This is a genomic window from Paraburkholderia sp. NPDC080076 (assembly GCF_050281145.1).
Classification (GTDB): domain Bacteria; phylum Pseudomonadota; class Gammaproteobacteria; order Burkholderiales; family Burkholderiaceae; genus Paraburkholderia.
Genome location: NZ_JBNNWQ010000003.1, coordinates 852,256 through 967,598 on the forward strand (window position 1 = coordinate 852,256; position 115,343 = coordinate 967,598).

At 62.4% G+C, this 115,343-nt stretch carries 91 protein-coding genes, 2 tRNA genes and 3 pseudogenes (2 of these 96 only partly in view); 36 read left to right on the forward strand and 60 right to left on the reverse strand.

Going from position 1 to position 115,343, the window contains the following annotated elements:
• The 6 genes from ACQKRQ_RS16160 to ACQKRQ_RS16185 form a co-directional block, all read right to left on the reverse strand.
• On the reverse strand, positions 1-862 hold the 5' portion of the coding sequence (locus ACQKRQ_RS16160; RefSeq protein WP_427478095.1) for a Gfo/Idh/MocA family protein. It extends 137 nt beyond the left edge of the window; the window shows 862 of its 999 coding nt (coding positions 1-862); its start codon is at positions 860-862; its stop codon lies off the left edge, out of view.
• Between the two features lie 145 nt (positions 863-1,007).
• Positions 1,008-1,727, reverse strand: a complete 720-nt coding sequence (locus ACQKRQ_RS16165; RefSeq protein ID WP_132374882.1) for a FadR/GntR family transcriptional regulator — start codon at positions 1,725-1,727, stop codon at positions 1,008-1,010.
• A gap of 332 nt (positions 1,728-2,059) precedes the next feature.
• Positions 2,060-2,677 carry a flavin reductase family protein gene (locus ACQKRQ_RS16170; protein ID WP_408429997.1) on the reverse strand — a complete coding sequence of 206 codons (618 nt, stop codon included), beginning with the start codon at positions 2,675-2,677 and terminating at the stop codon, positions 2,060-2,062.
• A complete protein-coding gene (locus ACQKRQ_RS16175; RefSeq protein WP_427478098.1) occupies positions 2,652-3,866 on the reverse strand; it encodes a sugar phosphate nucleotidyltransferase in 1,215 nt (404 codons plus the stop codon). Before ACQKRQ_RS16175 ends, ACQKRQ_RS16170 begins: the two co-directional genes overlap by 26 nt.
• A gap of 95 nt (positions 3,867-3,961) precedes the next feature.
• Entirely contained in the window at positions 3,962-4,795 is an 834-nt protein-coding gene (locus ACQKRQ_RS16180) for a methyltransferase domain-containing protein (RefSeq protein WP_427478100.1), read from the reverse strand.
• A gap of 459 nt (positions 4,796-5,254) precedes the next feature.
• Positions 5,255-5,788, reverse strand: a complete 534-nt coding sequence (locus ACQKRQ_RS16185) for a GNAT family N-acetyltransferase (RefSeq protein ID WP_132374886.1) — start codon at positions 5,786-5,788, stop codon at positions 5,255-5,257.
• Positions 5,789-6,133: 345 nt separating this feature from the next.
• Between ACQKRQ_RS16185 and ACQKRQ_RS16190 the strand changes: the two genes are divergently transcribed.
• From ACQKRQ_RS16190 to ACQKRQ_RS16225, 8 genes are all read left to right on the forward strand, one after another.
• A complete protein-coding gene (locus ACQKRQ_RS16190; RefSeq protein WP_132374887.1) occupies positions 6,134-6,385 on the forward strand; it encodes an acyl carrier protein in 252 nt (83 codons plus the stop codon).
• Complete coding sequence (locus tag ACQKRQ_RS16195; protein ID WP_132374888.1) at positions 6,382-7,668, forward strand: acyl-CoA dehydrogenase family protein; 1,287 nt, start codon at positions 6,382-6,384, stop codon at positions 7,666-7,668. The genes ACQKRQ_RS16190 and ACQKRQ_RS16195 overlap by 4 nt, the downstream gene beginning before the upstream one ends.
• Position 7,669: 1 nt before the next feature.
• On the forward strand, positions 7,670-8,734 hold the full coding sequence (locus tag ACQKRQ_RS16200) for an amino acid--[acyl-carrier-protein] ligase (protein WP_132374889.1): 1,065 nt from the start codon (positions 7,670-7,672) through the stop codon (positions 8,732-8,734).
• Positions 8,731-9,798: a DUF1839 family protein gene (locus ACQKRQ_RS16205; RefSeq protein WP_132374890.1), complete on the forward strand. Its 1,068-nt coding sequence runs from the start codon at positions 8,731-8,733 to the stop codon at positions 9,796-9,798. Before ACQKRQ_RS16200 ends, ACQKRQ_RS16205 begins: the two co-directional genes overlap by 4 nt.
• 40 nt (positions 9,799-9,838) lie before the next feature.
• Positions 9,839-12,463, forward strand: coding sequence for a glycosyl hydrolase 2 galactose-binding domain-containing protein (locus ACQKRQ_RS16210; protein WP_427478103.1), 2,625 nt, complete (start codon positions 9,839-9,841; stop codon positions 12,461-12,463).
• 628 nt (positions 12,464-13,091) lie between these two features.
• On the forward strand, positions 13,092-13,826 hold the full coding sequence (locus tag ACQKRQ_RS16215) for a Crp/Fnr family transcriptional regulator (RefSeq protein WP_006048767.1): 735 nt from the start codon (positions 13,092-13,094) through the stop codon (positions 13,824-13,826).
• A gap of 36 nt (positions 13,827-13,862) precedes the next feature.
• Positions 13,863-15,248, forward strand: a complete 1,386-nt coding sequence (locus ACQKRQ_RS16220) for an undecaprenyl-phosphate glucose phosphotransferase (RefSeq protein ID WP_427478106.1) — start codon at positions 13,863-13,865, stop codon at positions 15,246-15,248.
• A gap of 2 nt (positions 15,249-15,250) precedes the next feature.
• Positions 15,251-16,204: a glycosyltransferase family 2 protein gene (locus ACQKRQ_RS16225; RefSeq protein WP_427478108.1), complete on the forward strand. Its 954-nt coding sequence runs from the start codon at positions 15,251-15,253 to the stop codon at positions 16,202-16,204.
• 246 nt (positions 16,205-16,450) lie between these two features.
• On the opposite strand, the gene ACQKRQ_RS16230 is transcribed toward ACQKRQ_RS16225, so the two are convergent.
• The 3 genes from ACQKRQ_RS16230 to ACQKRQ_RS16240 all read right to left on the reverse strand — a co-directional run bounded on the left by ACQKRQ_RS16230 (position 16,451) and on the right by ACQKRQ_RS16240 (position 18,640).
• Positions 16,451-16,873: a helix-turn-helix domain-containing protein gene (locus ACQKRQ_RS16230; protein ID WP_427478110.1), complete on the reverse strand. Its 423-nt coding sequence runs from the start codon at positions 16,871-16,873 to the stop codon at positions 16,451-16,453.
• Complete coding sequence (locus tag ACQKRQ_RS16235; RefSeq protein ID WP_427478112.1) at positions 16,870-17,169, reverse strand: type II toxin-antitoxin system HigB family toxin; 300 nt, start codon at positions 17,167-17,169, stop codon at positions 16,870-16,872. Before ACQKRQ_RS16235 ends, ACQKRQ_RS16230 begins: the two co-directional genes overlap by 4 nt.
• Before the next feature lie 262 nt (positions 17,170-17,431).
• A complete protein-coding gene (locus ACQKRQ_RS16240) occupies positions 17,432-18,640 on the reverse strand; it encodes a glycosyltransferase family 4 protein (protein ID WP_427478114.1) in 1,209 nt (402 codons plus the stop codon).
• Between the two features lie 245 nt (positions 18,641-18,885).
• Between ACQKRQ_RS16240 and ACQKRQ_RS16245 the strand changes: the two genes are divergently transcribed.
• The gene (locus ACQKRQ_RS16245) at positions 18,886-19,092 is read left to right on the forward strand and encodes a hypothetical protein (protein ID WP_427478116.1); all 207 of its coding nucleotides are present in this window, start codon (positions 18,886-18,888) and stop codon (positions 19,090-19,092) included.
• A gap of 34 nt (positions 19,093-19,126) precedes the next feature.
• On the opposite strand, the gene rpiA is transcribed toward ACQKRQ_RS16245, so the two are convergent.
• The 3 genes from rpiA to rnr all read right to left on the reverse strand — a co-directional run bounded on the left by rpiA (position 19,127) and on the right by rnr (position 23,328).
• Positions 19,127-19,822, reverse strand: a complete 696-nt coding sequence (gene rpiA, locus ACQKRQ_RS16250) for a ribose-5-phosphate isomerase RpiA (protein ID WP_132374897.1) — start codon at positions 19,820-19,822, stop codon at positions 19,127-19,129.
• A 65-nt stretch (positions 19,823-19,887) separates the two neighbouring features.
• Complete coding sequence (gene rlmB / locus ACQKRQ_RS16255; RefSeq protein ID WP_007182197.1) at positions 19,888-20,631, reverse strand: 23S rRNA (guanosine(2251)-2'-O)-methyltransferase RlmB; 744 nt, start codon at positions 20,629-20,631, stop codon at positions 19,888-19,890.
• 195 nt (positions 20,632-20,826) lie between these two features.
• Positions 20,827-23,328: a ribonuclease R gene (gene rnr / locus ACQKRQ_RS16260; RefSeq protein WP_427478118.1), complete on the reverse strand. Its 2,502-nt coding sequence runs from the start codon at positions 23,326-23,328 to the stop codon at positions 20,827-20,829.
• A gap of 338 nt (positions 23,329-23,666) precedes the next feature.
• Between rnr and ACQKRQ_RS16265 the strand changes: the two genes are divergently transcribed.
• Positions 23,667-23,753 (forward strand) — tRNA-Leu (locus tag ACQKRQ_RS16265).
• Positions 23,754-23,994: 241 nt separating this feature from the next.
• Positions 23,995-24,081: transfer RNA gene (locus ACQKRQ_RS16270), tRNA-Leu, on the forward strand.
• 127 nt (positions 24,082-24,208) lie between these two features.
• Here the strand turns inward: ACQKRQ_RS16270 and ACQKRQ_RS16275 are convergent.
• Positions 24,209-25,150: a LysR family transcriptional regulator gene (locus ACQKRQ_RS16275; protein WP_132376918.1), complete on the reverse strand. Its 942-nt coding sequence runs from the start codon at positions 25,148-25,150 to the stop codon at positions 24,209-24,211.
• Positions 25,151-25,672: 522 nt separating this feature from the next.
• On the opposite strand from ACQKRQ_RS16275, the gene ACQKRQ_RS16280 reads away from it, so the two are divergent.
• Positions 25,673-27,598 carry an enterotoxin gene (locus ACQKRQ_RS16280; protein WP_427478120.1) on the forward strand — a complete coding sequence of 642 codons (1,926 nt, stop codon included), beginning with the start codon at positions 25,673-25,675 and terminating at the stop codon, positions 27,596-27,598.
• Positions 27,599-27,643: 45 nt separating this feature from the next.
• On the opposite strand, the gene ACQKRQ_RS16285 is transcribed toward ACQKRQ_RS16280, so the two are convergent.
• Positions 27,644-29,608, reverse strand: coding sequence for a beta-galactosidase (locus tag ACQKRQ_RS16285; RefSeq protein ID WP_427478122.1), 1,965 nt, complete (start codon positions 29,606-29,608; stop codon positions 27,644-27,646).
• Positions 29,609-29,934: 326 nt separating this feature from the next.
• Between ACQKRQ_RS16285 and ACQKRQ_RS16290 the strand changes: the two genes are divergently transcribed.
• Positions 29,935-30,087 (forward strand): RidA family protein, encoded by a 153-nt coding sequence (locus tag ACQKRQ_RS16290; RefSeq protein ID WP_427478357.1) that lies wholly within the window; start codon positions 29,935-29,937, stop codon positions 30,085-30,087.
• An 85-nt stretch (positions 30,088-30,172) separates the two neighbouring features.
• Here the strand turns inward: ACQKRQ_RS16290 and ACQKRQ_RS16295 are convergent, their stop codons facing one another.
• The 4 genes from ACQKRQ_RS16295 to ACQKRQ_RS16310 form a co-directional block, all read right to left on the reverse strand.
• Complete coding sequence (locus ACQKRQ_RS16295; protein WP_408175702.1) at positions 30,173-30,556, reverse strand: nuclear transport factor 2 family protein; 384 nt, start codon at positions 30,554-30,556, stop codon at positions 30,173-30,175.
• A gap of 30 nt (positions 30,557-30,586) precedes the next feature.
• Positions 30,587-31,528 (reverse strand): aldo/keto reductase, encoded by a 942-nt coding sequence (locus tag ACQKRQ_RS16300; protein WP_427478124.1) that lies wholly within the window; start codon positions 31,526-31,528, stop codon positions 30,587-30,589.
• 651 nt (positions 31,529-32,179) lie between these two features.
• Positions 32,180-32,380, reverse strand: coding sequence for a copper chaperone (locus ACQKRQ_RS16305; protein WP_132374903.1), 201 nt, complete (start codon positions 32,378-32,380; stop codon positions 32,180-32,182).
• A 292-nt stretch (positions 32,381-32,672) separates the two neighbouring features.
• Positions 32,673-33,998: an epoxide hydrolase family protein gene (locus tag ACQKRQ_RS16310; protein WP_132374904.1), complete on the reverse strand. Its 1,326-nt coding sequence runs from the start codon at positions 33,996-33,998 to the stop codon at positions 32,673-32,675.
• A 516-nt stretch (positions 33,999-34,514) separates the two neighbouring features.
• On the opposite strand from ACQKRQ_RS16310, the gene ACQKRQ_RS16315 reads away from it, so the two are divergent.
• Positions 34,515-35,471 carry an enoyl-CoA hydratase/isomerase family protein gene (locus ACQKRQ_RS16315; protein ID WP_427478127.1) on the forward strand — a complete coding sequence of 319 codons (957 nt, stop codon included), beginning with the start codon at positions 34,515-34,517 and terminating at the stop codon, positions 35,469-35,471.
• Positions 35,472-35,512: 41 nt separating this feature from the next.
• Here ACQKRQ_RS16315 and ACQKRQ_RS16320 read toward each other — a convergent pair whose 3' ends face one another.
• Positions 35,513-36,187, reverse strand: a complete 675-nt coding sequence (locus ACQKRQ_RS16320; RefSeq protein ID WP_427478128.1) for a VOC family protein — start codon at positions 36,185-36,187, stop codon at positions 35,513-35,515.
• A gap of 478 nt (positions 36,188-36,665) precedes the next feature.
• Between ACQKRQ_RS16320 and ACQKRQ_RS16325 the strand changes: the two genes are divergently transcribed.
• Positions 36,666-37,376, forward strand: coding sequence for an SDR family NAD(P)-dependent oxidoreductase (locus ACQKRQ_RS16325; RefSeq protein ID WP_132374907.1), 711 nt, complete (start codon positions 36,666-36,668; stop codon positions 37,374-37,376).
• A 208-nt stretch (positions 37,377-37,584) separates the two neighbouring features.
• Here ACQKRQ_RS16325 and ACQKRQ_RS16330 read toward each other — a convergent pair whose 3' ends face one another.
• The 3 genes from ACQKRQ_RS16330 to ACQKRQ_RS16340 all read right to left on the reverse strand — a co-directional run bounded on the left by ACQKRQ_RS16330 (position 37,585) and on the right by ACQKRQ_RS16340 (position 40,347).
• Positions 37,585-38,607: a LysR family transcriptional regulator gene (locus ACQKRQ_RS16330; RefSeq protein WP_427478130.1), complete on the reverse strand. Its 1,023-nt coding sequence runs from the start codon at positions 38,605-38,607 to the stop codon at positions 37,585-37,587.
• A gap of 336 nt (positions 38,608-38,943) precedes the next feature.
• Entirely contained in the window at positions 38,944-39,237 is a 294-nt protein-coding gene (locus ACQKRQ_RS16335) for a DUF3331 domain-containing protein (RefSeq protein ID WP_165923845.1), read from the reverse strand.
• A gap of 477 nt (positions 39,238-39,714) precedes the next feature.
• Positions 39,715-40,347 carry a DsbA family protein gene (locus ACQKRQ_RS16340; RefSeq protein ID WP_427478133.1) on the reverse strand — a complete coding sequence of 211 codons (633 nt, stop codon included), beginning with the start codon at positions 40,345-40,347 and terminating at the stop codon, positions 39,715-39,717.
• A 374-nt stretch (positions 40,348-40,721) separates the two neighbouring features.
• Here ACQKRQ_RS16340 and ACQKRQ_RS16345 point away from each other — a divergent pair, with 374 nt between their 5' ends.
• From ACQKRQ_RS16345 to ACQKRQ_RS16355, 3 genes are all read left to right on the forward strand, one after another.
• A complete protein-coding gene (locus ACQKRQ_RS16345) occupies positions 40,722-41,210 on the forward strand; it encodes a hypothetical protein (RefSeq protein ID WP_427478135.1) in 489 nt (162 codons plus the stop codon).
• Positions 41,211-41,481: 271 nt separating this feature from the next.
• Positions 41,482-42,129 carry a response regulator transcription factor gene (locus ACQKRQ_RS16350; protein WP_427478136.1) on the forward strand — a complete coding sequence of 216 codons (648 nt, stop codon included), beginning with the start codon at positions 41,482-41,484 and terminating at the stop codon, positions 42,127-42,129.
• Between the two features lie 220 nt (positions 42,130-42,349).
• On the forward strand, positions 42,350-42,691 hold the full coding sequence (locus tag ACQKRQ_RS16355; RefSeq protein WP_427478138.1) for a response regulator: 342 nt from the start codon (positions 42,350-42,352) through the stop codon (positions 42,689-42,691).
• 44 nt (positions 42,692-42,735) lie between these two features.
• Here ACQKRQ_RS16355 and ACQKRQ_RS16360 read toward each other — a convergent pair whose 3' ends face one another.
• The 12 genes from ACQKRQ_RS16360 to ACQKRQ_RS16415 all read right to left on the reverse strand — a co-directional run bounded on the left by ACQKRQ_RS16360 (position 42,736) and on the right by ACQKRQ_RS16415 (position 62,522).
• Complete coding sequence (locus tag ACQKRQ_RS16360) at positions 42,736-48,246, reverse strand: trifunctional serine/threonine-protein kinase/ATP-binding protein/sensor histidine kinase (RefSeq protein ID WP_427478140.1); 5,511 nt, start codon at positions 48,244-48,246, stop codon at positions 42,736-42,738.
• Between the two features lie 380 nt (positions 48,247-48,626).
• Complete coding sequence (locus ACQKRQ_RS16365; RefSeq protein WP_427478141.1) at positions 48,627-51,146, reverse strand: glucose/quinate/shikimate family membrane-bound PQQ-dependent dehydrogenase; 2,520 nt, start codon at positions 51,144-51,146, stop codon at positions 48,627-48,629.
• An 84-nt stretch (positions 51,147-51,230) separates the two neighbouring features.
• On the reverse strand, positions 51,231-52,334 hold the full coding sequence (locus ACQKRQ_RS16370; RefSeq protein ID WP_427478143.1) for a porin: 1,104 nt from the start codon (positions 52,332-52,334) through the stop codon (positions 51,231-51,233).
• 369 nt (positions 52,335-52,703) lie between these two features.
• Complete coding sequence (locus ACQKRQ_RS16375) at positions 52,704-53,297, reverse strand: response regulator transcription factor (protein ID WP_427478145.1); 594 nt, start codon at positions 53,295-53,297, stop codon at positions 52,704-52,706.
• A 67-nt stretch (positions 53,298-53,364) separates the two neighbouring features.
• Positions 53,365-54,051 (reverse strand): orotate phosphoribosyltransferase, encoded by a 687-nt coding sequence (locus tag ACQKRQ_RS16380; protein ID WP_427478147.1) that lies wholly within the window; start codon positions 54,049-54,051, stop codon positions 53,365-53,367.
• A gap of 37 nt (positions 54,052-54,088) precedes the next feature.
• Entirely contained in the window at positions 54,089-55,558 is a 1,470-nt protein-coding gene (gene aspA, locus ACQKRQ_RS16385; protein WP_427478149.1) for an aspartate ammonia-lyase, read from the reverse strand.
• Positions 55,559-55,578: 20 nt separating this feature from the next.
• On the reverse strand, positions 55,579-56,637 hold the full coding sequence (gene pyrC, locus ACQKRQ_RS16390; protein ID WP_427478151.1) for a dihydroorotase: 1,059 nt from the start codon (positions 56,635-56,637) through the stop codon (positions 55,579-55,581).
• A 27-nt stretch (positions 56,638-56,664) separates the two neighbouring features.
• Positions 56,665-57,918, reverse strand: a complete 1,254-nt coding sequence (locus ACQKRQ_RS16395) for an allantoate amidohydrolase (RefSeq protein WP_427478153.1) — start codon at positions 57,916-57,918, stop codon at positions 56,665-56,667.
• Between the two features lie 89 nt (positions 57,919-58,007).
• Positions 58,008-58,958, reverse strand: a complete 951-nt coding sequence (locus ACQKRQ_RS16400) for a dihydroorotate dehydrogenase (RefSeq protein ID WP_427478155.1) — start codon at positions 58,956-58,958, stop codon at positions 58,008-58,010.
• On the reverse strand, positions 58,951-59,799 hold the full coding sequence (locus ACQKRQ_RS16405) for a dihydroorotate dehydrogenase electron transfer subunit (RefSeq protein ID WP_427478157.1): 849 nt from the start codon (positions 59,797-59,799) through the stop codon (positions 58,951-58,953). The genes ACQKRQ_RS16400 and ACQKRQ_RS16405 overlap by 8 nt, the downstream gene beginning before the upstream one ends.
• A 70-nt stretch (positions 59,800-59,869) precedes the next feature.
• A complete protein-coding gene (locus ACQKRQ_RS16410; RefSeq protein WP_132374921.1) occupies positions 59,870-61,126 on the reverse strand; it encodes an MFS transporter in 1,257 nt (418 codons plus the stop codon).
• A 337-nt stretch (positions 61,127-61,463) separates the two neighbouring features.
• Complete coding sequence (locus tag ACQKRQ_RS16415) at positions 61,464-62,522, reverse strand: porin (protein WP_427478159.1); 1,059 nt, start codon at positions 62,520-62,522, stop codon at positions 61,464-61,466.
• A 347-nt stretch (positions 62,523-62,869) separates the two neighbouring features.
• Between ACQKRQ_RS16415 and ACQKRQ_RS16420 the strand changes: the two genes are divergently transcribed.
• On the forward strand, positions 62,870-63,697 hold the full coding sequence (locus ACQKRQ_RS16420) for a helix-turn-helix domain-containing protein (protein WP_427478359.1): 828 nt from the start codon (positions 62,870-62,872) through the stop codon (positions 63,695-63,697).
• 92 nt (positions 63,698-63,789) lie between these two features.
• Here ACQKRQ_RS16420 and ACQKRQ_RS16425 read toward each other — a convergent pair whose 3' ends face one another.
• Together ACQKRQ_RS16425 and ACQKRQ_RS16430 are read right to left on the reverse strand one after the other, a co-directional pair.
• Positions 63,790-64,113: a hypothetical protein gene (locus tag ACQKRQ_RS16425; RefSeq protein ID WP_427478161.1), complete on the reverse strand. Its 324-nt coding sequence runs from the start codon at positions 64,111-64,113 to the stop codon at positions 63,790-63,792.
• A gap of 157 nt (positions 64,114-64,270) precedes the next feature.
• Entirely contained in the window at positions 64,271-65,602 is a 1,332-nt protein-coding gene (locus ACQKRQ_RS16430; protein ID WP_427478163.1) for a chloride channel protein, read from the reverse strand.
• A 479-nt stretch (positions 65,603-66,081) separates the two neighbouring features.
• Here ACQKRQ_RS16430 and ACQKRQ_RS16435 point away from each other — a divergent pair, with 479 nt between their 5' ends.
• From ACQKRQ_RS16435 to ACQKRQ_RS16470, 8 genes are all read left to right on the forward strand, one after another.
• Positions 66,082-67,302, forward strand: coding sequence for an MFS transporter (locus ACQKRQ_RS16435; RefSeq protein ID WP_132374926.1), 1,221 nt, complete (start codon positions 66,082-66,084; stop codon positions 67,300-67,302).
• A gap of 358 nt (positions 67,303-67,660) precedes the next feature.
• A complete protein-coding gene (locus ACQKRQ_RS16440) occupies positions 67,661-68,527 on the forward strand; it encodes a TetR/AcrR family transcriptional regulator (protein ID WP_427478165.1) in 867 nt (288 codons plus the stop codon).
• Between the two features lie 424 nt (positions 68,528-68,951).
• A complete protein-coding gene (locus tag ACQKRQ_RS16445; protein ID WP_427478167.1) occupies positions 68,952-71,450 on the forward strand; it encodes an acyl-CoA dehydrogenase in 2,499 nt (832 codons plus the stop codon).
• A 156-nt stretch (positions 71,451-71,606) separates the two neighbouring features.
• Positions 71,607-73,028: a 3-oxoacyl-ACP reductase gene (locus ACQKRQ_RS16450; protein WP_427478169.1), complete on the forward strand. Its 1,422-nt coding sequence runs from the start codon at positions 71,607-71,609 to the stop codon at positions 73,026-73,028.
• Positions 73,029-73,030: 2 nt separating this feature from the next.
• Complete coding sequence (locus tag ACQKRQ_RS16455; RefSeq protein WP_132374929.1) at positions 73,031-73,966, forward strand: MaoC family dehydratase; 936 nt, start codon at positions 73,031-73,033, stop codon at positions 73,964-73,966.
• Between the two features lie 140 nt (positions 73,967-74,106).
• Positions 74,107-75,408, forward strand: coding sequence for an acetyl-CoA C-acetyltransferase (locus tag ACQKRQ_RS16460; RefSeq protein WP_408430099.1), 1,302 nt, complete (start codon positions 74,107-74,109; stop codon positions 75,406-75,408).
• A 135-nt stretch (positions 75,409-75,543) separates the two neighbouring features.
• Entirely contained in the window at positions 75,544-77,358 is a 1,815-nt protein-coding gene (locus ACQKRQ_RS16465) for an AMP-binding protein (protein WP_427478172.1), read from the forward strand.
• Positions 77,359-77,395: 37 nt separating this feature from the next.
• A complete protein-coding gene (locus tag ACQKRQ_RS16470) occupies positions 77,396-78,433 on the forward strand; it encodes a DUF1571 domain-containing protein (RefSeq protein WP_427478174.1) in 1,038 nt (345 codons plus the stop codon).
• Here ACQKRQ_RS16470 and ACQKRQ_RS16475 read toward each other — a convergent pair.
• From ACQKRQ_RS16475 to ACQKRQ_RS16500, 6 genes are all read right to left on the reverse strand, one after another.
• Positions 78,430-78,870: a hypothetical protein gene (locus ACQKRQ_RS16475; protein ID WP_427478175.1), complete on the reverse strand. Its 441-nt coding sequence runs from the start codon at positions 78,868-78,870 to the stop codon at positions 78,430-78,432. The genes ACQKRQ_RS16470 and ACQKRQ_RS16475 overlap by 4 nt on opposite strands.
• Before the next feature lie 41 nt (positions 78,871-78,911).
• Complete coding sequence (locus ACQKRQ_RS16480; RefSeq protein ID WP_427478177.1) at positions 78,912-80,489, reverse strand: FAD-binding oxidoreductase; 1,578 nt, start codon at positions 80,487-80,489, stop codon at positions 78,912-78,914.
• Positions 80,490-80,541: 52 nt separating this feature from the next.
• Complete coding sequence (locus ACQKRQ_RS16485) at positions 80,542-81,015, reverse strand: hypothetical protein (RefSeq protein WP_408175750.1); 474 nt, start codon at positions 81,013-81,015, stop codon at positions 80,542-80,544.
• A 269-nt stretch (positions 81,016-81,284) separates the two neighbouring features.
• Positions 81,285-82,136: an anti-sigma factor gene (locus ACQKRQ_RS16490; protein WP_427478179.1), complete on the reverse strand. Its 852-nt coding sequence runs from the start codon at positions 82,134-82,136 to the stop codon at positions 81,285-81,287.
• Positions 82,136-82,666 (reverse strand): sigma-70 family RNA polymerase sigma factor, encoded by a 531-nt coding sequence (locus ACQKRQ_RS16495; protein WP_132374936.1) that lies wholly within the window; start codon positions 82,664-82,666, stop codon positions 82,136-82,138. Before ACQKRQ_RS16495 ends, ACQKRQ_RS16490 begins: the two co-directional genes overlap by 1 nt.
• A gap of 14 nt (positions 82,667-82,680) precedes the next feature.
• Positions 82,681-82,818: a hypothetical protein gene (locus ACQKRQ_RS16500; protein WP_165923847.1), complete on the reverse strand. Its 138-nt coding sequence runs from the start codon at positions 82,816-82,818 to the stop codon at positions 82,681-82,683.
• Between the two features lie 352 nt (positions 82,819-83,170).
• Between ACQKRQ_RS16500 and hfq the strand changes: the two genes are divergently transcribed.
• The gene (gene hfq, locus ACQKRQ_RS16505; protein ID WP_408175754.1) at positions 83,171-83,674 is read left to right on the forward strand and encodes an RNA chaperone Hfq; all 504 of its coding nucleotides are present in this window, start codon (positions 83,171-83,173) and stop codon (positions 83,672-83,674) included.
• A gap of 20 nt (positions 83,675-83,694) precedes the next feature.
• On the opposite strand, the gene ACQKRQ_RS16510 is transcribed toward hfq, so the two are convergent.
• Positions 83,695-83,925 carry a hypothetical protein gene (locus tag ACQKRQ_RS16510; RefSeq protein WP_427478182.1) on the reverse strand — a complete coding sequence of 77 codons (231 nt, stop codon included), beginning with the start codon at positions 83,923-83,925 and terminating at the stop codon, positions 83,695-83,697.
• Positions 83,926-84,256: 331 nt separating this feature from the next.
• Between ACQKRQ_RS16510 and ACQKRQ_RS16515 the strand changes: the two genes are divergently transcribed.
• Entirely contained in the window at positions 84,257-84,445 is a 189-nt protein-coding gene (locus tag ACQKRQ_RS16515; RefSeq protein WP_132374938.1) for a hypothetical protein, read from the forward strand.
• Between the two features lie 360 nt (positions 84,446-84,805).
• On the opposite strand, the gene ACQKRQ_RS16520 is transcribed toward ACQKRQ_RS16515, so the two are convergent.
• Both ACQKRQ_RS16520 and ACQKRQ_RS16525 read right to left on the reverse strand, forming a co-directional pair.
• A complete protein-coding gene (locus tag ACQKRQ_RS16520) occupies positions 84,806-85,528 on the reverse strand; it encodes a DUF2968 domain-containing protein (protein WP_427478184.1) in 723 nt (240 codons plus the stop codon).
• A gap of 47 nt (positions 85,529-85,575) precedes the next feature.
• Positions 85,576-85,644, reverse strand: a pseudogene (locus tag ACQKRQ_RS16525) (helix-turn-helix domain-containing protein); the annotation flags it as partial.
• On the opposite strand from ACQKRQ_RS16525, the gene ACQKRQ_RS16530 reads away from it, so the two are divergent.
• From ACQKRQ_RS16530 to ACQKRQ_RS16540, 3 genes and pseudogenes are all read left to right on the forward strand, one after another.
• On the forward strand, positions 85,622-86,110 hold the full coding sequence (locus ACQKRQ_RS16530; RefSeq protein ID WP_427478186.1) for a hypothetical protein: 489 nt from the start codon (positions 85,622-85,624) through the stop codon (positions 86,108-86,110). The pseudogene ACQKRQ_RS16525 and the gene ACQKRQ_RS16530 overlap by 23 nt on opposite strands.
• A 324-nt stretch (positions 86,111-86,434) precedes the next feature.
• Positions 86,435-86,629 (forward strand): annotated as a pseudogene (locus tag ACQKRQ_RS16535) (ShlB/FhaC/HecB family hemolysin secretion/activation protein); the annotation flags it as partial.
• Between the two features lie 271 nt (positions 86,630-86,900).
• Positions 86,901-87,386: a DUF2147 domain-containing protein gene (locus tag ACQKRQ_RS16540; protein ID WP_132374940.1), complete on the forward strand. Its 486-nt coding sequence runs from the start codon at positions 86,901-86,903 to the stop codon at positions 87,384-87,386.
• A gap of 112 nt (positions 87,387-87,498) precedes the next feature.
• Here ACQKRQ_RS16540 and ACQKRQ_RS16545 read toward each other — a convergent pair whose 3' ends face one another.
• The 6 genes from ACQKRQ_RS16545 to typA form a co-directional block, all read right to left on the reverse strand.
• A complete protein-coding gene (locus ACQKRQ_RS16545; protein WP_427478188.1) occupies positions 87,499-87,948 on the reverse strand; it encodes a transposase in 450 nt (149 codons plus the stop codon).
• A 160-nt stretch (positions 87,949-88,108) separates the two neighbouring features.
• Positions 88,109-89,206, reverse strand: coding sequence for a cell division protein ZapE (gene zapE, locus ACQKRQ_RS16550; protein ID WP_132374942.1), 1,098 nt, complete (start codon positions 89,204-89,206; stop codon positions 88,109-88,111).
• Between the two features lie 89 nt (positions 89,207-89,295).
• On the reverse strand, positions 89,296-90,726 hold the full coding sequence (gene lpdA, locus ACQKRQ_RS16555; protein WP_132374943.1) for a dihydrolipoyl dehydrogenase: 1,431 nt from the start codon (positions 90,724-90,726) through the stop codon (positions 89,296-89,298).
• A gap of 161 nt (positions 90,727-90,887) precedes the next feature.
• On the reverse strand, positions 90,888-92,174 hold the full coding sequence (gene odhB / locus ACQKRQ_RS16560; RefSeq protein ID WP_132374944.1) for a 2-oxoglutarate dehydrogenase complex dihydrolipoyllysine-residue succinyltransferase: 1,287 nt from the start codon (positions 92,172-92,174) through the stop codon (positions 90,888-90,890).
• 140 nt (positions 92,175-92,314) lie between these two features.
• Positions 92,315-95,176 (reverse strand): 2-oxoglutarate dehydrogenase E1 component, encoded by a 2,862-nt coding sequence (locus tag ACQKRQ_RS16565; protein ID WP_132374945.1) that lies wholly within the window; start codon positions 95,174-95,176, stop codon positions 92,315-92,317.
• Positions 95,177-95,551: 375 nt separating this feature from the next.
• Entirely contained in the window at positions 95,552-97,378 is a 1,827-nt protein-coding gene (typA, locus tag ACQKRQ_RS16570; RefSeq protein WP_132374946.1) for a translational GTPase TypA, read from the reverse strand.
• Between the two features lie 318 nt (positions 97,379-97,696).
• On the opposite strand from typA, the gene ACQKRQ_RS16575 reads away from it, so the two are divergent.
• The 4 genes and pseudogenes from ACQKRQ_RS16575 to ACQKRQ_RS16590 form a co-directional block, all read left to right on the forward strand.
• Positions 97,697-98,212 carry a MarR family winged helix-turn-helix transcriptional regulator gene (locus ACQKRQ_RS16575; protein ID WP_427478192.1) on the forward strand — a complete coding sequence of 172 codons (516 nt, stop codon included), beginning with the start codon at positions 97,697-97,699 and terminating at the stop codon, positions 98,210-98,212.
• A 49-nt stretch (positions 98,213-98,261) separates the two neighbouring features.
• Complete coding sequence (locus tag ACQKRQ_RS16580) at positions 98,262-99,770, forward strand: efflux transporter outer membrane subunit (protein WP_132374948.1); 1,509 nt, start codon at positions 98,262-98,264, stop codon at positions 99,768-99,770.
• Positions 99,771-99,851: 81 nt separating this feature from the next.
• Complete coding sequence (locus ACQKRQ_RS16585; protein WP_427478194.1) at positions 99,852-101,123, forward strand: EmrA/EmrK family multidrug efflux transporter periplasmic adaptor subunit; 1,272 nt, start codon at positions 99,852-99,854, stop codon at positions 101,121-101,123.
• Between the two features lies 1 nt (position 101,124).
• A pseudogene (locus ACQKRQ_RS16590) lies at positions 101,125-102,717 on the forward strand (DHA2 family efflux MFS transporter permease subunit); the annotation flags it as partial.
• A 114-nt stretch (positions 102,718-102,831) separates the two neighbouring features.
• Here the strand turns inward: ACQKRQ_RS16590 and truB are convergent.
• The 9 genes from truB to ACQKRQ_RS16635 form a co-directional block, all read right to left on the reverse strand.
• Positions 102,832-103,767 (reverse strand): tRNA pseudouridine(55) synthase TruB, encoded by a 936-nt coding sequence (gene truB / locus ACQKRQ_RS16595; protein WP_427478196.1) that lies wholly within the window; start codon positions 103,765-103,767, stop codon positions 102,832-102,834.
• A gap of 93 nt (positions 103,768-103,860) precedes the next feature.
• Positions 103,861-104,226, reverse strand: coding sequence for a 30S ribosome-binding factor RbfA (gene rbfA / locus ACQKRQ_RS16600; protein WP_042324072.1), 366 nt, complete (start codon positions 104,224-104,226; stop codon positions 103,861-103,863).
• A 214-nt stretch (positions 104,227-104,440) separates the two neighbouring features.
• A complete protein-coding gene (infB, locus tag ACQKRQ_RS16605) occupies positions 104,441-107,407 on the reverse strand; it encodes a translation initiation factor IF-2 (RefSeq protein ID WP_132374952.1) in 2,967 nt (988 codons plus the stop codon).
• A 93-nt stretch (positions 107,408-107,500) separates the two neighbouring features.
• Positions 107,501-108,976 carry a transcription termination factor NusA gene (gene nusA / locus ACQKRQ_RS16610; protein ID WP_091794906.1) on the reverse strand — a complete coding sequence of 492 codons (1,476 nt, stop codon included), beginning with the start codon at positions 108,974-108,976 and terminating at the stop codon, positions 107,501-107,503.
• A complete protein-coding gene (gene rimP, locus ACQKRQ_RS16615) occupies positions 108,973-109,431 on the reverse strand; it encodes a ribosome maturation factor RimP (RefSeq protein WP_007182297.1) in 459 nt (152 codons plus the stop codon). Before rimP ends, nusA begins: the two co-directional genes overlap by 4 nt.
• Before the next feature lie 535 nt (positions 109,432-109,966).
• Positions 109,967-111,844 carry a 23S rRNA pseudouridine(2605) synthase RluB gene (gene rluB, locus ACQKRQ_RS16620; protein WP_427478200.1) on the reverse strand — a complete coding sequence of 626 codons (1,878 nt, stop codon included), beginning with the start codon at positions 111,842-111,844 and terminating at the stop codon, positions 109,967-109,969.
• 64 nt (positions 111,845-111,908) lie between these two features.
• Positions 111,909-113,111 (reverse strand): SMC-Scp complex subunit ScpB, encoded by a 1,203-nt coding sequence (gene scpB / locus ACQKRQ_RS16625; protein WP_427478202.1) that lies wholly within the window; start codon positions 113,109-113,111, stop codon positions 111,909-111,911.
• Positions 113,112-113,481: 370 nt separating this feature from the next.
• Complete coding sequence (locus ACQKRQ_RS16630) at positions 113,482-114,708, reverse strand: pyridoxal phosphate-dependent aminotransferase (protein ID WP_427478361.1); 1,227 nt, start codon at positions 114,706-114,708, stop codon at positions 113,482-113,484.
• Between the two features lie 303 nt (positions 114,709-115,011).
• Positions 115,012-115,343: the end of a LysR family transcriptional regulator gene (locus ACQKRQ_RS16635; RefSeq protein WP_132374955.1), read on the reverse strand. The gene runs 571 nt beyond the window's last position; the window shows 332 of its 903 coding nt (coding positions 572-903); its start codon lies off the right edge, out of view; the stop codon is at positions 115,012-115,014.

Here is a 115,343-nt window from a genome sequence, read left to right on the forward strand (position 1 = left end):
CGTAGTTCAGCCCGCCGCCTTCGAACGGCTCGTCGAGTTCGACCACGCGTCCATCGGCATAGCGGATGGTCGCGCGCGACGGATTCCACCACGGCTCGTGAATCGTGACGTGGCCCCCTTTGGCCATCAGCAGCGCATCACCCTTGCCGTTCAGATCGAGCCCGCAAAACAACTGGGCGATGCCGCCCTCGTGCTGGCTGTTCAGGCTCGCGAACGTATCGACGCCGGTCGCCCCGAGCCGCCCGAGCGTTTGCACCTCCCGAGGCGCGCCCAGCCAGTCGACGGCGAGAAACATCTCGTAGATGCCGATGTCGAGCAGCGCGCCGCCCGCATGCTCGAACGACAGCGACGGGTGATCGTCCGGCACGCCCGGCACCGAGCAGCCGGCTCGCACCAGACCGACCGCGCCGATCGGATCGGCGTCTAGATGCGCGCGCAACTTTCTGTAGAGCGGATAAAAGGGCGGCTTCATGGCCTCCATGAACAGCCGTTGCGCGGCGCGCGCGGCATCGAGCACGCGCTCGAGCTGCGGCTGATTGATGGTGGCGGGTTTTTCGCACAGTACGTGCAGACCGGCTTGAAGCGCGGCGATCGCGTAGTCGGCGTGACTGTCCTGGACGGTGGCGATATAGAGCGCGTCGATCCCGCTGGCGAGCAGCGCGTCGAAACTCGCGCAGACTTCGCCGCCGAATTCACCGGCGAAAGCCGTGACCGGTTCCGCGCGGCGTGACCACAGCGCGGTCAGTTGCGCGTGCGGCACATGAGCGAGACCTTGTGCGAAGCGACGGGCAATGCGGCCCGTCCCGACGATTCCCCAACGGATCGTGCCGCCCGAGGGGATTTCCTGCGTTGCGATTGTCATCGTTCCTTCGAGTCCATGCAGTTCAGAACAGGCGCTATTGTCGCGCATGCCGCACGCTCTCGCGTGGACGTGAACTCGCGCCCTCTGCCACACAGTCTCACAAGGAAAATACCAAAGACCCAGCGTGCCGCCGTGGCGGCGACGCTCAGCCGAGTGCTGGCGGTTCCGCTGAAAAGTGGCCGCTGACTTCTTCCGCGGTGTAGTCGATCATGGCGAGCGAAGCGATTTCCGCTTCCTTCGGATCGCGCCGTTCAATCGCTTCGACCACGCGTTGATGGGAATTCACCGCGGTTTCCCACAGTCCGTCCCTGTCGGTGACGATGGGATTGACCGTCGATAGCGCGCCGCGAATGATCGCCGCCATCTGCTTGAAGAACTGATTGCCGCTCGCCACCACGATGCGGGTGTGGAACAGTTCGTCCGCTTCCTGATAGCCCGGCTCGCCCGGCCGGATCGTGCGGAACGCCTCGAACGCCTCGCGAATCGCGGCAATATCCGCCGCGCTGCCGCGCGCGGCCGCCTGCGCCGAAGCGCGCGGCTCGATCAGGATGCGAAACTCGATCACGTCGCGCAGAAACAGCGGATCGGGTTTCGCGCGAAAACGCCAGTTCACGACGTCTTCGTCGATCATGCGCCAATCGCTCATCGACCGGATGCGCGTGCCGATTTTCGGCCGCACGTCCAGCATGTCGCGCGCGAGCAGCATCGACAGCGCCTCGCGCATGACGGTGCGGCTGACGTCGAACTCCTTCGACAGCACATCCTGCGGTGGCAGTATGGCGCCGTATTTCTCTTCGACGATCCCCGTGACCAGTCCATCCATGACTTTGCTCACGAGCGATCGATCTTTGTTTGCCTGTTCCATGACACTCTCCCCGAAGCGGTGTTTGCCCCCGCGTAGCCTGTTGATCAAGCGGCCCTTATACGTCGTTCTATTGATGTCACTTAGTTCTTCTACGATACGTTGCTAGCTTCAAAACGGTTGCGCCAGTTGGGAAACTTCCTGACAGGGTTATCCCTCTGAAGAATTGTTTCTTCCTTGTAACGCCGCATATTTTGACGGGCCATAAGCTTGCATATCAAGCGTGCCTGCATTGCAGAATTTGCATAGTGCGAAGACGCACGTTGCGAGACGATTTGTCTGATCCACGATGCCTCGGCGGGTAGGCTGGCGGGAAACGACGAATGACGTGCGCATCAGCGGGTGCTCACGGCAACCGCTGGCGAGTCCTGCGTCGAAGCCGCCGTCGAACCCTGAATGGAACTCTGAGTGCAACCCGGCGCCGTCACCGACCCCGCCGTCACCGACCCATAGCGCCCGCCGAAAAAAATCAGGGGCGCGTGTTCATCGAGCGAGAACACCAGCACCTCGCCGACGAAGAGCGTATGGTCGCCGCACGGATGCCGGTCCACCACGCGCGCCGCGAAACGCGCCGCCGCGTGTTCGAGCAGCTCCACGTCGGGCAGCCCTTCGACCGCCGCGAAACGCGGCGCGAGCAAGCTCTGCGGTTCGCCGGCGAAGTGGCGGCTATGCGGCTCCTGCGCCTCGGACAACACGCTCACGCCGAACAGCGCGCTGTCCATCAGACGCTCGTGCATGCGCGCCCGGTGCCCGACCGAGACGACGATCAGCGGCGGCTTGAGCGAACCCGACATGAAGGCGTTGGCGGTCATCGCGTGCAAATTGTCGCCGCTGCCGGTCGAGATCACCACGACGCCGGTCGCGAAGCGTCCCAACGCGTGGCGAAAGCGCCGCTCGTCGAAAGCCGCCTGCGAGGCGCGCGGCGCCTCAGCGTGAAGTACCCTTGCCTGCATGGCTGGCCTCCTGTTCGCGACCGTACTGGTCGTCAAAGCGCACGATGTCGTCTTCGCCGAGATGGCGGCCTGATTGCACCTCGATCCTTTCAAGCGGCGTCCTGCCGGGATTCTCGAACCGGTTCGCGACGCCGGGCGGAATGCCCGTCGACTGGTTCTCCGTGAGCAGGAAGCATTCCTCGCCGCGCGTGACGTGGGCCGTGCCACGTGCCGCCGAATTCCAGCCGCCCACCTCCGACCAGCCCGCGGAGAACGGCACCGCGACGCCGATCAGCCGCGCGTCGGTGCCGACGCGCTCCATCACCGCGTAGTCGATCGAATCGGACGGGCACAGGGCGAAGGCATCGCGCGCGAGATGCAGCGCGCCGCCGCCGTCGACCGTGGCACGCTCGAACGCGGCCGCGCAGGCCTCGGCAATTGCCGGCTGGCAGAGCTTGATCGCCGCGAGCCACACCGACGCGCGCACCACGAACATGCCGCTGTTCCACCAGTAATTGCCGCAAGCGAGATAGCGCTCGGCCAGTTCCGGATCGGGCTTCTCGACGAACCGTTCGATGGCGCGCGCGCCCCGCGTGCCGAGCATCCCACCCGTGCGGATATAGCCGTAGCCGGTATCCGCGCGCTTCGGTGGCACGCCGAGCGTGGCAATGGTGCCGCGTGCCGCGTGGTCGAGCGCCTCGGCGAGCGCCGAGCCGAACGCAATGTGATCGGCAATCAGATGGTCCGCCGGCAACGCCACGATGAGCGGATCGTCGCCTTCCACAACCGCCGCGCGCGCGGCGAGCGCGGCGACGGTCAACGCGGGCGCGGTATTGCGCGACATCGGTTCGAGGACCATGCGCACCGGCCGACTCGATGGTTCGAGCCGCTCCAGACGTTCGAGCGTTTGCAGGTGCTGATCCTCGCAGCAAACCACCAGCGGCGCAGCAATGGAATGCGTGCCGGATGCCGGCGTAGTACGTTGCGCTGCGGCGAAAGACGCGTCGAGGCGGCTCAGCATGGTTTCGAGCAGCGACTCGTCGCCCACCAGGCCGATTGACTGCTTCGGACTGCGCTCGCGCGAAAACGGCCGCAATCGCGTGCCCGAGCCGCCGGCGAGAATCACCGGCTGCACGGATAGACGCGTGGCTGTTTCGCTGACGCCCCCGGCCGACGCAAGCGGATTGCCTGGTTCTACGATGCGATTCATGTGCAAGTCCCCTATCCGGTCAAACTGGTCCGGCGCATTGTTCTATTTGTCCTGCGTGCTACGTGTAAAGCCATGCCTTCGTTCAGTGGCCGCCGTCAGTCGAAGCGGCAAGCAGCGAGCGGTTTGTGCGCGATGAAGTGAAACCACCAGGCGTCGCTCGGTTCCACATCGTCGGTAATGAGATTGCCCACGGAACTGTCGAACACCGCGTCGCATTGCAAGCCGACCTGTGCCAGTTGCCGGCGCTGCTCGCGCAGCGTCGTGTAGACGATCACAATGCCGAAGTTGTGGGCCGCCGCGGTGTTGACCGCATAACCGCCGTAGTCGTGATTCAGCTTGGCGTTGCGCACATAGTTCAGCGTGCCGAGCTGGAAACGCCGTGCCGAGCGCAGCGTGCGCCAGCCGAGTTTGAGCGGATTGAACGTGAATTTCGGCAGCAGTTGCCAGATGTTTTCGCCGTAGCCGGGGCCGCCGCGGTTGTGCGACGAAAACAGCACATAGCCGCCGGGCCGCACCACGCGATACATCTCTTCGAGAATCTTCACGCGATCGTCGTAGTCGACGCAGTCGATGCCGTTCCAGCTGAATTGCGCAAGCCCGTAATGATCCGAAGGCAGCGCGGACATGTCACGCGCGTCCATATGCCGAAGGTCGCGTTCGGGAAAGCGCGCCTTCGCGAGATCGAGCAGCTTTTGTGTGTAGTCGACGCCGGTGTAGTCGTCGGAGATCGCCGTCATCAACGGAATCGTGCGGCCGGTGCCGATTCCGATATCGAGCAAGGGCTCACCCGCGCAACGCTGTGCGAGCCAGGCAAAGGCAGCCCGTTCGCCGGGATCGGAATAGGTCTTGTCGAGCATGAAAACGCGCTCGGCGTCCGACGAATTCCATGCAACTCGGTTGATGCGGTCCAACTCGGATTGACTGTTCACTACGCGCTCCCCGTAAGCGTCTGTGCGCTGGACAATCCGTGCGCATGCATAACGCTTCCCCGAATAGACGGAACCCGCGCGCACGCTTTAAAAGCCATTGCGTGGCCTTGGCTCGCCGGATGCCACCAGCCGAACCGGCCATCGAACACCACTGGCCTCACGCCACGCTCCTCACCAGGTCCCCGCTCTCAATCCATTACAACAAACGTTGCATGATCGATATGTACGTCCAGCCACATTGTCCTGGAGTCCGATTCAAAGGCGAATGCATGTCATATGCGCTATTAGAAATAGACAGCGTGGGCCGTCGCCATGCGACGCGCGCAACGCGAACGTCGTGCGCGTGGCGAGCACACCTGATAGGAGAAGCGCGCGCGGCCGAGGCCACATCGCTCTCGCGTGGCGTCAGCTTCGCACGTGCAACTTGTGCACTGGAAGGCGTGACGAGCGCCCGCCCCATCACAACAACTCGAACGTGTTCACGAGCACCGCGCTGTCGCGCTCACGGCGCCGCCCGCCGAAAAGCGGCTGGCTGCCGCGCACCTGGCGCGTAAGGCCGATGAAGGGCACGCCGTGTTCGAGATAGGGCCCTTCCGTCTTGCGGAAGCCGAATTGTTCGTAGAAGCCGCGCAAACCGAGCGGCGCGCTGACACGCGCGGCATGGCCCGGCCAACGGCCGACAATCGCCTGCAGCACGCGTTCGATCAATAGTTCGGCGGTGCCGTCGCCGCGTCGCAGCGGACTCGTCAGCACCTTGTCGATGGTGATCTCCGGATCTTCCGCGTCGCCGGGTTGCAGGCGCGCGTAGGCGAGGATCGGCATCGACCGCGCCATGTCCTCCACGGCGAACACATGCAACGCGTGTTCGTCGCGGCCATCCGCGTCAAGACAAACATGCGATTGTTCGACCACGAACACCGCGCTGCGCGCGCGCAAGATCAGATACAACTCGCGAGCCGAAAGCTGATCGAATTCCAGCGTTTTCCAGTTCATCACGTACCCCAGCGGTCAGTAAGTTCAATGAGGCCGGCATCGCGCGCCGGCTTCTACGACCTGGCTGTATAGGCCGGCCCGTTCTGATGGCTACACGGTACGTCCACGAAACTCGTGTTTCCGTGCGCCATCGCACTGACGCTGGGCGTTGACAATTCTTAAATACGCAGACATCGGGGCGGCTTGCAGAAAACCGCCCGAAAGCGCACGCAGTCAATGTGAACGCGCCGCATCCGGCATAGGGACTCCGCCGGCATGCGCCGCGGCAACGAACAGAAATAGCGATCACGTGCGCTGGATCGATGTCCGCAAATTCAAGACTGTTCAACAACAGGGGACCACACCATGAAAAACGCATTGCGACGCATCCTTTCCGAATCGGCTCGCCTGGATGTCCCGGCGGACACTCTGGCCGATGACGCCGACCTGTACGCCGCGGGCCTCTCCTCGCTCGCGACCGTGCATCTGATGCTGGCAATCGAAGATGAATTCGGGATTGAAATTCCGGACCGTCTGTTGACACGGCGCCTGTTCTCCAGCATCGATTCGATGGCCGCCGCAATCACCGAGCTGCAACAGGCGAAGGCGGCAGCATGAACGCCCCGCTGCTGGACGCGGCGGCGGCCGCCGCCGCTACGCAGGCGCACGATGCGTCCGAAGGCGCCGACGCGTCGGTCGTGCTGACCGCCGTCGAAACCGAACCCGGCTGGCGCGCGGCCGCGCAACGCTGTGCGGCGGTAGCCGCGCAGTTCGCCGACTCGGTGGATCGCGAGGCGCGCTTCCCGAGCGAAGCGTTCGACGCGCTCAAGCGCGAGTGCCTGCTCTCGGCGATGGTGCCGGCCGCGTTCGGCGGCGCGGGCCTGTCGCTCGCGGATGTCGGCGCGATCTGCGAAACGCTCGCGCAAGGCTGCGCCTCCACCGCGATGGTGTATGCGATGCACCAGATCCAGGTGGCATGCATCGAGGCGCATGGCAGCGATGCGGCATGGCATCGGCAGTTGCTCGTGCAACTGGTCAAGCAGCAGTGGCTGCTGGCATCGGCCACTTCTGAGGAAACCATCGGCGGCAATATGCGCACCAGCGCTTGCTCGGTCGAACTCGACGCTGCGCGCTTTCGCATCGAAAAGCTCGCACCGACGATTTCGTACGGCGCGCACGCCGACGGCATTCTCGTCACCGCGCGTCGCACCGCCGAGTCGGCAGCCGCCGACCAGGTGCTGATCGTCGCGTTGCGTTCCGACACGCAACTGGAAAAGCGCGGCGGCTGGGATTCGATGGGCATGCGCGGAACCTGCAGCGAGGGGTTCCGGCTCGTCGCCACGGGTCTGGCCGAACAGATTCTGCCGACGCCATTCGCCGAGATCGCCGATCAAACCATGCTGCCGGTCTCGCACACGCTGTGGGCCTCGGTTTGGACCGGCGTGGCCACCGACGCCGTGAATCGCGCGAAAGCGTTCTTCCGTGCACAGGCGCGTGCGAAGCCAGGTGTGGTGCCACCGGCCGGTTTGCGCCTCGCTGAAGCGGTCGGTCTGCTGCAGATGATGCAGGCGCGCCTCGCGGTCGCGCTGGAGGCGGCACGCGCCGCTCACCAGGCGCGCCACGGGGGCTCGCAAGCCGATGCGCCGCTCGCGGCCATGCTCGGATTCGCGTCCGACATGAACACGCTGAAGACGAGCATCTCCACCACCGCGCTGCAGGTCGTGCACGAAGTGCTGATGATCTGCGGCATGGCGGGCTACAAGAACGGCACACCGTACAGCGTCGGGCGCCATTTGCGCGACCTGCACTCCGCGCCGCTGATGATCAATAACGACCGTATTGCGCAGAACACCGCGAGCCTCTTGCTCGCGCAACGTCCTGCCGCCCCGGGGAGAGCCTGATATGAACACGATGACCGATACCGTCGCTCTTGCCGCAGCCGCGCAAGCAGCCGAAGCGCCGAGCTTTCGTGACGAACTGCTGGCCGCGGGCCTGTTGATCGACACCGGCGAAAACGGCCTGTATGGCCGCAGCCAGGTTTTCGAAGACGTGGTGGACCGCCTGAACGTGGCGATCACGCATCTGGGCGCGGACCAGCAGCCGGAAGTGCTGCGCTTTCCGCCCGCCATGCGCCGCACCGACTTCGAAGACAGCGAGTATCTGAAGAGCTTCCCGAATCTGGCGGGTACGATCCACTCGTTCTGCGGCAACGACATGGGCCACCGGCGCCTGTTGCACGCGCTCGACGACGCCATGACGGAAAGCGACGACGATCGCAGCGACGAGTGGATGGCGCAGCAGAAGCCGACCCGCGTGGTGCTCACGCCGGCTGCCTGCTATCCGATCTATCCGGTGATGGCGCGGCGCGGTCCGTTGCCCGCCGACGGCCGCACGATCGACGTGCTGTCGTATTGCTTCCGTCACGAACCGTCGCTCGATCCCGGCCGCATGCAGATGTTCCGCCAGCGCGAATACGTGCGTCTCGGCAGCGCCGAACAGGTGATGGCATTCCGGCAGATGTGGATCGAACGCGGCTCGCTGCTGGTCAATCTGCTGCAATTGCCGGTCGAAGTGGATCTCGCCAACGATCCGTTCTTCGGCCGCGGCGGCAAGATCGTCGCCGATAGCCAGCGTGCCCAGGCGCTCAAGTTCGAACTGCTGATTCCGGTGGCCGATCCGCGCGGCAAGACGGCTTGCCTGTCGTTCAACTATCACATGGAACACTTCGGCGCGATCTGGAAGATCGCGTGCGAAGACGGCGCGGTCGCGCATACGGGTTGTGTCGGTTTCGGCATGGAACGCATCACACTCGCGCTATTCCGTCATCATGGGCTCGACGTGAACGCGTGGCCGGACGATGTGCGCGCGCTGCTGTGGGGCGATGCCGAAGCGCGCGTGGCGCATGGGCTCGCAACCATGCAACCGTCGTCCGCCGAAACGGCGCAAGGCACCGGAGAGTGCGTATGAATCCGTCGCTGACACCTGTACCGAACGGCGCGAACGGCGCTTTCCTGCTGACCCGGCGCGTCGATCTGCCCGCCGCGGGCGGCGTGGCCGCACCGGCGCCCGCCGCGCGTCTGCGCGAGCATGCGCCGCATGCGCTGCATCAGGGCGAGCGCGTCTGGCAGGAGACCAACTGCTACGTCGATCTGTGGATCGAACTGCTGCACGGCTTCGGGCTCGACCCGCGCGCCGCGCTCGGCTTTACCGTCACGCAGGATTTCGAAGGCGACCAGTTCACGTTCTTCAAGTTTCCGCTCGAAGACCTCGACCGGCTCTACGGCACCCAGGTGCAGGAACTGGCCATCTACGATTCGCTCGAAACGCGCGTGCTCGCGCAGACCTTGCGCGGCCATACCGTGCTGGTGGAAGTGGACGGCTATTACCTGCCGAACACGCGCGCCACGTCGTACCGGCGTGAGCATCCGAAAACCACGGTGGGCATCGACTTCATCGATCCGGACGCACGCCGTCTCGGCTATTTCCACAACACCGGCTATCACCTGCTCGACGGTGAAGACTACGACGGCGTGTTTCGCAAGCTGCCGCAGTTCCAGCAGCAGCCCGATCTGCTGTTTCCGTATGTGGAGTTCGCCAAGCAGGCGCGGCCCGCGCTCGAAGGCACCGCGCTGGCCGAAGCGTCGGCGGAACTGCTGTGCGCGCATCTCGGGCGCCGGCCGCTGACGAATCCCATTTCGCAATGGCGTGCCGCGTTTCCCGCGCATCTCGAGACGCTGTTCGAACGTGGCGAAAAGTTCTTCCACCCGTACTCGTTCAACCTGATGAGGCAGCTCGGCGCGAACTTCGAGTTTCTTTCGAAGTATCTGTTGTGGCTTTCCGCACAAGGCTTCGAGGTGCCGGCAGCGATTCCGGCAGCGGCGCAGAGCATCGCGTCGGAGTCGATGGTGATGCAGTTCCGGCTCGTGCGGGCGATTGCCCGCGGCCGGCGCGATCTGTGCGAAGACTGCTTCGACGTGCTCGAAAGCGCTTACGAAAAGACGCTGCCACCGCTCGCCGCTCTGGTGCTGTGACGCGCCGTGCGCGGCTTCGCGGACTTCTCGGGGATTTGCCGTGGATGCACTGACGATAGGGCTGCTGCCCGATGAAGGCGGCGCGAGCGGCGTGCACGCGCCCGCTCCTGACGAAGCCGCGCATGTCGATGTCGATGCGACTTCGGCGCAAGCATCGCAGACGCTCTGGCCGCGGCGCCTCGACATCGGCTGGCAGTGTGTGAGCACGCCCGCGGGCGCGTGCGCGACGCCCGCCGATTTACCCGCGCACGGCTGGCTGGCCGCGCAAGTGCCCGGAACGGTCGCGAGCGCGCGCCGTGCCGCAGGTTTCCTAAACATTGCGCATCCACCACCGCTTGCCTTCGACGACCACTGGTATCGCCTCGAACTCGAAGGCACCGGCCAACGCCGCTTGCGTCTGCATGGTCTCGCCACCATCGCCGAAGTCTGGCTCGACGGCGTCAAGCAACTCGACTCCGATTCGATGTTCGTCGCGCACGATCTCGATATCGAACTGAGCGGCAGCGCGACGCTCGCGCTGTGCTTCCGCTCTCTCACCCCGGCGTTGACGGCGAAACGTTCGCGCGCGCGCTGGCGTCCACGGCTCGTGTCGCCACCCACCTTGCGCAACGTGCGCACCACCCTGCTCGGTCATATGCCCGGCTGGTGTCCTTCTGTGCAAGCGGTCGGCCCGTGGCGTCCGGTTGAACTTCTGAGCGACGCGCCCCATGCATTCGACACCGTCGACGTGTCGAGCCGGCTCGATCACGACGACGGCGTTGTATCGCTCACGCTACGTTTCGTTCATCCGCACGATTACGCGACCTGCCGCGCCTCACTTAAATGCGGGGATGCTGTTTCGTCTTTGCAATGGAGCGATGCATATACACTGACCGGCCGCGTACGCGTGCCGGGTGCCGAGCGCTGGTGGCCACACACCCACGGCGAGCCCACTTTATATCCATTGACGTTGCAGCTTGATGACGGGCACGCGACGTCGCATTCATTGGGTTCGGTCGGTTTCCGCAGTATTGAAGTGGACCACGGCGCGGACGGCATGGGCTTCGCGTTGTGCGTCAATGGCACGCCGGTATTCTGTCGCGGCGCGTGCTGGACCAGCGCGGACCTCGTCACCCTCGCGGGCAGCGAGGCGCAGTTGCGTCACACTTTCACGCTGGCCCGCGATGCGGGCATGAACATGCTGCGCGTGGGCGGCACGATGCTGTACGAGTCCGACGCATTTTATGCACTCGCCGACGAATACGGCCTGCTGATCTGGCAAGACTTCGCATTGGCGAATTTCGACTATCCGAACGATGCCGCATTCAGCGCTTCGATCGAGCGCGAAGCCACGCAGTTTCTGACGCGCACACGACGCTTCGCTTCGCTCGCGGTGCTGTGCGGCGGCAGCGAGGTCGACCAGCAGGCGGCCATGTTCGGCCTGCCGCCTTCGATGCGCGCGCAACCACTCTTTACGGAACAGTTGCCCGCCATCGTCGCGCGTGAACGGTCCGATGTGCCGTATGTCAGCAACTCGCCCTCGGGAGGCGCGTGGCCGTTTTCGACTAATGAGGGCATCACTCACTACTACGGCGTAGGTGCCTATCAGCGTCCGCTCGACGACGTGCGCCGCTCGCAGGTGCGCTTCGCCGCCGAATGCCTCGCCTTCGCCAACGTGCCCGACGACGCCACCCTGCACGACGCGCTCGGCACGATTCATCTGCACGATCCGCGCTGGAAAGCGGCCGTGCCGCGCGACCCCGGCGCCGGCTGGGATTTCGACGACGTGCGCGACCACTATCTGCAGACGTTATATGGTGTCGATCCGGCGCGCTTGCGCTATGAAGACCCCGAGCGTTATCTGGACCTGTCGCGCGCGGTGGTCGCCGAACTGATGGGCGACGTGTTCGCCGAATGGCGCCGCGCCGGTTCCGCGTGCGGCGGCGCGCTGGTCTGGCAGCTTCAGGATTTGCGCCCCGGCGCCGGCTGGGGCCTGATCGATGCCGCAGGACGGCCTAAAAGCGCCCTGCACGGCCTCGCGCAAGCACTGCAACCCATTCAGGTGGTCATGACCGACGAGGGCCTCAACGGCCTCGATATTCATCTGCTGAACGAACGTGCGCAGCCGTTGCGCGCGCAACTGGAACTGGTCTGCCTGCGTGACGGTAGCGTCAAGGTCGCCTCCGCAAGCCGCGAGGTGGAACTGGCGCCGCACAGCGCGCAACGTCTCAGTGCGGGCGCGTGCCTTGGCCAGTTCTTCGATTTCACCCACGCGTACCGCTTCGGCCCCCGCGGGCACGACGTGACGATCGCCACACTGCGCGACCAGACGAGCGGCCAGGTCGTTGCGGAAGCGTTTCATCTGCCGGAGCGTCGCGTGAGCGAGCGCCACGACCTGGGCTTGACGGTCAAGGCCGAGCGCAACGGCGACGGCTGGCAGCTCGTGATCGAAGCGAAGCGTTTTGTGCGCTTCGTTCATATCGTTGACACACACTACAGGGCCGCGCGCGACTGGTTTCATCTGCCGCCGAACCGGCCTTGCGTCGTGCCGCTCATCCCGCTCACGCCGCAGGAAAGATTCGTTGCTCACGCATCGAATGCCGTGTTTAAAGCTGATGCAACATACGCGGCGCCCGCGGGTGAAGTTCGCGCGGTCAATGCGATATCCGCCATCTTCTACGGCTGAAGGTCTGCCTGATCTAATTACCCTTTCGCAAGGCGCGTAAAACCTCGCGCCGCGCGTATCCACCTGTCTGGTCTGCGGAATCACTGTTGGTTTTTCTCAGACTTTTGGCTCGCCAAAAACATCATCCGTACGGCACCGAACCAAGCGTGTTGAACACATCTGAATCATTTCCGGCACATCCCGGACGCGGCGTGACAACGTGCATGGAAGGGCTGATTCAACGCTGAGACAAGTACGGTCAAGCCCCTCCCAGCACCCGCCAACCCAATTCCATCAAGGATTTGAGCCGAACAGCATGCGCCTCGCGGGCGAGCGCCGGTCGTCAGGACGTTGTGCAGATTTGAAACAAAAAGTCACGTTTGTCTTCGCGCGGCGCTAAGCCTTGGTGCGTTACCCCGCACCAGCGCTCGCTTTCCCTGCCGCTGGCACGCTCCTCGCTAATAGAAGAGCGCAACACCGCGTCACCGCAGAGACATCGACAACAACGGCGGCGGCGCATCAGGCCAATACGGGGCCGGTCCTGTTTATCCTTCGCTGCTCACCAGGCAGCACGTCGTTAAAAGGGATGCAGGCATCGGATCAAAAACAGAAAGTCACGCAGAGCGCGACTTTCACGCGAGGACCGATCATGTTGACACTTCAATCCGATCTGCACGGAAACCATTTGCTCGGCGCATTGCCGTCCCATGAATGGCAGGCGCTGGCTCCCCATCTCGAACTGGTTCATCTGCGCACCGAGCAATTGCTGTGCGACTCCGGTCAGCGCATTCATCACGTCTACTTCCCGACCACCGCGATCATCTCGATGCTCTCGACGATGGAAGACGGCAGCTCGGTCGAAATCGCCGCGGTCGGCCGCGAAGGTATGACCGGCGTGCCGGTGCTCACGGGCGGCGAAACCATGCCGAACCGCGTGCAGGTGCAATGCGCCGGCTTCGCTTACCGCATGAGCGCACAGGCACTCAAGCAACAGTTCGCTCGCTCCGACTTCCTGCGCCGCCTGATGCTGTTGTATATGCACGCCCTGCTCACGCAAGTCGCGCAAACCGCTGCCTGCAACCGCCACCACGCGCTGAACAAGCAACTGTGCCGCTGGCTGCTGATCGAAGTGGACCGCGTGGCGTCGAACGATCTGACCGTGACCCAGCAACTGATCGCCGACATGCTCGGCGTGCGCCGCGAAGGCATTACGGAAGCGGCCGGCAAGTTGCACGACGAAGGCCTGATCCATCATAGCCGCGGCCACATCAAGGTGCTCGACCGTAAAGGACTCGAAGCACGCGCCTGCGAATGCTATGGCCTCGTCAAGCGCGAATTCGACCGCCTTCTGCCGCGTCTGCGCCAGGCTGAAACCGTCGAGTAAAGCGCTGGCTTGTCTGACTAATGAATAGAGTCAAATATGTTCAGGAATACTGCGCGATTCCTCGACGTACTCTTCGTGATTGCGGGAGGGCTGCTCGCTCATTCGATGCGGTTCTCGACGCCGATTGCATTGTCGGACACCGAACGTCTTCTGATCGCGTTTAACTGCGTGCTCCTCCTGTTGCTGTTTCCCGGCTTCGGGGTCTATGAAACCTGGCGCGGCAAACCGCTGCCCTCCATGCTGGCGAGGGTTGCCGCCGCGTGGATGGTCGTGGTGTTCACCGCGCTCGTGCTGGCGTTCACGCTGCATCGCATGGATGCGGTGTCGCGCTTGTGGTTCGGTTACTCGACGCTGATCTCCGGCGCGCTGATCATTGTCACCAAGTGCCTCGTGCATATGGCGCTGCGCATCGTGCGGAGCCGCGGGATGAATTACCGCACCGTCGCGATCGTCGGTGCGCCGGGTTTCGCGCGCACGCTGCTCGCCCATCTCGAACATGCGCCGCAAGCCGGCTTCAAACCGGTCTGCGTATTCGATACGAGCATTGAAGCGGCCGAGACGTACGGTGCGCGTCTGAACCGCCTGCCGGTCCTGACCGATCTGGACGCATTCGCCGCCAAGGTGCGCGAGGACCACGTGAACGAAGTGTGGCTCGCGTTGCCGCTTTCCGAAGAACATACGATCTACCGGTTTACGCGCATGTTCCGGCATGACTTCGTGAATCTGCGCTTCATTCCCGATGTACGCAGCCTTTCGCTTTTCAATCAGGCGCTGGTCGATGTCGTCGGTTTGCCGACGCTCAATCTCAGCGCGACGCCCTTCTCGTCGCCGCAGATGTGGCCCAAGCTGATCTTCGACCGCCTGTTCGCGGCGGCCGCGCTGCTCGCGCTCGCCCCGGTGTTCGTGGTGCTGGCGATCGGCATCAAGCTCGGCTCGCCGGGTCCGGTGTTCTTTCGCCAGACGCGCAAGGGCGTGGACGGCCAGCCGTTCGCGATCTACAAGTTCCGCTCGATGACCGTGCATCACGAAGCGCAGGGCCAGCTCACCCAGGCCTCGCGCAACGACGCCCGTGTCACGAAGCTCGGCGGCTTCATGCGCCGCACCAGTCTCGACGAACTGCCGCAATTTCTCAACGTGCTGCTCGGCCAGATGTCGGTGGTCGGCCCGCGTCCGCATGCGGTCGAACACGACGATCTCTACAAGGATCAGGTGTACGGCTACATGCACCGCTACCGGATCAAGCCCGGCATCACCGGCTGGGCGCAAGTCAACGGCTATCGCGGCGCCACCACCAAGGTGGAAAAGATGGAAGCGCGCGTCAAGTTCGATCTCTTCTACATTCATAACTGGTCGTTCTGGTTCGACATGAAGATCGTGTTCATCACGATCTTCAAGGGCTTCATCAACCGCAACGCATTCTGATCATGCCAATTCGGAAACCGTTCGTGAAAGTCTCCGTGATCGTGCCAACCTACCGACGCACCGCCGATCTGGCGCGCTGCCTCGCGGCACTCGATTCGCAGGAGCGCCGCGCCGACGAAGTGATCGTGATCGCGCGTCACGACGATTACGCCACGCTCGACTGGCTGCGCACCCGCGAGGCCAACCGGCCCGATCCGCGCCGCGCGGTCGTGCTGGTGCGCAAACCCGGCGTGGTCGCCGCATACAACCTCGGCATCGAGAGCGCGAGCGGCGACGTGCTCTGCTTCACCGACGATGACGCCGCGCCGCATTCCGACTGGGTCGGGCGGATCGCGCGCGCCTTCGAACGCGATGCGACGCTCGGCGGCCTCGGCGGACGCGACATCGTGCATGAACGCAACGGCATCCTGCAGGGGCAGAAGCCGCGCGTGGGCATCGTGCGCTGGTATGGGCGAACCATCGGCAATCACCATGTCGGCCACGGCAAGGCGCGCGAAGTCCAGGTGCTCAAGGGCGTGAACATGTCGTTTCGCCGTGAGGCGATCGGCGCGCTGCGCTTCGACGGCCGCTTGCGCGGCACCGGCGAGCAAGTTCACTGCGAGATGGCCTTCAGTCTCGACGTGCAACGGCGCGGCTGGAAGCTGATCTACGACCCGGCGCTGCTGGTGGAGCACTTCCCCGCCCTGCGTAGCGATGAAGACCAGCGTTTCACTTTCAACGACGCGGCGTTCTACAACGCGTCATTCAATCTCCGGCTCATCATGTGCGAATACCTGACGCCGCCTGGCCGATGGGCGTTCGTCATCTATTCGACGCTGATCGGCGATCGCGCGGACCCTGGGTTCCTGCGCGCCTTGTCGTTGGCATTCGAGCGCGGCGGCGTGGCACTTGCGCTTCGCAAATGGCGAGTCGGTTTACGCGCGATGCGCGGGGCATGGCAGGAAGCGGTGCGCTGACCGATCGACGCACCGGTCTACTCCGCCGACGCGCTGCCGCAGGTCGACGCGCAAAGCAAGAACGCGCGAACTTCGAACGCGTGATTCGAGCGGCAGAAACAGGAGCGACGCCAAAGCGGCAAGCACCGACGCCGACGGCCTGGAATATGCCGCCGGCGCGGTGTGGAAAGGACGAGGTAAGCGACGAGAAAACTTGTCGGTCAGCACAACGGCACGGCGCGGCCCGAGGCCGGCGCCGCGCGGCTGTTATAGAAACGCGCTGACGTCCGTATGAAAACGCACGGCTAGCGCCTTGGCCACCTTCTTGCTGATGGCGCGGCGGCCCGCGAGAATATCGCTCACCACGGTAGGCGACGCGATACCTATCAGGTCCTTCTGCTTGAGTCCATGCGTTTCCAGCAGATGCCGCAACACCTCTCGCGGCTCCGCTTTTGGAATCGTCACGTTATGCGCTTCCCAGCTTTCGATCAGATCGCTCACGATCGCGAACAGATCGGAGAGCGGATCTTGCTCGTTGCCGTTCAGATGATCGGCGAGCGAGCTGGCGAGCCGTACCATGGTCTGGTAGTCCTGCTCGTTGCGAATCGGCGTGATCGGCAACTGCGTTTGCAGCGCGGCCCAGGTTTGAGCGATGTCGGGAAAAGCTCCCGGAAGGCGATCGGCATTCATGAGTTTAAATTCTTCCTCGTCCAAAGGTCGTATTCCGCATGCGTCAATACATGACGAACGAATAACGACTGCCTGTTGTAGTGAATCGCCGCAACGATCCGGAACCGTTTGCCGCCTACATCGAAAACGATGTATTGAGGCGGCACCTGGTCCACGCCGGCGAACGTCTGCTTCAGGTCGTTATGGCCATACGCGAGGCATGCCTGCGCCAGTGAATACCACGCCAATAGCGCACTGCGCGCCCCCGGATGTCTCTTTATAAAGTCCAGCAACGCTTTCTTTGAAACGACCCGCATCGGATGTCCTCGCGCATGTTCGCGCGCTGAACACGCGCGCTTCCTCTGCAAGGCCAAACGGAGCGAATCGACACCGGTAGCCGGCCGGACGGCATAGTCCGAACAGCTATTTACAGCCTACTGCGGTACGACGACACCATTTTGTTCGCGTATTGCGAAGTCCCCGATACGCGAACAATAAGACGACCTGCCGCTTTCCTGCGACGTCGCGCCAACCCACGCAGGCCGGCTGACGTCATCATGTTCGAGCACGTCAGCGGCCTCAATTACTCTTCTGCGCCGGCTCGCCGAGCCAGCGGAAATCCGGTTTGGCGAGATCCGGTTCGATCCGCCCCACTGTTTCAATCCGATTACGCCGTCCCGCCGCTGCGATCGTCCGCGTGACTTCGGCCATGAACGCGCGCCGGAATACCGCCGCCGAAAAACGTTCCGCGTTCGCGCGGCATGCCGCCGGCGTGATCCGACCGCGCTGACGCTCGAAGCAATCGATCGCGTCGAGTATCGACACCACGCTCTGGCGGGCGAAATACACGCCGGTGGGGTGCGCCTCGCCGATCGGCACCACGGTTTCGAGCGCGCCGCCCTTGCCGAACGCAATCACCGGCGTGCCGCATGCCTGCGCTTGCAGCGCGACGATGCCGAAGTCTTCTTCGGCGGCGGACACGAAAGCTCGCGCGCGTTGCAGATGGTCCTTCAACACCTCGAACGGCTGATCGCCGAGGATCGTCACATTCGGACGGGCCTTGGCGCGAAGCGCCGTCATCTTCGGCCCGTCGCCGATCACGACCAATTTGCGGTGCGGCGTGGCATTGAAGGTCTCGACAATCAGATCGATGCGCTTGTACGGCACCATCCGCGAAGCAGTCAGATAGAAATCTTCCTTGCGCGTGCACAGTTCGAATTCATGCACGTCGACGGGCGGCGGAATCACGGCCGCATCGCGCCGGTAGGTTTTCATCACGTGACGTGCAACGAAATGCGAGTTCGCGATCAAACGGTCGACGCCGTTCGCCGAGTGCGAATCCCTGCCGCGCAGATAGTGGAGCAAGGCGCGCGCCGCCCACGACTTCGGGCCACGCGTCAGATTCGCTTCGCGTAAGTACTGATGTTGCAGATCGCACGCGAAGCGCATCGGCGAATGCACATAGCTCACATGCGTCTGATCTGGTCCGACCAATACGCCCTTGGCGAGCGCATGAGAACTCGTAATAATGAGGTCGTAGCCCGACAGATCGAATTGCCCGACGGCAAGCGGCATCAACGGCAAATAAACTCGATAGCGGCGTCGCGCGAATGGCAGGCGCTGAATGAATGAGGTCGTCACGGGCTTGCCGCCTGGCGGCCGACGGTCTTCGAGGAAATCGACAAGACTGAAAAGGTCGGCGTCGGGAAAGCATTCGAAGAGCTGCTCGAGCACCGTCTCCGCTCCGCCCGGCGCGACCAGCCAGTCGTGCACGATCGCCACTTTCATGATCCCCTCGTTTTTTAATTGACGCCTCTTAGGCTTAGGATCGAGTGTATGTGGCGCTTCGTCTGCTGTGCGTGCGCGTGCCCACATTCGACGCGCGACAGGTCGCGAATAATTAAACGTCGCGGTTCGCCTAGTGCGAACCCGCGTGTCCCATTACGTCGCCTTTCTATCGCCCGACTATGTGATCGGAATCGTGCGGCACGGGCGCAACGGCTGGCTGGTGAAACCGGGGGATGTCACGGGCATTGGCTGACGCGATCGGCACGTTGCGTGCCGATCCGCCATTGGCGCAGCGTCTCACAAAACAGGCGCTGGCCGATGCACAAACGGAATTATCAGTGGAGCGGTATTTGCAGCGGATGACGCAGGAGATCAGGCAAACCGCGCGCCAATTATGGCGGTCCGGCATGCCGATGCGAACTCCGCGTTCGATGCCCGCGCGAGCCGGTTGACCCAAACTCGCGCGCGATGCGTGGCCGGCGTTGCTCAGCCCTTGCTGTACTCGATCGTCTCGACGCCGGTGTCCGTGCCGAGCAGGCACAGATTCGCGCCACGGCCGGCGAACAGGCCCACCGTCACCACGCCCGGCCATGCGTTGATGTGCATTTCCAGCGTGCGCGGGTCACTGATACGCAAGCCCTTGACGTCGATGATTTCGTTACCGTTGTCGGTAATGAACGGCACGCCTTCTTTCGTGACGCGCACCACCGGCACGCCGCCGAGCGCCGTGACGCGGCGGCCGATCGCGGTACGCGCCATCGGCACCACTTCGATCGGCAGCGGGAAATTGCCGAGCGTCTCGACCAGCTTGCTGGCGTCCGCGATGCACACGAACACGTCCGACACCGACGCGACGATCTTCTCGCGCGTCAGCGCGCCGCCGCCGCCTTTGATCATCGCGCCGCTGTGGTCGATCTCGTCGGCGCCGTCCACGTACACGGGCAGTGAATCGATTTCGTTGAGGTCGAGCACCTTGAAGCCGTGCGATTGCAGCCGCGCGGTGGTGGCAAGCGAACTCGACACCGCGCCGCGATAGCGCGCCTTGTTGGCGGCGAGCGCGTCGATGAAACAGTTCGCGGTGGAGCCGGTGCCGACGCCGATCACCAGGCCTTCGGGCACGGTGGCGTTCACGTAGTCGGCGGCGGCCTGGCCGACCAGTTGCTTGAGTTCGTCTTGAGTCATGGGAAAGGCAGGCGAGCAGTAAAAAACGCTAGTTTACCGGAGTGGCGGGCTGGCGCCGGGCGGGATTACTTCTTCACCGCCCGTTGACGCACCGCTTCGAACAGACACACGCCGCTCGCCACCGAAACGTTCAGGCTTTCCACCGTGCCCGCCATCGGAATCTGCATGACCACGTCGCAGGTGTCGCGCGTGAGACGGCGCATGCCCTCGCCTTCGGCGCCCATTACCAGCGCCACCGGGCCGTCCAGCTCCGTGTCGTAGAGGCTCTTGGTGGCCTCGCCAGCCGTGCCGACGACCCACACCCCCGCGTCCTTCAGCTCACGCAGCGCGCGCGCCAGATTCGTCACGGTGATGTACGGCACGGTGTCGGCCGCGCCGCTCGCCACCTTCGCGGCCGTCGCGTTCAAACCCACCGCGCGGTCGCGCGGCGCGATCACCGCGTGCGCGCCGGCGGCATCGGCCACGCGCAAGCACGCGCCGAGATTGTGCGGATCGGTCACGCCGTCGAGCACGAGAATCAGCGGCGAACCGTTGATGCCGTCGAGCAGCTCGGCCAGGTTCTGGGCGAGCGGCATGTCGCCCGCGCGCGCCACCACGCCCTGGTGACGCTCGGTGTGCGCGAGGCCCCACAGACGCGTTTCGTCGGCGGCGATCAGACGCACGCCGGCTTCTTTCGCCGCATGCAGGAATTCGGTCATGCGACGGTCTTTGCGCGTCGCGTCGTAGTAGACATCTTCGACTGTCGACGCATCGTGCCGGATACGCGCGGTCACTGCGTGGAAACCGTATAAAACCTTGAGACGTGCCATGACTGATACAACCTTTGATTGAGCGCGCGTTCGACGCGCGCTGCTGTGATGAATACGAACCTGCGTGCTTTGCGTGCTTATATGTCAGCACTGCGGCTGCTGTGTTCGAATGCTTGATGACGATGAAACGCAGACCGCGCGCAACCGGCACGTTGGTACGTGCCCGATGCGCGCGGTTTAAGCAGGCAGGCGGCTTCAGCGCTTCTTGCGTGCCTGCGGTTTCGACACCGATTTGGTCGCGGCGCCGTGCTTCTTCGCCGCGCCGCGCGCGGCGCGTGCTTCCTTGACCGCCGCGGTTTGCGCGGGCGCGGCCTTCTTGCGACGCGCGCCCGGCGCTGCCGCGCCGCCTTCCATCGGCGGCAACACGCGCACGCGTGCCCCACCGTTTTCACCGGACGACTTGTCGGCCGACGGCCCGCGCACCAGAGGCGGCTTGATCGGCGTGTCGCGCACGAGCCGGAAGTCGATCTTGCGCGCATCGAGATCGACGCGGCTCACCTGCACCCGCACGCGATCCGACAGACGATAACGAATGCCGGTGCGCTCGCCGCGCAGTTCGTTCTTGATTTCGTCGTACTGGAAGTAGTCCGAGCCGAGTTCGGTGACGTGCACGAGGCCTTCGATAAAGAGCGAATCGAGCTGCACGAAAATGCCGAACGACGTCACGCCGTTGACCATGCCGCCATACTCTTCGCCGAGCTTGTCGCGCATGAAGTAGCACTTCAGCCAGGCTTCGACGTCGCGCGAGGCTTCGTCGGCGCGGCGTTCGTTGGCCGAGCAATGCAGGCCGAGCTCTTCCCAGATCGCCACGTTGTTCGAGCGCTGACGGCCGCGCTTTTCGTCATCGGCCTGCTGCATGGCGCGAGCGCGCGGCGAGAGCGCCGTATTCAGTTCGACGCCTTGCGGCGGCTCGGGCTGATACTTGCGGCCCTGCAGGATCGCGTAGATCGCGCGGTGCGTGAGCAGGTCGGGATAACGGCGAATCGGGCTCGTGAAGTGCGCATACGCTTCATACGCGAGACCGAAGTGGCCGATGTTGTCCGGGCTGTAGACCGCCTGCTGCATCGAGCGCAACAGCATGGTTTGCAGCATCTGCGCGTCGGGCCGGTCGCGGATCTGCGCCATCAAGGCGGCGTAGTCGCTCGCGTGCGGTTTGTCGCCGCCGGCCAGCGTGAGGCCCATGCCGCGCAGGAAGGTGCGCAGATTCTCGAGCTTTTCGGCGGTCGGTCCGGCGTGCACGCGGAACAGCCCGGGATGTTTGTTGCGCTTGAGGAAGTCGGCCGCGCAGACGTTCGCGGCCAGCATGCATTCCTCGATCAGCTTGTGCGCGTCGTTGCGGGTGCGCGGAATGATCTGTTCGATCTTGCCTTGCGCATTGCAGACGATATACGTCTCGGTCGTATCGAAGTCGATCGCGCCGCGTTTCTGGCGCGCGGCGAACAGCGACTTGTACACGCCGTACAGATTCTGCAGTTGCGGCAGCAAGGCGGCGCGGCGCGTGGCCTCCGGACCCTTGGTGTTCTTCAGGACCGCGGCGACTTCCGTATAGGTCAGACGCGCGGCCGAGTGCATCACGCCGGGATAGAACTGATACGCCTTCACTTCGCCGCGCGCGGTGACGATCATGTCGCACACCAGCACGCAACGGTCGACGTGCGGGTTCAGCGAGCACAAACCGTTCGACAGCTTCTCCGGCAGCATGGGGATCACGCGGCGCGGGAAATACACCGAGGTGCTGCGCTCGATCGCGTCGGCGTCGAGCCCGCTCTTCGGATGCACATAGTGCGAGACGTCCGCGATCGCGACGATCAGGCGGAAGCCCTCGCCACGGCCGACCTGAACCGGCTCGCAGTACACGGCGTCGTCGAAGTCGCGGGCGTCTTCGCCGTCGATCGTGACGAGCGGCACGTCGCGCAGATCGATGCGATGACGCGCGTCGACCGGGCGCACTTCGTCGGGCAGGCGCGAGGCTTCGTCGAGCGCGGCCTGGCTGAATTCGTGCGGCACGCCGTACTTGCGCACCGCGATTTCGATTTCCATGCCGGGGTCGTCGATATCGCCGAGCACTTCCACCACGCGGCCGAGCGGCTGCGAATGACGGCTGGGGAAATCGGTCAGCTCGACCACCACCACCTGGCCGACCTTGGCCTTCTTGGTGTTCTGCTGGATCAGAATATCGTGGCCGATGCGCTTGTCTTCAGGTGCAACGATCAGCGCACCGTTCTCATTGAGCAGGCGACCGATCACGCGCTTGTTGGCGCGATCCGTGACCTCGACGATATGCCCCTCCGGACGGCCGCGCCGGTCATAGCCGACGATGCGCGCGAGCACGCGGTCGTTGTGCATGACCTTCTGCATTTCCGCGGTGGGCAGGAACAGATCGTCCTGGCCGTCGTCGCGAATCAGGAAGCCGAAGCCGTCGCGATGGCCTTGCACACGGCCCGCGACGAAGTTCGACGGATGAGTCAGTTGGTAGAGATTGCGCTGATCGAGCCGGATCTGGCCGTCGCGCTCCATCGCGCCGAGGCGCTTGAAAAACCCTTCGCGCTCCTGGCGTTTGATCGACAGGGCTTCGGCGATGTCGTTCGCTGCAAGCGGCGCTTCACTCGTGCGCAGGACGCCCAGGATTTCTTCGCGGCTTGGAATCGGATACGGAAATTTGCTCAAGGGCTTGTCGATGATTTTTTCTCGTTGCATGGACGTCGGTCGGCGATGTGGCTCGGCTTAGGAAGCGTTTGCTTAGCGCTTCAGTTACGCTTAAGTTGCGCTTGAATTGCACCTGCAAATGCACAGAAAAGACTGCTCGGGTCCGGCTCGTTCAAGGCTGAGTCCGACGGGCGTGTGCACCGTGCCAACGAACTACTGCGAGGCATTCTAACACCCGTCTTGCGCGCCAAGCGGCCCGTCAAGAGTCGCTGCGCGGTTGGCCGTGACGCACGCGCACGCTCGTCGACGCGATGTTTAAGCGAGTTTTGAGAAACGCTTGACAGGTTCTAATCTGTCGCTATAATGGCGTTCTTTGCTGTTCATCACCTGCCCAGGTGGCGAAATTGGTAGACGCACTAGGTTCAGGTCCTAGCGGTGGCAACACTGTGGAGGTTCGAGTCCTCTCTTGGGCACCAGATTCAAAAGTAAAGCCGCTTACGAGCGGCTTTACTTTTTGTGTGAAGCCGGGTGATCCGATTCTGTTTATCAGCGTGGATTACGTGGCGGCATGAGTAGTTGGCAGGACGGCTGTCGAGCGGTGAAGCATCCCTTCATTGCACGCGATATCCGGGCGGTTGGTTGGAGCGAAGTTAGTTTGCATGTGGGGATTGACACGCTACATCATCACGCTAAAATAGCGGTCTAGCTTGAAGACGTGCCCAGGTGGCGGAATTGGTAGACGCACTAGGTTCAGGTCCTAGCGGTGGCAACACCGTGGAGGTTCGAGTCCTCTCCTGGGCACCAACGGTTGTTCCGGCGTAAGCCGAAGAAGTTCGAGAAACCCCGTAAGATCAAAGTCTTACGGGGTTTTTTGTTGTCTGCGGATCCCTTGCGTTCCGCGGACGTCGACGGTTTTTGCGTTTACCGGATCTCACGGTTGGACGCGCGCAGATAGCGCCGACAAGTCGGCCTCTAGAGCCCGCGAAACGAATTCCCGGAGGAACTCGACGAAGGTTCTAATTTTCGCGTCGAGGTACTGCCTCGACGCGTACAGCACGTAGGCGGTTAGCTTCTGCAACTGATATTCGGGCAGCACGCGAATCAGCGCGCCGCTGCGCAGCGCCGGCAACGCGCTCGCGATGGGAAGCGCCCCGATTCCAATGCCGTCTCGCAATGCAACGCTCAGCGCCTCGATCACATTCACCCTGAAATCCGCCGGTGGTAGTTCGAACGTTTCCAGCCCGTTGGGGCCATCCAGATGCCAGCGGTCGCGCGGAAAAACCGATGAGACGATTTGCAGGCAAGCATGCCCGTTGAGCTCTTCTACCGTAAGCGGCATACCGTGTTCCTTCAGATAAGCGGGTGCGGCGCATAGCACGCTGTGGACATCGCCAAGCCGATGCGAGACGAGGCCTGAATCGGGCAGGTGCGTCATACTCAACTGAAGCGAAACGTCGTACCCCTCATCGAGCAGATCGGGGACGTGCTGGGACAACGTCAGATCCACAGCGACCGAGGGATTCTGTTCCCGATAGCGCAACACGGCCGGCAAGACGTACGTCTGACCGAAGGCTGACGTCGCGTGTACCTGCAATTTTCCAGACGGCTTGACCTGAGCGTCCGCAGCTTCGGCCTCGGCTTCGTCGACGTAGGCGAGAATCCGCTCGCACCGCTCCAGATAGCGTTGACCGGCCTCAGTCAGCGCGACGCGGCGCGTGCTGCGATTGAGCAGGCGCGTCCGCAGATGTGCCTCGAGTTGCGCAATAGAACGTGAAGCATTGGCATTGGTGATATTCAGGCGCTGGGCTGCTTCCGTGAAGCTGCCCTCCTCTGCGATGCGAACGAATATCCGCATCATATGTAGCGTGTCCATTATCTTTTTCCCACTGGTGAGGTTACCCCTCAACTCGTTACGTGCCCGATTTACCTCATCCCCTGGCGAGACGACAGGAAAACAAACTGCGAAAGCTTTGCGAGTGCTGGCAACCGATGACACGAGGATTTTCTCGTCGCTACCCGGGCGAGCACCCCCGTGCCTGCGCCTATTTTCAACCAGGGCTCGGCAGAAAGTCTAACGACGCCCCAATTTTCCAGGTCGACCGGTTTCGCGTCGGAAAAACGCAGAACTGTTTGTAGCACGTCGCCGGCACCGACGATCACCAAGCCTGCGGACCTCGCCCCGCTCGTTCTCGCTATCGATCCCCACAAGTCGCTCATTGCCCGTGCCGCCCTCAGGCTCACCATGGTGACCGCCCTTCGACTCGGCGTGGTTGCCGCCGTGCGGTGGGACGAGAGCACCCGCTGAGTCCGCCCGAAGTATTCTATGGATCAGGCACCCACCTCATCCTGGGCTTCTTCCATGCACGCCAAAGAAACCGTATCCACGCATCCAGGCATGCCCGCATCCCAGACGAACGGCGATTGTCATTCCTTCGGTAACGCGGCGATCGCCTTGAACTGGACCTTCAGGCACCCGCATCTGGCCGAATTCGCCCTGACCGACCGCCTGCACGAGCGCACGCTGCCGGTCACCGCGCCGTTCGCGCTATCGCTGGCCGACGGTCGCACGCTGGGCATGGCCGACCTGAAGCTGCTTGCGCCACTGCGCGAAGAAATGCTGACGGCAAATCCCAAGGCGTCTCGACTGGCCGAACGAATCGCGGGTAGACGCGTGCGTGCCATCCTCGGTGACGAACAGGATCGCCTACGCGCGGAGTGGAGCTTGGAGCAACGCGAAGACTCACAGTACTTGCGCTTGCAAGTGGCAATTACCGCGATCGGCAAGGACGAGCACGTTGCCACCGTTTCGCTGCTGGAGACGCGGACGTCCGGTGCGCAAACCGGCGGTGAGTTCAAGGGAACCCCTGTGATCGCGGGCGACGTCTACCTCGGATTCGAGCTTCCGTTGTCGGAAAGCCAGGTTCGCGACGACACCGTCAGGTTCATCCTGCCGCGGGCCTTGCCGCTGGAAAAGGGCAAGACCTGGGTCTTCTCGGCGGTGGCGGGTGTGGCTCGAGACGGCCAGCTACGCCGCGATTTCGCAGCCTATCTCGAACGCGAACGAGCCCATCCCTACCGCCCGTTCCTACACTACAACTGCTGGTACGACATCGGGTACCTCACGCCGTACACGCAGCAGCAAGCGCTCGAACGCATCGGCGACATCGGCCGCGAGTTGCACGACAGGCGCGGCGTACGACTCGACTCCTTCCTGTTCGATGACGGCTGGGACGACTATAGCGGCAGCTGGCATTTCGGCAAGGATTTTCCGCATGGATTCGTGCCGCTGCGCGATGCCGCCGCCCGGTATGGCGCGGCGCCCGGCGTGTGGCTGTCGCCGTGGGGTGGCTACGGCTCGACGCGGCAGGAACGCGTGACACGAGGCCAAGCCGCCGGCTACGAGATCATCGATGACCGCTTCGCGCTGTCCGGACCGAAATACTATCGACGCTTCCATGAGGCCGTGATGGAACTGCTCACGCGGCACGGCATCAATCAATTCAAGTTCGACGGCACCGGCAATGCTGACACGGTGGTCCCCGGCAGCCGCTTCAGCAGCGACTGGGACGCGGCGATCCAGCTAATCGGGGACATCCGCGAGGCCAGCCCCGAAGCCTTCGTCAACCTCACGGTCGGCACCTATCCATCGCCGTTCTGGCTACGCTACGTTGATTCGATCTGGCGCGGCGGCAAGGATGACGACCTGGCCGGCGTAGGTAGCAATCGCGAACGCTGGATTACCTACCGCGACGCACAGACCTACCGCAACGTCGTTATCAGAAGTCCGCTGTTTCCGCTTAACTCACTGATGCTCCACGGCATCATCTACGCGCAATTCAACGATCGGTTGAATACCGCTCAAGGGCAGGACTTCGCAAACGAAGTGCATTCGTACTTCGGCAGCGGCGCACAACTGCAGGAGTTGTACATCACGCCGTCGTTGCTGAGCGATGGCGACTGGGACGTTCTCGCCGAGTCTGCCCGATGGGCGCGAGCAAACGCCGAGGTGCTGCGCGACAGCCACTGGATTGGCGGCGCGCCGGATGAACTCGAAGTGTACGGCTGGGCTGCATGGTCGCCGGTCAAGGCGATCATCACCCTGCGCAATCCCGACAGCGGGGCGAACAGCTTCCTGCTCGATCTGCGGCGACAATTGGAGTTGCCGGCCGGCGCGGCGGGACGATTCCTGACGCGCAGCGTGTGGCGCGGCCATGCCCCGGATATTCCGCCGGTGCTGGATGCCGACCGGCCGCACGATATCTCGCTCGCGCCCTTCGAAGTACTCACTTTGGAACTGGTATCGGCCGGCGGCGAAGGGTAATGGAGGTGGCCGCGAATTTCCCGGTGTGCGCTTCCAGAGACCTCCTTACGATAGCGTGCGCGCCAATTCAACCGGTCTCGCTTCAATCTGATGCAGATCGAAGATGATGATCTCGTTGTCAACCTGTCTCAGCCAGGGAGCAGGACAATACAGCCGCTCTTGCGGACCGATATTCCAGTAGCGACCCAGATTGTGCCCGTTGACCCAGACCATACCTTTGGTCCAGTTACGCATGTCGAGATAGGTATCGCCGACTGTATCCAGCGGCAGAATCGCCTTGAAAAACAGTCCGGCCTTACGAGGGTTCGCACAGACGGCCCGCAAGTTCGCGATAAACGCGGTATCCATCGGCAACAGGAAGATATCCCATCCGGTGAGCGTGGCGCTCGAACCTCCCGCATCCTGCAGCGTGACCGGTTCGAGAATGCCTTTGCGGTCGATCATCGCGTGGCCATAGTTGACGCGCCCCATGCCCTCGACCAGGATATCCAATGATACGTCGCTGCCCGGCGACGACGACACAAACGGAACCGTAAGCGGCGTGTGCTGCGTGACATTCAACTGCCGCGCGCGGTGCTCCGGCATGACAGTTCTCGATACGCCGCCTACGTATTGCTCGCCGACGAAAACGGTCGCGTAATCGTGAACATCCTTGAGATCCAGCACACCGCCGCGGTAACCCTGCAGCTTCTTGCGATACAGCGCGAAACCGAACGCCTGGCCGTACACCTCGAACGGCCCTGGATGAACAGTTTGTGCCGCCGGGAGCGCGGCAGGTAGATTGTCCCAAATGGAAGCGTAAAGTTCCGGCACCAAGGCCTGACCTCCTTTGCGGCCGATAGTCGGAACGGGTTCGGGTATATCGGGCAGCGGCGTCGAGAGATAGCGGGCGATCACGCCGCGGTACTTCATGTACTTCGACGTCGCCACGCCTTGCTCGCTGATGGGTGCGGCGTAATCGTAGCTGGTAATGTCGGGTTGATATTCGCCTGAATCGGCATCCACGTTTGCGCCAGCATAGAAGCCGAAGCTGGTGCCGCCGTGAATGACATAGAGGTTGAACGACAGCTTCCGTTGCATGAACGCGTCTAACGTGCCGGAGATATCGACGGCCGTACCTTTGAGCGTCTCATCGCCCCAATGGGTGAGCCACCCTGGATACACTTCGCCGGCCATTGCCGGAACGGCCGGAAATTCCCGCCGGACAGCCGCGATTTGCTCCGCATCGCCATTGCTCAAGGCAATCGCGCCGCCGGCGACGTTCGTGCGATTCTGTTCGAGCTGCCTGATGCCATCTTCGGTATAGAACGGTCCCTGTATCCCTTCCTGAAGCCAGAGCTGCCGTATCTCTTCGAGGTATGCCGGGTTGCTGGCGTACGAGCCGAATTCATTCTCGACCTGAATCATCAGGATCGGTCCACCGTTACTCACCAGTTGTGGTTCGATGCGCGGGCCCAACTCCCTGATGTAGCGGGCCACCGCCGACATGTAGCGAGGATCGTTAGCGGAGTCGGTCCTGAGCTGGATGTCCGGATGACTCAGCAGATACGACGGAATACCGCCCAGATCCCACTCGCCGCAGATATAGGGACCCGGCCGCAGCAACACCCACATGCCCTCCTGCTGGCAAAGTCGAATAAATGCTTCGACGTCGTGGTTGCCCGTGCGGAAATCGAAAATGCCTGGACTCGTTTCGTGGTAATTCCACATGACGTAGAGGGCGATGCAGTTCATCCCCATCGCCTTGGCCATCAGGATCCGATGCTGCCAGTATTCGGCGGGGATGCGGGCGGGATGCATCTCCCCGCTGCGGATCTGGAACGGCTCGCCGTCGAGCAGGAAGCTTTCGCCGTCCTGGCTGAAAGAAAAAGTATGTCCGCTGTGGATCGTTGGTGCTGGGATGTCGACTGCGGAAGGTCCGGTTCGACTGCTGTCCGGGTCATGGCCAATATCGTGCGCCAACCTGATTGGTAGGAGCGCGGTGAATGCTGAGGATTCTCTCGTGTCCATTGATTGCATTTCCCAGGATGCTATCGAGACGTGGCACAGCGGAATGCGCGAACGACGGCGAAGCACGGGTCGCCCACGGTGGTCCGCCCGTGACGGAAACAACTGTAGCCTCCGTTCGCCGTCATGTCGACGACCAGTTTGTCATGCTATGCCGACACCAACGCGAGCGGCCCGCCACGCCCGGACGTTGCAGGCTCGGTACACCGTTGATCGCAAGTCTGGCGATAAAACGATCGTGCCGCCATTTCCGCAGATGGGCGACGCTCGTTTTACCTGCTCACACAGCAGGATCGAGCCTCGCGCATGTCGCGCAGATGACCATCTAGCTGGTCGACAAGGCCGACGCGCCGGAAATGAACCGCGTCTACGCGCGCTATTTCACGGCGCCGCCTTACCCGAATCGGGCGACGGTGGTCGTCAAGGAACTGCTTGGCGAGAACTGTCTGATCGAAATTGTCGTGCATGCGATCAAGGCCTGACGCGCGACGATCACGGAGGACTCGATCGAGCGTTACCGTGCGCTATATCGCGCCGCAACGCGATGTCACGCGACGTCACGCGATGTCACGCGATCTGCTGAACCCATTGACTCCGCCAACCCGGTGCCTCGAAGGGATCGGAAAAATACTGGGTCTCGTGAATGACCTTGCCGTCGCAGAACTCCATGATGCTTACCGTGTACGCCGCTCGCCCCTCATAGGCGATGGTGTATTCCGTGACCCAGAGATTACCCTCTCCTTGAATCCGCCTGACATTGAAGCCTGATGGCTTATCTGGATGATGGCTCCGCAGTGCCTGCAAATTGCTTCGCCCGATAATTCGCTCACCTGATTGGGGATAGTCACAGACGGCATCATCATCGTAAATATCATGCTCCGCGTCGAGATCGCCCGCCGCCGACGCGCTCCAGTGCGCGTCCAGAGCTTCACGTATCTTGTCTTCCTGCATGGCGTGCCTCCGGATAACGTTCACATCTATCTATTGCGTACGCCGCGGAATGAACCCGGGGCTGCCCGTTTTAACGACTTCGTTGTACCTCTGCCTCGTCTCAATCCGGTTGATCTCGTCGAATGCATCTGCTGGCAGCGCGGAGATTTCGAAATTCTCTCGCGCACGGGTCGCCGTTTTAGGGGTGGTGAGCAAAGCTCCGCCGCGCTGGATCGCCCAGGCAAGCAGTACCTGGGCCGGCGTCTTTCCAGTTCGTGCTGCAATCCGCGAGATGACCGGGTCCTCAAGCGGTCCCGGCCTGATTCCGTGACCCAATGGCGCAAAGGCCAAAAACACGATCTCTCTCTCCTTGCAGAATTCCAGAAGTTCCGTTTCCGGAAGATACGGATGCGCTTCGACCTGCACCGCAGCCGGCTTGATTCGTGCAGATTCATAGAGAGGCCGCAGGTCGTTCAGGCCAATATCGGACAGTCCGATGGCCCGGCATCTTCCGCGGTCGACGAGATCTTCCATCGCCCTCCACGTGTCTAGCAAAGTCACGCCTTTATCGTAGATGACATCGCCGTTTGCATCGCGCGGATCCTGCTCATCCCCCGCTTGAAATGCGAACGGCGTGTGTATCAGATAGAGATCGAGATAGTCGAGCCCAAGTCTTTCAAGACTTGCCTCGAAAGCCGGTTCGACACGCTCGCGCCGATGATTGGAGTTCCACAATTTTGTAGTCACGAAGATGTCTTCGCGCGCAATCCCTCCGACGGCAAGCCCTATCCGCAGCGCTTCGCCCACTTCGCGCTCGTTACGGTATCGCTCGGCACAATCGAAGTGCCGATAGCCGGCCTCCAGCGCGTCTCTGGTAGCGCTGATAGTCGTAGCTGAATCGGGAATCAGCGTGCCGAATCCGAGCGCGGGCATCCGGCCGCCTCCGTGATTCAGCGCTAACTTTTTGCTCCGGAAATCGGAAGACTCAATCATGTCGACATCTCCACACTATTTCATGCCCTGCAACGAAGGACCGACGCATGGGTCCGCAATTGCGGCGCCAGGTCCATGAACGGAAAAAACCTCAACGTACTCGAGTCGGACAACCGCTTCGTAGCGATTCCTGGCCGACGAATTCGTGAACCGCTTACACCGTGTCTCTTTACTTAAGGGTATATGAAGTGCCGCTTTAGTGTCAGGCTCGACGTCGTAGCTTTGGCAGAGAAGTCGGCGTCGCTCGACAACCCGAGCGAGCAGAACGGTGGCGCTGAAGTCCTTCTCTCTCTCGGGCCGGATTGATGTTGAATGTGCAGAAGTTGAAGCCGGTAAATCGGGGCGCGCCGATTCGCAACTCAGCCGCCGCCGTCAGAGTTAACGGAGCGCCAAACAGGTCTGCTTCCTGATCAAGTGTAGCAAATGAATCACTGCGCGGCAGCGGACGGTTCCGGAAAAGTACGCCATGTAGTTGGTGTGAATGCAGTCCATGCAACAAAGCATCCGTACTGTTCGGTGCTGGTCAACTGTTGCGTGATCAAGGTCCTGAACAGCCAGTTGGACTCGAACCACGCGTGACCGCATGACCACCACCATGAAAGGCCCCACGCCCCCCACAGCCGCTGCGATTGAATTCAGTCTCACACGTGTCTACGCTTCGACAATGGTGACTTCATAGTTCTCGTCTTCGAAAGCGACGAGAAACTCTTCCGGCATCAGCCATGAATCGACGCTCACCATCTTGGTGTCAATGTCGACGTTGACCTTCGCGTCGGCGTCGACAGTCTTCATCGCATGCTCAATCGTTGATACATCGTCTGAACGGATTTCGTCTTTCATCGAGAATTTCATTTGTCACTTCTCCAGTCAACAACGCTTGAATAAAGCAGGACCTATCGATTCATCAGCGTCAGTGGGTCCGCATATTGATTGTACGCACTACACATTCGACGGCGACGAAGCGCTGCGCAAGTGTCGATACAGGCATGTTGCAACGTATGCCGGACAAGACGGTGCGCATTGAACCGGCGTCTTGTTGCGTACGACAAAACGTGTGTGGCGCGCGTCTTCCCGTCGGTGGCTTCCAGTAAGCAAGAGGTCGGCGAGCGAGCGATTCCAGGACCCGTCACCCGCATCTTTGCGCTCAACGCAGCGACCGGAAGCTCACGCGAATCTCTTCCGAGAATACTTGCGGCTGCTCCCAGGCTGCAAAATGTCCGCCTTTTGGAAGGCGGTTATAGTGAATCAGCTTGGGATACGCCTTCGCTGTCCAGCTTTGCGGGGCAGCGTAGATTTCGTCGGGAAATACACTGACGGCAACCGGAATGGCCACGTGCTTGGGAGCAAAGAAGTTGAGCTTGTTTTCCCAATACAACCGCGCCGAAGAAATTCCCGTGTTCGTGAGCCAATAGAGCGTCACGTTCTCGAGAACGTCGTCTCGCGTCAGCCCCTCGGACTGACCGTCAAATACGCGCGCGATAAGTGCCTGGCTGGCGGCGTCGTGGTCGAGCATCCACGCGGCGAGGCCGACAGGCGAGTCTTCAATTCCGTACAACGTCTGCGGGCGGTTCGTCATCTCCTGGGCGTAGCCAAGACCGTGCTTGTAGAAAAAGTCGAGCTGGTCGTAAGCGTGCCGCTCGTCGGCTGAGAGGTCGGCCGGCGGCGGGTTGCCATACTTGAGCGCCTCTGCAATATTGTCCGGTACGGTGGCCGGCATGTTGGTGTGAATGCCGAGCAGTTCCGGTGGCGCAAGCAGGGCCATCTGCTCCGTGACAGCATTTCCCCAATCGCCGCCTTGCGCCACATATCGCGTGTATCCGAGCCGCTTCATCAGTACGACCCACGCGCGTGCAATGCGAGCAGGGTCCCAGCCGGTCGCGCTCGGTTTGCCTGAGAACCCGTAACCCGGGAGCGACGGAATCACGATATCGAATGCGTCCGACGCCATCCCGCCATGAGCGGTCGGATTGGTCAGCGGACCGATGATCTTCAACTGCTCGATGATCGAACCGGGCCACCCGTGCGTGACGATAACCGGCAACGCGTTGGCGTCTTTCGAACGAACGTGGATGAAATGAATGTCGAGCCCATCGATTTCGGTGACGAACTGCGGCAACGCGTTCAGCCTCGCTTCGACTTTGCGCCAGTCATAGTCAGTCGCCCAATACCGTGCGAGCTTCTGCATTGTCGCGAGTTGCACGCCCTGTGACGCATCAGTCACGGTCTCCCGCTCAGGCCACCTGGTCGCCTTGATACGCCTCTTCAAATCGATGAGTTGCGATTCCGGCGCGTGCACGCGGAGTCGACGAATAGCGGTCTTGTCACCGCCGCTCGACTTCGTGACTTCAGTGATGGTTTGATTCGTATCCGCGAAAGCAAGTCGGCTCAATGAGCCCGCAATTGCGGCCGCCGCCGCCACGCCGATAAAGCGACGGCGCGATGGGGTTTGGGGAAGGATATCGTCAGCCATACAAGCTCCTGTTGGCAATGAATCAGATGAGCTGGAGCGATGGGCGCGGCGGCAACGCAATATCCTGGGCAAACACGTTCACGATTGTCCAATTGAGTCGTCTATAGAGGCAGCCAGTTGGCAAGCCTCGCATCGTTATCGCTTCAACCGACCGCAAACCGCAGTTCGCAGTAGTTGTAGCGATTGTGTGGAAGCAAGCCCTCCGGGTAAATGGCCAAGTTAGAACAACAGTTGTGTCGATCGCGAACAAATCCGTTGCGCCAGGCTTTTTTGGCCATTGCCGTGTGGACACGATGCGCGAAAAGACACTGGCGAGTTTTATGCGGCAGCGACAGTATCGGTTACACAATCCGGCATTGCTTCACGCCGCTCAATATGGTGTCCTGATTCTTGATTGACCGATGCAGTCATGCTCATTGGTATCTGCCGAGTGGGTGCCTACACTAATTCCTGTGGACCGAATGCCCGCGCGTTCTTTCTTCCGCGAATTTCTTCAGCATCGAAAAGGAAGCAAACATGAAACTGACCCACTTGGTGGTGGCAATGGCCGCAGGCGCACTGTTTCACAACGGCAGCGCGATAGCACAGACAGACCAGGCAAGCACCGCCGCGAATCAAAGCGCGCAACCGGAAACTGGCGCGAAGCAGGAGTTCAAGATAAAACGCGTGACGCCGGCATACTGGCGCGTCACCATCGACCATCCGCCATTCAATATCTTCGGTCCGGAATCCATACCGCAGTTGAACAGCGTGATCACCCAGATAGAGAACGATCCCGAACTGAAGGTCGTGGTGTTCGACAGCTCAGTACCCGGTTTTTTTCTGACTCACTATGACTTTGTGCCGCCCCTCGAAGTCACGACGCGCATGCCCCCCGGCCCAACAGGCATGCCGCCGCTACCCGATATGCTGACTCGCCTGAGCCGCTCTTCCGTGGTGTCGATCGTGTCGATCCGGGGCCGGGCTTCGGGCGTTGGAAGTGAGTTGTCCCTTGCGTCCGACATGCGCTTCGCCAGCCGTGAAAAAGCCGTGCTTTCCCAATTCGAAGTAGGCGCCGGTTTCGTTCCCGGCGGCGGACCGATGTCGCGTCTTCCCCGGCTGATGGGGCGAGGCCGCGCACTGGAAATTCTGCTGAGCGGCAACGATATCAACGGCGAACTTGCCGAACGATATGGCTATGTCAACCGCTCACTTCCGGATGCCGAACTGGATAAGTTCGTCGACACCCTGGCTCGCCGCATTGCATCCTTCGACAAGCAGACCATCGGGGAGATCAAGCACTTCGTCAACATCTCCACTCTCCCTCCCGATAGCGAGGTTGGGCCACAGTGGGACGCTTTCATTACCTCCGTACAACGTCCAGCGGCGCAGCAGGATATCAGGAAGCTGATGGAACTTGGATTGCAGAAAAAGCCTGACGTGGAAATTCATCTCGACCGGTACACCGGCAAAGTCAATCAACCGGACAAGTAATCCACGCGCTTCGCAGTTGGCCGAGCTATCAGCCGCCAGACTTACGTCGGCAACTGCGTGCCGGCCTGCTCGGCGACGATATAGCTGGCGTACCAGTCCGGCCAGTTTTCGTCATGCTGTCCGGAGAGTTTCTCATGCTCGCCATGCGCGGCCGCGGCGCGCCGTAGCGCCCCTGCGAGTTCTATTGCCGAAGCGAATGTCGTGACCTGCGCGTCCACCCTTCCAGGGAGTCGAGTGGTCACTTCCTGGAAGACCCAGCCATTTCCGTCAGGATCGCTGAACGAGGCAAAGGAGCCGTAGCTGCGCCGTTCCGGTTGCGAGCCGCTCACGCGTCCTTCCTCGCCCGCATGGTGGAAAAGGCCGCCGGCGTCATGGAAGACTTCGCTCACGTCGATGCCTCGCTCGACAAGCTCTGCGTGCGCCCTGTTTATATCGGACACAATGAGATGGAGTCCCTGCACCGAACCCGGTTCTTCAGTCGTGACGCCCTTGCCGAAGAGAACCGAGCATTGCGAGCCTGGGGGCGTGAAATGGACAACTCGAAACTGCTCGTCTTTCGCGATATCGACGTCGAGCCTCCAACCTAACCTGGCATAGAACTCTTTCGCGCGATCGACGTCGGAGACTGGGATGACAACAATCTCGAGCTTCATGTCCACCGTCCGCGCTGTACCGGCAGCCGTGTCGGCTTGGTTGGTTGTTTGTGCATTGCTCATGTCAGGCTCCTCGTGTTTCGGTGATTCAAGGGTGACTCATACGTTTGCGATCTCGGCGACTTGCCTTCCTGATCTGGAATATCCAATTCCAGTTTTCGGCCTAATCGGATTGTTGTATCCGATGACTTACCAAAGGGCCGGTCGCTAATGTGAGAAGTCTCCGGAAAACCTCCGTGCCAATAAAGATTAAAGGAGGAAAATCAAAAATGAACAACTCTCACGAGTGCCGGGCGAGCAAATGCCTTGCGAAGTACTAGCCGGTGTGACGCTGCAGACAACTTACCGTCTGTGCGGAAACCGTCATCGTGGCCACGCGCCTTCAACCCGTGCCCGTCGCGCCTGACTTGTTCCTCACACGCAAGTCTGTTTGTCGCTGAAGGGTATTCGAACCGAGCACCAAAGCGCCTAGATTAGCCCCTTATCGGAGCCGCGGACCCGATCGGCAACAGAGCCCACTCAATGGATTTGGAGGTTCTCTATGAGCACGTCACAAAAGGTCATCGTCGTTACTGGCGCGTCGCAAGGCATCGGCGCGGAAGTCGTCAAGGCGTTCCGCAAGCTCGACTATCGCGTGGTCGCCACCGCGCGCAGCATCAAGCCGTCGGAGGATCCGAACATCCTGACCGTGGCCGGCGACATCGCCGACCCCGAAACCGCCCGCCGCGTGATCGGCGAAGCCGTGACGCGCTTCGGCCGCATCGATACGCTCGTGAACAACGCCGGCATCTTCGTCGCCAAGCCTTTTACCAGCTATACCGCCGAAGACTATGCAGCGGTCACGGGTGTGAACCTGAATGGCTTCTTCTACATCACGCAGCTCGCCATCGCTGATATGGAGAAGCATGCCAGCGGCCACGTCGTTAGCATCAGCACCACCCTGGCCGACCACGCGATCGACGGCGTGCCTGCGGTACTCGCCGCGCTCACCAAGGGCGGCCTGAACGCGGCAACCCGCTCCCTCGCGATCGAATACGCCAAACGCGGCATTCGTGCCAACGCGGTTTCGCCGGGCATCATCAGGTCGCCGATGCATCCGGCGGAAACGCATGCGGCGCTCGGCGCGCTCCATCCGATGGGTCATATGGGCGAAATGAGCGATGTCGTGAACGCGATCCTTTATCTGGACTCCGCCCCGTTCGTCACCGGCGAGATCCTGCACGTCGACGGCGGCCAGAGCGCTGGCCACTAAGCGCGACCATGCAGTAGCAGGCTCCGGTCCGCACGACCGGACGCCGCTAGCGTGCAACCGGTTTGTCGAACAGGATGAAGGAGAACATCACGCCAATCGCCACGGTGCTCTATGAACCCGGCGGCATCAGACTCGAATTCGATTTCTACCCGCGTGAATGACGATCCAGCTTTGCCTGGCGAAGGACCTCATTGCGACGATGCCAGCGTCACCGACCCACCTGTTCGAACGGCAAAGGCCGCGCATACCGCGCCTCAACCGGCCGCCAACCGTAATCTTCCCGATAGTCCTTCAACGGCAAAACTGTCTCTACCTCCTTGACGTCATGTCGAGCCGACGATCTGAAAAACTGGGTGCAATAGTCGACGAATGTCCTGAGCCTCGCCGGAAGCAGTTCCCGGTGCGAGTAGAAGAGACAGATCTCAACCTTGTTGTCGGATGTCGTGCACAGCGGCAAGATATGCGTAAGGCGCCTGGCTTCGATATCCTCACGCACCATGGTTTCAGGCAATGCGGCAATACCGGTCCCCATCAGTGCCGCTGCCCTAAGCAATATCTCGTTCCCGTCCATCGACGACATGGGAGACACGCTCACCCGCGTTTCGCTCTCCAACAGATCGACAACATCCACGCCCTTTTTCCGTGAATCCGTGTCCAGCAGAAGAAAGTGATGGGTCAACTCGGCGGCGGTTTTGGGAATACCGTACTGCTCAAGATAAGCGGGCGCTGCGACAAAGATGCGCTGTGACCTCGACAATGTACGGCGAATCACGGCAGACTGCTCGACAAGATGCGGCGGAAGAATCGCCATATCGAATCGGCCGTCATACAGGTTTGCGGCCCCCTCCTGAACGGAAACGATCAGATTCACATTAGGGGCAATGGCGTGATAGCCCCGCACCAGGCGCGAAAAGGTTTCGCTCATCAGCATCGGATGCACGATCAGCCGCAACTTGCCGCTGTCGACTTCACGCGAGCGCGTAATGCGACGGTTCGCTTCGTCGAGTTCCTCGAGCAAACGGCAGCAACTCAGATAGTAGGGCTGTGCCGCTTCAGTCAAAGAAACGGACCTTGTTGTTCTAAGCAAGACCCTCGTCTGGATGCACCCTTCGAGCTTGGCGATCGCCTTCGATACCGAGCCGGTGGTCACATTCAACGATTCCGCAGCCTTGCTGAAGCTTTGATACCGCGCGGCAGCAACGAATGCACGCAACATGTAAAGCTGGTCCATCTCGCACCTCACTGGTCAATGTAAAGATGTAGAGCAGAGTATTCAGGTGCCGTGGATCGTCACTGGCGGCGCAATCCAAACAACCGGGAAACGAATGCAGGGTAAGCGCGAACGCCGCATGGCGCCATCGTTCGATATGGTGTAACGCATCGTGCGCTCGCGTGCTCGACTAATACGTTCGGATGCGCGCACCAATCCAGTCCGAATGCTCTGTCGGCCACTTTCGCTTGATCTCAGGACGCGGCTATCGCACCGCTTGATGTGCTATCGAGGCGCCGTAGCACTTCGCCAGGGCGAGAATACAAGAAGGAAATCGGCCGGCGAAAAGGAGAACATCTAGACCTGGTTTGCCTGCAACGGTTCGATCGCATTGAGGGCCGATTCGAGGATCATCGCGCGGGCATTGACCGGTGCGGGTTTCGAACGCTGCGGATGAAATATGCGGTCCCCGCGCCTGATCCGTTGCCCGCTCAACACGCATGTCCCTGATACCTTGGCGTTCGCGACCCGCCAGACCTGGGCGCCGTAGAAGCAGCTCGTCGGGTCCCGCCACGCAATGGTCACGGTGAGCGACGTGGTCCGCTCAATCAGACTCACCTTCAGGTGAGGCAAGCCGCTAGTACCTGGCATCGCCTCGAAGCCATAGGATGATCCGCGTTTTGGCACGGGCGTCGTATCAGCGCCCGCATTCGGGCATCGTAATCCCGATGACAACAGTCGTATCGTCTGAACCCACGGGTCGACTTGGCTAACCAGCATGGCCGCGCTCCTTACGAATCGAAACGTAACGTTTAATTCTCACTGAACGGGACGCCGCGCCGGTAACAACGCATTAAGCGCACCGAACAGACGCCCAATGACTCAAGTGCCTGGGGTACGGTTGCCGCTGCGTCTCTCTCCCTGGCCATGCTCGATGTGGCGGCTCGTCAATCTATCGGCCCGTGCGTCCGCGTATTTGCTTCGAAGCCATGATATGGCGATTGAGGTGTGGATAGAATGCACGTTTTAGGAAAAGGGCTTTTTCCGCGGCAACATTTCTGGCATGAGCCCGATTGCTTCCGTGTCTGCGCGTGCGCCGCGAGTCTGGTCTGCGCCCAGTTGGTTCGCTCATGCGGCGAGGCGCATGAGCGTCTGTTGAACGCTGGCCGCCGTAGCGTAGCCCGAACTCAGTTGCCCAATCTTTCCGTTCAGATCAACAAACAACGACGGGAAGCCCGACACGCCTAGACGCCGGGTCAGTGCGAAATCCGCACGAGTTGCCTGTATCGCTTCGTCCGAGGACCAGACGGTGAGGAACGCATCGGCGTCGACGCCGAACCCCGCCGCCTTCAACGCCGACGCGCCGATCTCCGCGAGAATCCGACCGTCCGTGGTATCAAGTCCATCAACATAGAATGCCCGCTGAAACGCGCCGAAGACCGTCAATAGATTGACCGTAGGCTTGATCAGACGGGCCGTTACCACGGCACGGCAGACCGGTTCAGTGTCATAGACAAAGTTCTTCCTCGCAAGCAACGCGTCGCGATTGAATTGCGCGCCGCTCAGTTGCTCGACGCGGGCCCAGTGCGTCAGGCGAAACTGCTTGCCCGCGTCGTCCAGAACTTGCGTGGAACCTGCGGCCAGGCCACCCAGCACAACCTGTATTTCAAGGTCGGGCATCGCCTCTACGAGGGTTGTCATCTCTTTGTGGAAACCATAACACCATGAGCACATTGGGTCGCCTACAAATATGAGTTTCATAGCTGATTCCGTAAAATTTCTCTGTTGCGCAGGCCCGTTGCGTCGATCTTGAGGAACACGGTGATACGCCGCCGGGTGAAGTCTGTCGAAAAGGATCATAGAACCGAACCGTAGTGCCACGAACCAGGCTAGCCTCAATTCACTTTTTACACCGTGTAACCAGGAGCTCATTACTCGCCGATAGCTGGTCTACTCGCATCGGCATCCTCGCGACCGGATTTCGCTCCTGTTGGATATACGGTCGTATGAGTTCCACACGCTTTTTCAGAGGCCATGCCACCCGTTCGTACAATGTCTTTGAGCGGCGGGGCCGTGTACCTTGATCTCATGGCGAGTGCGAGCGTCTCGCGAGCCACCGATCAGGAGGGCGAGTCGTGAATGCAAGGGAAACAGCAGATCCGGTGATCAGTCTGCACGGCGACGCGCTCCCGTCAAAACCGCGCTGGATTCAGAGCGACGCCGACGCCGACGCAGACGCCGACGCCGACGCCGACACAGTAAATGCACGCTCCGAGCGGATATTCAAAACGCTCGTACTTGTCGTCTGCGGGTGGTCGTTGATTGAGGCGCCGCTAGAGTTGGGTGTATCCGACGTACACGCGGGGCTGGTCGCCCTGCTCCTGTCGAAGCTCGTGGTGCTCGGCACAGGTCTCGCTGCCATTGCCAAAGCACGCTTTGCTCGCGAAACTTTTGCGTTTCTCTGCGGCGCGAGCGTGTTGGCGATCGCACCCGCACTACCGATGGAATTCAACCATTCCTTCGCGATAGCAATCTTCTCGTCGATCGAATGCTTCAGCAAGGCCGCGTGCGTGATCGCACTCGGCGTCGCATCGTCGCGAGAGAAGCAGTCGCGCCGGCAATAGCCACATCGAGTCTTCAGGACTCACCTATCCCAAAGTATGAATCGATCTTCGGATACGCAGGATACGACTTCCGTCATGCCGACCCCTCGATTCGTCAGAAGAAACGGAATCCTTGCTTTAGTGCCTTCGAGCTACCAGGCAACGGTATGAATTGCCGCTCAATGACATCAGGAAAGACCATGCGCAACGGGTAGCGATAAGCGCGAGCATTGCTTACTATACGAAAAGTATCGGCGTCACTTAGCGTAACGAACTTTTCGAAGATCGAGCGATGAAACATGACAACGTTGGGGCGGGAAGTGAATCATTGCCGGACTCGCTTGTGTATGTGGTCGACGACGACGAATCCATTCGAGGCGCCCTAACCTCTCTACTCATGTCAGTCGGCATTCACGTGCGGGCGTTCGAATCGGCCGACGATTTTCTGGCCACGGACATGCCGGACGTGCCGAGCTGTCTCATTCTCGACGTTCGTCTGCGGGGCACGAGCGGCTTGACCCTGCAGCAGGAGCCCTTCAAAGAGAGTGTTCGATTCCCGGTCATATTTCTGACCGGGCACGGCGACATCGAGATGTCCGTCAAGGCCATGAAGGCGGGCGCCTTCGATTTCATGACAAAGCCATTCAAGGATCAGGATCTGATCGATACGATCGCCGCTGCCTTAAAAAGGGATATTGAATTAAAGCGCCAGGAAAGGATCGTTGCGGGCATCCGTCAAACATACGATTCGCTGACAGCGCGCGAGCGGGAAGTCATCAGGCTGGTCGCCGACGGGCTGTTGAACAAGCAGATCGCCGACCTCCTGTGCCTGAGCGAGGTAACGGTCAAGATCCATCGGGCCCAGGCGATGCATAAGCTGCAGGCGCGCTCAGTGCCTGATGTGGTCAGGAAGTTACAGCAGGTGCTGCCTGTGCACTAAGTGCGACTCAGCCATTTCTGTATTCGCTGCACTCTCGCCGCCATCTTCGGCCGGGATCGATCCCGGCTAATACGAACTGTCACTAAAATCATTCTAAGGTCTTATTGCCGCCTTGTCCGTAGGCCTGTAATTTGCCTAAAGGATTCAGCCTTTCTGAATCCTTTCGATGCCGTACGGACTCGAGATGAGAACAAAGCGCTCTCCTGCAGTCATCGGGGTAGTGGACGACGACGAATTCGTCCGGATGGCGACATCCAGTTTGCTTCGTTCGGCAAACTGGAGAGTCATTGTCTATGAGTCCGCCAACCATCTTCTGGGTGATACGCGCCGATCGGAACTGAAGCTTGTTGTCGCGGACATTCACATGCCGGGCGTGGACGGTTTCGCGCTGCTTGAATCGATCAAGCTATGGAAGCGGCCTGTTCCTGTCATTTTCATTACTGCCTATGCGACGCAGGAGCTTCTCGAGCGAGCCGAAGCCGGCGGAGCCGCCGGTTTCTTCTCAAAGCCAGTGGACGACGCACGACTGCTCGCGCTGATTGGCGCGATATTGCAGAAGTAACCTGGCCGAGGGTCCGTCCGTTTGTCAGCGTGTAGCGCGATCGCCTAAACGTTGCCCGGAAGCGAGACGTTGCCTGGCGCGGGCAACGTGAACTGAAAAGTGGCGCCCCCGGCGGAGTTCGACGTCACCCATAATCGTCCACCGTGACTTTCCACAATCGAACGGCAGATCGGCAGTCCCATTCCCAGGCCGTTGGGTTTGGTCGTAAAAAATGCCTCGAAGACGCCTTCCAGATGTTCGACGTCCAGACCTGGTCCAGAATCCTCCACGCTGATGCAGAGTTCGTTGGCACCGGACTGGCCGGTTCGGATCAAAAGCGTTCGCTCGCCGACGTCCATTGCACTCATCGCTTCAAGGGCGTTGATCATGAGATTGAGCATCACCTGCTGCAGTTGTACCCGATCCCCCTGGATCTGCGGCAATCCATCAACCAGCTGGACGACGAGCTCGACGCCGTGCTTGCCGGCTTCACCTCGCATGAACGCGATCAACTCGAGAATCGCTTCGTTGATGTCCAAGCCGTCTTTTCGCTGCGGCTCCTTTTTAAAGAATGCGCGGGTGCGGTCGACGATGTTATTGGCGCGGCCGCCATCCGCGACAATCCGGGTGAGCGCCTGACGCACTTCGTCGAGATTGGGCGGGCGCGCCGCCAGCCAGCGCAAGGCCGCACTGGCGTAGGCAACCGTTGCGGTGATGGGTTGCTTCACTTCGTGGGCAATCGATGCCGATAACTGCCCCATCGTCGCCACGCGGTTTGAATGCGCCAGTTCCATCTGGAGTCCGAGATATCGCCGTTCGCTATCGCGCACGTCCTGTTGCGCCCTCTTCTGATCGGTCAGGTCGACTATGAAAGCGACGCCCTGCCCTTCACGATCGCCGAACGCCGCCGCGCCGACCAGCACGGGCACCCGGCTGCCATCCTTGCGGAAGTACTCTTTCTCGAACGGTTTAGCGCTTCCGGTAGCCGTCAATTCCGCTCTCACGAATTCGTCGAGGTCACGCCACTCGGGCGGAGTCAAATCGGGCCACCGGATACGCCCTGAGAGCAGATCTTCCCGGCTGTAACCCACAATGCGCAGAAAAGCGTCGTTGGCTTCGACGACGTTGCCCTCAAAGTCCCAAATGTGGATCCCAATGATGTTCGAGTCCACCAGGCGCCGAACCTTTGCCTCGCGTTCCTGAAGGTCGGCATACAGACGGGTGTTCTCGAGTGAAATGGCGGCCTGCGATGCCAGCAAATCGAGCAGCGACGAGCGGCGCGCCGTAAAAACATGCGAAGTGGCCGTGTTCTCGAGATACAGCAGGCCGCCGAGTTTGCCCTGTCTGACCAGAGGCAGGCAGAACACGGACCGAGTGGCGCCGCTTGCCAGGTAGCTGTCCTGGGAGAACATGTTGGGTATCAACGCATCGTCGATGATGACGCTCTTTTGCGTGTGGATCACGTAACGCAGAATGGCGGCAGGGACGGCAGAATTGCCAGGCGGCTCCCGGTTCAACTCGATCCCGTTTCCATTGATGCGCGCCTCTGCCTCGATCCGGTAGCCGTCCGGCTGCTGCAGGACAACTAACAGGCCCCGATCGGCGCCCGCGGTCTGCAGCGCTATCGTCATCAGGCGTTCGATCAGGCCTGTCAATTCGATCTCGCTGGAAAGGGCTTGAGAGGCCTTGAGCAGGGTCGCGGCGTCGAACTGCCGCCAACCGAAGCTGAGTGTCGACGTAGCATTGCTCCCGTCCTGATTGGCGAGGCGGGGGAATTGCCCGTCGAGTTGCGCGACTTTGCCGTCCGCGCCCCAAAAGGCGAAGCAATGACGCGCGTTGCGCAAATACGCATCGGCGCTCGTCCTGAGACCGCTGCTTAGATAGAAGCGGCCGGCAAGTTCGTTGGCGATGCCTTCGTGGTGTAGAAAGCCATTTTCATGAGCGGAGTGGACCGCCTGTTCGTAAAGGCGCATGGCGTCGAGATCCCGGCCCTCCAGACGCGCAAGCTCCGCGCAAACCAGCGCGTAGCGGTTCTGATAGTTCTCCGGGCAGTGCTCAGCCCACGTTGCGAGCTTCTTGAGTTTCGCCGCAAGCATGCGCGCATAGACTTGCTGCTGTTCCTCGGATGCCTGCGGATAAAGCGCCGTCAAGGTGAGCGCATGAAAGAAGTGATAGGTCGGTTCGATCGCCAGTGCCATGACAGAACTGAGGACCGCCTCCGCCCGGTCCGCGGCCTCCAGCGCGTCGGCATACCGGCCGTCGAGAAAGGCAAGCATCACCTTGATGATGCGATAGACGCCGATAGCGCAGCCGAAATTCGATCTGATGATGGCCTCGAAGCAGGCTGCTTCGTCGAACGTCTCGTCGTTCAGATTCAACGGTTCGCTCGTCTTGCCGCGCAGACTGATGACGAATTGCCGCTCGACCCGGATCAACTCGTACACCGCGTCGTTGTGGCTCTCCCGCGCGAGCGCCGCGTACTTTTCCGAGAGCGTTTGCACGTCCTCGAGGGCGGCCCCTTTCTCGATGGTCTGCCAAACCGCGTTGAATGCGACGTTGCCTGCAAAAACGAAGTCGCCCACTTCCAGGCACGCAGCGGTCGCCCGCTCGAGAACCGGCAGATTAGCTGCAATGTGGCAGCGCCAGAAATTGACGTGGGCGCCGTACAGGTGAAGCAGCTTTCCATTCAGGCGCCGATTGCCGAACTTCTCGTTCAGTTTGAGCGACATCTCTGAAAATTGCACCGCGGTGGGGATATCGCCGATCAGAGACACCAGCATCAGCGCGTAATTGCCGTAAGCAAAACTGGAGTTCTCGGTATTGCCGTGCTGCAGGGAGAGATTGACCGCCTTGAGCGTGATGAGCGGGTAAAACGCCGGCCGCGCGGCAAAAGCGCAGTTCATCGCCTGAAGCAGAAGATTGACGATCGCACGGATCGCGGGTTCCGTCGCCACCGGCGCCTCGACCAGTTCGCCGATGGGACGCCCGGCCTGATTGACGCGAATGTCCCGCAATCCGTCATCGACGGCCGCCTGGATGTCCTGCTCCGTCTCAGGAAAGAGAATGCCGAAATCGCGCAGCGCAACCAGCGCGACCGCGAAGCTCTCGTCATATCTCCCGGCGAGCTGATACAACTCGATCCGCAGGCTGAAGACCTTCGCACGATCGAGATTGGAGCGCGCTCTCGCGAGCATCATGTCGGCCAGCGCGTCGGCTTGCGCAAAATCGCCGGCCAGATATTCGCACTCCGAAAACGCGAGATAGAGTTCGAACGTGCTGTCGTAGCGCTGCGTCCACGCATCCGGCGACAGCAGCGCCACGGCTTGCGCCAGATAGCTGCGAGCGGCCGCGTAGGCGGTCGAATTCATCGCGCGCCGGCCCGCGATGAGGTTCAACTCGACGACCTGCTCACGCTCCGGCTCCGCCTGGATCAGCGCGGCACCACGATTGAGATGGTTGACGATATCGAAGATGGGATCCTCGAGCGCTTCCGGCGGGGTCCGCGACACCAGCGCCCGGCCGATCCGCAGATGCGCGGCGGCGCGCTCGTCGGCGGGAATCAGCGCATAAGCGGCCTCCTGCACGCGGTCGTGTGCGAATTCATAGGCGTTGCCCACGCGAAAAACGAGACCCGTCCGCACGGCTTCCCACAGGTTCGCGTGCACCTTCTCTTCAGAGCCGCCCTGAACCCACGTCAGTGCGGTGACTTCAGCGACGTTGCCGAGACACGCCAGTTGCCCCAACGCGTCGCGCGTCAGCGCAGGCAGGCGGCTCAGCTTAGCCGCCATCAGATCGGCGACGTTCTCGGTGAAACCCTTCGCGCGAATGCGTGGCAAATCCCAGCACCACGCGGCGGCGCGCTGATCGAATGTGAGCAGGTCTTCATCGGCGAGCGCCGTCAGAAACTGGATCGCGAAGAACGGATTGCCGCCGGTCTTCTCGTGCACCAGTTGCGCGAGCGGCCCGGCTGTCGCGCTGTCGCAGTGAAGCGAATCGGCCACGAGTTGCGTGACGCTGTCCGGTGTGAGCGGCGCGAGCTCTATCTGCTGCACCTTTCTTTCGGCGTGGCTGATCGACTCGAGCGTGCGCGCAAACGGGTGCGACGCATCCACCTCGTTGTCCCGGTAGGCGCCGACCAGCAGAACGTGCTTCACGTCCGGATGCGTGACGAGGTGGGCAAGCAGGTCGAGCGTCGCCGTATCGACCCATTGGAGATCGTCGATAAACAGCGCGAGCGGATGCTCAGGTCGCGCAAATACGCCGAGAAAACGTCGAAATACCATCTGGAAGCGGTTTTGCGCATCCTGCGGCGGCAGAGCCGGCGCCGGTGGCTGCTCGCCGATGATGAGCGCGAGCTCGGGGATCAGTGTCACGATCAGCTGACCGTTGGGACCGAGCGCTTCCATTAGCGCGTGCCGCCACGGCTCGACCTCTGCGTCGCTCTGGCTCAAGAGGTTGCGCACGAGCGTCTGGAAGGCCTGTGCAAAAGGCACATAAGGAATGTCACGTTTGTACTGGTCGAACTTGCCGGACGCGAACAGGCCGCGTGGCGGCACCAGCACCCTGTGCAACTCGTTGACGACCGACGACTTGCCAATGCCCGGATAGCCCGAGATAAGCACCAGTTCGACCGCCCCGCTACCCACGACACGATCGAATGCTGTCACGAGCGCTTCGATCTGTGCCTCGCGTCCGTACAGTTTTTCGGGAACGAGCAAGCGGTCGGACGCGTCGTGCGCCCCCAGCGGGAACGGGTCGACGCGCTGGTGCGCCTCCCATGCCGCGAGGCACGACCGCAGGTCGGCTTCGACACCCGCCGCGGTCTGGTAACGATCCTCGGCGGCCTTGGCGAGGAGCTTCAGCACGATGCCCTCGACCGCCTTCGGAATACCGTCGACGCGCTCGCCTGGCGGTGCCGGCCTGCGCGCAATATGGCAATGAATCCATTCCATCGCGTCCGATGCGGTGAACGGCAGCGAGCCGGTAAGCATCTCGTACAGTGTGACGCCAAGCGAATAGAGATCGCTGCGCGTGTCGATCGAACGGTTCATGCGGCCCGTCTGCTCGGGCGCCATATACGCGAAAGTCCCGGCGACGATCTCCGGCGGCGCGGGCGGCTGATGTTCGTGCGGCAGTTGCGAGGCGATGCCGAAGCCGGTGAGCCGCACGTTGCCGTTCCCGTCGACGAGCACATTCGCCGGCTTGATGTCTTTGTGAACGAGCCCGCATCGGTGAACGTGACCGACTACTCTCGCCAGATTGACGGCGATGCGCAAAAAACGCGTGAGCTCCAGCGGACGGCCGAGTGAGCGATGGAGGGGCTCGCCGCCGTCGTCGTCGAGAACGAGCATGGGCGGCTCTCTGCGGTGATAGAGCGCCAGCGGCTGAGCGGCCCAGCTGGAATCGAGCAACGAGGCCAATCCGTATTCGTGCTCGAGCCGTGTAATGCTCTGCGTGACCGTACGGGTGGCGACCAGCGCGAGCACCGAGACGGGATGGCGGGGTCTCCGGGCTCGATACAGGGAGAAGTCGCCGTCATCGTGCAGCGGCTCCAACTCATATCCGGTGAGATCCACGGTGGACTCCACTGTCGACCGAAGCTAGTGGTTTAGCGATCGACCGGAGCGGGCCGTCGACCAGAGTTGGCGCTTTAGCGCTTACTCTGGTCCATAGCGCGCTACTCTGGTCCCATGCAAAGCACTGACTCCGATCCCACGCAAGATGGTTGCTGTAAGGCTACGAATTCCATTTAGAAATTATTGTCCACGCTTCCCGCCTTCCCGGCTATGGCTTGCACCGTCGTCCCATTTATTGGATCACCGCCGGCGTGACGCCAGAAACCGGACCCAAAAAAAACGGCATGCGCGACGCGCTTCTCGCGCGCGCAGCATGCCGCTACATCAGGCTGGAGCCTTCCGATACGCCCGCACTGAAACAACCCGGCGACGCGGCCCCCTTACTGCTGCGGCAAGGCGTAGGCAATCACATAGTCGCCAAGCTTCGTGCCGAACGAGCCATGCCCACCCGCCGCGATCACCACGTACTGACGGCCGTTGATCGAATAGCTCATCGGCGTGGCCTGGCCGCCCGCGGGCAGGCGGGCCTCCCAGACCTGTTTGCCGTTGTTCACGTCGAACCCGCGAATGTAGTTGTCCGCCGTCGCGCCGATAAACGCGACACCGCCCCCGGTGACGATCGGACCGCCCAGCATCGGCATGCCCATCCTGAACGGCAGCGGAATCGGCGAACTGTCGCGCACGGTGCCAATGCGCTTCTTCCACACGATCTCATTGGTCTTGAGATCGATCGCGGAGATGTAGCCCCATGCCGGCTGCTTGCACGGCAAGCCGAACGGCGAGAGGAACGGGTTGATCACCACGCCGTACGGCAGGCCATATTGCGGCTGGATGCCTGACTCGGTGCCGCTGCCCTTGGCGCCTGGCACCGGCTCCAGCGGATTGCCGGGGCCGCGCGGAATCAGACGCGAGACGAACGGCAGCGCGATCGGGTTCGCGACGGCGAACTGGCGGTCGGTGTCGACGGCAATGCCGCCCCACTCGAACATGCCCAGGTTGCCCGGGAACACCAGCGTGCCCTGCAACGAAGGCGGCGTGAACGTGCCTTCATACCGCAGCTTGTGAAACATCACACGGCACACGAGCTGGTCGTACATCGTGGCGCCCCACATGTCGGCGTCGGTCAGGTCCTTCGACGGGCGATACGTGAGCTGCGAGAACGGCTGCGTCGGCGCAACATGGTCGCCGGGGGCGGCGCCTTGCGGCACGGGCGTTTCGGGCGCCGGCACGACGGGGACACCCGTGCGGCGGTCGAGCACGAACAGGTTGCCGGTCTTGGCCGGCGCGTACACGACCGGCACGGTCTGGCCGTCCTTGCCGGTGATGTCGGCGAGCGTGGGCTGCGACGGCTGGTCCATGTCCCACAGATCGTGGTGCGCGGTCTGGTAGAACCAGGCGAGCTTGCCGGTCGATGCGTTGAGTGCGAGCAGGCCGCTGGCATAGCGCTCCTGATCCGGCGTGCGGTTGCCGCCCCAGATGTCCGGCGTCGTGACACCCATCGGCAGATAGACGATGTCGAGTTTCGCGTCGTAGGCGGACGGTGCCCACGAGTTGGGCGAATTCCACGTGTAATGCTCGCCCGCGCCCGGAATGTGATTCGGATCCTTCGCGCCCGGATCGAACGCCCAGAGCAATTCGCCCGTGCGCACATCGAAGCCGCGGATGACGCCCGACGGCTCGCGGTTCGAGAAGTTGTCCTCGACCGCGCCCGCCACGACGATCACCTTGCTGGTGATGATCGACGGCGACGTGGGCTCGTACATGCCCGGCGTCGTGACCGGCTGGGCGTGTTGAAGGTCGAGGTCGCCGTGGTTGCCGAAGCCCTCGCAACGTTGGCCTGTCAGCGCGTCGAGCGCGTAGAGGTGGCCGTCGTTGACCGGCAGGTAGATGCGGCGCGTACAGGCGGCCGTGGCATCGCTCGCCGGCGTGGTAGCGGCTGCGGCGGCGTCGCTCGCTGGCGCGGCGGCAGTTGCGGCTGCGTCGCTCGTCGGCGTGGCAGCCGCGGTGTCGCTCGTCGGCGCGGTAGCGGCTGCTGCTGTATCGCTCGACGGCGCAACCGCGGGTGCGGCCGCCGTGGCGCTAGCCGACAAATCGACATACGACACGCCGCGGCACGTCACGTGCTGGAACGACGGATCGGCCTGCAGCTTCGGATCGAACTTCCACTTGAGCGTGCCCGTCTTCGCGTCGAGCGCGAACAGAATCTGATGCGGCGAGCATAGGTAAAGCAGATCGCCGATCTTGATCGGGGTGACTTCGTTGGTAATCTCGACAGGATCGTTGGGCCCTTTCATATCACCCGTGCGGAAGGTCCAGGCCACCTGGAGATCCTTCGCGTTCTCAGGCGTGATCTGCTGCAACGGCGAATAGCGCGTGCCTTCCTGGGTGCGCCCATAGGCGGGCCAGTCGGCGGCGTCGATCCCGGTGCTGGCGCCGCTCGCGGGCGCAGCAGCGCTCAGTGTGCCGTTGACCTGCTGCGGATCATTGAAGTTCGCGTACACGAGCACGCCCGCCCATGCCACGAGCGCGACCACGAGCGACGCGACACCCAGCTTGCGCTCGCCCTCCAGCCGCCAGCTCATGAGCAGCAGCAACCATACGCCGAAGATGACGAGCACACCGGAGCGCGGCGCGAGCGCCCAGAAGTCGGGCCCCGACTCCAGCAGAGCCCAGATCGCCGTGCCGATCAGCACGAGCGCATAAAGCACGAGCGCGGCGGGACTGCGCCGCCAAAGCAGCCAGGCCACGCCCAACAGCACGATGCCTGTGATGAGATAGTAGGCGGAGCCGCCGACCGCGAGCAGCCATGCGCCACCGATCAGCAGATAGAGCGCGGTCAGCACCGTAAAGAGCAATGTGATGACGCCGATCACGCCCCGCGAATTCGACTGACTGGTCATGATGATCTCAACCCTCTTGAGTGGATGCAGCCTGCCGCCAGTACCGACGCCGAATTCACGCGCCGGAGCACGGTAAAAAGCATATCAGAACGTGTGCATCATTCCGACGTACACGCCGGTTTGCGATTCGCCGGCTATCGGGCTCGTCGGCGAGGACGAATCGCGCGGCGTCGCGAACACCGAGAACGTACCGTTCCCGCTGTTGTTCACGTAGGCGACGGTCCCGTAAAGAAAGGTACGCGAGTCTAGGTTATAGGTGGTCCCGAGCGCATAGAGCAAGGCATGGCTGCCAGGATCGTGCGAAGCATCTCCGGTACCTTCGCCTACCCGGATATAAAAGCCCGCCGCCGTCATGGCCCAGCGTGGCGTAGCCTGATAGGTGGCGCCCAGCCAGTAGTGGTCGGCGCTGTCGGCCACGCCTGCGGGCGAATCGGGCGCCGCGTAGTGCGTGTAGGCCGCCTGGATCTTGAACTTCTGCACGCGCACGTTCGCACCGACGAAATACTCGCGCGAGGCCGTGAAGATGTTGGATAAGCGCCCGCTCGAATCGCGTAGCTCGTCGTAGATGCCGCGCACGTCGAAGAGCGGTGAATGGTACGTGAGCATGATGCCGTCCGAGCGGCCGAACTCGCCCTCGGCGCCGTTGTTGAAACCGCTCGCCTGATTGCCAAAGGCATATTGGCCCTGAACGTCGAAGCCATGAAAGACCGGGCTGTGGTACTCGACGTTGTTGCTGGTCTGCTGCCAATTGCGCCCGCGCACGAGCGAAGCCGACGACACGGCCTGCTGCACGAACGGATCGAATTCCCAGACACCGTCGCTGTCGATAAAAAGATTGCGCCCGGCCTGCAACTGGCCCCACGTCTCGTTCTTGAGGCCGACATACGCGCGGCGCGAGAAGAGCCTGCCACCGCCAGTCGTGCCGTTCATGATCTGCAGCGCGGTTTCGAGGTCAAACAGTGCGGACATGCCGCCACCGAGATCTTCGGTGCCCTTGAAGCCCAGCATGCTGGTGCCCCAGTCGCCGCCTTCCGCGCTCCAACGGCTCGAACTGCCGCCCATGCCGTTGGCAATGTGATTCAGGTATTCGATCCCGCCATCGACACGGCCATACAGCGTCACGCTCGATTGTGCCGAAGCAGCCGTGCTGGCCGCGAGCAGGACGATACCGCACAGTTGATATTTCACGAGAGGTTCCAGGTTGATTCTCCTTTCGTTCTCCTTTCTGCCCCAGCCTCCGCTGTGCTGATGGATAGCGTCGTCAGGAACGAGTCAAAGCCGGACCGCCAACACAATCGCTCCCTCCAACCCTCGTTGTGATTCGCCCGGATCGTTGAGCACTGCCATGACGTACCAAACATGGGAATGCACTCTGAGTCTGCATACTACGAGGCGCAGCGGCCACTTGATATGACATATTTGTTGTAGCCGGTTACCCTGTACCGCTTGCGGATCTGCTGGAAAAGCCGCAATGGCAATGGTCTCAAGAATCGTCACGCCGCGGGTGCGCGGGTGCAAAGCAGTCCACCTTCAAAAGCCAGGCGGCATAGAACGTCGTCAAGGCGATGTTTCGAGTTGCAGTTTGCTTGCCTGCCTGACCAGAGTGGCAAATGAACCCGCCTGCATTTTTCTCATGATGTTGCCGCGATGCACCTGCACGGTGTATTCGGCGATGCCAAGGATGGCTGCCGCCTGCTTGTTGAGCAAACCGCTCGCGAGTAACGGCAACAGTTCCTGCTCACGAGGCGTCAGCGATTGATGGAGCGCCTGCAGCATCGCTGCCTCTTGCGCCTCCTTGCGAAGGACGTGCGCCGTGGCAAGCGCCGCCTCGACCGCGCGTATCAACGCATCCTCGTCGAGCGGCTTGGTGAGGAAATCGACAGCCCCGCTCTTCATGGCAAGGACCGCGGACGGCACATCGCCTCTTCCAGTAATGAAAATAACGGGAATCGAAGAGTCCGTGCCGACTAGCTTCTGAACTTCCAGGCCATTCATGCCTGGCATTCTCATATCCACGATCAGACATGCAACGACGTTACGATGCGGCGTGTCCAGAAACGCTTCGCCAGAGTCGAATGTCTGGACGTCTCTTCCGTTTGCGCGCAACAGCGCAGCGAGTGCTTCTCGCACGCGTGTGTCGTCGTCGACCACATAGACCAGTTCGCTCGCGCAGTCCATGAAACCCCTCTATCGTTAGCGCGTGCCTCGCCCGACAGGCTTAACGCGGCGTCCATACGATTCCGCCATGCGCGTGCGACCACGCGACCGGGTCCTTGAGAAACGCTTCCAGTTCGTTCAGCGAGCGTTCGTCGACGAGCCCGTCGCTTCTGGCAGCAACGAGCACGTCGTGCCAATTGGCCAGCGAATGCACGCTCACTCCCCAGCGGTCCAGCATTCCTGCCGTCGGGAACACGCCGTAGTCGAATACCACGAAGATGTCCTTCATCTTCGCGCCGACTTCGAGCAACGCGCGGCAGAACTCCCGCTTCGACTCTCCCGCAGCCATCAGGTCGTCAATCAACAGTACGCGGTCGCCGGCTTCGATCACGCCTTCGATTTGCGTCGAGAGGCCGAGACCTTTGGCCTTCTTGCGCACGTACTGCATCGGCAATTGCAGGGCGTCCGCAATCCAGGCCGCCATCGCGATGCCACTCGACTCCGCGCCGACAATTGCGTCGATGCCCTCGAGACAACCACGCTCACGCAGCAGTTGCAGGCTTTCGCCGACCAGCGCGTGCCGCAGCTTTGGAAACGAGATGAGCCGCCGGCAATCCATGTAGACCGGGCTAGTCCATCCTGATGGCAGGCGGAATGGTTCATCGACGCGGAACTGAACACAACCGGCTTCGATGAGAGCCCTGGCGACGGTCGTGGTCAGTCCGAGCTCCGTGCGTGAAATCGACATACAAACTCCGATACTTGTGTTGGCCTGCGCGTTGAAATCACTTTGCAACGGCATCCTGTTCTGCGCCTGCACCCGCGGCAGCAATCAGATCGACAAGGCTGCCGTAAATGCGGGGCTGAATGAGTGCCTCCGGGCGAAGCGCCTCGTCGAGTTGCGCGCCGGTCATCAACTGTCGACGAAGCACGACTTCCCTGATGGTCGTGCCGTGCGCATGCGCTTCCGCCGCAACGGACGTCGCATTCTTGTACCCGATGTACGGGTTCAGCGCCGTGGCCAGCGCGAGCGAGCGCTCCATGGTCTCGCGCAGATGCCCGGCATTCGCCGTAATACCCTTCACGCACTTGTCAGCGAGCGTGATGCACGCCGCAGTGAGATGTTTGAAACTGCGAAACAGCGCATAGGCGATGATCGGTTCGAAGGCATTGAGCTGAAGCTGGCCGCCTTCCGCGGCAAACGTCACGGTGATGTCGTTTCCAAACACCTCGAACGCCACCTGATTGACGACCTCCGGGATAACCGGATTGACCTTGCCGGGCATGATCGAAGAACCCGCCTGCATCGGCGGCAGGTTGATTTCGCCGAAACCTGCTCGTGGTCCGCTCGAAAGCAGGCGCAGGTCGTTGCAGGTCTTCGAGAGTTTCACGGCGATACGCTTGAGTACTCCGGAAATCTGAACGAACGCACCGCAGTCCTGCGTGGCTTCGATCAGGTTGGGCGCTGTGCTCAGTTCGATACCCGTGATCCGTTGCAGCGCTTCGAGCGCCTTCTGCGCGTAATCGGGGTGAGCGGTAATACCTGTACCGATGGCGGTGGCACCGAGGTTGATCTCCCGAATCAATGCCGACGCCTCACGCAAGCGCGCCATATCTTCTTCGAGCATGACCGCGTAGGTTGAAAACTCCTGCCCGAGCGTCATTGGAACTGCGTCCTGCAGTTGCGTGCGGCCGAGCTTCAGCAAACCCGCAAACTCCAATGCTTTTTCATCGAATGCCGCATGCAGTTGCGCCATGGCTTCGAGCAGGTGCTCGATGGCAAAGAATGTGGCGATGCGCAAAGCTGTCGGATAAACGTCGTTCGTGCTTTGTGCGAGATTGACGTGTTCGTTCGGGTGAAGATGCGCGTACTCGCCCCGCTTGTGGCCCATCAGTTCGAGCGCACGGTTGCAGATCACCTCGTTGGCGTTCATGTTGGTCGAAGTGCCCGCGCCGCCCTGGATCACGTCCACGACGAACTGCTCATGCAGGTGACCTTCACGTATCTCGATACACGCGGCGACGATCGCATCGCGCAATGTTGGCGACAGCAGGCCGAGTTCAGCGTTGGCAACGGCTGCAGCCTGCTTCACTGCGGCAAGTGCGATGATCAGATTGGGATAGCACGAGACGGTCGTCCCCGAAATCTCGAAGTTTTCTTTCGCTCGTAACGTATGCACGCCGTAGTACGCGTCTTGCGGCACTTGTCGCTCGCCAAGAAGGTCATATTCAACGCGGAACTCCTGATTGCTCATAGCTCTCTCCGGCGGGTCTTTTAATAGGCGTTCGAGTGGTCGACGAGGCGCCAGGGCAATTCGCCGCCTCCCATGAATGTTTCAATCGATTTGCCGTCACCGAGTTCGACGCTTCGTGGCGCGTCATTGCGTTCCCGCGTCAGCGTCACGGTGCCTTCGTTCGGTGGAAGGCCATAAAAACGGCGGCCGTTATCGCTTGCGAAGGCCTCAAAGCGCTCGAGCGCATGTTCTTCGTCGAACACCGTCAGGTAGGCCTCAAGGGCTGTCGGCGCGCTAAAGATACCGGCGCAACCGCACGCGGCTTCTTTGGCGCCGCGCTCGTGCGGTGCCGAATCAGTGCCGAGAAAAAACGACGGTGAGCCGGAAGTCGCGACACGCCGCAGCGCAAGTCGATGCTGCTCGCGCTTGAGGACCGGCAAACAGTAGTAATGCGGCCGCAATCCCCCGGTGAACATCGCGTTCCGGTTCAAAAGCAGATGCTGCGGTGTGATGGTCGCCGCGAGCCGGCCACTGGTGTCCGCGTCAACAAAGTCAGCGGCCTCTTCGGTGGTAATGTGCTCGAGCACGACCCTGAGCGCCGGAAACCTGTCGAGCAAGCGCTTGAGCGTGCGCTCAATAAAGACAGTCTCCTTGTCGAAAACATCGATAGCCGGGTCGGTGCTTTCACCGTGAATGAGAAGCGGCATGCCCAGTTCCTGCATGACATCGAGCACGCTTGCGACCTTGTCGATGCCGGTCACACCGTACTCGGAATGCGTCGTGGCGCCGGCGGGATACAGCTTCACCGCCGTGAACACGCGCGCCTCGAATCCCTTCCGGATTTCCGCAGGGTCGGTGTCGTCACACAAGTAGCATGTCATCAACGGCTCGAACGCAGAGCCTGCGGGCAATGCTTCGAGGATGCGCTCGCGATAGGCTCGCGCGGCTGCTACCGTCGTAACCGGCGGTTTGAGGTTGGGCATCACGATGGCGCGGCCGAACTGGCGCGCCGAAAACGGCAGCACGGTGCGAAGCATCGCGTCATCGCGCAAATGCAGATGCATGTCATCCGGGCGCCGGATGGTAATTGACTGAACCATGACTGTTCCTTGACCTGAGCGGACTCGTTAGAGATGGTCGATGGTGTCGGCAAGCACACGCACGCCAAGCATGAAATCGTCGATGTCCATCGCTTCATGCGGATTGTGGGAGCCGTTCTCGTTGCGGATGAACAGCATGCCGCTGGGAATACCCGCGTTTGCAAACAGCGACGCGTCGTGCCCCGCGCCGCTAGGCACGGTCTCATAAGGCGTCGCCATGCGCTCGCAAGACGCGGCGAGCGCGGCGCAAATCTTCTCGTCCATCGTGGCGGGCGAAGACTCCAGGCGCCGGTCGAATTCGAATTTCACGCCACGTTCGCGCGAAATCGACGCGCACTCGGTACGCATCAACTGGTAGAACCCTTCGAGCGTGTCATGGCTCTTGCTGCGCGCTTCGAAGCTGAAGTGCACCGTGCCCGGAATACGCGAGATGGAATGCTCGGACGGGTCCGTACCCACGATGCCCGTCGTCACGACGAGGTCTATGCCGCGCTCGAGCAGCACGCGCCAGTGTTCGTCCAGCCTGGTGATCAGGTCCGCTACGGCGAACATCGCATCGTGACGCAGCCAGCGAGGGACTGCGCCCGAGTGACCCGCCTCGCCGACACAGGTAATCCGGTTGTGCCGGACGTTGCCACGAATGCCCGGCACCACCCCGAGTGCAATCTTGCGGGCGACCATGATGGGGCCCTGCTCGATATGCAGTTCGAGATACGCTTTGGCGCGGGATTGATCGAAGAGCATTTCCTGAGACGCAATGGCGGCGGTGTCCGCACCAACCCGCTCCATGTAGCTGGCGAGCGACTTGCCCGAGGTTCGATGCTTGAGTTCGAGATCCTGTGCGGAGAGCTTGCCGAAGAGGGAGCCCGAGCCCATATAAGCCTTGCCGAACCATGCGCTTTCCTCCCCGCGAAAGGCAATGACGCGCAGCGGCGTACCCGACGCTCGACCACTCTGCTTCTGCGCAACCAGGCAGAGTAAGCCCGCGATGATGCCGGCAAGGCCGTCGAAGTTGCCGCCCTGCGGCACCGAATCCATATGCGAGCCGACCCAGACGGCCGGCTGCTGCGTGTCGCTTTCGGGCAGACTGAAAATAAGGTTGGCGGCGCGGTCGACATCGACATGCAGCCCTTCCTTCCCGGCAAAGTGCCGCAGGTAATCGGCCGCTGCGGACTCGCCTTTGCCATAGCTGTCTCGCGTGACACCTACACCGTCGGATGAGAGTTCGCGAATATCATCGAAGAGTTGCTGCGCGAGCCCGGTGAGGTCAAGTATTTCCATGATGCCCGTCCATTTGCACAATGTGCCGGTGCTATCCGGCACTTTCCCGAAGGCACTCGGTGAGCGAGCCGCCTTCACGCAACGAGGATTCAGCCTGACTGTTGTGCAAACCGCAGCCAGCGGTCGCTCAACTGACGATCCAGCTTCACCTGGCCGGTCAGGTCCCGAATGCTCTCGACGCCCATTTCCGTGCAGTACGCCTCAAGACCGTCGATGATTTTCTGCATGACGCCCGGGTCGCGGAACGATGCCGTTCCAACCTGTACAGCACTCGCACCCGCGAGCATGAATTCGACGGCGTCTTCGGCGGTCTGGATACCGCCACAGCCGATAATCGGAATCCGCACAGCCCTATAGCACTGGTGAACAAGCCGCACCGCGATGGGTTTGATGGCGGGACCGGACAGGCCGCCCATCACATTGCCGAGCTTCGGCTTACGGGTCCGGACATCGATCGCCATGCCGAGCACCGTGTTGCCCATCACGATGGCGTCCGCGCCGGCGTCTTCGGCTGCCCGCGCGACGGCCGCGATATTGCTCGCATTCGGCGTGAGCTTGACCCAGAACGGGTGATCGGTGCGCCGGCGAATTGCCGACACGGCCTTGTAGGTCGTATCGGGCAGCATGGCGAACGCCATGCCGTCTGCTTCAAGATTCGGACACGATATGTTCGCCTCGATCGCTGCCACTTCCGGCAACGACATCTCCTCGCAGGCCTCGGCAAACTCGTCGGCGGTATCGGCTGAAATGGAAACGACAACCGGCGTATCGAACTTCAGATACGGCGGCAGCACATGCTCGCGGTAATACTCGAGCCCCTTGCTCGGGATGCCTATCGAATTGAGCATCCCGCTGTAGCTATCCGCCACGCGCGGCGTGGGGTTACCCGCGCGCGACGTTGGCGACACGCTCTTCACCACGAGCGCGCCAAGACGATTGAGGGCCAGCGCTTCCTGGTATTCAATCGCGAAACAGCCTGACGCCGGCATGACGGGGTTGCGCAAAATCATGTTGCCAACCCGGGCGGTTAAATTAGCCAAATTCCACCTCCCCAACCACCTCGCGGATGGGAAACACTGGGCCTTCGCGACAGACGCGAAGGAATTTGCGGTCACCGTCGCAATCGAACAACCGCACGCATGAAAGACAGACGCCCATACCGCACGCCATGCGTTGTTCCATCGCGACTTCGGCGGTGATTCGCGGATAGTCGGAAAGGACGCGCTGCAATAGCATCAACAGACGATGCGACCCACAGGTATAGACGGCATCAGGACGCTGCTGCTCGATGAGCTCACGCAGCAGCACCTCCATCGCTTCGACCGAAGACGTTCCGTCCGCATCGAAAACACTGCGGACATCCGCCGTCGCGCCCCGCAGAAACTCTTTTTCCATGAGGTCGGCCGGCGAGCGTGCCGACATGACGGCCGTGATGTCGACACCCGCCTGCGACGCTTGCTTGATGAGCGGAGCCATCGTGGCCAGACCGACGCCGCGGGCGACCACGAGAATGCGGCGATAGTTGGCGCTGAAGGTAAAGGTATTGCCCAACGGCCCGACGATGTCCATGCGACCGCCTTCGAGCAAGGTCGCCATCGCCTTCGTGCCAACGCCCGTGACGTTGTAGAGAAACTCGATGCGGTTGTCTTCGGGACCGGCACCATAGACACTCATCGGGCGCAGCAGGAACGGTTCGTGTTCCAGCGTAGTCGGGCATTTGAGCTGGTAGAACTGCCCAGCCTTCGTGATTCGCGCGATGGGCGCGTCTGCTTCCAGACGGATGTACTTGTATCGCTGGTTGACCCAGTAGTGCTCTGCGACTCTGCAACGATAGGAAGCGACAATTGCGGCGTTCTCGACGCCGCACGGGCTTGCTGACATGATGACTCCACTCTTCGATAACGCTGCGGACCGGTCAGGTGAACAGAGCGGTTCGCAGCAAACTGTCTGGTTATTCCAGTTCCGCGCCCTTCAACTCGGGAATGAGAAAGATCGTTGCGACCATGTCGAGCACATAGATGCTTGCGAGCAGGGCAATCGCGAGTTGCAGCGAATAAGCAGCGGCGATACCGCCCACGACGATAGGACCCAATCCGCCGACCGCGCGGCCGACATTGAAAAGAACGTTCTGTGCGGTAGCGCGCGCCGCTGTCGGATAGGCCTCCGACATCAGGGCACCGTAGCCGCCAATCATTCCGTTGACGAACATGCCCATGAGCGCGCCGGCCCACAGCATCACGCCTGGGTCTGAGAGCTTCGAATAGGTAATGACCATCGCCACCGCGCCAGCCTGGAAGAGCAGGAAGGTCGGCTTGCGTCCAATGCGGTCCGCCAACTGGCCGAAGATATAGACTCCGACCATCATTCCGACGATGGTCACCGACGTCCAGAGCGCCGACTTGGTGAGACCAAATCCAAGCGTTCTGGCGAGGTAAGTCGGTAGCCAGATCATGATGCCGTAGTAGCCGAAGTTCTGGACCGAACACAGAATGACGATGCCGAGACTCGTGCGGGCGGTGCGTCCGTCGGCGATGAGCAGCCTGAATGCGTTAGGCTTCCTGGCTGATGTCTTCGCACTCCGCACGAACACTTCAGGCTCATGCAGCTTGTTGCGCACGACCCATGCAACGAGTGCCGGCGCCACGCCGAGCAGGAACATGCCGCGCCAGCCGATATGCGGAAGCAGCAGCGGCGTGAGTAGAGAGGCTGCAAGCACGCCGCTCTGCCAGCCGAGCGCAACATACGACGACACGCGCGCGCGATGTCTTGCAGGCCATGCTTCAGCGGCCAGCGCCATGCCGATTCCGAACTCACCACCCAGACCGATACCCGCGACTGTCCGGTAGGCCAGCAAATCCCAGAAGCCGTGAGCGAAGGCACACATCCCGGTGAAGAGCGCAAAAATCACGATGGTCCACGTCAGAACCCGGATGCGGCCGAACCGGTCCGACAGCGCGCCGAACAGAATGCCACCGCCCACCGCGCCAATCAGCGTCCACGTGACCAGCGCACCCGACTGCTGCGTGCTCAGATGCAGATCCAACGCGATGGCAGGCAACATGAACCCAAGAATGAGCAGGTCGAATCCGTCCATCGCGTAACCGATCGCCGAACCGGCCAGTGCTTTCCAGGCGTACTTGCTGGGACGGTCGTCCGCCCCGACTGGCGCGCTGGCATCGTGCCCTGCCGCCCTTGCATTTGCTTCCATGACTTCCTCCAGTGGAGACTTCCTTTCCTGCGATTCGAAAACGGTCTTTGTGGACCCGCGTGTCAACCACAACGCTACTCGTATAAAAAAATAGACGATCAGCACGCCTGAAATCATCCCGGACGACACAAATCGGGAAACTTCATGCAATGCGCTGTGTAGTGACGTCCCGGGTCTTGAACTACGTAGAAAGGGGCTGTCTCGGACGCTGAACTCTGTTGGTTCACAGACTCGTCTAAATATTTAGACTACGCGCTTTTGGCGCACCCTGCAACGCGATTTCCGTTAGTGAAAACCCGTAAGCGCGAATTGGCCGAACGGCGGTCGCGCCACGCACTCAGAAGTTGTGGCGAAGGCCTGCGCCGTATGTCAGTCCCGTGGACTGGCTAGCGTAGTGGTCGTATTTGAACGCCGCGTACACATCGGTACGCTTGGAGAGCGGATAGTCGTATCCGACCGCCCAGGTGGTGCGGTGAACGTCGCCACTGTTCGGCCCCGTCGACTTCGAATACACAAAGTCTCCGAGCACCGACCCTACGCCCACGGGAATCGAGACGCCAAGCTGTTCCGAGTTGGTCGTTGTCGTACCCAGCGTCGCCTTGTCGCGGATGTTCATGAAGCCGGCGAATACGCGAACCACGTTGAAGTTGTACGACCCGTCGAGTTGAATCGTCTCCTGGCTCTTGAGACCGGGTATAGCCGGCAATGCCGTCGCGATGTCACCCGCCACATTGCTGTAGTTGATGTACTGGTAGTTGGCCGCGAGCACGACCGGGCCGTTCGCATAGTTAAGCGTTCCACCCCACTTGTGCGCACCGGCGTCACCCGCCGTGTTACCGAACGAGTAGATCACGGTGCCGTTCAGGCCGCCGATCGTCGGCGACGAATAGGCTACGGCGTTGTTCCAGCCGGAATCGCCCACGACGCCCTGCGGACCGAGCCCCTTATACGTGTGGAAAATCCACGGAGAGAACGTATAGGAGTTGAAGAACGGATTGAGATTGATCGTTGAAATGTACAGAGGCGTTGTCAGCCTCCCCGCACGAATGGAACCATACGGCGTGGCAATGCCGAGGTACGCGTTGCGAGAGAAGAAACTGTCGTTCGTGAAGCGGCCGTACGTGCCGTTCTGCGGCTGGAAATAGCTCTCGAGCACGAAGAAAGTGGAATAGCCACCGCCCAGGTCCTCTGTCCCGCGAAGCCCCCAAAAAGACGTGGACAGCCCGCCCCCTTGCGTCACCACGGCCGCATGGGCGCCCGGGTTTTTGACGGAGCCGACAAACGCGTCGACCAGACCGTAAAGCTGCACCGAGGATTGCGCGAACGCCGGAGCGCTCAGCGCGGCAGTGCCGAAGAGACAAAGACTCGGCAGGAGTTTGAATTTTGCACCAGACATGAAAAGCCTCTTGTTCGTTTCAGCTGACAGCCGCGTGGTCTTCCGGTTTGCGTCGTCGACATCGCGAACGCGCACCGGGCATCTGTGACGCGCCGTCGGGCGAACGTCACATGAGAATCTTGCGACCGTCTAAATAAAACGACAAGTGTACAAAAAGGCAAAAACTCTAGAATTTTGCCAAAAACGCCTCAGTATCTTCCTTGGTAATGCAGCTTTGACGACGCCTTGAGGTACAATTCGTTTGGATTTTTATACGAGGATGTATCGTGGCCGAAGTTCTAGGTTTCCGCAAAACAGCGCCCACTTTCGACTTCCTCGCTATCGGCGAGCGCCTTCGCGCCTATCGCATGGCTCGCGGACTTCGCTCCGACGACATTGCTGAACGGCTCGCAATTTCCCGCGCCGCCGTCTACAACCTCGAGCGTGGTGAAATCGTCAAGATTGAAACGCTCGAGCGTCTGGCAGCGCTGCTGGAAGTGACGCTTCCCAATCTGCTCGGGGTTGAGTCCGAGTACCACGACTCCGCGGTCAGTTACTTCGAGCGCATGCGCCAGCTCGAATCACGCTCGACGCGCATCCTCGCCAACTTCGATCCGATTTCATTCCTGCTTACCTCTGAAGCGTACCCGCAGCATCTGCGCTCCATGCTTGACGAGAGCGTGCCCGACGAACTGGTCGGAGAAAGCTCGAAGCGGATCAACAGCGACGTTCTGAAAATTCTGGCCGCACGGCGCAAGGTGTTCGAACAGCAGCGTCCTGGCATCCTCAGCCTGATTGGTCTCCGGCAGATTGAGCAGTTCCTGCATCATGGGCTGGTGGGCCGTTTAGGCCTGCCTTCAGGCGTGCAACTCGAGCGAAAACTTGCGGCACGCAAGGAAGTCGCACACATGATCGAGGTGTTGAACAGCGACCCTATTGGCGTCCAGGTCGGCATCGTGACCGACAATCTGCCGAGTGAGACCTTTCAGATTTTCGAGGAACCGGGCAGCCAGCATGTAGCGGTATCGCCCTTTCGCCTCGGCGAGCTTCCGAATGTGCGAACAGGTATTGCGACGATTACAACGTCAGCCGATGCTGTCGCGATGTACCGCGGCCTGATCGAGCGCGTGTGGGCCGGTTCCGCCAAAGGGCGCGACGGCGCGAAGCTCCTGCAACTGCTACTCGATCGCGGTTAATCCCGTAGGATGCCCCGACCTCGCCGCGGCCGCTGTTAGCGCCGGATCATACGACCGGCGCACACGACAATTTTCAGATGCACGCCGCCAGGTTAGACGACCATGGCCGGCGCCACCTTCGCGGCGAATGCGTTGAGCGCCTCGAGAAAAGCGGCATCCGAGGCTTCGCTGGCCTCTTTCAGTGCCTTTGTATCGTTCCGCAACTCAGCGAGAAATTCATCGACCAAACCGGTGGATACGGCAACGCCCTCGTGACGTTCGCTAAAAGCGTTCGCCCGCTCCGCAAGTAGCACGAGAGCCGCCGATTGACGCCCCGAAGCGGCGGCTGCGTCGCGGCACTGCGACGCGAAATGGCGGATGTCAGAGAAGCCGACGTGTGAGCGCTCGAGCCACACGCTTGCGAGCTGAAGATTCATTTTGCGTCCCTCAATCGACAATATTGCGACAACGCTGCATGAGCCATGCAGATGTGCCGGAGACCACATCATGCTCCCGTCTAAAAAAAAAGACAACCGGCCGAGCGGCGTTTGGCCGTGCGGCGCTCAACCCGCGTCGTCGCGAATAGCACAAGCCTTATCGCGCTTTGCTCGCGCCACTCCAGCTAAACCCAAAGTTCGACTGCATTGCAGGCGCCCACTTCGCACACGCACGAAAACCCAACAGCGCGCCGCCCACGGCAAACAACACCGGAATCAGAAAATCCTGGCTTACGCGGGTGAATTCGAACATGAGCACCACGGCCGTAATCGGCATCTGCATCGAGGCAGCGAGAAACGCCGTTGCGCCGACCACCGCGAATGCGCCCAGCGACGCCCCCGGCCACACGAGGCTCCATAATCCGCCGAGTACGATCGCCAGCAGCGCGCCATTCGCGAGCCCCGGTGTGAGCAGGCCACCTTCGGCGCCGGCGCGCAAACTGCTCGCGGTGATGACCACCTTCAGCACCAGCAGCATCGCGGCGAGACTGATGGTCAAGCCGCCATCGAATGCCAGTCCCGCAGGTCCCTTGCCATTGCCGAGCAACTGCGGGAAATGCATCGCGAGGACGCCGATCATCGCGAAGTTCAGCAGCGACAACACCGGCAGGCGCCAGTTCTTCGGCGCGGCCGCGCGCGAGCGATTCATCAGTTCCGTGAAGCTCCACGCCGCCACGCCGAAGATCGGACTGCACACCACGGACCAGACCACGAGCGTGGGGCTCAGCGTCATCGACGGCACCAGGTATTGATGCTCGTTGCCCAGTCCCAGTTGCGCGACCAACGCGGCCACCGACGAGGTCACGATGGCCGGCACCAGTGCGGGCCAGCCGAAGGTGCCCAGCAAGACCTCGAGCACGAACACCGCGCCGCCGAGCGGCACGTTATAGACCGCGGCCAAACCGGCGCCCGCGCCGCACGCCACCATGATCCGGCTCTGCGCGACCGACAGCCCCGCACGGCGCGACAGCCAGCCGGCGAACGCCGAGCCGATCTCACGCGGCGCGACTTCGCGGCCGAGCGGCGAGCCGAGCGCCACGGTGACGATCTGCAGCACTGCATGGATCGTCGTGCTCATTACGGGCATCCGCGGATCGTCGGATTTGACGGCCTGGCGAATGCTCACGAGCGGCCGGCCGAATCGATATAGCGCCCACCAGCCGAATCCCGCCACCAGGCCGCAAATCGTCAGCACGAGCAGGCGGCGTTCGGGCGCGGCACCGCTGACGCCCTGTAGAAAACTCTCGGCGCTGATCACGTGCGTCACGCTGTAGCCGTATGCAAGATGCTGGATGCCGTGCAGCAGCAACGCGAGCAGCATGCCGCCGAGACCGGCGCCGATACCCGTGAGCAACGTGACCGCGGCGATCACGGCAAACGGACTGCGCTCGCGGCGTACAGGCTCCGAAGTGATTGATTTGACTGACATGGCGCGTCGACAAAAGCGAAATAAGTGGGATGACGACCATGGTATTCCGCGACGCAACATGAATCAAATTGATTTTTAAGATCGATTGATGCGCAAGTTGCATATATTGAGAATGGCCACTTTCCGGTCCGCCCCGCGCGACCGGCGCGGTGCCATCGCACAGAATTAGCGAGTGGAAACGAAGAACATCGACACCGAAACTCAAAATGACCGGATCAGCAAGAAAATCACATCCGAAATAGATTACAAATAACAAACTAAATCGCACACACCATCAATACAATAATTACATTTAGCCAACATAAATGGCGCGCTTCATGAAATCTGCTCCAGGGATTAATACGGATAAACGCGCGTTCATTCATGCAAGCGTTTAACAGTCGGCGTACACTCGCTCGAAGCCCATGCCACGGGGCGTGCGGGGCTGCGGAGCCACCTGTCGTCAAACACGGGTGATTGGAGAACCAGGAGAACAATCAATGAGTTGGACACGGGAACAGAGAAACGTCACGATCGCTGCCTATCTGGGCTGGACACTCGACGCATTCGATTTCTTTCTAATGGTGTTCGTATTGAAAGATATTGCGGCGGAGTTCAATACAAAAATCCCCGAGGTCGCCTTCGGCATCATGCTGACCTTGGTGATGCGTCCGCTCGGCGCATTGATTTTCGGCTGGCTCGCCGACAAGTACGGCCGCCGTCCCACGCTGATGGTCAATATCGCGTGTTTCTCCCTGCTGGAATTGCTGTCCGGCTTTTCGCCGAACCTGGCCACTCTGCTCGTGCTGCGCGCGCTGTTCGGCATCGCGATGGGCGGCGAATGGGGCGTCGGCGGCGCACTGACAATGGAAACCGTGCCGCCGAAGTCGCGCGGCATCGTCTCGGGTCTGCTGCAGGCCGGCTATCCGAGCGGCTATCTGCTCGCCTCGGTCGTGTTCGGCGTGTTCTATCAGTACATCGGCTGGCGCGGCATGTTCTTCGTCGGCGTACTGCCGGCGTTGCTCGTGCTGTATGTGCGGGCGCACGTGCCGGAATCGCCGGCCTTCAAGACGCTCGAAAAGAAAGCGCGTCCGGGTCTCGTCGCCACGCTCAGGCAGAACGTCAAGCTGTCGCTGTACGCGATCATTCTGATGACCGCGTTCAATTTCTTCTCGCACGGCTCACAAGATCTGTATCCGACCTTCCTGCGCGTGCAGCATCAGTTCGACGCGCATACGGTGTCGTGGATCACGATCGTGCTGAACATCGGCGCGATTTGCGGCGGCCTGTTCTTCGGCGCATTGTCGGAAAAGATCGGCCGCAAGCGCGCGATCTTCATTGCTGCGTTGATTGCGTTGCCGGTGCTGCCGCTGTGGGCCTTCTCGACCACGCCGGTGCTGCTCGCGGTGGGCGCCTTCCTGATGCAGATCTCCGTGCAGGGCGCATGGGGCGTGATTCCGGTGCACCTGAACGAAATCTCGCCCGATGAAATTCGCGCGACGTTCCCCGGTCTCGTGTATCAGCTCGGCAATCTGATCGCGTCGGTGAACGGACCGTTGCAGGCGAGCGCCGCCGAAGCGCACGGCAACAACTACGCGCTCATCATGGCGGTCGTGATCGGTATCGTGGCAGTGGTGATTGCCGCGCTGATTCCGTTCAGCCGCGAGCGCCGCGGCATCGACATGACACAGTCGGCCAAGCAGGTTGCGGCACGGGTTTAAGCGTTCGAACCAAATAGCTATTTTGCCGACGCGTTATCGGGAACAATAGGCGCAAAGGCGGCGCGAACCGCCGCGCGACGCAGAGCACGCGTCAGCAAATAGCAGCAAGGCCAAACAAGTGGCGAGCCATACGAGGCCGTTCCGATTTCCATCGGAACGGCCTTTTTTATTTCCGCGCGGTTTGACGCGCCGCGAGCATGGAAAGTCGACGTTCATCAGGTCTTCTAGAGGAGTTAGTCGACTGTGACCCCTTGATCGCACACCTCATTTCTTCTTATCCTGAAAAAAACAGCCGTTTCAAATAAGCATTTGAATTGCTTGTTTGCGGTCCGGACGCCCGGTAACTGGGAGACGCGATATGGCAGTTCGCACAACAGGCCGGCATGCCGGCGACACGAAGTCCCGCATCCTCGACGCCGCCGAAACACTCTTTATCGAATGCGGCTATGAAGCCATGTCGTTGCGCCAGATTACTTCGCGCGCCGAAGTAAATCTCGCGGCAGTGAACTATCACTTCGGCAGCAAGGAATCGCTGATTCACTCGATGCTGTCCCGCCGCCTCGACCACCTCAACCAGGAGCGGCTCAAGCTGCTCGACCGCTTCGACACCATGCTCGGCGAGCGCCTGACCTGCGAGCACGTGCTCGGCGCGATGTTCATTCCGGCGCTGCGCCTGTCGCGCGATCCGCGCGTCGGCGGCAAGGCGTTTCTGCGTTTGCTCGGCCGCGCTTACACCGATCCGTCGTCGTTCATTCGCGACTTTCTCAACGGGCACTACGCCTCTGTGGCGGTGCGCTTTTTCGATGCGTTCCAGCGCGCGTTGCCGCATCTGCCGCGCGAAGAACTCGGCTGGCGTCTGCACTTCGCGATCGGCGCGCTGTCGGGCGTGCTGGCCGGCACCGACACGGACAGCCTGATTTCCGAGTTCTCGCAGGGCAAGTCGATGAACGACCTGCAACTCATCGCACGCCTCGCCTCGCTGATGGTGGCCGCGCTCAAGGCGCCGTTGCCCGACGGCACACAACTCGCCGCGTTCGCCGCGGTACTCGGCGACGCCAGCGACGGCGGTGCGGAGTGCGCCGGAGACGGCGGCGCGGAAGGCACGAACGCGGCACACACTGGAGGCGGATCGGAGTCGCCCTCACCGGCCGTATCGGAAGGCGAACATCGTGACGGCGACATGGAAGCAGGTTCGCGTCAGCACGCATTTCACCGCACAGCTTAACGATCGAGCGCGGCGGGCAGCGCGCCGTCATGAGCCGTCAGCCGCACGCGGCGCCCGTGAGAGCGGGCAGACGGATCACTACCGCACCATGCAGGCAACCGGCGCAATAGTAAGCATGCCGCAGCTTCGAACCCGTAATCGACCGGCAATGCCTACACTACCGGTCAGCGCCAGACAGGCAACAAGTACTCAACAAACACTCAGCAAGAAGGCAGCCGACCACCATGAACGCCGCATACCTGAGCAGCACGTCTAAGTCCCGCACCTAAGCGACGCCGCGCTGTCGAACGGCACATACGACACGCAAAAGCAAATGCAGCACGCGCGGCGAGGCAGCGGGCATGAGGCAGAAAATCAATAGAACGCGAACCATCCGCCCTACGTGGACGCGGTCGCTCGCACCATCGAAAGAGGAGGAAACGTCATGCCGTGGTTCATCCTGGTACTCGTCATTGCCGCGTTCGCGCTCGTCTACGTTCAGGCGCGCGCGGCATGGTGGCTTGCCTTCATGATCGTGTGGGTGGCGGCCGCGCATGTCAGCGGAGCCGCGGGTGCGGTGGCCACGACGCTGCTCGCCATCGTATTCGTCCTCCCCGCCCTCGTGCTCGCGCTCAAACCGCTGCGCCGCACGTGCCTCGCCAAGCCCGTGCTCGACATCTTCCGCAAGATCCTGCCGGAGATGTCGCAGACCGAGCGCGATGCGATCGAAGCCGGCACGGTCTGGTGGGACGCCGAACTGTTCTCGGGCCGCCCGCATTGGGACACGCTGCTCGGCTACGGTCCCGCCACGCTGACGGCGGAAGAACAGTCGTTCCTCGACGTCGAATGCGAGCAACTCTGCGATCTCGCGAACGACTGGGAAACCACCATGGTCTGGCAGGACCTGTCGCCGCAAACCTGGCAGTACATCAAGGAACGCGGCTTTCTCGGCATGATCATTCCGAAGCAGTACGGCGGCAAGCAGTTCTCCGCCTACGCGCATTCGCAGGTCATCATGAAGCTCGCCACGCGCTGCTCGGCCGCCGCCGTTTCGGTGATGGTTCCGAATTCGCTCGGCCCCGCCGAATTGCTGTTGCACTACGGCACCGACGAGCAGAAAAACCACTACCTGCCGCGCCTCGCACGCGGCGAGGAAATCCCCTGCTTCGCATTGACGAGCCCCTACGCGGGTTCCGACGCGGCGGCGATTCCGGACGTCGGCATCGCGTGCAAGGGGACGTTCGAAGGCCGCGAGACACTGGGCTTTCGCGTTACGTGGGACAAGCGCTACATCACGCTCGGCCCGATTGCGACCGTGCTCGGCCTCGCCTTTCGCGCGCTCGATCCCGACCATCTGCTCAGCACGGAGGACGAACCCGGCATCACCTGCGCGCTGATTCCGACCGGCCATCCGGGCGTGAACATCGGCCGCCGTCACTGGCCGCTCAATGCCGTGTTCCAGAACGGCCCGAACTCGGGCAAGGACGTGTTCATTCCGCTCGACTGGGTGATCGGCGGGCGCGCGCAGGTCGGCAACGGCTGGCGCATGCTGATGGAATGTCTCGCGGCGGGCCGGGCGATTTCGCTGCCGTCGTCGAATGTGGGCATGGCGAAGATCGCTGTGCGCGGCACTGGCGCCTACGCCGCGGTTCGCCGCCAGTTCCGCACCGCCGTCGGCAAGTTCGAGGGCGTGCAGGAAGCGCTCGGCCGCATGGGCGGCAACCTGTACGTGATGGACGCCGCGCGCCGCCTGTCGGCGCACGCGGTGGACCTCGGCGAAAAGCCTTCAGTGATCTCGGCGATCGCGAAGTATCACATCACCGAGCGCGCCCGCATGGTCATCAACGACGGCATGGATATCACCGCCGGCAAGGGCATCTGCATGGGGCCGTCGAACTTTCTCGCGCGCGCCTATCAGCAGGTGCCGATCTCGATCACCGTCGAAGGCGCCAACATTCTCACGCGTTGCCTGATCATCTTCGGCCAGGGCGCGATTCGTTGTCATCCGTATGTGCTGAAGGAAATGGCCGCCACGCGCGAAACGGACCACGCCAGGGCGGTGCGCGATTTCGACGAGGCGTTCTTCGGCCACGTCAGCTTCACGCTCTCCAACGTGGTGCGCAGTTTCGTTTATGGCGTAACGGGCGGCGCCTTCATCGCCAAACCGCGCACGGCCCACGCGCCGCTGCATGCGTACTACCGCGCGGCCACCCGCCTGTCCACCGCGTTCTCGCTGCTCGCCGATGTCTCGATGTTCGTGCTCGGCGGCGATCTGAAACGCCGCGAGCGCATCTCAGCGCGTCTGGGCGACGTGCTGTCCCAGCTTTATCTGATCTCCGCCACGCTCAAGCGTTTCGAAGACGAAGGCCGTCAGCAAGAAGACCTGCCGCTGGTCCGCTGGGGTGTCGAGGATTCGCTGTACAAGGCGCAACACGCGCTCGACGGCGTGCTCGCCAACTATCCGAACCGCCTCGCCGCCGGCCTCGTGCGCGTGCTCGCGTTCCCGTTCGGATTGCCCTACCGCGAGCCGTCCGACCAGCTCGGCAGCGAGATCGCCGAACTGATGCAAACGCCGGGCGCCGCGCGCAATCGTCTGCTGTCCGATTCATACGTGCCGCATCCGCATGTCGACGCGCTCGGCTACGGCGAGCTGGTGTTCGAGCTGAACCCGCGCTTCACGCAGATCGAGCAGAAGCTGCGCGACGCGGTCAAGCAAGGCCTGCTCGAACCGATGCCGCAGAGCCTGCCGCAGCTGGCTGCCTGGACCGACGCGGCGCAGAAGAAAGGTCTGATCGACGCCGACGACCGGCGCGTGCTCGACGACTACGCGCGTTACGGCGCGCAAGTCGTGAAGGTGGACGACTTCCCCGCCGACTTCGACATGCTCGCCAGTCTGCAAAAGCGCAAGGAGACTCTGGAAAAGGCGCTGGGGCTCGCGGCCTGAGTTCGGCGCCGGCTTAAAAAAACATCCGGGCAAGGCGCGCCGCGGGCGCCGAACTCGGTGCACACTGACACACGTTCGACGCCCCTCGGGGAGATTTCCTGTGAGGCGTCTCCCGGGGGGCAACCTCGCGGCGTGGCCAGCGGAGCGACTAATAATATGAACGACTCTTACCTGAACTTCGTCAACTCGCCGTTCGGCGCGCGCCTTGCGCGTTCGCTCGGCCTGCCCAAGCCCGAGGTGCTGCGCCGCTATCGCGCGGACCAGCCCGAATTCGGCGGACTGGTGGCGCTCGGCGCGGGCCGCGAACCGCATCTGCTCGACGCGCTGGCAACACTCGTGGCAAGCATCGGCGTGACGAGCGTCGCGCATGCAAGCGCCGGCTTGTGGGTACCGCTCGCCAACCGTCACGGTCTCATGACAGGGCGTTTCGAACCGGCCGACCCCGGCTCTCAAGGCAAACTCGCAGCCCTGCTGTTCGACGCGAGCGGTATTGAAGACAGTACCCAGCTCGAACCGTTGCACGGCTTCTTCCACGACACGCTGCGCTCGCTCGGCAAGTGCGGGCGCATCATCGTGCTGGGACGGCCGCCGGAAAGCTGCGCGACGCCTCGCCAATGGACCGCGCAACGCGCGCTCGAAGGCTTCACGCGTTCGCTCGGCAAGGAAGCGCGGCGCGGCATCACCGCGAATCTCGTGTATGTGGAGCAAGGCGCCGAGAACCGCGTCGAAGCGACGTTGCGGTTCTTTCTGTCGCCGCGCTCGGCATACGTGTCGGGCCAGGCCATGCGCATCGCCGCCGCCAGCTCAACCACAAGCGACGATCCCACGCCCGCGTTCGACTGGCGGCAGCCGCTCGCGGGCCGGCGCGCGGTCGTGACCGGCGCGGCGCGCGGCATCGGCGCCTCGATTGCGAGCGTGCTGGCGGCCGAAGGCGCGCACGTGATCGGCATCGACATCCCAACAGCGCGCGACGCGCTCGACGCAACCATGCGTCAGTTGAACGGCACCGCCCTCGCCTTCGATATCGCCGCGCCCGAAGCGCCCGCGCAGATCGCCGCCGCGCTCGACGAACAGGGCGTGGATATCGTCGTGCACAACGCCGGCATCACGAAGGACAAAACCATCGCGAAGATGACCGACGCCGCGTGGCAAAGCGTGATCGACATCAACCTGTCCGCGCAGGAGCGGATCGACGACGCCCTGCTCGCCGCCGGCATCCTGCGCGACGGCGGCCGGATCATCGGCGTGTCGTCGATCAGCGGCATTGCCGGCAATCTCGGCCAGACCAATTACGCCACCTCGAAGGCCGGCGTGATCGGCCGCGTGCAAAGCATGGCGCCGCATCTGCGCGCACGCGGCATCACGATCAACGCGGTCGCGCCCGGCTTCATCGAAACGCAGATGACCGCGAAGATTCCGCTCGCGATTCGCGAAGCCGGCCGCCGCATGAATTCGATGAGCCAGGGCGGCCAGCCGGTCGACGTCGCGCAGACCGTCGCGTGGCTCGCGCATCCGGGATCGGCCGGCGTAAGCGGCCAGATCGTGCGCGTGTGCGGACAAAGCCTGATTGGAGCGTGACCATGGGTGAGCCCGGTGATCCGTTCGGCGGCAGTCAACTATCGAACACGGCGCGGCAGGACGCGGTGCGGCCCAAGACCGTCGTGATCGATACCTTGCCCGCGCCAGCAAAGCTCTATGCGCGCGCGGTGTCCGGCATCTTCAAACGCGGGCGCGAGACGCATCTGCCGCCGCTGCGTTTGGTGCGCCCCGCCGTCCCGCTCGACCCGGGGCCGATCTGGCGTTACGCGCGCGTGTGCGGTTTCATCCCCGAGCATGGCGTGCCGCTCACGTATCCGCACCTGCTCGCCTTTCCCTTGCATCTGCTGATGCTGACCGACCCGGCGTTTCCGTGGCCGGCGCTCGGCCTGGTGCATCTGGCCAACCATGTGCGCCTGCGCCGGCCGCTCGCCTACAAGGACATGCTGCGCGTCGAGGTGGAATTCGGCGCGCTGCTGCGTCACGACAAAGGCCAGGCGTTCGTGCTGCACACCCGCATGTACCGGCGCGGCGAAGCGGTCTGGGACGGCGACAGCGTCTATCTGAAACGCGGCGTGCCGGCGAGCGGCAGCGTGCTCGATCCGCTCGAACTCGGGCCTGAAGCGCTGCAACGCATCGCACGCTGGCAGCTCGCGTCGCAACTGGGCCGCGACTACGCGAGCGTGTCCGGCGACTACAACCCGATCCATCTGACCGCGCTGTCCGCGAAGGCCTTCGGCTTTCCGCGCGCAATTGCGCATGGCATGTGGACGCTGGCGCGTGCCGCCTCCGCGTTGCAGCCGCCGAAGCCGCTCGCGGAAGCCACGCTCAGCGCCGAATTCAAACTGCCGATGCTGCTGCCCGGCGAAGCGTCGCTGTGGAGCGCGTCGCCTTCGCTGATCGAACGCGATATCGAAGTGCGCGACATCGCCGGGCAGAAGCCGCATTTGCGCGGCCGCATGCGATGGAGGCTGCAATGAGGCGCGCGCGGCGTGCGTCTAGTAGTGGAATTCAGGGTGGATGAAATCGTTGTTGGAGCAGGAGCGTCGCCATGAACCGTCACACGATTTGCACCATTCGCATCATTCAATAACCAGCGAACGACCCGAAGGAGCCGAGCATGTCCAACCCGCTGCCAGCCGTACGCCGAGTCGCCATCGTCGGGGGCAACCGGATTCCGTTTGCCCGCTCGAACACCGCCTACGCGACCGCGTCGAATCAGGACATGCTGACCTTCACGCTGCAAGGCCTGATCGACCGCTACAACCTGCATGGCGAACGTCTGGGCGAAGTCGCCGCGGGCGCCGTCATCAAGCATTCGCGCGACTTCAATCTGACGCGCGAATCCGTGCTGTCCACCACGCTCGCCAAGGAAACACCCGCTTACGACGTGCAGCAGGCCTGCGGCACCGGACTCGAAGCCGCGATTCTCGTCGCCAACAAGATCGCCTTGGGGCAGATCGAAGTGGGCATTGCGGGCGGCGTCGATACGACATCCGATGCGCCGATCGGCGTCAACGAGCGGATGCGCAAAATTCTGCTCGAAGCCAATCGCGGCAAGAGCACCGGAGAACGCGTCGGCGCGCTGACCAAGCTGCGGCCCGGCATGTTTTTCAAGCCGCTTCTGCCGCGCAACGGCGAACCGCGTACGGGCCTTTCGATGGGCGAGCATTGCGAGCTGATGGCCAAGCGCTGGAACATCTCGCGCGAGGCGCAGGACGTGCTCGCTTACGACAGCCACCGCAAGCTCAATGAGGCCTACGCGCGCGGCTTCGTGAACGATCTGATGACGCCGTACGCGGGTCTCACGCGCGACAACAATCTGCGCTCCGATCTCACGCTCGAAAAACTCGCGAGCCTGAAGCCGGTGTTCGACCGCGACGCCGGCACGCTGACCGCCGGCAATTCGACGCCGCTCACCGACGGCGCTTCCGCCGTGCTGCTCGCGAGCGAAGAATGGGCCGCGCGTCATAAACTGCCGGTGCTCGCGTACCTGAGCTGGTCCGAGACCGCCGCCGTCGACTTCTTCGACAAGAAGGAAGGCCTGCTGATGGCGCCCGCCTACGCCGTGCCGCGCATGCTGGCGCGCGCCGGACTCACGTTGCAGGACTTCGACCTGTACGAAATCCACGAAGCATTTGCCGCCCAGGTGTTGTGCACGCTCGCGGCGTGGCAGGATGACGAGTATTGCCGCACGCAACTGGGCTTGCCGGGCCCGCTCGGCGCGATCGATCGGACAAAATTGAACGTGAACGGCAGTTCACTCGCCACCGGCCATCCGTTCGCGGCGACGGGCGGACGCATCGTCGCCGGCCTCGCGAAAATGCTCGCACAACTCGACAAACCAGCCGGCACCGCGCGCGGGCTGATTTCGATCTGCGCGGCGGGCGGCCAGGGGGTGGTCGCGATTCTGGAACGCTGAGCATTGCATGCGTTCCAGTGTTTGCTTCGCCGCATGCTTTTGCTTCACACGCTGCCACACTCGCGTGGATTGCTTCGATGACTGGCCGCAAGACCAGCACATAAACAGATGAAGCCACAGCTTCTGGAGACGACCATGACCGAACCCACTCAAGCCCCGCTTCCGCTTGCCAGCGGAGCCGCGGCGCCGAACACAGCGGGCCCGGCGCCCGCCGCCATGCAGGCTCGGGCGCCGCACCACGCGCCGAACACCGACGGCATCTGGTACGCGTCGTATCCGGCGGACGTGCCGCATGAGATCGACGTCACGCAATACGAATCGGTCGTGCAGTTCTTCGACGAATGCATCGCGCGGTTCCGCGAGCGTGTCGCGTATGTGAGCGTGGGCGCGAGCCTGACCTACGGCGAACTCGGCCGCAAGGCTACGGCGTTCGCCGCGTATCTGCAAAGTCTCGGCGTGAAGCCGGGCGAGCGCGTCGCAATCATGTTGCCGAATACTTTCCAGTACCCGGTGTCGCTGTTCGGCATACTGAAGGCCGGCGGCGTGGTGGTCAACGTGAACCCGCTCTATACGGTGCGTGAACTCGCGCATCAGTTGAAGGACAGCGGCGCGCAAACCATCATCGTGTTCGAGAACTTCGCGAAGACGGTCGAAGACGCACTGCCCGGCACCAGGATACAGAACGTGATCGTGACGGGTTTGGGCGATCTGCTTGCCAACGGCCTGAATCTGAAGGGACGTCTGCTCAATTTCATGCTGCGGCACGTGAAGAAGATGGTGCCCGCGTACAACCTGCCCCAGGCGGTGCCGCTGCTCGAAGCGCTCTCGACTGGCTACTCGCGCCCGCTGACGCCCGTGCGCCCCACTCACGACGACATCGCGTTCCTGCAGTACACGGGCGGCACGACCGGCGTCGCCAAGGGCGCGATGCTCACGCACAAGAACATCATCGCCAATCTGCTGCAGGCGAAGGCGTGGTCTGAAGGTCAACTGACCGGCGACGCCGAAACGGTGCTCACGCCGCTGCCGCTCTATCACATCTATTCGTTGACCGTGAACGCGCTGATCTTCATGGGGCTCGGCGGGCGCAATATTCTGATCGCCAATCCGCGCGACATGAAGCGCGTGATGATGATCATCCGTCACGAGAAATTCACCGGCATGACCGCCGTGAACACGCTCTATAACGCATTCCTCGAAAACGAAGAGTTCTGCAAGCGCGACTTCTCCGATCTCAAGCTCGCGATGGCGGGCGGCATGGCGACGCAGAAGTCGGTAGCCGAGCGCTTCAAGGCGGTGACGGGCAAACCGATCATCGAAGGCTATGGACTCACAGAATGCTCGCCGATCGTGTCGATGAATCCGGTCGACCTCTCCAACATGCGCGACTTCGAAGGTTCGATCGGTTTGCCGGCGCCATCCACCCAGGTCCGTTTCAGGAAGGACGACGGCAGTTGGGCGAACATCGGCGAGGCGGGCGAATTGTGCGTGAAGGGACCGCAGGTGATGAAAGGCTACTGGAACCGTCCGGAAGAAACCGCCAAGGTGATCGACGACGACGGTTGGCTCGCCACCGGCGACATCGGCGTGATGGATTCGCGCGGCTTCATCCGGCTGATCGACCGGAAGAAGGACATGATTCTGGTGTCGGGTTTCAACGTCTATCCGAACGAAGTCGAAGACGTGATCGCGGCGCATCCGGACGTGCGCGAAGTCGCCGCAATCGGCGTGCCCGATGCCGCGCAGGGCGAACGGGTGAAGGTGTTCATCGTCAAGCGCAATCCGTCGCTGACGGCGGAACAGGTGATCGCCCATTGCCGCAAGAATCTGACCGGCTATAAGGTGCCGAAACTCGTCGAGTTCCGCGACGAGCTGCCGCAAACCAACGTCGGCAAGATTCTGCGCCGCGCCCTGCGCGACGAGGAACTCGCCAAGCAAAAGCCTGCCTGACAGGGAAGGCGCTTCGCGTCACCTTTCGGAGAGATTCATGAAGCACCGCCTGTCCGCACGCTCATGCCGCACGCCGGCCTTCATGCGCCTCGCCCGTTTTTCGCCGCGGACCGATGGTTTGCGTGCGAGCTTATTCACGTCCTTCGGTGTGTCATCACAGAGCGTGCGGTCGCGCAAACTGCTGATCGCCGCGCTCATGGCGGGAGCGACCGCACTGGCCACGCCCACGACGTTCGCACAGAACGACGACACGCCGCCCGCGCTCGATACCGCCAGTGCCGTCAAGGCGCCGGCCACGCCGTCCTCGCAGGTCGGCAAGCTCACGCTGGATCAGCAGGTCAAATGGCTGCGCGCCGCGCAACAGAGCGGCGCGCTGGAAAAACTCGGCGACGCACAACTGGTCGCGCTGTTCCAGTCGCTCGATCCGCTCGCGTTGCCGCGCTATATCAAGGAAGGGCCGAACGGCTATCCGTCGTACGAGTTCACGATGGCGCGTTCGGAACGCATCCACGGCCAATGGCCCGACAAGCCCGATCACATGCTGGTGCGCGTCGCGCACGACCCGCTGCGCATCTATGCAAAGTGGCTGCCCGACGGCGCACGCGCCGGCCAGGAAATCATCTACGACGAGTCCAAACGGACCGATGAAATGTATGGGCATCTGGGCGGCATCATGAATGTGATGCCGGTGTGGACGTCGCTGAACGGCGCCCTCGCCCGCGCGCAATCGAACCATCAGGTGCGCGATCTCGGCACGGAATACATTGCGAACCAGTACCTCAGCGAAGGCAAGAAATACATCGAGGCCGGCTTGCCGCGTTCGACCCAGGTGGAAGTCAAAACGATCGACGGCGTGCGCGTGGTGGCCTTCACCTTCGAAACGCCGACCGGCCAGCCGCAGTTCTACGCGAAGAAAGAAACGCTCGGCCTCGATCTGCGGCATCCGTATTTCCGCACCGTCGAGTCTTACGACAACGACGGCAAGATCTTCGAGAAGATCGTGTTCGAAACCATCACGCCAAAAACATTCGACGACTCGACCTTCGACCCGAAGAACAAGGCGTACAAGTTCTAGCTCTTGTGCAATACGTGCGGCGCGAAGGCGAATGCAAATGCGACGTGGGCATGCTGCGTATCCGAGCCCATGCTTTGCTCGTGACTGTGTTCGATCACATGTCCCGCGCTTTTGGCGAGTTGGTTCAGCACGAAGTAATCGGAAGCACGCGTGAGGCCGATCAGCGAAGCCGATAAGAGCGTGGGCGCGGATGTCTGCGTTGCGCAAAGCAGCGGTGCGAGTGTCGTGTACCAGAGCGCGCCGATATCGTCGCCGGTTTCGAACACGGGTAACTGACTGTGTGCGGCATAGCCCGCGAATGCGGCGCCGTACGCGAGCGTGGAGTCGACCACCGCCACCGTATCGCTACGCGCCGCCGCATGCGCGAGCCACGGCCACGCGCTGCCTGCCGCAGTCGAGAGGTAAGCGGCGGTCATCATGAAAGTGCGCCGGTCCATTCATCGCTCCAGTGGTCAGGTTGCGCGTGCGGCCCGCGCACTCAGGTGTAGCCGCGCCGGTCGCGCCACGCCGCCGGCCAGATGCCCTGCTTGCCCGGCGCGAGAATGCCGTTCGGGTCGAGCGCGTCCTTGATCGTTTCCGAGAACCGCAGCAATGCGCCGTCGTTGAAGCTGTATTGGGCCGCGGCAAAATCCATATACGCGAGATGCGCGCGATATTCGCCGTAGCCCGCCGCGCGCGCGTCGCTCATCAGCGAACGCAATAGCGCGCCGGCCTGCTCGACCTGGTTCGCGTCGTCACGGTCGAAGATCGCCGCGAAAATGTGATGCAGATGTCGCACGCCCGCTGTAAAACCGCCGTAGTAGTCGAAGCCGTATTCCGCGGCGCGCGCCTTGACCATCGTGTATTGGCGCAACGCGTCGCGCCCTGTCGCGGGACACACCGGCGCGAAATCCACATGCGCACCCGCGCCGCCGCGCCAGTCGAGCATGCGAAACGCGCTCATCGCCGGAATGCCGGCGAGGTTGCGATCGCCGCCCGCCGTGGGCTGCGCATCGCCCGCGTAGCGCGCCGTCAGGAAGCGCGCCTGCGGCACGCGCGCGAACGCACGCTGCACGAGCGCGTGGCGCGCGTCGATCGATTCAGGCGTGCCGTAGAGCGCGAAATGCAGATTCCAACGGCCCACGTTCAGCTTGTCGAGCATCGCGGTCACGGCGCTCTCGGGCATCACGCCCGGTCCGTCGTACCACTGCGCGCGCGCCGATAAGCCTGCCGCGCGGCGCAAACCGCCTTCGATCACCGCGTGATTGCGGATCGTTTCATCGAGCCGCAACGGCCGCAAAATCTCCACGATCGCTTCGAGATCCGCTTCATGCTTGAACTGGATTTCACCCAGCAGATACGCGGGCGGCGCGGGCATCAGCCAGACACCCAGCTTGGTGACGATGCCGTAGTTCGACTGCATGAACATCGCGTCGAACGAGGGTCCGTAGCCCGGCTGATATAACTGCCACGCGGTGCCGATGTCGATCCCGCCCATCCCCGTGCGCAACACATCGCCGTTGGCCAGCACCACTTCCATGCCGCACTGCGACGCCGCGTGATCGCCGTACGCGGTATAGCCGAAGCCACGTTCGAGCGTATTGCCGACCACGCTGCCCCAGCCGGCCGCGGGCGGATCGACCCACAGCTTGTAGCCCTTGTCGCGCAGATGCGCATACAGATCGAAGTAACTCACACCTGGCTCGACCAGCGCATAAGCCATGGCCTCGTTCACTTCGATGATGCGGTTCATTCTGTGCAGATCGAGCACGACCGAACCGGCGAGACGCGGCGCCGCGCCGCCATACGCGAAATTGCGTCCGGTCGAGACGGTCCAGAGCGGAATGCGAAATTGATTGGCAATGCGCAGCACCGCCCGAATTTCGTCGACGGAGCCGGGCAAGACGGCGGCACTGGCCGAAAACGCTTCGCGCTCGCCGGGCGCGAACGGATCGAGATAGGCGGCGAGGCCGTCCGCCGAGGTCACGACCTGCGGGTCGCCGACAATCGAGCGCCAACCCGCGAGCGCGCGATCGAACTGCGCGGCGGACACCTTCGGCGGCAAGCTACGAATCAAAGCGTCTCCTTGGCCGCCGCGCGAGTCAGCAGCAGTGAATCAGCGGCAGGGATCAGCGGCGCATTCCTCCTCCGCCGCCGTGCGACATGCCGCCCCATGTGTGCATGGGTCGCGCCCCATGCCAACCGCCGCGGCCGCCCATGCCGAACGATCCGCGCACGCCATGCACATAGCGCACATGATCCATGTGATGAAAATGATGAAAGCGGTCGACGAACACGAACGACACGCCGACACCAAACACCACCGGCGGCCCCCAATACCATGGATCGTAGTAGTAGACGGGGCCATCCGCCAAGGCCTGCGCGGCGGCATCGTCCTCGACGATCTGCCACGTGCCGTCCGGTTGCAGGCACGCGCGGCCGGTAATCTGCTGCATGACGCCGTCGATTTCCGCCTGCCCCGCCACGAACCGGCACACGGACGCATCCGATTGCGCCTCGGCCGGCGCCGCGCACGCGGCGCACAGGCACACACAGGCTACGCCGCAATACAGCCCGCTGCCGAACTGATGAAATGTGAGCATGATCTTGCTGCCTTTATGCTGTCCGACGCGCACCGGCGTTGCGACCCGAAAAAACGTGTCGACACCGTGAAGACACCGTCGGTTTGCCTTGCCGAAGCCCTTGCCGTGACCGCGCGCAGACACGCGGCGACGGCACGATTCAGCAACAGGTAAACGTTGCGTCGCGCGACGCTATTCCGCGCGCGCGGCGGGCGCGCACGCGGCTTCTGTTACCGGATGTTGCAGAGCCGGCCGATCGACAGGCGGCAGGATCGGAACCGCGTATGCCGCTACTGCCACGACTCCGGTTTGCCGCCGAGCGCGCTGCACACGTCGATGGCGATCGTGCGCAGCTTGCCTTCCGCGATCGGCCCGGACAGCGCGTAGCCCATGCCGTCGTTGACCCAGTAGAAGGTGCGCCGGTTGCCGTCGCGGAACAGGCGGAACGCGGTTTCGTCGCGAGAAATGCCGGTGACGTAGAGCGTGAGCCGCGCGCCGCCGGCGTTCTCATACATGAACTGCGCCGCCGGTCCCGCTTCGCCGGGCAACAGCCGCCCGCCCACCAGCGAGTAGCCGTATTCCTGCAATGAGGGCACCGAGAGCGGCCGGTTCAACCGTTTGGAGAGCCAGTTGATCAGATGCTCTTCTTCGTTCGCGGCGACTTCCACCGGATGACGCTGCTCGGGCGTGTACACCGCGTAGGCGATGTCCGCGCGCTCGGCGAAGCTCGGCGGCCGGCTGCCCAGACCGTCCCACGCGCCACCCGTCAGACGCGGCGCGAGCGGCCCGAGGGCGAGCGCAAGCCCGGCGCCCGCCGCCAGCCAGCAGGCCGCGACGCCGGCGCGCTGCCACCACGACGTTCTCCGGCGCAACACGATGAAGGCCGGCTCGTCGGCCGCCTCGCGCTCATGGCGCTCGTTGCGCTCATCACGCTCGCTGCGCTGCGGCGCGCCGCACAGCACGCGCAACGCGGCTTTCTGCGCGCGCCACGCGGCTACGCGCGCGGCGGCCTGCGGATGCTGTGCCAGTTGAGCCTCGATCGCGGCGCGCTCAGCGCCCAGCAGTTCACCGTCGACAAACGCCGACAGCGCTCGCAGATCGAGCCCTTCGGGCAAGCTGGCATCGTAGTCGTCGCTGTTCATCACGGGTTTCTCACTACTTTCAACGGTGGACTTTTACGCACCGGCCCCTGAGCCGGTCCCTCCGTCAGCAACGCGCGCATGTGTTCGCGAGCGCGCGAGAGCCGCGACATCACCGTGCCGATCGGCACGCCGAGCGCGCGTGACGCCTCCTGATAAGACAGTTCCTCCACGCAGACCAGCAACAGTACTTCGCGCTGTTCGACGGGCAGACAATATAACGCGCGCTGCAGATCGCGCAGCACGAGGCCGTCGACTTCCCCTTGCGGCGCTTCGAGATTGCGCCACGGCGCGCTCTCGTCGTCGACGGCAATCTCGCGGCGGCCGCGTAACTGGTCGATGTAGAGATGCCGCAGGATCGTCAAGAGCCATGCGCGCAGATTGCTGTCCGGCCGGAACGCCGCCCAACGGGCGAGCGCGCGCTCCGCCGTATCCTGCACGAGGTCGTCGGCCCACGCGCGGTCGCCCGTCAGTGCGCGCGCGTAGCGGCGCAGCTGCGGGAGCCACGAAATCACTTCAGCTTCGAAAGTCACCCGGTGGGCGGCGCTCAGTAGCCGCCGCTGCTGCCGCCGCTCGAGCTGGAGGCGCCGCTATCCGTCGCGGACGTACACGCGCTCGTCGCGAGCGTACCGCCCGCGAGTGCCAGCAGAACGAAAACGGCGGAAAGAATGCGCGATACTTTCATGGTGAGTCTCCTTGATGAGCGCCCGGACGCCTGATGCGGCCGGCAAGCCGATCGGCGACGCGCACGATGCAGCGTCGCCATGCCTGATATAACGCGGACAGGCGGTGATTTATTCCGCCCATAGCACGACCATGCGCTATCTTTTTCCGCCAGACGCGCCGCGCAGGCCCGCGCGTGGCGGAAGAGCACGGCATTCGTCCGCAGATTCGTAACTCAACGTTACAGCTAATAGTTATCAGATGCTTATGCGCCCACAAGCCGTTATAGTGGACGCAGTTCGCCCGCCGACGCGTTCCGCCCCCACACAGGGTAGAATCGCGGCGAACAACCGTCTTTCTAACCTGAATTGTCCATGGCTTCCGCAGAATCGCATCCGCAAAACGACTTCATGAACGCTGCGCGCAAAGAACGAAAGCGCGTCGAGATCTATCTTGTCAACGGCATTCGCCTGACGGGGTGCATCGAGTCGTTCGATCAGTATCTGGTGATGCTGCGCACGCCTGTCGGGCTGCAAGGCATCTACAAGCGCGCGATCTCGACGATCCAGCTCGACACCGGCACGCGTCCGGCTCCCCGCGCGGGGCGTCCCTCGCACGGCGAGCACACCACGCGTGGCCCGCACGGCTCGCGTGAACCGCGCGATCATCGTGAGCCGCGCGAACCGCGTGAACCGCGCGAGTCGTATGGCGCGCCGTCTTCGGACCGGCCTGCGTCGGATCGTAGCAGCGGCACCTCGGACGGCCCGGTGGTCGTCACGCGCCGCCGGCGTCTGTTCGGCACGGGCGGCGACGGTGGCAACCACGGTGGTGGCAGCCATGGTGGCGGCAATCACGGCGGCAATGGCGGCACCGAGTAAGCGGCCGCCGCAGCGCTCGGCTACTCCGGCGAATGGCCGAGCCGCTGCAAGATCTTTTCCAGACGCAACACCTGCAGTTCAGTCAGTTCGAATCCGCATTTGACCGCCAGCACGCGGCGGCGCCAATACACGGCGTCCAGCAAGCGCTGCGCCGGTTGCTTCGTTGCCCAATCCAGGTGTTCCAGTTCAGCTTCCACGACGTGTGACGCGTTCAGGCGCTGCGCCGCGCACGCGGTTTTTTTCCGGTTCATGTTGTTCGCTGCCTTGTTGTTCACGGGTTTTGGTGGCGCCCCTCCCGAGCGCGGCACTGCCGGCTCGCGGCATGCGTTGCGGTCTGCCGGCCCACGCGGCCGGCGCTTGCTTTTGTTGTCCCGCGCCGCTTTCTGTCGACACACGGAAAACGAGTTGATGCGCAATGGTTTTAAGTCTCGGTTGATGACATTGCGGCGGCTTGGAACTCGTTCGACTCGCGGCTTTGGAGCAGCCGCTTACGGCGCGCGCTCCTATACCGTTCGGCCGATGTTCGCGGCGGGCCGCTTTGCGCTATGCTGATTTGCAGACTCTCTTTCCACGGAGCACGTCATGACCAGCAAAAAGCAACACGAATCTAAAACCGCCGAAACACAGGCATCCGACCAATCCGCCGATAGCCGTCTCGACGAGGCGCTCGAGGAGAGCTTTCCCGCCAGCGATCCGATTGCCGTCGATATGGCGGATCCGCATCATGCGCCGGAGAAGGGAGCGTCTTCGGAGGGAAAGAAGCGGCATTAGAGCTGGCCGTATTTTTGTCTCGCGGAGCACCGGGAAACGAAGCAGCTGCCAGGGCCTGGCCGCCACCGCACGGGCGGTGCGTTGAGCGTGGGCGCTCGTGCGCGTGCAAGACAAATGGGGATATTTGCGCCGCGCGTGAAAGTCACGCGACCACGCGTGGAATAAACGTAGCGAGCTGTTACTGCTGTGGGGATCGAGAATTGACCGAGTCCGCGAAACGGCGACGCCGCCCGCGTGGACCTCGCGAACTACACGCGTTGCACGAAGATAGCCGAATAACGAGTCATCGTTCCGGTGAGCCGGGCAACACGTTCAACACCCCGCCGCCCTGCCCACCGGAAGCTCGTCAGACCGCCACACTCAGTGCGCAGGCAAACCGCTTTCCAGCTGACGTTGCAGATCGCGCACCTGACGCTGCGCGGCACGCAGCTGATCTTGCGCGGAAGCCTTCTGCTGCGCCAGCGTCGTGGCTTCGGCACGCGTCTGCTGCTGCTGGGTGGCCACAATAGTCTGCTGCTGACGCGCGACATCGAGGTCCGCCTGCAAGCGGTTGGCGCGGTCCTGCGACAACGCGATCATCCGCTCCGTGAAGCGTTTCTGCGCCTCGAGTTGCGTGCGGCGAATCTCGACGTCCGACAGTTGCACCGTCTGACGCGCGAAATCCTTGTAGATCGTGTTGGCACGCCCCGCGTCCTGCGTCTTGATGACACGCCAGAAATTTTTCTGCTGGAACAGCGCCACGTAGTACGTCATTTCCTTGCCGTAAAACAGCAAGCTCGCCCCGTAGCTGCCGTTATACGTGGTGCGCAATTCGCTCATTTCCGACCCGTGGATCATCTGCTGCAATTCCGCTACGTTGCCTGCCGCGGATTGCTTCGCCTCGTCGGGCGTGAGCGCCGAGGTCTGTGCCTGTCCTGCCTCTGAGTTAGCCGGCAACGCCGCCGTCGTGCCTGGCTGGGAAAGAACGCCGCCCCCGGCGCTGGCGTTGCTGTCAGACAGAGTCTGCGCATTGACGCCCTGCACTGCCCACATCGCGATGAATGCGACGAGGGCAATTTGTCGTAGTTTCGACTTGTGGTCCATGTAATTCCTGCTTGAACAGTTTTTGTTTTAGTACAACCGTCTCATTATTACTCACTTTCGCGTGTTTCGGGCTCTTCGTCAAAAATTTGATACTTGCGCATCTTCTCCCACAAAACGCCGATCGGGCAGCGTCTGGACGAATCGAATCACACGGTGACCAACGCAGGCTGTTTCGTCAATCCGAACGGCCTGAATGGCGCGATGCCGATTCCCGAGCTGATCGCGAGCCTCGTCGGCGGCACGAGCGCAAGCGTCGCCAGTGGGCCGCCCGCCAGCAGCAACCCGTTCGGCCCGCTGCAAAGCTCCCTCGCGAGTCTCGGACTCGGCAGCAAGCCGGTCGGCTCGCTGTCGACGCTGCTCGGCGGCACACCGCTGGCCGGCCTAACCTCTGCGTTGAGCGGCACGCCGCTGGGTTCGCTGACTTTCTCGGGTTTTCGCGGTTCGCCGTTGAACTCGCTGACTCGGCCTTGGGCGGTTCGGGTAGCGCGTCGAATCCGCTGTCGATGCTCACGGGCGCGCTCTCCGGCGTCACGAGCGGCAGCTCGGACTCGGGCGGCAGCGGCCGAGCGCTCGCGCCGATGACCGCACTGCCGACCAGTTGACCGGCACGTTCAGTTCGGCGGCGCGTTCGACGAGTGGTGCGGGCACGGCGACGAGTGGCTTGACCATTGTGCTCGGCGGCTTGTTGCCGCTCAGCCATAAGTAGGTAGCCTAAATGTTTTATGGCTGCCGCATGCATCAGTCATTCGATGAGACTTGCCATACGGCTTGTTCATCGAATGGCGCATGCAACCGCGAGCTGCGCAGTGCGCATAAACAGTCCGACTCATCACGTACTCCGCACTTTTGCCGAGAGCGCTCAAGCCCCTCGGAGCACGCGACGTAGTACCCCACGTCTCGCTCGCCATGGCGCGCGTCTATCTGCATGCGGGTGCGCCCCCGCCTTCGAAGCTTTCGTCGATCGCGTTCGGCTTCCGCATCTCGAATTCGAAGTACTACAGCCTGAATCTTCCGGTGGCCAAAGCGCCCGGCGACGCGCCCGTGGAGAGCGCGTCGCGCAGTCCACGCATCGACTCGACGTTTTCGTACCAGCTGAATTGACCGGTAAAAGTGCCGCGCCCTGATTAGAGGGTCCACTATCAAACGGCGCGCGTACTTTCACGTATTCTGCGCTGACGATGTGTCGCTCGCGGCGCCCAAGCCGCAATTCGCAACTCGCAACTCGCAGGCTTCCGGCGGCACACGAAGGCAGCAGAAGTCGAACCTGAGGGACCATGCCAGGCATCACGGTGGCCGTCGTTTGAAGCCCGCCCGAGATGCCAATGACGCCGCGCGACCATGATCGCGCCGTCTTTAATCAAGGAGGAAGACAATGACGCAATTCACCCAACGTGCACGCGCAATCGCGCTTCGCACAGTCAAACATGCCGCGCTCGCCGGCGTATTGCTCGCCAGTGCCGTGACGGCCATGGCGCAGGCCGACAGCCCGGTCGGCACGTGGCAAACCATCGACGATCACACCGGCCAGCCCAAGGCGCTCGTGCAGATCGCACAGGACGGCAGCGGCGCGCTCAGCGGCAAGGTGATCAAGGGGCTCGGCGCGAACGACCAGCCGGATCGTCGCTGCACAGCTTGTACCGACGCGCGCAAGGATCAGCCGATTCTCGGCATGACGATCATCAGCGATATGAAGAAGGATGGCGACGCCTGGGATCACGGGCAGATTCTCGACCCGGAAAACGGCAAACTCTACAAGTGCAAGATGCACCTGGAAGACGGTGGGAACAAACTGGTGGTGCGCGGCTATATCGGCGTGTCGCTGCTGGGCCGCTCGCAGACGTGGGTTCGTCAGCAATGATGCGCGGGTAATTCAGGTACTCGTTGCAGAGCCCGTATAAAACCATGAGAAACGGCCGACGATTGCAATCGTTCGGCCGTTTCTTTTGTTTGAAGACGCTGGGTTGAATGGGTCATGCAGCGTGTTTGAAGGGCGAATGGAACGCGAACGGCGAAGACGGCAGCGGTTGGCTCGAAGGCGGGCTGTAGACAGCGGGCGCGACAACCGGAGCCTTTCCGGCTTCGACGCTCTTGGGTTTCTCGTTCACGTGGGTACGCATGCGCGCTTCCATCAGGCCGCAAAGTTCTTCGCTCGCTGCGCCGAACAGTTGTTCCATGACACGGTTGAGCACGCCGGATTCGTACCATGCCTTGAAGCGGCGATGGCAGGTTTGGTAGGACGGGTATTTGCGCGGCATGGCGGACCAGGTGGCGCCGCTATACATGACCCACAGCACGCCGTTGAGCACTGAGCGCGTATTGGCGAGCGGCCGGCCACGCAGTTCGGAGCGCGGCCGCAGTTCGGGAAGCAACGGTGCGACACGTTGCCATTCTTCGTCGTTGATATCGCGATAGGGATTCATGGTTTCTCCTTTGTCAAAACCTTGACAAAAGATATCCAGTCGTCCGCGGACGGAATATAAGACCAATCCGAATCTTGAAAATACGCCGAGCGACGGCGTGTCATCGGCAGACGGAGTGCGAGCTATCGTAAAAGCACCGCCGGCCGTGGCATGCGACGCCTCAGGTCAGCGACGTATCGACAATCCGCCGCGGTGTATCGAGATACTCCTTCGACTGCATTTCGACGATGCGCGACACCGTGCGCGCGAACTCGTTGGCCATCGGACCGTCCACATACAGTTCTTCGGGCGGCACCGCGGCGGACATCAGCAGCTTCACCTTGTGGTCGTAGAACACGTCGATCAGCCACGTGAAGCGGCGTGCCTCCGAAGCCATGCGTACGGACATCTGCGGCACGCCGGAGAGGATCACCGCGTGAAAGCGGCTCGCCAGTTCAAGATAGTCGTTCTGCGAGCGCGGACCGCCGCACAGGGTGGCGAAATCGAACCACACGACGCCGTCGGCGCGGCGCAGCGCCTTCAGTTCGCGCTTTTCGATACGCAGGATCGGGCTTTCGTCGGGCACCGCGGCAAGACGCGCGAACGCGTCGCGCAACGCCTTGTCGGCGGCGGCGCCGAGCGGCGTGTGATACACCTCGACCTGCGCCAGCGTACGTTGCCGGTAGTCGATGCCCGCATCGACGTTGATCACGTCGAGCTTTTCCTTGATGAGTTCGATCGCCGGCAGCATCCGGTCGCGATGCAGGCCGTCCGGATACAGCGTGTCCGGATCGTAGTTGGAGGTCATCACGAACTGCACGCCGTTTTCGAAGAGCTTGTCGAGCAGGCGGTACAGGATCATCGCGTCGGCGATATCCGACACGTGGAATTCATCGAAACAGATCAGCCGGTAGCGCTTTGCAATGCGGCGCGCGAGTTCGTCGAGCGGATCGGCCTGGCCCTTCAGATCTTCCAGTTCACGGTGCACTTCGCGCATGAATTCGTGAAAATGCAGACGCGTTTTGCGGTGCAACGGCACGATCATGTAGAAGCTGTCCATCAGGAAGCTCTTGCCCCGCCCTACGCCGCCCCACATGTACACGCCGCGCGGCAGATCCGGGTGAATCAGCAGTTTCTTGAACGCGTTCGAGCGGCGCGACTTGTACTCGGTCCACTCTTCATAGCACCGCTGCAGACGGTCGACCGCCGCGCGTTGCGCCGGGTCCGATTGGTAGCCCCGCGTCTGCAGTTCTTTTTCGTAGTATTCGGTGACGTTCATCGTGTTGCTGCAAATAGAAAGGCGGGAGGGAGTGAACCCGCCCGCCTTCGTGGTAATGCCGGAGTACTGTCAGTCAGGCGTGCGCGTGATTACATGTTCAGCGCGCGCTTATCGACGGCCAGTGCCGCCTCGCGCATGACTTCCGACAGCGACGGGTGCGGATGGCAAATGCGGCCGATGTCTTCCGACGCCGCCTTGAATTCCATCGCCACCACGGCTTCCGCGATCAGGTCCGATGCGTTGGCCGAGATGATGTGCACGCCGAGCAGTTCGTCGGTCTTCGCGTCGGCGATCATCTTGACGAAACCATCCGCCTTGTTGATGCCGAGCGCGCGGCCGTTCGCCATGAACGGGAACTGGCCCGTCTTGATCTCGCGGCCTTCCGCCTTCAGCTGCTGTTCGGTCTTGCCGACCCACGCGATTTCCGGTTCGGTGTAGATCACCCACGGCACGCAGTTGTAGTCGATATGCGGCTTCTGACCGTCGATGATTTCGGCGACCAGCACGCCTTCATCTTCAGCCTTGTGCGCGAGCATTGGGCCACGCACCACGTCGCCGATCGCGTACACGTTCGGCACAGCCGTCGCGCAGTGGTCGTCGACGTCGATAAAACCGCGCTCGTTGGCCTTCAGGCCGATCGCTTCGAGACCGAGGTTGTCGGTGTTCGGCACGCGGCCGATCGACACGATCAGGCGGTCCGCTTCGAGCTTTTGCGCGTTGCCGTCCTTGTCCGTGTAGTTGATCGTGACGCTGTTATCCGTGGTCGTCACTTCGCCGACCTTCACGCCGACCTGGATGTCCAGACCCTGCTTCTTGAACTGCTTGGCCGCTTCTTTAGCGAGCGCCTGGTCAGCCGCGCCGAGGAATTCCGGCAGCGCTTCGAGCACGGTCACTTCCGCGCCCAGACGGCGCCACACCGAACCCAGTTCCAGACCGATCACGCCGGCGCCGATTACAGCCAGCTTCTTCGGTGCCGTGTCGAAGCTCAGCGCGCCTTCGTTGTCGGCGACGATCTTGTTGTCGACCGGGATATTCGGCAGATGGCGTGCCTTCGAACCCGTGGCGATGATCACGTTCCTGGCCGTGACCGTTTCCGTTTCGCCTTCGCCGCTCACTTCGATCTGCACGCCGGCGTCCGACTTGCCGGTGAACTTGCCGTGGCCCTTGAGCCACGTGATCTTGTTCTTGCGGAACAGGAATTCGATGCCCTTGGTCATCTTTTCGACGATGCCTTCTTTACGGGCCATCATCTTCGCGATATCGACCGTCACGTTTTCCACGGAGATGCCGTGGTCAGCGAGGTGATGCGACGCGTTTTCAAATTCTTCCGACGACGCGAGCAGCGCCTTCGACGGAATGCAACCCACGTTCAGGCACGTGCCGCCGAGCTTCAGCGCGCCGGCCGGGTTCTTCCATTTTTCGATACATGCGACGGTCTTGCCGAGCTGCGCTGCGCGGATGGCGGCGATGTAACCGCCAGGGCCTGCGCCGATCACGACGACGTCAAATTCTTTGGACATGACAATCCTTTTGATAACGGAACGGCGCGCGGCCACGCTTCGTGGCGCGCGGCGTTCCTGTACTGCGGAATGCTAGAGGCGTACTGCTTGCGTGTTGCTTGCTTAAGGCCTATATGGCGCCGGCTTGCACAATGACAAGCCGGCGCCGGCCGAACCGGCGCTTACAGGTCGAGCAACAGGCGCGCCGGGTCTTCCAGCGCATCCTTCATGGCGACCAGCGACAGCACCGCTTCGCGACCGTCGATGATGCGGTGGTCGTACGACAGCGCCAGGTAGTTCATCGGGCGGATCACGATCTGGCCGTTTTCGACCACAGCGCGTTCCTTCGTGGCGTGCACGCCCAGAATCGCGGATTGCGGCGGGTTGATGATCGGGGTCGACAGCATCGAACCGAACACACCACCGTTCGAGATCGAGAATGTGCCGCCGGTCATTTCGTCGATCGACAGCTTGCCGTCCTTGGCCTTCTGGCCGAATTCGGCGATCTTCTTCTCGATTTCGGCGAGGCTCAGCTGATCCGCATTGCGCAGGATCGGCACCACCAGACCGCGCGGCGAACCGACAGCGATACCGATGTCGAAGTAGCCGTGATAGACGATGTCGTTACCGTCGATCGACGCGTTCACGAGCGGGAACTTCTTCAGCGCGTGAACCGCCGCCTTCACGAAGAACGACATGAAGCCGAGCTTCACGCCATGTTCTTTCTCGAAGCGGTCTTTGTACTTGTTGCGCAGGTCCATCACCGGGGCCATGTTCACTTCGTTGAACGTGGTCAGGATGGCGTTGGTTTGCTGCGACTCGAGCAGACGCTCGGCGATACGCGCACGCAGACGCGACATCGGCACGCGTTGTTCCGGACGATCCTTCAGCCATTGGTCAGCGGAAGCCGGCGCCTTGACGTCCGGCAGCGACGGCTTGGCAGCCTTCGGTGCGGCGGCCGGCGCCGGAGCCGGTGCGGCCTTGGCAGCCGGAGCACCGGCGGTCAGCACGTCGCCCTTGGTGATGCGGCCGTCGCGGCCCGTGCCGGCGACGTCGCCCGCGCCCAGACCCTTCTCGGCCATCAGCTTGCCGGCAGCCGGCGAAGCAGCGGTGTTCGCACCCGTTGCGGATGCGGCTTGAGCCGCCGGAGCCGGTGCAGCGGCGGGTGCCGGTGCGGCTTCCGGAGCGGGCTTCACTTCGGCTTCGACAGCAGCGGCGCCCGCCGTGCCTTCGGTGTCGATCTTGGCGATCACCTGATCAGCCGTGACGGTGTCGCCGTCGTTCGCGATGACTTGCGCGAGCACGCCGGCCGAGGGTGCCGGCACTTCGAGCACGACTTTGTCGGTCTCGATTTCGATGAGAATTTCGTCTTGAGCAACAGCTTCGCCCGGCTTCTTCTTCCACTGGAGCATCGTGGCTTCCGAGACCGACTCGGAGAGCTGGGGAACCTTGACTTCAACAATAGCCATTATGAATATCCTGAATACGTATCGGGTGACGGCGCGCGATCTATGGATCCCTCGACCGCCTGCGAACCTTGACTGCCGCACTGATCTTTCAGATGCGGCACGGGAAAGCGCCCTGCGCTTTCCCGGTTCAGCTCTTGTGATTATTTAGCGATCGACGCGCTCTTGAGGCGGCCGAAAGCGCCTTCGACCAGCGCCTTCTGCTGCTCGTAGTGCTTCGCGTAGTAGCCGACTGCCGGCGAGGCCGAAGCCGGACGTCCGCTGTATGCCAACTTCTGACCGTCCTTCATGCCTTCCTTCAGGTGGTGCTCGATGTAGAACCACGGGCCTTGATTCTGCGGCTCGTCCTGCACCCAGACCACTTCGGTCGCGTTGTCGTACTTCTTCATCTCCGCTTCGAACTGCTTATGCGCGAACGGATAGAGCTGTTCGATACGGATGATCGCGACGTCGTTCGACTTCGATTCACGGCGATGCGCGAGCAGGTCGTAGTAGACGCGACCCGAGCAGGCGATCACGCGCTTGACCTTCTTCGCCTCGATGGCTTCGTCGATTTCGCCGAGGATCGGCTGGAACGCACCCTTGGCCAGTTCCGACAGATCCGACACGGCTTCCTTGTGGCGCAGCAGCGACTTGGGCGTCGCGACGATCAGCGGCTTGCGGAACAGGCGGATCATCTGACGGCGCAACAGGTGGAAAATCTGCGCCGGCGTGGTCGGTTGAACGACCTGCATGTTGTGGTCTGCGCACAGTTGCAGGAAACGTTCGATACGCGTGGACGAGTGTTCCGGACCCTGGCCTTCGTAGCCGTGCGGCAGCAGCATCGTCAGGCCCGATACGCGGCCCCACTTCACTTCGCCCGACGAGATGAACTGGTCGATCACGACTTGCGCGCCGTTCACGAAGTCGCCGAACTGCGCTTCCCATGCGACGAACGTATTCGGCTCGGCCGTCGAGTAACCGTATTCGAAGCCGAGCACCGCTTCTTCCGACAACACCGAGTCGATCACCGTGAACTTCGCCTGACCTTCGGCGATGTTCTGCAGCGGCACGTACGTGCCGTCGTTCCAGCGTTCGCGGTTCTGATCGTGCAGCACCGCGTGACGGTGCGTGAACGTGCCGCGGCCCGAGTCCTGACCCGTCAGGCGCACTGCGTAGCCCGATGCGACCAGCGACGCGAATGCGAGGTGCTCGCCCATGCCCCAGTCGAGCTTCGCTTCGCCACGGCCCATTGCGCGACGGTCGTTGATGACGCGCTCGACCAGCGGGTGAACCTTGAAGTTTTCCGGAACCGTGGTGATGCGTTCCGCGAGGCGCTTCAGTTCCGCGAGCGGCACGGCCGTGTCGGCTGCGTCGGTCCACTTGCGGTTCAGGAACGGCACCCAATCCACCGCGTACTTGCTCTTGTAGTTCGAGAGCACCGGGTCGACCGTGTGATGGCCTTCGTCCATCGCCTTGCGGTAAGCCTTGACGAACTCGTCGCCTTCTTCCGCGGTGATCACACCTTGCTGCACCAGCTTTTCAGCGTACAGTGCGCGCGTGCCCGGGTGCTTGGCGATCGTCTTGTACATCAGCGGCTGCGTGACGGCCGGCGTGTCCTGCTCGTTGTGGCCCAGCTTGCGGAAGCAGACGATGTCGACGACGACGTCCTTGTGGAACTGCATCCGGAAGTCGATTGCCAACTGCGTAGCCAGCACGACCGCTTCAGGATCGTCACCGTTCACGTGCAGCACCGGCGCTTCGATCATCTTGACGACGTCCGAGCAGTACAACGTGGAGCGCGAGTCGCGCGGGTCCGACGTCGTGAAGCCGATCTGGTTGTTGATGACGATGTGCAGCGTGCCGTGCGTGCCGTAACCGCGTGTTTGCGCGAGGTTCAGCGTTTCCATCACGACGCCCTGGCCCGCGAAGGCCGCGTCGCCGTGGATTTGCACCGGCAGCACTTGCAGGCCGCTGTCGTCGCCGCGACGGTCCATACGGGCCTTCGCCGAACCTTCGACCACCGGGTTGACGATTTCGAGGTGCGACGGGTTGAACGCGAGCGACAGGTGAACCGGGCCGCCTTCGGTCGAGACGTCCGACGAGAAACCCTTGTGGTACTTCACGTCGCCGGCCGGCAGGTCGTCGTGGTGCTTGCCTTCGAATTCGGCGAACAGGTCAGCCGGCATCTTGCCGAGCGTATTGACCAGCACGTTCAGACGGCCACGGTGAGCCATGCCGATGACGATTTCCTGGACGCCATTGGCGCCGCCGTGACGCACGACTTCGTCCATCGACGCGATGAAGCTTTCGCCGCCTTCGAGCGAGAAGCGTTTCTGGCCGACGTACTTGGTGTGCAGGAAGCGCTCGAGGCCTTCTGCGGCCGTCAGGCGATTCAGGATGTGCTTTTTCTTTTCGTTCGAGAAGTTCGGCGTCGAACGGATCGATTCGAGCTTCTCTTTCCACCAGCGCTTCTGTTCCGGATCGCTGATGTACATGTACTCGGCGCCGATGGTGCCGCAGTACGTGTCGCGCAACGCCTTGACGATCTCACGCAGCGACGCGCGCTCGAATCCGAAATACAGATTCGTTGCGCTGAACTCCTGGTCCATGTCGGCTTCGGTGAAGTCGTAGAACGCGGGTTCGAGTTCGGGGATCGCGGGACGTTCGCGGCGCTTCAGGGGATCGAGATTGGCCCATTGCGAGCCGAGGAAGCGATATGCGCCGATGAGGGACTGCACATAGACTTGCTTGCGAGCGGTAGCGAGATCTTCGCCGCCAGCTGCCGTGCGCGGGATGAAGGCATTAGCCTTGGCCCGTTGAGCAAACGATTCGACGATCGGGCCATGGGCCACGTCGTTGGCATTGCTGCCATCCGATGCAGGGACGTTCTGCAACGCGTCGAAATAGCTGCGCCAGTTCTCGGGCACTGACGCCGGATTATCGAGATACGCTTCGTACATTTCTTCTACGTACGGAGCATTGCCGCCGAACAGATAAGAGTTCGACTGGAATTGCTTCATCATTTTTACGCTCACCTTTCTTCGAGTTTCTCGAGAAATAGCGGGTTACAGAACCTTCCGCGACACGGCCTGACCGTTTAGCGGATTGCGCGAATCAAGTCTTGCTTGGAAGGACCTAAAACTTTGCACCCGGGGAGCATATCACAGAACCGATAGTGCAGATAGCAGACGGATTGCCGCTCAAGCCCGTCGCGACGGGCTTTCGGGCCACTTTCACGGTCCGCAACAATCTTCTGCAGGAAACAGGGACAAACGAGCGGCGAAGCACGTTCAACGGCGCATAAAGTCGCTGAAGTCCAGAAACGGCAAAAGCCACCCAGAGGTGGCTTTTGCTTGACTGCTATGGCGCCGCACCAGCCGGAGCCAATGCCCGCGCGCTTAGTCCACCGCGCCCTTGCGGCTCGCGCTGCGACGCTCGTGTTCCTTCAGGTAACGCTTGCGCAGACGGATCGATTGCGGCGTGACTTCGACCAGTTCGTCGTCGTCGATGAATTCGACCGCGTATTCCAGCGACATCTGGATCGGCGGCACGAGGCGCACCGCTTCGTCCGTACCCGACGAACGCACGTTGGTCAGCTGCTTGCCCTTGATCGGGTTCACGACCAGGTCGTTGTCACGGCTGTGAATGCCGATGATCATGCCTTCGTACAGCGGCTCGCCCGGCGACACGAACATACGGCCGCGATCCTGCAGCTTCCACAGTGCGTATGCGACTGCCGCGCCGTCGTCCTGCGAGATCAGCACGCCGTTGCGACGCTCGCCGACCGCGCCTTCGCGGACCGGTTGATACGAGTCGAACGTGTGGCTCATCAGGCCCGTGCCGCGCGTGAGCGTCAGGAATTCCGACTGGAAGCCGATCAAGCCACGCGCCGAGATACGGTACTCGAGACGCGTACGGCCGCGGCCGTCCGACGCCATGTCGAGCATTTCGCCCTTGCGGCGGCCCAGCTCTTCCATCACGCCGCCCTGGTGGCTGTCTTCCATGTCGACGGTCAGGTTTTCGTACGGCTCGTGCTTCACGCCGTCGACTTCCGTCATCACCACGCGCGGACGCGACACGGCCAGCTCGTAGCCTTCGCGACGCATGTTTTCCACGAGAATGGTCAGGTGCAGTTCACCGCGGCCCGCCACTTCGAACGTGGTTTCGTCGCCGGTTTCCTTCACGCGCAGCGCGACGTTGTGGTTCAGCTCCTTCATCAGGCGGTCACGGATCTGACGGCTCGTGACGAACTTGCCTTCGCGGCCGGCCAGCGGCGACGAATTGACGAGGAAGTTCATGGTCAGCGTCGGCTCGTCGACGGTGATCATGGGCAGCGCTTCCGGCTGTTCCGGTGCGCAGATGGTCACGCCGATGCCGATTTCTTCGATGCCGTTGATCAGCACGATGTCGCCGGCTTCAGCCGAGTCGACCTGCACGCGCTCCAGGCCCTTGAACGACAGCACCTGATTGATCTTGCGATTCAGAATCGCGCCATCGGGACCCGAACGCACGGCCACCGACATGCCCGGCTTGATCGTGCCGCGCGTGATGCGGCCCACGCCGATACGGCCGACATACGACGAGTAGTCCAGCGACGTGATCTGCAATTGCAGCGGAGCCGACGGATCCGCCGGGCGAACCGGCACGTGTTCCAGCACGGCTTCGAACAGCGGACGCATATCGCCTTCGCGCACGTCCGGCGTCAAGCCGGCGTAGCCATTCAGACCCGATGCGTACACGATCGGGAAGTCGAGCTGCTCGTCGGTTGCGCCCAGCTTGTCGAACAGGTCGAACGTCTGGTTGATCACCCAGTCGATCCGCGCGCCCGGCCGGTCCACCTTGTTGATCACGACGATCGGCTTCAGACCGAGCGCCAGCGCCTTCTTGGTCACGAAGCGCGTTTGCGGCATCGGGCCTTCGACCGCGTCGACCAGCAGCAGCACCGAGTCGACCATCGACAGCACGCGCTCCACTTCACCGCCGAAGTCGGCGTGGCCCGGCGTGTCGACGATGTTGATGTGCGTACCTTCGTACTCGACCGCGCAGTTCTTCGAAAGAATCGTGATGCCACGTTCTTTTTCGATGTCGTTCGAGTCCATCACGCGCTCAGCGATCTGCTGGTTGTCACGGAACGTGGCGGTCTGGCGGAGGAGCTGGTCGACGAGCGTGGTCTTGCCGTGGTCGACGTGAGCAATGATGGCGATGTTGCGTAGGGCGCGAGTCATAGGAACCTGGAGACAGTTGAGTGCGCCACCAGCAGCATTGTGTACGAAGCCAACAAAGCCCAAAGCGCACTTTTGGGAACCCAATATTGTAGCACGCGCAAATGAAGCTTTCTGGTATTCCCTGATAGACCCGCTGTCGTCCACGCAGCGGACCGTCAGAAACGAAACCTAAACACGCGGGCGAAACCCTACGCAAAATCACGCGGATTATGACTTGAGGGGGGAAAGTTCCTTGCCTAAGCTGTAATAACACTTGCCGCGTCAATCAACCGCCCTCTATAATCCTGCCTAGTCAACCATTGCATTCGCACGAGAATCATGACGGAGCCGTCCTCTACCCCTACGCCGGACCTCAGCGAATATCAGCTAGGCGAAAGCGTCGGCTATCTGATCTCGCGAGTGAAATCGACCCTGTCGAACCTGGTCACCCAGCGCAGCATGGCCGAACTTGGCATTACCAGCCAGCAAGGCAGCATCCTGTTCATGGTGGCCAGCGGCAAGTGCCTGCTGGCGGCCGAACTGGCCCGTGAATACGGCATCGACGCGAGCGCCGTCACGCGTCTGATCGACCGGCTGGAAAAGCGCGGCCTGCTGACACGGGTGCGCAGCAACGAGGATCGCCGGGTCGTGCGCCTCGCGCTGACGCCGGAAGGCCATGCCATCGCCGCCAAAATGCCGGCTATTTTCACCGGCGTGCTGGACAGTCTGCTGGGCGGCTTCACCCCGGAAGAAGTGGGTTTTCTGAAGAGCATGCTGCGTCGCGTGCTCATCAATTCCGGCGAACAAACGGGACTAACCCGTGATGCAGCAAGCAATCTTGACAGCAAATCGTAAGAAATTGCTTGCAGTGTCCATCATTACATTCCACTCAAAGAGTCGAGCGATGAAATCCCTTTCCCTGTCCGCGCCCGCACTTTCGAGCCGGGCCGCTGTCGCCGCCGCGGTGACAGCGCTCGCCCTCACGGGGTGCGCGAACTACTTCGGTATGAAAAGCGACAAGCAGATGTCGTCGCCCGCTCAGTACGAGTCCGCCCAGAGCCTCGCCGGCCAGGGCGGCCAGTGGCCCTCGCTCGACTGGGCCAATCAGTTCGGCGACCCGCAACTGCCCAAGCTGATCGCCGAAGCGCTGGAAGGCAGCCCGTCGATCGCGCAGGCGCAGGCGCGTCTCGCCAAGGCCTCGTCGTATATCGAGAGTTCGCGCTCGGCGCTGTACCCGAAGGTCAACGGCAGCTATTCGTGGACCCGCGAAATATTCTCGGAAAACTCGATCTACCCGCCGCCCTTCGGCGGCACCTGGTACAACGAGAACAACGTGCTTGCGAGCGCGTCCTGGGATCTGGACCTATGGGGTAAGAATCGTCAGCGTCTGGGCCAGGCCGTATCGCAGGAAAAGGCCGCTGAGGCCGACATGCAACAGGCACGCGTGACGCTCGCGGCGTCGGTGGCCAGCACGTATAACCAGCTCGCCCAGCTGTACGCGTTCCGCGACATCGCCGCGCGCGAAATCGCCAATCGCCAGGATATCGGCCGCATTACCAACGGCCGCGTGACGGCCGGCCTCGACACCAATGTCGAGCGGCAAACCGCGAACGGCAACATCGCGACCAGCCAGTCCAATTTGACCGACCTCGACGGCCAGATCACCGTCGTGCGCTACCAGCTGGGCGCGCTGCTCGGCAAGGGTCCGGATCGCGGCCTGCAAATCGCCCAGCCCGCGCTGAACAAGGGCGACATCGTGGCGCTGCCGAACAACCTGCCGGCGGACCTCGTCGCGCGCCGCGCGGATATCGTCGCCGCGCGCTGGCAAGTCGAAGCCGCGATGCACGATGTGAAGGAAGCGAAGGCCGAATTCTTCCCGGACGTGAATCTCGCGGCCGGCTTCGGTTTCGACGCGTTCGGCTGGGGCCGCTTCCTCACCGCGGGCAGCCGCCAGATCCAGTTCGGCCCGGCCATCCACCTGCCGATCTTCGACGCCGGCGCGCTGCGCTCGCAACTGAAGGGCCGCTACGCCGACTTCGATCTTGACGTGGCGAACTACAACCAGACGCTGATCAGCGCTCTCTCGGACGTCGCGACGCAAGTGTCGTCGATCCGTTCGATCGACCAGCAGCAAGGCGACGCACAACGCGCGCTCGACGCATCGACCAAGGCGTATCAGCTGGCTGTGATCCGCTACAAGGCCGGCTTGTCGCCGCAGTTGCAGGTGCTGACCGCCGACCAGAACCGCCTCGCCGCCGAACAGACGGTGACCAGCCTGAAGATGCGCCGCCGCGACATGCAGATCGGCCTCATCAAGGCGCTCGGCGGCGGTTTCGACGCGACGCAAACTGGCCTCGTGGTGCCGACCGATGCTCCGGCATCGGCCACCGCCGCGACCGCCGCTGCGAACTGAGCGCTCAAGCCACAGGCAGATCGAACACACGCACGAACATCCGAATAAACGACGACGTCTGAAAGAACCCGGAGCACATCAATGAGCACCACCCAACAGCCCGCGGCTACTACACAGCCGACTCAGTCGGCCCCGCAGCCGACGCAACCGGCACAACCACCGGCGAACAACAGCAAACGCAAGCGCATGATGACGCTGCTCGTCATCGTGATCCTGATCGCCGCGATCGCTTACGGCCTTTACTACTTCCTCGTCGCACGCTTCCATGAAGACACCGACGACGCGTATGTGAACGGCAACGTCGTGCAGATCACGCCGCAAGTCACCGGCACGGTCGTCGCCGTGAACGCGGACGACACGCAAACGGTGAAGGCCGGCGACCCGCTCGTCGTGCTCGATCCGGCCGACGCCCGCGTCGCGCTCGAACAGGCCGAAGCGAATCTCGCGCAGACGGTGCGCCAGGTGCGCGGCCTGTTCGCCGACGACAACCAGTACCAGGCGCAAGTGGCGCAGCGCCAGTCCGATCTGTCGCGCGCCCAGGACGACCTGAAGCGCCGTATGACGGTCGCGCAAACCGGCGCCGTGTCGCAGGAAGAAATCTCGCACGCCCGCGACGCCGTGAAGAGCGCGCAAGCCGCCGTCGACGCCGCCCAGCAGCAACTGGCGTCGAACCGCGCGTTGACCGCCAACACCACGATCGCGAATCACCCGAACGTGCAGGCCGCAGCCGCGAAGGTCCGCGACGCGTACCTGAACAACGCGCGTAACAACCTGCCGGCGCCGGTCACCGGCTACGTCGCGAAGCGCTCGGTGCAGGTCGGCCAGCGCGTCTCGCCGGGCACCCCGTTGATGGCGATCGTGCCGCTCGGCGGCGTGTGGGTCGACGCGAACTTCAAGGAAGTGCAGCTCAAGCACATGCGCATCGGCCAGCCGGTCGAACTGACGGCCGACGTGTACGGCTCGTCGGTGGTGTACCACGGCAAGGTGGTGGGTTTCTCGGCGGGCACGGGTTCGGCGTTCTCGCTGCTGCCCGCGCAGAATGCGACCGGCAACTGGATCAAGGTGGTGCAGCGTCTGCCGGTGCGGATCGCGCTCGATCCGAAGGAACTCGAACAGCATCCGCTGCGTATCGGCCTGTCCATGCAAGCCGACGTCAGCATCAAGGACGACAACGGCGGCCAGCTCGGCCAGGCGCCGAACACGGTCTATCAGACCAATGTGTTCGAGAAGTACGGCGACCAGGCTGACGCGGAAATCGCTCGCATCATTTCGGAAAACGCAGGTCCGAACGGCGGCTCGCAAAAGTCGGCCCAGGCCGGCGGCGCGAAGCCGGTCGCAGCGAAGCTGATGTAAGCCTCGCGACGATTCAGACAAGGCTTCTTTAATGGCTCAGGCTCAGGCGCAAGTCCCTCATCCGCCGCTCGAGGGCGCGCAACTGGTGATCGGCACCATCGCGGTGTCGCTCGCCGTTTTCATGAACGTGCTCGACACGTCGATCGCCAACGTGTCGATTCCGTCGATTTCGGGCGACCTCGGCGTGTCGTCCGACCAGGGCACGTGGGTGATCACCTCGTTCGCGGTCGCCAACGCGATCTCCGTGCCGCTCACCGGCTGGCTGACCGAGCGCATCGGCCAGGTACGCCTTTTCATGGCGTCGATCATTCTGTTCGTGATCTCGTCGTGGATGTGCGGCCTCGCGCCGACGCTGCCGTTCCTGCTCGCTTCGCGCGTGTTGCAAGGCGCGGTGGCCGGCCCGATGATTCCGCTGTCGCAAACGCTGCTGCTCGCGAGCTATCCCCGCGCCAAGGCGCCCATGGCGCTATCCATGTGGGCGATGACCACGCTGATCGCGCCGGTGGCCGGCCCGATTCTCGGCGGCTGGATCTCGGACAACATCTCGTGGCCGTGGATTTTCTACGTCAACATTCCGGTCGGCGCGATTGCCGCCGTGGCGACGTGGATGATCTTCCGCAATCGCGATTCCGTCATCAGAAAAGCACCGATCGACGGCGTCGGTCTCGGTTTGCTGATCGTCTGGGTCGGCTCGCTGCAAGTCATGCTCGACAAGGGCAAGGATCTCGACTGGTTTTCGTCGACGACCGTCGTCGTGCTGGCGCTCGTCGCGGTGATTGCGCTCGCGTTCTTTATCGTGTGGGAATTGACGGCCGAGCATCCGGTGGTCGATTTGTCGCTGTTCAGCCGGCGTAATTTCACGGGCGGTACGGTCGCGCTGTCGATCGGTTACGGACTCTACTTCGGTAATCTGGTGTTGCTGCCGCTGTGGCTGCAAACCGATATCGGCTACACCGCGACCGAAGCCGGCCTCGTGATGGCGCCGGTCGGCCTGTTCGCCGTGCTGCTGTCGCCGATCACCGGCAAGGTTTTACCGCGTACCGATCCGCGCTATATCGCGACCCTGTCGTTTCTCGTGTTCGCACTGTGCTTCTGGATGCGCTCGCGTTATACGACCGGCGTCGATACCTACTCGCTGCTGGTGCCCACCTTGATTCAAGGGATCGGCATGGCCGGGTTCTTCATCCCGCTGGTGTCGATCACCTTGTCGGGGCTGCCGGGCAACCGGATTCCAGCGGCGTCGGGCCTGTCGAATTTCGTGCGGATCATGTGCGGCGGCATCGGCACGTCGATCTTCCAGACCGCGTGGGATCACCGCACGATCATGCACCACGCGCAACTGGCCGAACAGGCTAACGCGTACAACCCGGTATTCGACCAGTCGATCCGGCAGATGGGCGCGGCGGGCTTCAGTCAACCGCAGGCGTATGGCCTGTTCAACACGATGGCGACGCAGCAGGCCGCGCAACTCGGTGTGAATGATCTGTTCTTCGTGTCCGCCGGCATTTTTATCGCGCTGATCGCGCTGATCTGGATCACCAAGCCGGAACGCGCAGGCGGTGATGCGGGTGCGGCGGCGGCTGCGGCGCACTGAGTTTTCGGCGCTGCTCCGATCCGGCAGACGATATGAAAAAAGGCGGGACCGCTTGGTAGCGGTCCCGCCTTTTCTTTGCAGCGCCTTTGTCGCGCTCCGCCGTCTGTGCGGCTTTCAGCTCGCCGTCGTGACAACCAGCCGTTCCGGCGCCAGCACGCCCTCACCTTGCTTCGCGACGCCAAGCAGACGCCCCTCCGGTGCGTACACCCGGACGCGCGGCGCATTCACGGCTTCGTCCGTGATCGTCAACTCGGACAGCTTCAATCGCTGACCATGAAGAAAGCGGCGCGTCGCGTCTTCGTTCAACTGCACGAGCGGGAACGTCGACAGCAATGCGTCCACCGGCTGCAGCCACGCATCGCGTTCGCCTTCAGTCGCGTCGGACAACGCGTCGAGCGTCACCGAATTGTCGAGCGTCAGCGCGCCGACGCCGGTGCGCCGCAGCGCCACCAGATGCGCGCCGCAACCCAACGCTTCGCCGATATCCTCGGCCAGCGTGCGCACATACGTGCCCTTGCTGCACGTCACGCGAAACGTCACGTCCGGCAACGCGCAGGCGAGCATCTCGAGCTTGAGGATCGTCACCTGACGCCCTTCCCGCTCCACCGTCTGACCGGCGCGCGCGTATTCGTACAGCGGCTTGCCGTCACGTTTGAGCGCCGAATACATCGGCGGAACCTGCGTGATCTCGCCGAGGAATGCCGGCAGAACCGCCTGGACCGCCGCCTCGTCGCACGTCACCTCGCGCGTGTCGATCGCTTCGCCTTCGGCGTCGCCGGTGGTCGTGCGAATGCCGAGGCGCATGGTGGCCTCGTATGTCTTGTCAGCTTCGAGCAGGTCTTGCGAAAACTTGGTGGCTTCGCCGAAACAGAGTGGCAGCAAGCCGGTTGCCAGTGGATCGAGCGTGCCGGTGTGGCCCGCCTTTTTCGCCAGATAGAGACGCTTCGCGCGAATCAGCGCGTCGTTGCTCGACAGGCCGAGCGGCTTGTCGAGCAGCAGCACGCCGTCGAGCGCGCGACGCGGCACGCGGGGGCGTTGAGGTGCGGTCATGTCAGAAAGACGAAAGTCTTCGATGGATACGGAAAACAGCACTGAGCGCGTGGCAACTCAGGCATGGCAGCGAGCGCGCGGCGAACAGCGGGCTCAGTCTTCTTTCGCGCGATTGGCGTTGGCTTCGTCGATCAGACGCGACATCTCGACGGCGCGCTCGATCGTCTTGTCGTAATGGAAATGCAGCGTAGGCACGGTGTGAATGTGCAGGCGCTTGAAAAGCTGATTGTGCAGATGGCCGGCCGCGTGCGTGAGCGCTTCGAGCGTCTGTTGCGGATCGCCGGTGAGTGTCGTGAAATAGACCTTGGCGTGTGCATAGTCCGGCGTCAGCTCGACGCTTTGAATCGTGACGATGCCAATGCGCGGATCCTTGACCTCGCGCAGCAGCTCGGACAAATCGCGCTGGATCTGATCGGCGATCTGCACATTGCGATTGGGAGAAGAACGTTTTTTAGGCATGGTGTTATGTGATCCGTTCTAACGGATGCAGAAAAGTGGTTCGCGCCGCCGCGCTGCGGGCTTTTTTGTCGAGGCGGCATTCAGGCGGCCCAGAACAGGAGAAACTCGACCGCGGACGCGGTGCGCGACGGACACGGACAAACGCGTGGCCCCAAAAACAACGGGCGGAGCGGGCGTTAAAGCCCGCTCCGCCCCTTGAGCCGTGCCGCGTGAATTACAGCGAACGCGCGACTTCGGTGACCTCGAAGACTTCGAACTGATCGCCTTCGACGATGTCGTTGAAGTTCTTGATCGACATACCGCACTCGAAGCCCTGACGGACTTCCTTGACGTCGTCCTTGAAGCGCTTGAGCGAATCGAGCTCGCCCGTGAAGATGACGACGTTGTTGCGCAGCACGCGCACCGACGACGAGCGCTTGACGAAACCGTCCGTGACCATACAGCCGGCCACCGCGCCGATCTTCGGTACCTTGAAGACCTGACGCACTTCGACCGTACCCGTCACGACTTCGCGCTTCTCCGGTGCCAGCATGCCCGACATCGCAGCCTTCACGTCATCCACTGCGTCATAGATGATGTTGTAGTAGCGAATATCGACGCCGTTGGTTTCCGCCAGCTTGCGCGCCTGGGCATCCGCACGGGTGTTGAAGCCGATGATGACCGCCTTCGAAGCCGTAGCCAGGTTGACGTCCGACTCGCTGATGCCACCCACGGCGCCGTGCACGATCTGCACGCGGACTTCGTCGGTCGACAGCTTGAGCAGCGACTGCACCAACGCTTCCTGCGAACCTTGCACGTCGGCCTTGACGATGAGCGGCATGTACGCCACTTCGCCTTCGCCCATCTGTTCCAGCATGTTCTCGAGCTTCGCGGCCTGTTGCTTGGCCAGCTTGACGTCGCGGAACTTGCCTTGACGGAACAATGCGACTTCACGCGCCTTGCGGTCGTCCGGCATGACGATGACTTCTTCGCCCGCTTGCGGCACTTCCGAGAGACCTTGAATCTCAACCGGGATCGACGGGCCTGCCGACTTGGTCGGCTTACCGGTTTCGTCGAGCATGGCTCGCACGCGACCGTAAGCGCTACCTGCCAGCACCACGTCGCCGCGGTTCAGCGTACCCGACTGGACCAGGATCGTTGCGACCGGACCCTTACCCTTATCGAGCTTCGCTTCAATGACGAGACCCTTGGCCGGCGCTTCGACCGGTGCCTTCAGTTCCAGCACTTCGGCTTGCAGCAACACGTTTTCCAGCAAGTCGTCGATGCCCGCGCCGGTTTTAGCCGACACCGACACGAACGGCGAATCGCCACCGTATTCTTCCGGCACGACGCCTTCCGCGACGAGTTCCTGCTTCACGCGCTCCGGATTGGCATCCGGCTTGTCGATCTTGTTGATCGCAACGACGAGCGGCACGCCGCCGGCCTTCGCGTGGGCGATCGCTTCCTTCGTTTGCGGCATCACGCCGTCGTCGGCTGCGACTACCAGAATCACGATGTCGGTTGCCTTCGCACCGCGGGCACGCATGGCCGTAAAGGCTTCGTGACCCGGCGTGTCGAGGAACGTGATGACGCCACGCGGCGTTTCGACGTGGTAAGCGCCGATGTGCTGCGTAATCCCGCCCGCTTCGCCCGCTGCGACCTTGGCGCGGCGGATGTAGTCGAGCAGCGACGTCTTGCCGTGGTCGACGTGACCCATGACCGTGACGACCGGCGGACGCGGCAGTGCTTCCGCATCGGACACTTCGCCTTCGACCAGCATCGCTTCCGGATCGTCCAGCTTGGCCGCCACCGCGTGGTGGCCCAGTTCCTCGACGATGATCATCGCCGTTTCCTGGTCCAGCATCTGGTTGATCGTGACCATCTGGCCGAGCTTCATCATCGACTTGATGACTTCCGACGCCTTCACCGCCATCTTGTGTGCCAGATCGGCGACCGTGATGGTTTCCGGCACGTGCACTTCGCGCACGATCGGTTCGGTCGGCGCCTGGAACGTGGTGTTCTGATCCTGATGCTTGCCGCGACCCTTCGGGCCACCGCGCCAGCCGCGATCGACACCGCCGCTCGTGTCACCGCGCGTCTTGATGCCGCGGCGCTTCGCTGCGTCGTCTTGCCAGCCGCCCTTGCCGCCGCCCGGCTTCTTCTTGTCGCCGGCGGAAGGCGTGGTCGTGGCAGCCGGAGCCGCAGCAGCCGGCTTCTTGGCTGCCGGACGCGCCGGTGCTTCACCCGCCGGACGCGCCGGCTTGTGCAGCGTGCCCTTGGCTTCCACGGCCTTGGCCGGCTCAGCGGGCTTCGGTGCCGGTTCCGGCGCCTTGACCTGTGCTTTGCGCGGCGTGTTCATCATTTCGCGAATCGCGCGCGCTTCGGCTTCAGCCGCCGCACGGCGCTTGGCGATTTCTTCCTGCTCGGCACGCGCTTTCTCGGCAGCCTGACGCGCTGCGTCTTCTGCCTTCTTCGCGGCTTCGCGTTGCGCGGCGCGTTCTGCGGCGGCGCGCTCGTCGTCCTGCTCGCTTTGCTTGGCGACCGCCGGCTCCGCTGCCTTGGCAGCCACCGGCTCAGCCTTCGCGACCGCCGGCTGCGCGGCTTGCGCCGGCTTGGCGGTCTGCGCCTGCTCGCGAGCTGCCGCCTCGGCCGCAGCCGCTGCGCGCTTCTTCGCCGCTTCTTCTTCCGCGCGGCGACGCTCGGCTTCAGCAGCCTGCTCGCGCGCCTGACGTTCAGCTTCTTCGCGCTCGAGTTGTTCCTGACGCGCCTTCAACTCCTGAGCCTGCTTTTCGAGCAGCTCGGCTTCGTGACGAGCTTCCTCTTCACGACGCTGGAGTTCGAGATCGTCGACGTCGGCCTCGGCCACATGATTCGATGCATCCCCGTTTTCAGCGGAGGTTTCGTCGCGGCGGACGAAAGTGCGCTTCTTACGCACCTCGACCTGAATGGTGCGAGCTTTGCCCGTCGCATCGGATTGCTTGATTTCCGACGTATGCCGTTTCGTCAGCGTGATCTTGCGCTTGTCAGCATCAGTCGAGCCGTGAGACTTGCGCAAGTGGTCGAGCAGACGCGCCTTGTCCGTTTCGGACAAGCTATCGTCTTCGCTCGCTTTTGTGACGCCCGCCGCCTGCAGCTGCTCAAGCAGCACGCCTGCAGGCATTTTCAGTTCCGCGGCAAATTGGGCTACGTTGTTACTCGCCATTCATTCCTCTTAATGCAAGGACCGATTCCTTGCGGTTAGCATCGGGTCATGCGGCCTGACGGCCGCTTCAATTTAGTGCGCCATGGTCATTTCTCACTGGAACCAGTGTTCACGTGCTTTCATGATCAACGCCTTAGCGGCATCCTCTTCCATTCCGGTCATCTCGACCAGTTCATCCACAGCCAGCTCGGCGAGTTCGTCGCGCGTCTGGATCTGATGTTCGGCCAGCTTGGCGAGCAGGTCGGCGTCCATGCCGTCCAGGCTCTTCAGGTCGAGCGCTACGTTTTCGACCTTTTCTTCATTCGCGATCGCCAGCGTCAACAGCGCGTCGCGCGAGCGATTACGCAGTTCGTGAACGGTGTCTTCGTCGAATGCCTCGATCTCGAGCATTTCGTTGAGCGGCACATAAGCGATCTCTTCGAGGCTCGTAAAGCCTTCGTCGATCAGGATGTCGGCGACTTCTTCGTCGACATCGAGACGCGCCATGAACAGGTCACGCAGTACACCGCGTTCCTGATTCTGCTTTTGCGCAGATTCGTCCGGCGTCATGATGTTGATCTGCCAGCCGGTGAGTTCGCTGGCGAGACGCACGTTCTGGCCGCTGCGGCCGATCGCGACCGCCAGTTCGTTTTCGTCGACGACGACGTCCATCGAATGTTTTTCTTCATCGACGACGATCGACTGGACGGCTGCCGGCGCGAGCGCGCCGATCACAAACTGTGCGGGATCTTCCGACCATAGCACGATGTCGACGTTTTCGCCACCGAGCTCGTTACGCACCGCCTGCACGCGCGAACCGCGAATGCCGACACACGTGCCGATCGGATCGATGCGCTTGTCGTACGCGACCACGCCGATCTTGGCGCGCACGCCTGGATCGCGCGCGGCCGCCTTGATTTCCAGCAGGCCTTGCTCGATTTCCGGCACTTCCATCTCGAACAGCTTCATCAGGAATTCGGGCGCCGTACGCGACAGTTCGATCTGCGGACCGCGCGCGGTGCGATCGACCTTCGCGATGTAGGCGCGCACGCGGTCGCCCACGCGCAGGTTTTCCTTCGGAATCAGCTGGTCGCGGCGCAGCAGCGCTTCGACACGGCCGGTTTCGACGATGAAGTTGCCCTTGTCGAGACGCTTCACCGAGCCGGTCATGATGTGCTCGCCGCGCTCGAGGAAGTCGTTCAGGATCTGCTCGCGTTCAGCGTCGCGCACCTTCTGCAGGATCACCTGCTTGGCGGCCTGCGCGCCGATACGGCCGAATTCGATCGACGGCACCGGTTCCTCGATGAACTCGTCGAGTTGGATCTCGGGCTTCTGCTCGCGTGCTTCGAACAGCAGGATTTCCTGATCCGGTTCCTGCAAACCGGCTTCGTCCGGCACCACTTTCCAGCGGCGAAACGTTTCGTGCTCGCCGCTTTCACGGTCGATATGGACGCGGATATCCGCATCTTCTTCGAAGAGTTTCTTGGAGGCCGAAGCGAGAGCCGCTTCGAGCGCGGCAAATACCACGTCTTTGTCGACATTCTTCTCGCGTGCCAGCGCATCCACCAGCATCAACACTTCGCGACTCATTGTTTGCGGCTCCTAAAGTCAACTTTCGGAACGAGGCGTGCTTTGTCCATGTCCGCGAGCGTGAAATCGAGCATCGCGGCGCCTTCCTTCCCTTCAAATTCCAGACCGATCGTCTCGCCTTGCGGAGCATGCAGGATGCCCCGGTACGATTTCCGTCCGTCCAATGGCTTTTTCAATGTGATTACCACTTCGCTGCCTGCGAAGCGTTCGAAATCCGCCAATTTTTTCAGCGGGCGGTCGAGCCCCGGCGACGATACTTCAAGCCGCTCGTAATCGATGTTTTCGACCGTCAAAACGTGCTGGAGCTGACGCGTGACTTTCTCGCAGTCTTCGATCGCGATGCCGGCCGGCTGGTCGATATAGATACACAACATGCCGCGCCCGGTGCGCTCGAGATCGACGAGCTCGTAGCCGAGTCCCACGACCGTGGTTTCAATCAGTTCCGTCAGTTGCACAGTGCCCTCTTAGATGTTCGCGCAGCGAGCCTGCCGCTTGTTTTGCAAACAACCAATGCGGGCCGCGCGCCAAGCCGGCGCACGTTCGTGCTACCCGAGATGCCGAACCACTGAGAACTGATCGGCAAAAAAAAATGGGCTAAACGCCCATCATCTTATTGCCGGTGGTCGCACCTGAGCCGCACATAAAAAGCCGCACGCCCAGCGACTTCGCGATTGTAGCCATTTTTCGGGACAAACGCAAACCGCAGAACGCCGCCCAACGCGCTTTTCCGGTTGATTTCACGGGAATCTTTCAACGATATGACGGCGCTTCTGGCCTTTTGCAAGGCGGCTCATGCCGCCTCGAACCCGAGTTGGACAGGCGGGGCAAATGAAATCCGCCCCCACTTCCATTTACGTCGCGGTTTTATGCGTCACATGAAACCGCGTGACGCCAAACCGATGGCGCTCGTCGATCGATTCTGGCGGCTGCCGGCGAAAGATCGTTGAAGAACGATCCACGGCTGACCGCCATGCATGTCTGGCGTGCTGCTTAACGGCCGCGCGAACGGCCGCGGGGTGCGCCGCCGCCACGATTGGCGCCGCCGGCGTTGGCGTTGCCGCCGCCCGCACGGTTGCCAGCGCCGCCGCGATTGCCACCCGGCCCGCGGTTGCCGCCGCCGCTGCCCGGATTGGGACCGCCGCTGCCGCCGGCTCGTTTGCCGCCACCGGCCGCACGATTGCCATTGCCCGACGGTGCGCGATTGCCATCGACTTCACGGCCGCCACGCGGGCCGCCCGCCGCGCCGCCCATCGGGCCGCTGAAACCACCGGCGCCACGGCCGGCGCCGCGATTGCCGTAGCCACCGCCGAAACCGGCGCCCGCGCCGCCACCGAAGCCACCGCCTGCCGCACCGCGCCGGCCCTGGCCGCGCGGCTGCTGCTGGTCGAACCGGCCATGCGACATCAGCACGGGTTCACGGCCGATGAAGCCCATCGACGTCTGCATCGGATCTGGCTGCTTGCGCTCCGGCGCTTCCCTGCGGCCACCCTTTTCTTCCGTCGGCGCCTTCAGGCCGACCGATGCCATCAGCGCGCGCACCTGGTTGTCTTCGAGTTCTTCCCAACGACCCCGCTTGAGCCCCTTCGGCAGCGAGATCGGGCCATGACGGGTACGAATCAGACGGCTGACCATCAGGCCGGCCGCTTCGAACATACGGCGCACTTCGCGGTTACGCCCTTCGGCGAGCGCGACGTGATACCAGTGATTAGTGCCTTCGCCGCCGCCATCGCGGATACGCAGGAAGTTCGCCGGGCCGTCTTCCAGCTCGACGCCGTGCAGCAGCTTCTGACGCATGCCTTCCGCCAGTTCGCCGACCACGCGCACCGCATATTCACGCTCGACGCTATAGCGCGGGTGCATGAAACGGTTCGCCAGGTCGCCCGACGTGGTCAGCATCAGCAGACCTTCCGTATTGAAATCGAGACGTCCGACCGCGAGCCACTTGGCGGTTTTCATCGGCGGCAGATTGTCGAACACCGAAGGACGGCCCTCCGGATCGGCGTGACTGACGATTTCGCCGGTCGGTTTGTGATACAGCAGCACGCGCGGCGGCTTGTTGGCCAGCTTGCGCTTGACCGGTTTGCCGTTGATGCGGACCTGGTCGGTCGGCATGATGCGTTGGCCGATGTGAGCCGGCTCGCCGTTCACCGACACGCGGCCGGCGACGATCAGCTCTTCCATGTCGCGGCGCGAACCCATGCCGGCTTCGGCCAGCACTTTATGCAACTTCGGCGCGTCGTCGTCGGCTGCGAGCACGCGCTTGGGCGCGGCCGGCTTGCCACGGCGCAGCATCGGTGCGCGCACGCCGCCGGTGGCGCTGTTGTCCGCGTCGAATGCGGGCGATGTGACGTACGAGAACAGATCGTCCTGACCGGCGGCTGCCGCTGCCACCGGCGCTTCGCCGCCGCGGCGGTTGTTCTGACGCTGACCGCCTTCGCGCGGCTGGCGCTCGCGCTGACCTTCGCGGGGTGCGCCGTCACGCGGTGCGCCCTCGCGCTGCCCGCCTTCACGCTTCGCGCCGCCCGCATTGCGGCGCGGTCCTTGACCCTTGGCGCCCGCGTCCTTGCGCGGCATCCGCACTTGCGCGACGACCTCGCCGTCCGGCGGCGCCTCGGTGACGACCGGCGCTCCTTGCGCGGGCGCGCCTTCGGCGCCCTTCGTCTTCGCGCCGGCGCGGCGCCGGGCGATCAGGCTGCGCGGGCCGCGACGCAGGCCGCGGCGCGGACGGTCTTCACCGTCTGCTTCCGTGGTCTGCGCCGGGCGCTCGCCCTCGCCTGCCGACGCTTGCGTGGTGCGCGTTTCGTCAGCGCGCGCCGACGGCACGGCGCGCTCGGATTCGGACGAATCGGTGTCGTGGGTATGTGTCAAAACAACCTCAAAATGTCAGGTCGCGCACGCCCGTTGCGGGCGTGGCAAAAAAAGTTCGGTTACGTCAGGCGCTGCGCGACTCGGGTTCGTCGTCGGTCAGAATGCCTGCGTCCTGCGCCGCATCGCGACGATCCAGAGGATCGCCGTGCGCCGCCTTGGTCGGGTTCGGCTCGGCGGCGTGCTCCGTATTGCGGAGTACGCCCGAGTCGTGCGCGGGTATTGCCGGATCGGCCTGGGAGACCGGATCGTGATTCTGTGCGGACTCGGCGGCGCCGGTCTGCGGTGCAACGTGTGCTGCATTTGCCGTTTCAGCCTGGTCCTGCGCGGCCGGCGCAATAGCGGCGTCCGAGTGCGACCCGGAGAATGCCGATGCGGTTTGTGCCTCGACTTCCGCTGCGCTGTCGGCCGCCCGCGCCGATTCCACCGGCTCGGTGTGCTGCGTCTGATGCTCTTCTTCAGCGATTTCCGTTCCTGACGCCTCGTCTACTGCTTCAAGCCGGCTGTCAACGGCATGGCTGGGTGCGTCAGCGGAGTCGGATTGCGGCGCTTCGCCCGTGGCTTGCGGAATATTCTCCGACTCGCCATCGGCAGTTGCGCTCGCAAATTCATCCGCAACAGCTTCGCTTGCAACAGCGCCTGCTTCAACCACCACGCCGGAATCCACCAGCTCTTGTTTCGAAGCCAAAGCCTGTGCAGCATCGGCGTCGGCGAACTCGATCGCGTGCTGGCCGAGCAGATCCGCGTTCAACTGCGCCGACGGATCGGCGAGCGGTGGCAATTCGTCCAACGCTGTCAGCCCGAGGTCGTCGAGGAACTGCCGCGTGGTCGCGTACAGCGCGGGACGGCCCGGCACATCACGATGGCCGATCACTTCGATCCAGCCTCGATCTTCGAGCTGCTTGACGACCTGCGTATTCACCGTGACGCCGCGAATCTCCTCAATATCGCCACGCGTCACAGGTTGCCGGTATGCAATGATCGCGAGCGTTTCGAGCACCGCGCGCGAATATTTCGGCGGTTTCTCAGGATGCAAACGATCCAGATACGAACGCATCGCGGGCTTGCTTTGAAACCGCCACCCCGACGCCAGCCCGACCAACTCCACACCGCGCCCAGACCAGTCCTGCTTGAGGTCTTCGAGCAAAGTCCGAACGGTGTCTGCCGACACGCCGTCGGCAAAGAGCTTGCGCAACTCGCCGAGCTTTAACGGCTCCTGCGCGCAGATCAAGGCAGTCTCGAGGACGATCTTCGCCTCTTGGGTATTCATGCAGCTAGGTCAGACCCTGTGGTCAAAGAACCGGATCAAACAGACGATGTGGAACTGAAGACGCGCTCGCCCGATTCTGATCGGTCATATTGATGGGAGCACGCACCGGGGGGAGGCGAAACAGACAATCGAGCCAAACCCAGCCGGACGGAGCAGCGATATTCCTGAAAGGAATCGCGTGACTGAGCGCCATATTACGCAAAAACAATCAGTGCGTAAAGACGAAATCCCCCGCGCATTGCCCAGCCATGCTTTGGCGGACGTGCTTTTGCGAAAAAGCGGGCTTAATTTGATAAAAACCCGCTTTCTTCGGTTGTTCTTCGCCTGGTTGGTTCAATAGCTTTACACAGCCACCTTTTCCGCCACTCACTTATTGCGCCGTTGCGTGTTCCGCCAGGAACCGTTTCAGGCGTTCGACGCCCGCGTCCAGCCGCGCGGTGTCGCAGGCGTAGCACCAGCGCACGAAGCCCTCGCCCTGTGGACCGAACGCGCTGCCCGGCGCCACGCCGAGCCCGACGTCACGCACCATCGCCTTGCAAAGCTCCAGACTGCGCGAGGCGCCCGGCATCGAGAAAAACAGGTACATCGCGCCGGGCGGCGTCTTGACGTCGACGCCAGGCACCGTGCCGAGCGCACGCACCAGATGGTCGCGCGACGCCTTCAGGTCGCGCACCAGCTCCTGCGTAAAGCGCTCGCCCTGCTCGATGGCCGCGATGCCCGCTTGCTGAACGAAGGCCGGCGCGCACGAAGTGTTGTACTCGACGAGCTTGCCAAGATCGTCCATCAACGCGGCCGGGGCGACGATCCAGCCGAGCCGCCAGCCTGTCATCAACCACGCCTTCGAAAACGAATTGACGCAGATCACGCGTTCGTCGCGGGTGGCCAGATCGAGGAACGATGGCGCGGTTCGCGAAGGCTCGCCAGTCGCATCCGCAGAAGCGTCCGCATAGTAAAGGCGCTCGTAGACCTCGTCCGCCACGATCCAGATACCGTGGCGCCGGCAATGCGCCAGCACGGCGCGCTGCTCGTCGCGGCTCATTACCCAGCCGGTCGGATTGTTCGGCGAGTTGATCAGCAGCATTTTCGTGCCGGGCGTCAGCGCCGCCAGCAACTGCTCCAGGTCGAGCTGCCAGCCGCGCTCGCCGTAGCCCAGCGCGACGGTTTCGACGTGCGCGCCGAGAATCTTCGGAATCTCGACCAGATTCGGCCAGAGCGGCGTCACCGCGACGACGCGATCGCCCGCGCCCACCACGAGTTGCGCCGCCAGCATCAGCGCGTTGACGCCCGCGCTCGTCACCGCGATATGCTCCGCCGACGTCGCGCCGTGCAGGTCGCTGACATAGCCGGCGAGTGCGGCGCGCAGCGGCGCGATGCCGAGGTTGTGCGTGTAGAACGTCGCACCGGCCGCCAATGCGGCACTGGCGGCGTCGCGGATAAAGGCCGGCGTGACGCGGTCGGACTCGCCGAACCAGAACGGCAGCACGTCGTCGACGCCGAAACCGGCGTTGGCGACTTCGCGGATCTGCGAAGGACGCAGTGCGCGCACGGCGTCGCGCGCGTTCGGGATGGATGGCACGGGCAGATCCGATTCGCTCATCGAGGCTTCCAGGCGGGTGAAGGACATGGGTTGAAATTCAGCAGAGGCGACAGTTTAGCTTGGTGCTTCTTTTTGGGACGGCGAAGTCGGTGGATAAGATGCGTGGCGGGACGAGACGGTCGCGGACGGGCCAGGCGCCGTGCTTCGAGAACGACAACATTCGTCCCATCGCACCCTCTCCGATCGTGCGGCGTCGCGCGCATCACGCGACCGCACCTTTACTGCCCACGGGAATATCGCACTCCCCGCGCGACGGCGCCTTTGCCGCCCTGGGGAACGTCACGCACGCCCCACCACCGCCGACTAGCTCAAATCCTCCGCCCGTCCCGGCAATTGACGAATCAGTCCCCACACCGCCTCCGCCGCCGGCGACAGCGACCGGTCGCGCCGCCGCACCAGTTCGACCGTGCGCTCCGCGCGCGGCACGAGCGGCCTGGCCACCAGCGACGCGCCCGCCGGCAACGGCAACGCCAGCCACGGCAGCACGCTCACGCCGACGCCCGCTTCGACCAGCCCAAAAACGGTCGCGGAATGCCCGAGCTCCTGCACCACCGTGGCGCTCACGCCATATTCCTGCATCGCGGCGTCGATGATCGGCCGGCTGCCCGACGCGTAATCGAGCATCACGAGCTGCT

Bases quoted from the DNA above. Each gene is read 5' to 3' on its own strand.
- ACQKRQ_RS16165 (WP_132374882.1), bottom strand. From the start codon at position 1,727: ATGGAACAGGCAAACAAAGATCGATCGCTCGTGAGCAAAGTCATGGAT.
- ACQKRQ_RS16170 (WP_408429997.1), bottom strand. From the start codon at position 2,677: ATGCAGGCAAGGGTACTTCACGCTGAGGCGCCGCGCGCCTCGCAGGCG.
- ACQKRQ_RS16175 (WP_427478098.1), bottom strand. From the start codon at position 3,866: ATGAATCGCATCGTAGAACCAGGCAATCCGCTTGCGTCGGCCGGGGGC.
- ACQKRQ_RS16185 (WP_132374886.1), bottom strand. From the start codon at position 5,788: ATGAACTGGAAAACGCTGGAATTCGATCAGCTTTCGGCTCGCGAGTTG.
- ACQKRQ_RS16190 (WP_132374887.1), top strand. From the start codon at position 6,134: ATGAAAAACGCATTGCGACGCATCCTTTCCGAATCGGCTCGCCTGGAT.
- ACQKRQ_RS16195 (WP_132374888.1), top strand. From the start codon at position 6,382: ATGAACGCCCCGCTGCTGGACGCGGCGGCGGCCGCCGCCGCTACGCAG.
- ACQKRQ_RS16200 (WP_132374889.1), top strand. From the start codon at position 7,670: ATGAACACGATGACCGATACCGTCGCTCTTGCCGCAGCCGCGCAAGCA.
- ACQKRQ_RS16205 (WP_132374890.1), top strand. From the start codon at position 8,731: ATGAATCCGTCGCTGACACCTGTACCGAACGGCGCGAACGGCGCTTTC.
- ACQKRQ_RS16215 (WP_006048767.1), top strand. From the start codon at position 13,092: ATGTTGACACTTCAATCCGATCTGCACGGAAACCATTTGCTCGGCGCA.
- ACQKRQ_RS16220 (WP_427478106.1), top strand. From the start codon at position 13,863: ATGTTCAGGAATACTGCGCGATTCCTCGACGTACTCTTCGTGATTGCG.
- ACQKRQ_RS16225 (WP_427478108.1), top strand. From the start codon at position 15,251: ATGCCAATTCGGAAACCGTTCGTGAAAGTCTCCGTGATCGTGCCAACC.
- ACQKRQ_RS16230 (WP_427478110.1), bottom strand. From the start codon at position 16,873: ATGAATGCCGATCGCCTTCCGGGAGCTTTTCCCGACATCGCTCAAACC.
- ACQKRQ_RS16235 (WP_427478112.1), bottom strand. From the start codon at position 17,169: ATGCGGGTCGTTTCAAAGAAAGCGTTGCTGGACTTTATAAAGAGACAT.
- ACQKRQ_RS16240 (WP_427478114.1), bottom strand. From the start codon at position 18,640: ATGAAAGTGGCGATCGTGCACGACTGGCTGGTCGCGCCGGGCGGAGCG.
- rpiA (WP_132374897.1), bottom strand. From the start codon at position 19,822: ATGACTCAAGACGAACTCAAGCAACTGGTCGGCCAGGCCGCCGCCGAC.
- rlmB (WP_007182197.1), bottom strand. From the start codon at position 20,631: ATGGCACGTCTCAAGGTTTTATACGGTTTCCACGCAGTGACCGCGCGT.
- rnr (WP_427478118.1), bottom strand. From the start codon at position 23,328: ATGCAACGAGAAAAAATCATCGACAAGCCCTTGAGCAAATTTCCGTAT.
- ACQKRQ_RS16275 (WP_132376918.1), bottom strand. From the start codon at position 25,150: ATGGACACGCTACATATGATGCGGATATTCGTTCGCATCGCAGAGGAG.
- ACQKRQ_RS16280 (WP_427478120.1), top strand. From the start codon at position 25,673: ATGCCCGCATCCCAGACGAACGGCGATTGTCATTCCTTCGGTAACGCG.
- ACQKRQ_RS16285 (WP_427478122.1), bottom strand. From the start codon at position 29,608: ATGGACACGAGAGAATCCTCAGCATTCACCGCGCTCCTACCAATCAGG.
- ACQKRQ_RS16295 (WP_408175702.1), bottom strand. From the start codon at position 30,556: ATGCAGGAAGACAAGATACGTGAAGCTCTGGACGCGCACTGGAGCGCG.
- ACQKRQ_RS16300 (WP_427478124.1), bottom strand. From the start codon at position 31,528: ATGATTGAGTCTTCCGATTTCCGGAGCAAAAAGTTAGCGCTGAATCAC.
- ACQKRQ_RS16305 (WP_132374903.1), bottom strand. From the start codon at position 32,380: ATGAAATTCTCGATGAAAGACGAAATCCGTTCAGACGATGTATCAACG.
- ACQKRQ_RS16310 (WP_132374904.1), bottom strand. From the start codon at position 33,998: ATGGCTGACGATATCCTTCCCCAAACCCCATCGCGCCGTCGCTTTATC.
- ACQKRQ_RS16315 (WP_427478127.1), top strand. From the start codon at position 34,515: ATGAAACTGACCCACTTGGTGGTGGCAATGGCCGCAGGCGCACTGTTT.
- ACQKRQ_RS16320 (WP_427478128.1), bottom strand. From the start codon at position 36,187: ATGAGCAATGCACAAACAACCAACCAAGCCGACACGGCTGCCGGTACA.
- ACQKRQ_RS16325 (WP_132374907.1), top strand. From the start codon at position 36,666: ATGAGCACGTCACAAAAGGTCATCGTCGTTACTGGCGCGTCGCAAGGC.
- ACQKRQ_RS16330 (WP_427478130.1), bottom strand. From the start codon at position 38,607: ATGGACCAGCTTTACATGTTGCGTGCATTCGTTGCTGCCGCGCGGTAT.
- ACQKRQ_RS16335 (WP_165923845.1), bottom strand. From the start codon at position 39,237: ATGCCAGGTACTAGCGGCTTGCCTCACCTGAAGGTGAGTCTGATTGAG.
- ACQKRQ_RS16340 (WP_427478133.1), bottom strand. From the start codon at position 40,347: ATGAAACTCATATTTGTAGGCGACCCAATGTGCTCATGGTGTTATGGT.
- ACQKRQ_RS16350 (WP_427478136.1), top strand. From the start codon at position 41,482: ATGAAACATGACAACGTTGGGGCGGGAAGTGAATCATTGCCGGACTCG.
- ACQKRQ_RS16365 (WP_427478141.1), bottom strand. From the start codon at position 51,146: ATGACCAGTCAGTCGAATTCGCGGGGCGTGATCGGCGTCATCACATTG.
- ACQKRQ_RS16380 (WP_427478147.1), bottom strand. From the start codon at position 54,051: ATGTCGATTTCACGCACGGAGCTCGGACTGACCACGACCGTCGCCAGG.
- aspA (WP_427478149.1), bottom strand. From the start codon at position 55,558: ATGAGCAATCAGGAGTTCCGCGTTGAATATGACCTTCTTGGCGAGCGA.
- pyrC (WP_427478151.1), bottom strand. From the start codon at position 56,637: ATGGTTCAGTCAATTACCATCCGGCGCCCGGATGACATGCATCTGCAT.
- ACQKRQ_RS16395 (WP_427478153.1), bottom strand. From the start codon at position 57,918: ATGGAAATACTTGACCTCACCGGGCTCGCGCAGCAACTCTTCGATGAT.
- ACQKRQ_RS16405 (WP_427478157.1), bottom strand. From the start codon at position 59,799: ATGTCAGCAAGCCCGTGCGGCGTCGAGAACGCCGCAATTGTCGCTTCC.
- ACQKRQ_RS16410 (WP_132374921.1), bottom strand. From the start codon at position 61,126: ATGGAAGCAAATGCAAGGGCGGCAGGGCACGATGCCAGCGCGCCAGTC.
- ACQKRQ_RS16415 (WP_427478159.1), bottom strand. From the start codon at position 62,522: ATGTCTGGTGCAAAATTCAAACTCCTGCCGAGTCTTTGTCTCTTCGGC.
- ACQKRQ_RS16420 (WP_427478359.1), top strand. From the start codon at position 62,870: ATGGCTCGCGGACTTCGCTCCGACGACATTGCTGAACGGCTCGCAATT.
- ACQKRQ_RS16425 (WP_427478161.1), bottom strand. From the start codon at position 64,113: ATGAATCTTCAGCTCGCAAGCGTGTGGCTCGAGCGCTCACACGTCGGC.
- ACQKRQ_RS16430 (WP_427478163.1), bottom strand. From the start codon at position 65,602: ATGTCAGTCAAATCAATCACTTCGGAGCCTGTACGCCGCGAGCGCAGT.
- ACQKRQ_RS16435 (WP_132374926.1), top strand. From the start codon at position 66,082: ATGAGTTGGACACGGGAACAGAGAAACGTCACGATCGCTGCCTATCTG.
- ACQKRQ_RS16440 (WP_427478165.1), top strand. From the start codon at position 67,661: ATGGCAGTTCGCACAACAGGCCGGCATGCCGGCGACACGAAGTCCCGC.
- ACQKRQ_RS16445 (WP_427478167.1), top strand. From the start codon at position 68,952: ATGCCGTGGTTCATCCTGGTACTCGTCATTGCCGCGTTCGCGCTCGTC.
- ACQKRQ_RS16450 (WP_427478169.1), top strand. From the start codon at position 71,607: ATGAACGACTCTTACCTGAACTTCGTCAACTCGCCGTTCGGCGCGCGC.
- ACQKRQ_RS16455 (WP_132374929.1), top strand. From the start codon at position 73,031: ATGGGTGAGCCCGGTGATCCGTTCGGCGGCAGTCAACTATCGAACACG.
- ACQKRQ_RS16460 (WP_408430099.1), top strand. From the start codon at position 74,107: ATGTCCAACCCGCTGCCAGCCGTACGCCGAGTCGCCATCGTCGGGGGC.
- ACQKRQ_RS16465 (WP_427478172.1), top strand. From the start codon at position 75,544: ATGACCGAACCCACTCAAGCCCCGCTTCCGCTTGCCAGCGGAGCCGCG.
- ACQKRQ_RS16470 (WP_427478174.1), top strand. From the start codon at position 77,396: ATGAAGCACCGCCTGTCCGCACGCTCATGCCGCACGCCGGCCTTCATG.
- ACQKRQ_RS16475 (WP_427478175.1), bottom strand. From the start codon at position 78,870: ATGGACCGGCGCACTTTCATGATGACCGCCGCTTACCTCTCGACTGCG.
- ACQKRQ_RS16485 (WP_408175750.1), bottom strand. From the start codon at position 81,015: ATGCTCACATTTCATCAGTTCGGCAGCGGGCTGTATTGCGGCGTAGCC.
- ACQKRQ_RS16490 (WP_427478179.1), bottom strand. From the start codon at position 82,136: ATGAACAGCGACGACTACGATGCCAGCTTGCCCGAAGGGCTCGATCTG.
- ACQKRQ_RS16500 (WP_165923847.1), bottom strand. From the start codon at position 82,818: ATGAAAGTATCGCGCATTCTTTCCGCCGTTTTCGTTCTGCTGGCACTC.
- hfq (WP_408175754.1), top strand. From the start codon at position 83,171: ATGGCTTCCGCAGAATCGCATCCGCAAAACGACTTCATGAACGCTGCG.
- ACQKRQ_RS16510 (WP_427478182.1), bottom strand. From the start codon at position 83,925: ATGAACCGGAAAAAAACCGCGTGCGCGGCGCAGCGCCTGAACGCGTCA.
- ACQKRQ_RS16515 (WP_132374938.1), top strand. From the start codon at position 84,257: ATGACCAGCAAAAAGCAACACGAATCTAAAACCGCCGAAACACAGGCA.
- ACQKRQ_RS16520 (WP_427478184.1), bottom strand. From the start codon at position 85,528: ATGGACCACAAGTCGAAACTACGACAAATTGCCCTCGTCGCATTCATC.
- ACQKRQ_RS16540 (WP_132374940.1), top strand. From the start codon at position 86,901: ATGACGCAATTCACCCAACGTGCACGCGCAATCGCGCTTCGCACAGTC.
- ACQKRQ_RS16545 (WP_427478188.1), bottom strand. From the start codon at position 87,948: ATGAATCCCTATCGCGATATCAACGACGAAGAATGGCAACGTGTCGCA.
- zapE (WP_132374942.1), bottom strand. From the start codon at position 89,206: ATGAACGTCACCGAATACTACGAAAAAGAACTGCAGACGCGGGGCTAC.
- lpdA (WP_132374943.1), bottom strand. From the start codon at position 90,726: ATGTCCAAAGAATTTGACGTCGTCGTGATCGGCGCAGGCCCTGGCGGT.
- odhB (WP_132374944.1), bottom strand. From the start codon at position 92,174: ATGGCTATTGTTGAAGTCAAGGTTCCCCAGCTCTCCGAGTCGGTCTCG.
- ACQKRQ_RS16565 (WP_132374945.1), bottom strand. From the start codon at position 95,176: ATGATGAAGCAATTCCAGTCGAACTCTTATCTGTTCGGCGGCAATGCT.
- typA (WP_132374946.1), bottom strand. From the start codon at position 97,378: ATGACTCGCGCCCTACGCAACATCGCCATCATTGCTCACGTCGACCAC.
- ACQKRQ_RS16575 (WP_427478192.1), top strand. From the start codon at position 97,697: ATGACGGAGCCGTCCTCTACCCCTACGCCGGACCTCAGCGAATATCAG.
- ACQKRQ_RS16580 (WP_132374948.1), top strand. From the start codon at position 98,262: ATGAAATCCCTTTCCCTGTCCGCGCCCGCACTTTCGAGCCGGGCCGCT.
- ACQKRQ_RS16585 (WP_427478194.1), top strand. From the start codon at position 99,852: ATGAGCACCACCCAACAGCCCGCGGCTACTACACAGCCGACTCAGTCG.
- truB (WP_427478196.1), bottom strand. From the start codon at position 103,767: ATGACCGCACCTCAACGCCCCCGCGTGCCGCGTCGCGCGCTCGACGGC.
- rbfA (WP_042324072.1), bottom strand. From the start codon at position 104,226: ATGCCTAAAAAACGTTCTTCTCCCAATCGCAATGTGCAGATCGCCGAT.
- infB (WP_132374952.1), bottom strand. From the start codon at position 107,407: ATGGCGAGTAACAACGTAGCCCAATTTGCCGCGGAACTGAAAATGCCT.
- nusA (WP_091794906.1), bottom strand. From the start codon at position 108,976: ATGAGTCGCGAAGTGTTGATGCTGGTGGATGCGCTGGCACGCGAGAAG.
- scpB (WP_427478202.1), bottom strand. From the start codon at position 113,111: ATGAATACCCAAGAGGCGAAGATCGTCCTCGAGACTGCCTTGATCTGC.
- ACQKRQ_RS16630 (WP_427478361.1), bottom strand. From the start codon at position 114,708: ATGAGCGAATCGGATCTGCCCGTGCCATCCATCCCGAACGCGCGCGAC.